The organism is Chitinophaga sancti (assembly GCF_034087045.1).
GTDB classification, from domain to species: Bacteria; Bacteroidota; Bacteroidia; order Chitinophagales; family Chitinophagaceae; genus Chitinophaga; species Chitinophaga sancti_B.
In genome coordinates this window covers 4,084,699-4,200,041 of sequence record NZ_CP139247.1, presented here as the reverse complement: position 1 = coordinate 4,200,041, position 115,343 = coordinate 4,084,699, and the positions used below count along the sequence as shown (strand labels likewise).

89 protein-coding genes (2 of these 89 only partly in view) are annotated in these 115,343 nt (G+C 45.3%); 41 read left to right on the top strand and 48 right to left on the bottom strand.

Annotated features, from left to right (window positions below; translation table 11 throughout):
* A protein-coding gene (locus SIO70_RS17225) for a homogentisate 1,2-dioxygenase (protein WP_320572649.1) crosses the window boundary here: on the bottom strand, positions 1–318 show its start. 840 nt of this gene lie to the left of the window's left edge; 318 of the gene's 1,158 nt are visible here — the first part of the coding sequence; the start codon lies at positions 316–318; its stop codon lies off the left edge, out of view.
* A 527-nt stretch (positions 319–845) separates the two neighbouring features.
* Between SIO70_RS17225 and thrA the strand changes: the two genes are divergently transcribed.
* The 5 genes from thrA (at position 846) to rpe (ending at position 7,321) form a co-directional block, all read left to right on the top strand.
* Positions 846–3,293 (top strand): bifunctional aspartate kinase/homoserine dehydrogenase I, encoded by a 2,448-nt coding sequence (gene thrA, locus SIO70_RS17220; protein WP_320572647.1) that lies wholly within the window; start codon positions 846–848, stop codon positions 3,291–3,293.
* A gap of 37 nt (positions 3,294–3,330) precedes the next feature.
* A complete protein-coding gene (locus SIO70_RS17215; protein ID WP_083729871.1) occupies positions 3,331–4,266 on the top strand; it encodes a homoserine kinase in 936 nt (311 codons plus the stop codon).
* A 1-nt stretch (position 4,267) separates the two neighbouring features.
* Positions 4,268–5,554: a threonine synthase gene (gene thrC / locus SIO70_RS17210; RefSeq protein WP_320572645.1), complete on the top strand. Its 1,287-nt coding sequence runs from the start codon at positions 4,268–4,270 to the stop codon at positions 5,552–5,554.
* A 69-nt stretch (positions 5,555–5,623) separates the two neighbouring features.
* Positions 5,624–6,628, top strand: coding sequence for a tetratricopeptide repeat protein (locus SIO70_RS17205; RefSeq protein WP_320572643.1), 1,005 nt, complete (start codon positions 5,624–5,626; stop codon positions 6,626–6,628).
* A gap of 33 nt (positions 6,629–6,661) precedes the next feature.
* Positions 6,662–7,321, top strand: a complete 660-nt coding sequence (gene rpe / locus SIO70_RS17200; protein ID WP_320572641.1) for a ribulose-phosphate 3-epimerase — start codon at positions 6,662–6,664, stop codon at positions 7,319–7,321.
* Positions 7,322–7,376: 55 nt separating this feature from the next.
* Here rpe and SIO70_RS17195 read toward each other — a convergent pair whose 3' ends face one another.
* Positions 7,377–7,772: a response regulator gene (locus SIO70_RS17195; RefSeq protein ID WP_116854761.1), complete on the bottom strand. Its 396-nt coding sequence runs from the start codon at positions 7,770–7,772 to the stop codon at positions 7,377–7,379.
* An 8-nt stretch (positions 7,773–7,780) separates the two neighbouring features.
* Positions 7,781–9,961: an ATP-binding protein gene (locus SIO70_RS17190; RefSeq protein ID WP_320572639.1), complete on the bottom strand. Its 2,181-nt coding sequence runs from the start codon at positions 9,959–9,961 to the stop codon at positions 7,781–7,783.
* 375 nt (positions 9,962–10,336) lie between these two features.
* On the opposite strand from SIO70_RS17190, the gene SIO70_RS17185 reads away from it, so the two are divergent.
* The 3 genes from SIO70_RS17185 to SIO70_RS17175 all read left to right on the top strand — a co-directional run bounded on the left by SIO70_RS17185 (position 10,337) and on the right by SIO70_RS17175 (position 12,813).
* Positions 10,337–11,395 (top strand): PhoH family protein, encoded by a 1,059-nt coding sequence (locus SIO70_RS17185; protein WP_320572638.1) that lies wholly within the window; start codon positions 10,337–10,339, stop codon positions 11,393–11,395.
* A 205-nt stretch (positions 11,396–11,600) separates the two neighbouring features.
* On the top strand, positions 11,601–12,074 hold the full coding sequence (locus SIO70_RS17180) for a DUF4878 domain-containing protein (RefSeq protein WP_320572636.1): 474 nt from the start codon (positions 11,601–11,603) through the stop codon (positions 12,072–12,074).
* Positions 12,075–12,273: 199 nt separating this feature from the next.
* The gene (locus tag SIO70_RS17175; RefSeq protein WP_320572634.1) at positions 12,274–12,813 is read left to right on the top strand and encodes an inorganic diphosphatase; all 540 of its coding nucleotides are present in this window, start codon (positions 12,274–12,276) and stop codon (positions 12,811–12,813) included.
* 131 nt (positions 12,814–12,944) lie between these two features.
* Here SIO70_RS17175 and SIO70_RS17170 read toward each other — a convergent pair whose 3' ends face one another.
* Positions 12,945–13,706, bottom strand: coding sequence for a C40 family peptidase (locus SIO70_RS17170; RefSeq protein ID WP_320572633.1), 762 nt, complete (start codon positions 13,704–13,706; stop codon positions 12,945–12,947).
* 72 nt (positions 13,707–13,778) lie between these two features.
* Here SIO70_RS17170 and SIO70_RS17165 point away from each other — a divergent pair, with 72 nt between their 5' ends.
* From SIO70_RS17165 to SIO70_RS17150, 4 genes are all read left to right on the top strand, one after another.
* Positions 13,779–14,354: a hypothetical protein gene (locus SIO70_RS17165; RefSeq protein WP_320572631.1), complete on the top strand. Its 576-nt coding sequence runs from the start codon at positions 13,779–13,781 to the stop codon at positions 14,352–14,354.
* Positions 14,344–15,441: a tetratricopeptide repeat protein gene (locus tag SIO70_RS17160; RefSeq protein WP_320572628.1), complete on the top strand. Its 1,098-nt coding sequence runs from the start codon at positions 14,344–14,346 to the stop codon at positions 15,439–15,441. The genes SIO70_RS17165 and SIO70_RS17160 overlap by 11 nt, the downstream gene beginning before the upstream one ends.
* 109 nt (positions 15,442–15,550) lie before the next feature.
* The gene (locus SIO70_RS17155) at positions 15,551–16,120 is read left to right on the top strand and encodes a sigma-70 family RNA polymerase sigma factor (RefSeq protein WP_320572627.1); all 570 of its coding nucleotides are present in this window, start codon (positions 15,551–15,553) and stop codon (positions 16,118–16,120) included.
* A gap of 2 nt (positions 16,121–16,122) precedes the next feature.
* On the top strand, positions 16,123–16,494 hold the full coding sequence (locus SIO70_RS17150) for a hypothetical protein (protein ID WP_320572625.1): 372 nt from the start codon (positions 16,123–16,125) through the stop codon (positions 16,492–16,494).
* A 131-nt stretch (positions 16,495–16,625) separates the two neighbouring features.
* Here the strand turns inward: SIO70_RS17150 and SIO70_RS17145 are convergent, their stop codons facing one another.
* Together SIO70_RS17145 and gyrA are read right to left on the bottom strand one after the other, a co-directional pair.
* Positions 16,626–17,879 (bottom strand): hypothetical protein, encoded by a 1,254-nt coding sequence (locus SIO70_RS17145; protein WP_320572623.1) that lies wholly within the window; start codon positions 17,877–17,879, stop codon positions 16,626–16,628.
* A gap of 127 nt (positions 17,880–18,006) precedes the next feature.
* Positions 18,007–20,607, bottom strand: a complete 2,601-nt coding sequence (gyrA, locus tag SIO70_RS17140; protein WP_320572621.1) for a DNA gyrase subunit A — start codon at positions 20,605–20,607, stop codon at positions 18,007–18,009.
* A gap of 401 nt (positions 20,608–21,008) precedes the next feature.
* Between gyrA and SIO70_RS17135 the strand changes: the two genes are divergently transcribed.
* Entirely contained in the window at positions 21,009–22,334 is a 1,326-nt protein-coding gene (locus SIO70_RS17135; protein WP_320572620.1) for a saccharopine dehydrogenase C-terminal domain-containing protein, read from the top strand.
* A 57-nt stretch (positions 22,335–22,391) separates the two neighbouring features.
* Here the strand turns inward: SIO70_RS17135 and SIO70_RS17130 are convergent, their stop codons facing one another.
* Positions 22,392–23,087 (bottom strand): Sir2 family NAD-dependent protein deacetylase, encoded by a 696-nt coding sequence (locus SIO70_RS17130; RefSeq protein WP_320572618.1) that lies wholly within the window; start codon positions 23,085–23,087, stop codon positions 22,392–22,394.
* A gap of 91 nt (positions 23,088–23,178) precedes the next feature.
* Between SIO70_RS17130 and SIO70_RS17125 the strand changes: the two genes are divergently transcribed.
* Positions 23,179–24,057 (top strand): phosphatase PAP2 family protein, encoded by an 879-nt coding sequence (locus SIO70_RS17125; RefSeq protein ID WP_320572616.1) that lies wholly within the window; start codon positions 23,179–23,181, stop codon positions 24,055–24,057.
* Between the two features lie 61 nt (positions 24,058–24,118).
* On the opposite strand, the gene SIO70_RS17120 is transcribed toward SIO70_RS17125, so the two are convergent.
* From SIO70_RS17120 to pdhA, 7 genes are all read right to left on the bottom strand, one after another.
* Positions 24,119–24,652 carry a hypothetical protein gene (locus SIO70_RS17120; RefSeq protein WP_320572614.1) on the bottom strand — a complete coding sequence of 178 codons (534 nt, stop codon included), beginning with the start codon at positions 24,650–24,652 and terminating at the stop codon, positions 24,119–24,121.
* Positions 24,653–24,687: 35 nt separating this feature from the next.
* Positions 24,688–27,333, bottom strand: coding sequence for an outer membrane beta-barrel protein (locus SIO70_RS17115; RefSeq protein WP_320572612.1), 2,646 nt, complete (start codon positions 27,331–27,333; stop codon positions 24,688–24,690).
* Positions 27,334–28,020: 687 nt separating this feature from the next.
* The gene (locus SIO70_RS17110; RefSeq protein WP_320572611.1) at positions 28,021–28,434 is read right to left on the bottom strand and encodes an EVE domain-containing protein; all 414 of its coding nucleotides are present in this window, start codon (positions 28,432–28,434) and stop codon (positions 28,021–28,023) included.
* Between the two features lie 131 nt (positions 28,435–28,565).
* Positions 28,566–29,309, bottom strand: a complete 744-nt coding sequence (locus SIO70_RS17105; RefSeq protein WP_320572609.1) for a (Fe-S)-binding protein — start codon at positions 29,307–29,309, stop codon at positions 28,566–28,568.
* Between the two features lie 161 nt (positions 29,310–29,470).
* Positions 29,471–29,974, bottom strand: coding sequence for a 6,7-dimethyl-8-ribityllumazine synthase (ribH, locus tag SIO70_RS17100; protein ID WP_320572607.1), 504 nt, complete (start codon positions 29,972–29,974; stop codon positions 29,471–29,473).
* 63 nt (positions 29,975–30,037) lie between these two features.
* Positions 30,038–30,739, bottom strand: coding sequence for a tetratricopeptide repeat protein (locus tag SIO70_RS17095; RefSeq protein ID WP_320572605.1), 702 nt, complete (start codon positions 30,737–30,739; stop codon positions 30,038–30,040).
* Positions 30,740–30,881: 142 nt separating this feature from the next.
* The gene (gene pdhA / locus SIO70_RS17090; RefSeq protein ID WP_320572603.1) at positions 30,882–31,892 is read right to left on the bottom strand and encodes a pyruvate dehydrogenase (acetyl-transferring) E1 component subunit alpha; all 1,011 of its coding nucleotides are present in this window, start codon (positions 31,890–31,892) and stop codon (positions 30,882–30,884) included.
* Positions 31,893–32,020: 128 nt separating this feature from the next.
* Here pdhA and recF point away from each other — a divergent pair, with 128 nt between their 5' ends.
* Both recF and SIO70_RS17080 read left to right on the top strand, forming a co-directional pair.
* The gene (gene recF, locus SIO70_RS17085; protein ID WP_320572602.1) at positions 32,021–33,097 is read left to right on the top strand and encodes a DNA replication/repair protein RecF; all 1,077 of its coding nucleotides are present in this window, start codon (positions 32,021–32,023) and stop codon (positions 33,095–33,097) included.
* Positions 33,098–33,113: 16 nt separating this feature from the next.
* The gene (locus SIO70_RS17080) at positions 33,114–33,401 is read left to right on the top strand and encodes a DUF721 domain-containing protein (protein WP_083729090.1); all 288 of its coding nucleotides are present in this window, start codon (positions 33,114–33,116) and stop codon (positions 33,399–33,401) included.
* A gap of 197 nt (positions 33,402–33,598) precedes the next feature.
* Here the strand turns inward: SIO70_RS17080 and SIO70_RS17075 are convergent, their stop codons facing one another.
* From SIO70_RS17075 to SIO70_RS17050, 6 genes are all read right to left on the bottom strand, one after another.
* On the bottom strand, positions 33,599–34,129 hold the full coding sequence (locus tag SIO70_RS17075; RefSeq protein WP_320572597.1) for a DUF4252 domain-containing protein: 531 nt from the start codon (positions 34,127–34,129) through the stop codon (positions 33,599–33,601).
* A 276-nt stretch (positions 34,130–34,405) separates the two neighbouring features.
* On the bottom strand, positions 34,406–34,927 hold the full coding sequence (locus SIO70_RS17070; RefSeq protein WP_320572595.1) for a DUF4252 domain-containing protein: 522 nt from the start codon (positions 34,925–34,927) through the stop codon (positions 34,406–34,408).
* Between the two features lie 180 nt (positions 34,928–35,107).
* Positions 35,108–35,761 carry a hypothetical protein gene (locus SIO70_RS17065; protein WP_320572593.1) on the bottom strand — a complete coding sequence of 218 codons (654 nt, stop codon included), beginning with the start codon at positions 35,759–35,761 and terminating at the stop codon, positions 35,108–35,110.
* Entirely contained in the window at positions 35,751–36,266 is a 516-nt protein-coding gene (locus SIO70_RS17060; protein WP_320572591.1) for an RNA polymerase sigma factor, read from the bottom strand. The genes SIO70_RS17065 and SIO70_RS17060 overlap by 11 nt, the downstream gene beginning before the upstream one ends.
* Before the next feature lie 130 nt (positions 36,267–36,396).
* Entirely contained in the window at positions 36,397–37,446 is a 1,050-nt protein-coding gene (locus tag SIO70_RS17055) for an ABC transporter permease (protein ID WP_320572589.1), read from the bottom strand.
* A 121-nt stretch (positions 37,447–37,567) separates the two neighbouring features.
* Complete coding sequence (locus SIO70_RS17050) at positions 37,568–38,656, bottom strand: BT_3928 family protein (protein WP_320572588.1); 1,089 nt, start codon at positions 38,654–38,656, stop codon at positions 37,568–37,570.
* A gap of 99 nt (positions 38,657–38,755) precedes the next feature.
* On the opposite strand from SIO70_RS17050, the gene folP reads away from it, so the two are divergent.
* Together folP and cdaA are read left to right on the top strand one after the other, a co-directional pair.
* The gene (gene folP, locus SIO70_RS17045) at positions 38,756–39,607 is read left to right on the top strand and encodes a dihydropteroate synthase (protein ID WP_320572587.1); all 852 of its coding nucleotides are present in this window, start codon (positions 38,756–38,758) and stop codon (positions 39,605–39,607) included.
* A 126-nt stretch (positions 39,608–39,733) separates the two neighbouring features.
* Positions 39,734–40,549 carry a diadenylate cyclase CdaA gene (cdaA, locus tag SIO70_RS17040; protein WP_320582056.1) on the top strand — a complete coding sequence of 272 codons (816 nt, stop codon included), beginning with the start codon at positions 39,734–39,736 and terminating at the stop codon, positions 40,547–40,549.
* A 177-nt stretch (positions 40,550–40,726) separates the two neighbouring features.
* Here cdaA and SIO70_RS17035 read toward each other — a convergent pair whose 3' ends face one another.
* The 3 genes from SIO70_RS17035 to SIO70_RS17025 form a co-directional block, all read right to left on the bottom strand.
* Complete coding sequence (locus SIO70_RS17035) at positions 40,727–41,161, bottom strand: VOC family protein (protein ID WP_320582055.1); 435 nt, start codon at positions 41,159–41,161, stop codon at positions 40,727–40,729.
* Positions 41,162–41,408: 247 nt separating this feature from the next.
* Positions 41,409–42,284: an FKBP-type peptidyl-prolyl cis-trans isomerase gene (locus SIO70_RS17030; RefSeq protein WP_320582054.1), complete on the bottom strand. Its 876-nt coding sequence runs from the start codon at positions 42,282–42,284 to the stop codon at positions 41,409–41,411.
* A 27-nt stretch (positions 42,285–42,311) separates the two neighbouring features.
* Positions 42,312–43,316 (bottom strand): DHH family phosphoesterase, encoded by a 1,005-nt coding sequence (locus SIO70_RS17025; RefSeq protein WP_320582053.1) that lies wholly within the window; start codon positions 43,314–43,316, stop codon positions 42,312–42,314.
* A 263-nt stretch (positions 43,317–43,579) separates the two neighbouring features.
* On the opposite strand from SIO70_RS17025, the gene SIO70_RS17020 reads away from it, so the two are divergent.
* The 3 genes from SIO70_RS17020 to SIO70_RS17010 all read left to right on the top strand — a co-directional run bounded on the left by SIO70_RS17020 (position 43,580) and on the right by SIO70_RS17010 (position 46,221).
* Positions 43,580–43,999: a nucleoside-diphosphate kinase gene (locus tag SIO70_RS17020; protein WP_083729068.1), complete on the top strand. Its 420-nt coding sequence runs from the start codon at positions 43,580–43,582 to the stop codon at positions 43,997–43,999.
* A gap of 68 nt (positions 44,000–44,067) precedes the next feature.
* A complete protein-coding gene (gene xerD, locus SIO70_RS17015) occupies positions 44,068–44,964 on the top strand; it encodes a site-specific tyrosine recombinase XerD (RefSeq protein ID WP_320582052.1) in 897 nt (298 codons plus the stop codon).
* Between the two features lie 288 nt (positions 44,965–45,252).
* A complete protein-coding gene (locus SIO70_RS17010; protein WP_320582051.1) occupies positions 45,253–46,221 on the top strand; it encodes a phosphatidylinositol-specific phospholipase C in 969 nt (322 codons plus the stop codon).
* A 92-nt stretch (positions 46,222–46,313) separates the two neighbouring features.
* On the opposite strand, the gene SIO70_RS17005 is transcribed toward SIO70_RS17010, so the two are convergent.
* Positions 46,314–47,108: a hypothetical protein gene (locus tag SIO70_RS17005; protein WP_320582050.1), complete on the bottom strand. Its 795-nt coding sequence runs from the start codon at positions 47,106–47,108 to the stop codon at positions 46,314–46,316.
* A 406-nt stretch (positions 47,109–47,514) separates the two neighbouring features.
* Here SIO70_RS17005 and SIO70_RS17000 point away from each other — a divergent pair, with 406 nt between their 5' ends.
* The 4 genes from SIO70_RS17000 to SIO70_RS16985 all read left to right on the top strand — a co-directional run bounded on the left by SIO70_RS17000 (position 47,515) and on the right by SIO70_RS16985 (position 50,160).
* Positions 47,515–47,931, top strand: coding sequence for a hypothetical protein (locus tag SIO70_RS17000; RefSeq protein WP_320582049.1), 417 nt, complete (start codon positions 47,515–47,517; stop codon positions 47,929–47,931).
* Between the two features lie 81 nt (positions 47,932–48,012).
* A complete protein-coding gene (locus tag SIO70_RS16995; protein WP_320582048.1) occupies positions 48,013–48,609 on the top strand; it encodes a hypothetical protein in 597 nt (198 codons plus the stop codon).
* Positions 48,606–49,406 carry a sensor histidine kinase gene (locus SIO70_RS16990; RefSeq protein ID WP_320582047.1) on the top strand — a complete coding sequence of 267 codons (801 nt, stop codon included), beginning with the start codon at positions 48,606–48,608 and terminating at the stop codon, positions 49,404–49,406. Before SIO70_RS16995 ends, SIO70_RS16990 begins: the two co-directional genes overlap by 4 nt.
* Before the next feature lie 94 nt (positions 49,407–49,500).
* Positions 49,501–50,160, top strand: coding sequence for a response regulator transcription factor (locus SIO70_RS16985; protein ID WP_320582046.1), 660 nt, complete (start codon positions 49,501–49,503; stop codon positions 50,158–50,160).
* A 195-nt stretch (positions 50,161–50,355) separates the two neighbouring features.
* On the opposite strand, the gene SIO70_RS16980 is transcribed toward SIO70_RS16985, so the two are convergent.
* The 3 genes from SIO70_RS16980 to SIO70_RS16970 all read right to left on the bottom strand — a co-directional run bounded on the left by SIO70_RS16980 (position 50,356) and on the right by SIO70_RS16970 (position 55,513).
* Positions 50,356–52,035: a sodium:solute symporter gene (locus SIO70_RS16980; protein WP_320582045.1), complete on the bottom strand. Its 1,680-nt coding sequence runs from the start codon at positions 52,033–52,035 to the stop codon at positions 50,356–50,358.
* A gap of 302 nt (positions 52,036–52,337) precedes the next feature.
* A complete protein-coding gene (locus tag SIO70_RS16975; protein ID WP_320582044.1) occupies positions 52,338–54,815 on the bottom strand; it encodes a PIG-L family deacetylase in 2,478 nt (825 codons plus the stop codon).
* 368 nt (positions 54,816–55,183) lie between these two features.
* Positions 55,184–55,513, bottom strand: coding sequence for a DMT family protein (locus SIO70_RS16970; RefSeq protein ID WP_320582043.1), 330 nt, complete (start codon positions 55,511–55,513; stop codon positions 55,184–55,186).
* A gap of 1,035 nt (positions 55,514–56,548) precedes the next feature.
* Here SIO70_RS16970 and SIO70_RS16965 point away from each other — a divergent pair.
* The 3 genes from SIO70_RS16965 to SIO70_RS16955 all read left to right on the top strand — a co-directional run bounded on the left by SIO70_RS16965 (position 56,549) and on the right by SIO70_RS16955 (position 61,630).
* Positions 56,549–57,091: an RNA polymerase sigma-70 factor gene (locus SIO70_RS16965; RefSeq protein WP_320582042.1), complete on the top strand. Its 543-nt coding sequence runs from the start codon at positions 56,549–56,551 to the stop codon at positions 57,089–57,091.
* Between the two features lie 102 nt (positions 57,092–57,193).
* A complete protein-coding gene (locus SIO70_RS16960) occupies positions 57,194–58,204 on the top strand; it encodes a FecR family protein (RefSeq protein ID WP_320582041.1) in 1,011 nt (336 codons plus the stop codon).
* Positions 58,205–58,306: 102 nt separating this feature from the next.
* Complete coding sequence (locus SIO70_RS16955; RefSeq protein ID WP_320582040.1) at positions 58,307–61,630, top strand: SusC/RagA family TonB-linked outer membrane protein; 3,324 nt, start codon at positions 58,307–58,309, stop codon at positions 61,628–61,630.
* A 77-nt stretch (positions 61,631–61,707) separates the two neighbouring features.
* Here the strand turns inward: SIO70_RS16955 and SIO70_RS16950 are convergent, their stop codons facing one another.
* Both SIO70_RS16950 and pyrR read right to left on the bottom strand, forming a co-directional pair.
* Positions 61,708–62,637, bottom strand: coding sequence for an aspartate carbamoyltransferase catalytic subunit (locus SIO70_RS16950; RefSeq protein WP_083729041.1), 930 nt, complete (start codon positions 62,635–62,637; stop codon positions 61,708–61,710).
* Positions 62,638–62,755: 118 nt separating this feature from the next.
* Positions 62,756–63,283, bottom strand: a complete 528-nt coding sequence (gene pyrR, locus SIO70_RS16945) for a bifunctional pyr operon transcriptional regulator/uracil phosphoribosyltransferase PyrR (RefSeq protein ID WP_083729039.1) — start codon at positions 63,281–63,283, stop codon at positions 62,756–62,758.
* A gap of 97 nt (positions 63,284–63,380) precedes the next feature.
* Between pyrR and SIO70_RS16940 the strand changes: the two genes are divergently transcribed.
* Positions 63,381–63,890: a peroxiredoxin gene (locus SIO70_RS16940; protein ID WP_235643959.1), complete on the top strand. Its 510-nt coding sequence runs from the start codon at positions 63,381–63,383 to the stop codon at positions 63,888–63,890.
* 39 nt (positions 63,891–63,929) lie between these two features.
* Here SIO70_RS16940 and pruA read toward each other — a convergent pair whose 3' ends face one another.
* Together pruA and prfB are read right to left on the bottom strand one after the other, a co-directional pair.
* Positions 63,930–65,561 (bottom strand): L-glutamate gamma-semialdehyde dehydrogenase, encoded by a 1,632-nt coding sequence (gene pruA, locus SIO70_RS16935; protein ID WP_414017929.1) that lies wholly within the window; start codon positions 65,559–65,561, stop codon positions 63,930–63,932.
* Positions 65,562–65,847: 286 nt separating this feature from the next.
* Positions 65,848–66,937, bottom strand: a protein-coding gene (prfB, locus tag SIO70_RS16930; protein WP_320582038.1) for a peptide chain release factor 2 whose coding sequence is annotated in 2 segments (ribosomal slippage) — positions 65,848–66,876 and positions 66,878–66,937 — 1,089 coding nt in all. Because the reading frame shifts where the segments join, the coding sequence is not laid out codon by codon here.
* An 89-nt stretch (positions 66,938–67,026) separates the two neighbouring features.
* On the opposite strand from prfB, the gene SIO70_RS16925 reads away from it, so the two are divergent.
* Together SIO70_RS16925 and pgi are read left to right on the top strand one after the other, a co-directional pair.
* Positions 67,027–67,827, top strand: a complete 801-nt coding sequence (locus SIO70_RS16925; RefSeq protein WP_320582037.1) for a hypothetical protein — start codon at positions 67,027–67,029, stop codon at positions 67,825–67,827.
* Between the two features lie 32 nt (positions 67,828–67,859).
* Positions 67,860–69,512 (top strand): glucose-6-phosphate isomerase, encoded by a 1,653-nt coding sequence (gene pgi / locus SIO70_RS16920; protein ID WP_320582036.1) that lies wholly within the window; start codon positions 67,860–67,862, stop codon positions 69,510–69,512.
* 128 nt (positions 69,513–69,640) lie between these two features.
* Here the strand turns inward: pgi and SIO70_RS16915 are convergent, their stop codons facing one another.
* The 5 genes from SIO70_RS16915 to SIO70_RS16895 form a co-directional block, all read right to left on the bottom strand.
* A complete protein-coding gene (locus tag SIO70_RS16915) occupies positions 69,641–70,081 on the bottom strand; it encodes a DUF3276 family protein (RefSeq protein ID WP_320582035.1) in 441 nt (146 codons plus the stop codon).
* Between the two features lie 159 nt (positions 70,082–70,240).
* Positions 70,241–72,037 carry an ABC transporter ATP-binding protein gene (locus SIO70_RS16910; protein WP_320582034.1) on the bottom strand — a complete coding sequence of 599 codons (1,797 nt, stop codon included), beginning with the start codon at positions 72,035–72,037 and terminating at the stop codon, positions 70,241–70,243.
* Positions 72,038–72,141: 104 nt separating this feature from the next.
* Complete coding sequence (locus SIO70_RS16905) at positions 72,142–73,071, bottom strand: phosphoribosylaminoimidazolesuccinocarboxamide synthase (RefSeq protein WP_320582033.1); 930 nt, start codon at positions 73,069–73,071, stop codon at positions 72,142–72,144.
* A 96-nt stretch (positions 73,072–73,167) separates the two neighbouring features.
* Entirely contained in the window at positions 73,168–74,538 is a 1,371-nt protein-coding gene (locus tag SIO70_RS16900) for an exonuclease domain-containing protein (protein WP_320582032.1), read from the bottom strand.
* Positions 74,539–74,671: 133 nt separating this feature from the next.
* Positions 74,672–75,247 carry a DUF4142 domain-containing protein gene (locus SIO70_RS16895; RefSeq protein ID WP_320582031.1) on the bottom strand — a complete coding sequence of 192 codons (576 nt, stop codon included), beginning with the start codon at positions 75,245–75,247 and terminating at the stop codon, positions 74,672–74,674.
* A gap of 331 nt (positions 75,248–75,578) precedes the next feature.
* On the opposite strand from SIO70_RS16895, the gene SIO70_RS16890 reads away from it, so the two are divergent.
* Both SIO70_RS16890 and SIO70_RS16885 read left to right on the top strand, forming a co-directional pair.
* Positions 75,579–76,151: a TetR/AcrR family transcriptional regulator gene (locus tag SIO70_RS16890; RefSeq protein ID WP_320582030.1), complete on the top strand. Its 573-nt coding sequence runs from the start codon at positions 75,579–75,581 to the stop codon at positions 76,149–76,151.
* A gap of 99 nt (positions 76,152–76,250) precedes the next feature.
* Positions 76,251–77,201 (top strand): alkene reductase, encoded by a 951-nt coding sequence (locus tag SIO70_RS16885; RefSeq protein ID WP_320582029.1) that lies wholly within the window; start codon positions 76,251–76,253, stop codon positions 77,199–77,201.
* 267 nt (positions 77,202–77,468) lie between these two features.
* Here the strand turns inward: SIO70_RS16885 and uxaC are convergent, their stop codons facing one another.
* The 7 genes from uxaC to SIO70_RS16850 form a co-directional block, all read right to left on the bottom strand.
* Positions 77,469–78,872: a glucuronate isomerase gene (uxaC, locus tag SIO70_RS16880; protein ID WP_320582028.1), complete on the bottom strand. Its 1,404-nt coding sequence runs from the start codon at positions 78,870–78,872 to the stop codon at positions 77,469–77,471.
* Positions 78,873–78,894: 22 nt separating this feature from the next.
* Positions 78,895–80,550, bottom strand: coding sequence for an altronate dehydratase family protein (locus SIO70_RS16875; protein ID WP_320582027.1), 1,656 nt, complete (start codon positions 80,548–80,550; stop codon positions 78,895–78,897).
* Complete coding sequence (locus SIO70_RS16870; RefSeq protein WP_320582026.1) at positions 80,547–81,968, bottom strand: tagaturonate reductase; 1,422 nt, start codon at positions 81,966–81,968, stop codon at positions 80,547–80,549. The genes SIO70_RS16875 and SIO70_RS16870 overlap by 4 nt, the downstream gene beginning before the upstream one ends.
* Before the next feature lie 65 nt (positions 81,969–82,033).
* Complete coding sequence (locus SIO70_RS16865) at positions 82,034–83,920, bottom strand: glycoside hydrolase family 88 protein (RefSeq protein ID WP_320582025.1); 1,887 nt, start codon at positions 83,918–83,920, stop codon at positions 82,034–82,036.
* Between the two features lies 1 nt (position 83,921).
* Positions 83,922–86,108 (bottom strand): glycosyl hydrolase family 28 protein, encoded by a 2,187-nt coding sequence (locus SIO70_RS16860; RefSeq protein WP_320582024.1) that lies wholly within the window; start codon positions 86,106–86,108, stop codon positions 83,922–83,924.
* A 10-nt stretch (positions 86,109–86,118) separates the two neighbouring features.
* The gene (locus SIO70_RS16855) at positions 86,119–87,753 is read right to left on the bottom strand and encodes a RagB/SusD family nutrient uptake outer membrane protein (RefSeq protein ID WP_320582023.1); all 1,635 of its coding nucleotides are present in this window, start codon (positions 87,751–87,753) and stop codon (positions 86,119–86,121) included.
* Between the two features lie 17 nt (positions 87,754–87,770).
* On the bottom strand, positions 87,771–90,728 hold the full coding sequence (locus SIO70_RS16850; RefSeq protein WP_320582022.1) for a TonB-dependent receptor: 2,958 nt from the start codon (positions 90,726–90,728) through the stop codon (positions 87,771–87,773).
* A gap of 236 nt (positions 90,729–90,964) precedes the next feature.
* On the opposite strand from SIO70_RS16850, the gene SIO70_RS16845 reads away from it, so the two are divergent.
* Positions 90,965–91,966 (top strand): hypothetical protein, encoded by a 1,002-nt coding sequence (locus SIO70_RS16845; RefSeq protein ID WP_320582021.1) that lies wholly within the window; start codon positions 90,965–90,967, stop codon positions 91,964–91,966.
* A gap of 58 nt (positions 91,967–92,024) precedes the next feature.
* Here SIO70_RS16845 and SIO70_RS16840 read toward each other — a convergent pair whose 3' ends face one another.
* The gene (locus SIO70_RS16840; RefSeq protein WP_320582020.1) at positions 92,025–93,695 is read right to left on the bottom strand and encodes a glycoside hydrolase 43 family protein; all 1,671 of its coding nucleotides are present in this window, start codon (positions 93,693–93,695) and stop codon (positions 92,025–92,027) included.
* A gap of 111 nt (positions 93,696–93,806) precedes the next feature.
* Between SIO70_RS16840 and SIO70_RS16835 the strand changes: the two genes are divergently transcribed.
* A complete protein-coding gene (locus SIO70_RS16835) occupies positions 93,807–94,829 on the top strand; it encodes a LacI family DNA-binding transcriptional regulator (RefSeq protein WP_320582019.1) in 1,023 nt (340 codons plus the stop codon).
* A 133-nt stretch (positions 94,830–94,962) separates the two neighbouring features.
* Here SIO70_RS16835 and gap read toward each other — a convergent pair whose 3' ends face one another.
* From gap to SIO70_RS16820, 3 genes are all read right to left on the bottom strand, one after another.
* Positions 94,963–95,967, bottom strand: a complete 1,005-nt coding sequence (gap, locus tag SIO70_RS16830; RefSeq protein WP_320582018.1) for a type I glyceraldehyde-3-phosphate dehydrogenase — start codon at positions 95,965–95,967, stop codon at positions 94,963–94,965.
* 83 nt (positions 95,968–96,050) lie between these two features.
* The gene (locus SIO70_RS16825) at positions 96,051–97,043 is read right to left on the bottom strand and encodes a GlxA family transcriptional regulator (protein ID WP_320582017.1); all 993 of its coding nucleotides are present in this window, start codon (positions 97,041–97,043) and stop codon (positions 96,051–96,053) included.
* Between the two features lie 358 nt (positions 97,044–97,401).
* Positions 97,402–99,777, bottom strand: coding sequence for an ABC transporter permease (locus SIO70_RS16820; protein WP_320582016.1), 2,376 nt, complete (start codon positions 99,775–99,777; stop codon positions 97,402–97,404).
* 462 nt (positions 99,778–100,239) lie between these two features.
* Here SIO70_RS16820 and SIO70_RS16815 point away from each other — a divergent pair, with 462 nt between their 5' ends.
* The gene (locus SIO70_RS16815; protein ID WP_320582015.1) at positions 100,240–102,534 is read left to right on the top strand and encodes an ABC transporter permease; all 2,295 of its coding nucleotides are present in this window, start codon (positions 100,240–100,242) and stop codon (positions 102,532–102,534) included.
* 195 nt (positions 102,535–102,729) lie between these two features.
* On the opposite strand, the gene SIO70_RS16810 is transcribed toward SIO70_RS16815, so the two are convergent.
* Positions 102,730–105,219, bottom strand: coding sequence for a glycoside hydrolase family 95 protein (locus tag SIO70_RS16810; protein WP_320582014.1), 2,490 nt, complete (start codon positions 105,217–105,219; stop codon positions 102,730–102,732).
* A gap of 491 nt (positions 105,220–105,710) precedes the next feature.
* On the opposite strand from SIO70_RS16810, the gene SIO70_RS16805 reads away from it, so the two are divergent.
* From SIO70_RS16805 to SIO70_RS16785, 5 genes are all read left to right on the top strand, one after another.
* The gene (locus SIO70_RS16805; protein ID WP_320582013.1) at positions 105,711–109,724 is read left to right on the top strand and encodes a two-component regulator propeller domain-containing protein; all 4,014 of its coding nucleotides are present in this window, start codon (positions 105,711–105,713) and stop codon (positions 109,722–109,724) included.
* A gap of 135 nt (positions 109,725–109,859) precedes the next feature.
* A complete protein-coding gene (locus SIO70_RS16800) occupies positions 109,860–110,444 on the top strand; it encodes a YceI family protein (protein ID WP_320582012.1) in 585 nt (194 codons plus the stop codon).
* Between the two features lie 59 nt (positions 110,445–110,503).
* On the top strand, positions 110,504–111,904 hold the full coding sequence (locus SIO70_RS16795) for a hypothetical protein (protein WP_320582011.1): 1,401 nt from the start codon (positions 110,504–110,506) through the stop codon (positions 111,902–111,904).
* An 85-nt stretch (positions 111,905–111,989) separates the two neighbouring features.
* Positions 111,990–112,583 carry a hypothetical protein gene (locus tag SIO70_RS16790; protein ID WP_320582010.1) on the top strand — a complete coding sequence of 198 codons (594 nt, stop codon included), beginning with the start codon at positions 111,990–111,992 and terminating at the stop codon, positions 112,581–112,583.
* A 164-nt stretch (positions 112,584–112,747) separates the two neighbouring features.
* Positions 112,748–115,343: the 5' portion of a TIM-barrel domain-containing protein gene (locus SIO70_RS16785; protein ID WP_320582009.1), read on the top strand. The gene runs 239 nt beyond the window's last position; only the first 2,596 of its 2,835 coding nucleotides appear in the window; its start codon is at positions 112,748–112,750; its stop codon lies off the right edge, out of view.

Genomic DNA, 115,343 nt, shown 5'->3' with positions numbered 1-115,343 from the left:
AGCTGCTAATACGATGTGCAGATCACTATTCACCAATACCGGTTTCCTGCTTTGCAGAAAATCTTTTTTAGGCATGATATTAAATCCCTGAAAACTCCGGTGCCTGAGCATCTTCTCTTCTGCTACTTTTGGCGCTACCGAAAATGGCGTATCTACTTTTACAATTTCTGTAGGTGGATGACAGTGATACAACAACGTAGAATTGGAAGAAAAACCTTCAGTGGAAAATAACTGTTCAGAGTACAACGACCCATCCGGTTTGCGGAACTGGGTATGACGCTTGTGCGGGATCTCTCCCAGCTTACAATAATGAGGCATTACAAATATGTTTTGATGTGTGGAGTTACAATTTTATGACAAACGTTAAAAAACGAAAGCGGCGTCCATGGCCAAAGCTGCCAGTAGAAAACAGTATTTCCAGCGGCGCTTATCGATATAATATGTGAAGTTGCGAAAATAAGGCATCGTAACGTGGTTGGAACAAATGTAGTGAATTACTGAATATTACACGCTTTATTGTCCATGACAAACCATTACCCGGAAATTTTTACAAAAAACCGCCCTTCATTTTAAATTATTTCAAAATTCTGACAATTCATTTGCTAATTCAAAAGTAATTCCGGACTTTTGTTTGCGAATAGTAAATTATACAAAATAGTGCTACCAATAGTTACATACTTCACTTCTGCATCCCGCACCATCTCCGGTGCAGGTTCCAGCACTATTATTACTACCACAATTATTACCCCGCTACGGGGTTAATTTTCACATATCATCCAACGACCACCGCAAGTGGTAACCAGCAGCAAAAGCGATAGGATCTTTACGTATTAACAATTACATACATGCAAGTATTAAAATTCGGCGGTACCTCCATGGGAAGCGCCCAGGCGATAGAACAGGTTTGCGAGATCGTAAAAAACAGAAAACAAAACGGACGTCTTACCATCGTAGCTTCTGCTATGAGCGGCATCACCGACAAACTCATACAGGTAGGTACACTCGCCGGACAAGGACAGGAACAATATAGAACCGTATTGGAGGAGATTGAAAACAAACACCTCGACACTATCCGAACCCTCTTCCCTATCACTGCGCAGAGCAGCATTATCTCTCAGGTGAAAAAGCGCGTTAACGTACTGGAAACACTGTGTGACGGTATATTCCAGGTAGGTGAACTGAGCGCAAGATCGTTGGATAAAATCATGAGCTTCGGTGAACTGGTTTCTTCTTACCTGCTCGCTGAAAAACTCAAAGTCAGCGGCCTTTCTGCCGCATGGAAAGACAGTCGTGAACTGATCGTTACCGACAGTAACTATGGCAACGCCGCTGTAAACTTCCTCGCTACCAATCACCAGACTAACCAATATTTTCAGCAGGAAAGCGCTACCTACGTGGTACTCCCGGGCTTTGTAGCCGCTACCGCTGATAGCGAAACCACTACCCTCGGCAGAGGTGGTTCCGACTACACCGCTGCTATTATCGCAGCTGCCCTCAACGCTGAGGTACTTGATATATGGACCGATGTAAGCGGTATGATGACCGCCGACCCCCGTCTTGTATCACAGGCTATTCCTATCCCTCACATCAGCTATGCCGAGGCCATGGAACTGTCTCACTTCGGCGCTAAGGTGATCTACCCACCTACCATCCAACCCGTGATGGACAAAAAAATACCTATCTGGATCAAGAACACTTTTGCACCGGATGATTATGGTACCCTGATCCATACACCCGATGGCAATGGCCGCAACTACCCTGTAACAGGTATCAGCGGTATCCAGAAGATCGCCCTGCTTACCCTCGAAGGTAGCGGTATGGTAGGTATACCAGGATTCTCCAAACGCCTGTTCGAAGCCCTGCTCCAGGAAAAGATCAATGTGATCCTCATCACACAAAGCTCTTCTGAACACTCTATCACTGTAGGTATCCACGAAGCAGATATGCTGAAATCCAAACAGGCGGTAGATAGCGAATTCGCACAGGAAATACAGGAAAAACGTATACAACCCCTCGTAGTTGAAAGAGATATGAGCATCGTGGCCGTAGTTGGTGATAAGATGAAGAACCACCACGGTACCAGCGGCAAACTCTTTGCTGCACTGGGTCGTAACGGTGTGAACATCCGCGCCATCGCACAGGGTTCTACTGAAAAGAACATCTCTGTAGTGATCAATAAGAACGATGTGAAGAAAGCACTGAACGTGATCCACGAAGCATTCTTTGAAGCCCCGCTGAAACAGGTGAACGTATTCATCGCCGGTGTGGGCAACGTAGGCGGCAAACTGCTGGAACAACTGAACCAGCAGCACAACTTCCTCATGAATGAACTCGGTCTGCACGTACGTGTGGCTGGTATTGCCAACAGTAAGAAAATGGCTTTCGGCCACGCTTCCATCAACCTGCCTGAATGGCGCCAGTTGCTGGATAACGGCGAAAGTTCCGATATGAAAGGATTTGCTCAAAAGATCAAATCCCTCAACCTGCGCAACAGCGTATTCGTTGATAACACTGCCAGTCCGGAAGTAGCAGCGATATATGGCGACTTCCTGCAACACGGTATCTCTGTAGTAACCTGCAACAAGATCGCCTGTTCTTCTGACTACAACTATTATAAGAGCCTGAAAGAAACAGCACGTAAATTCAACGCATCTTTCCTGTTCGAAACCAACGTAGGCGCTGGTCTGCCGGTGATCAACACCCTGAATGACCTGATCCGCAGCGGTGATAAAGTAAACAGCATCGAAGCCGTACTGAGTGGTAGTCTGAACTTCGTGTTCAACAACTTCGTGGATGGCGCAAGCTTCCGTGAAGTGGTAAAAGCTGCACAGGACGAAGGATATACTGAACCAGATCCACGTATCGATCTGAGTGGGGTGGATGTAATGCGTAAGATCCTGATCCTTGCCCGTGAAAGCGGCGCCAGGATGGAACTGGAAGACATCACTAACCATTCCTTCCTGCCTGCCGAAGCACTGAACGCACCTTCTGTTGCTGACTTCTACGAACAACTCGATGTACATGCCGCTCACTTCAAAGGCCTCTACGATGCTGCTGTAAAAGAAGGTAAACGCCTGAAGTTCGTAGCCCGCTATGAAAATGGCAAAGCTTCTGTAGGTCTGCAGTCCGTAGCACCGGATCATCCCTTCTATAACCTGCTTGGAAAAGATAACATTGTGCTCTATACCACTAACCGCTATGCTGACCAGCCACTCATCGTAAAAGGTGCAGGCGCAGGGGCAGATGTAACCGCTTCTGGTATCTTTGCAGATATTATCCGTTCTGCCAGATAATGTTTATCTTAAATGTTCAATCACAAAGCAAAGACTGATGGAAAATGATTGTATAAAAGTATTTGCCCCCGCAACGGTAGCCAATGTAGCCTGTGGCTTTGATGTGATCGGGTTGGCCATGGAAGCACCCGGCGATGAATTCATCATGCGCAGGAGTGACAAACCAGGCGTGACTATCACAAAAGTACATGGTGCCAACCTGTCTACAGATCCGGCGCAGAACGTATGTGGCGTGGCAATACAGGCATTGTTGCAAAAGCTTGGAAATCCGGATGCAGGTATAGAGCTGGAATTATTTAAGAATATCACGCCAGGCAGTGGCATTGGCTCCAGTGCCGCCAGTAGCGCAGGCGCTGTAGTAGGTGCGAACCATCTGCTGGGCGAACCATTCACACGCAAGCAACTCGTACGCTTTGCAATGGAAGGCGAAAGACTGGCCAGTGGCGCTGCACATGCAGACAACGTAGCCCCCGCTATTCTCGGTGGCTTTACCCTCGTAAGAAGTTATAAACCGCTTGATATTACAAGCCTCCATACACCATCAGAACTCTGGGTGACGGTGATCCATCCCCAGATCGAAGTAAAGACTTCCGATGCCCGCGAGATCCTGAAACAAAAAGTGCTCATGACCGATGCCATCCGCCAGTGGGGCAACGTCGGCGCTCTCGTAGCAGGCCTCTACCAGGAAAACTATGACCTCATCAGCCGCTCCCTGGAAGATGTGATTGTAGAACCGGTACGTGCCATCCTCATTCCCGCTTTCTACGAACTGAAAGTAAAATGTAAGGAAGCAGGTGCGCTCGGTGGTGGTATCTCCGGCTCCGGTCCTTCTGTATTCATGCTGAGCAAAGGCGAAGCCAATGCCCGCAATGTAGCAGAGATGATGAATACCGTATATGCCCCCCTGGGCGTGGACTACAAAATCCATGTGTCCAAGATCAATACGGAAGGTGTAAAAATATCAAAAGCGTAAAATGAAATACTATAGTTTACAGAATAAAGAACATATCGTATCGTTCGAAGATGCAGTTGTAGCGGGCCTTGCGCCAGACAAAGGATTGTACTTCCCGGAACACATTCCTGCATTTGACAAAGGCTTCTTCGAAAATATCGGTACACTGAGCGAAGTTGAAATCGGCTATGCTGCCATCAAACCTTTTGTAGGTGAAGAGATCCCTGACGATGTGCTGCGTAAGATCATTGCCGATACACTGAGCTTCCCTTTCCCTGTTGCACCTGTTCACGACAATATTTATTCCCTTGAACTCTGGCATGGTCCTACCCTCGCCTTCAAGGACGTAGGCGCCCGCTTTATGGCTGGCTGTCTCGGTTATTTCCGCAGGAATGATACCCGCCCTGTAACGGTGCTGGTAGCTACTTCCGGCGATACCGGCGGCGCTGTAGCCAATGGCTTCTACGATGTACCGGGCGTAAAAGTGGTGATCCTCTACCCTAGTGGTAAAGTGAGTACCCTGCAGGAAAAACAACTGACTACACTGGGTAAAAATATCACTGCCCTGGAAATAGCTGGTACCTTCGATGACTGTCAGCGTATGGTGAAAACCGCTTTCCTGGATGCAGAACTACAGGCACACAGCCTGCTCACCAGCGCAAACTCTATCAACGTAGCCCGCTGGCTGCCACAGATGTTCTATTACCTGCTGGCTTATAAACAACTGCAAAAAGAGGTGGTCTTCTCTGTACCTTCCGGTAACTTCGGTAACATCTGCGCAGGTATGATGGCTGCCGCTATGGGACTGCCGGTAAAGCATTTTGTAGCCAGTACAAATGTGAATGATACCGTGCCCCGTTTCATGGAAAATGGCCAGTACCAACCAGGACAGGCAAAGCCAACGCTTTCCAATGCCATGGACGTAGCCGATCCGAGCAACTTTGTCAGAATACTGCAACTGTTCACCAACAGCCTGCCGGCACTGAAAGAAAAGCTCACAGCTTACAGCTTCGATGACAGGGCGACTGTAGCCACCATGGAAGCCGTATGGAGTAAACATCACTACATGCTGGATCCACATGGCGCCGTAGGCTACCTGGGCCTGCAAAAGTACCTGGCAGGCGCCGATACAACCGGTGTGTTCCTCGAAACCGCTCACCCGGTGAAATTCGCAGACACCGCACCCACCAGCCTGCAATCACAGATTGTAACTCCCGGGAGTGTACAATACCTGTATTCACTGGAAAAAGAATCCGTACAACTTCCGAATGACTACGCAGCGCTGAAAGGCTGGCTGATGCAGCAATAAAGGTTTTCTACTTAAAAGAACTTGTATCTTTCTTTTGATACAAGTTCTTTTTTATTTTAATATTGCTGTATGAAATACCTGGCCGTTTTTGCATTGCCGATCCTGTTTGCCTGCAACTCCAACTCCGCAGGGCATTCAGCAGATGCAACGAAAGATTCCGCGCTCTATGCGCCTATGATACAGCCGTTGACAGACTCTCTCAATAAATTTCCTGACAATGCGGACCTGCATTTCAGAAGAGCCCTCTTATTATTCAACACAGACCCGGCGCTGGCACAAAAAGACTTTGAAAAAGCAGCTCAGCTCAAGCCTAACGTTCCTGACTACTGGGCAGGTGCCGGTGAAGCCGCTATTTTAATCGCCCACTTCAAAGAGGCAGTGGCCAACTTCGAAAAAGCCCAACACCTGGCGCCAAAGTATGCTTACCTGCAATACCGCCTCGCCACCGCCCTGATCGAAGATAAACAATACAAACGGGCAGACAGTCTGGCCTCTAAACTGGCCAATGACCCTGCTAATCACGATAAAGCCTATTACCTGAAAGCGAAGATCGCAGAAGAGAATAAAGATACCACCCTCGCCATTCAATACCTGCGCACAGCTGTGGATCAGGCAGGTTTACAAAGTGACTACGATGCCGTCATGGAACTGGGCGATCTGCTGGCACAACGGCATGCACCTGCTTCATTGCAGTACTATCAGCTGGCAGCCAGGATGGATTCTACAAATGATGACGCACTCTACGCTATCGGTAAGTTCTATGAGCAGGAAAGTAAACTGGCAGAGGCCATCACGGCATTCAAAAATGCCATCAATATCGATGCAGAAGATGGTGACAACTATTTTGCTTTAGGAAGGATCTATTTCAGACAGCAGGAATGGCAGCCGGCTTACAACTACTTTAACATGGCCTGTAAGTCAGGGCCAACAGATGGTGAAGCCTATTACTACCGTGGCAGGTGCAACGAAAAACTGGGCCGGAAACAGGCCGCTATCGATGATTATTCCAAAGCTGTAACTTTTAAGAAAGACTTCAAAGAAGCCAAAGAGGCGCTGGCCAACATACAGAAATAAGTTACATTCGTCACTCAAATAAACGTTGTTCCTTTGAAAAAGAAGACCACCCTTATTGCACCCTCCCTCCTCGCCTCCAATTTCCTGGAACTCGGCAAGGAAGTAGACATGCTGAATAACAGTGAGGCGGACTGGTTGCACCTCGATGTAATGGACGGACGTTTTGTGCCTAATATCAGCTTTGGACTCCCCGTCATTTCCCATATTAAAAGAGCAGCCCGCAAGATCTGCGATGTGCACCTGATGATAGAAGAACCGGAGAAGTATGCAGAAGACTTCAAAAAAGCCGGTGCAGACATTCTCACTGTACACTACGAAGCATGTACCCACTTACACCGCAATATCCAGCAGATCAAAAACCTCGGCATGCAGGCAGGCGTAGCCCTGAACCCACATACACCCGTACAACTGCTGGAAAATGTGATCAAAGACGTGGACCTCGTGCTCATTATGAGCGTGAACCCCGGTTTCGGCGGTCAGCACTTCATAGACCAGTCACTGACTAAAATAAAGGAGTTACGTGCCCTGATAGATGCTCATCAGGCACATGCATTAATTGAAGTAGATGGAGGTATTACGGCGGACAATGCTGCGGATATAATAGCGGCCGGTGCCGATGTATTGGTAGCTGGCAGTTCAGTATTCAATGCCCCGGACCCTGCTGAAGCCATCAAGGCACTGAAGTATGCATAATCGTGTTCAAACACATATTTGGTCCCGCCCTTTATAAATGGCGGGATTTTTATTTTTACTCCGCCTGGAGCTTGTTGATAATCTCGCTGGATAACGGTTTCGTAAGGTACCCTTTTACAAAAGCATAATCGTCTACCTTCTTTCTATCACTATCGTCGATAGAGGAAGTAAGTACAAAAATGCCGATCTTCTTAGGTAGTTGCTCATAGAACCCGGCATAATCATTCAGAAAATCCCAGCCATCCATGACTGGCATGTTCAGATCAAGCAAAATGAGGTCTGGCAGCAAGTCCGGCTCGTAAATATATTCGCGCAGGTAGTTGAGCGCGTCCTGTGCTTCAGAAAATGCCTTCACTTTCTCCCCGATCCCTTGTCGTTTGATCATCAGGTTGGCTATTTGCTGATGAATCGGGTCATCGTCAACAATAAAGATCATATTGAGCAATTGCATACAGGGATTTATTCGGTTTTAAAGGTAATAATAAATTTTGTACCCCAGCCAGGTCTACTTTCTGCACTTATGCTTCCTCCCATTGCTTCTACCTGGGTTTTGGTAATAAATAAGCCGATTCCCTTTGCGTCAGCATTTTTATGAAAGGTTTTCCTGAAGCCAAATAGCTTGCTGCCAAAGCGGTTCATATCAATCCCCATTCCATTGTCTTCGGCTGTGAGCGTGATCAAGCCTTTCTCTTTCCGGCTGCTGAAGTGCAGGGTTGGTGGCACATCGGGCCTCCGGTAACGGATGGCGTTGGTGATCAGGTTTTGCAGAATACTGTCTAAGTATATACGGGGAAACGTGATCATCGGTGCTTCCTGAAAGTCTGTGGTGATGCGCAGCCCGCTCTGGTTCACTTCCAGCATCAGTACATGCGATACATATTCCAGTCTCTCTCCGAACGAAATCACTTCCTGCCTGATATCCGTTTCTTTTCGTATCTGCACTACGTTTACCAGGTCATTGAGTGTCTCATCTGTTTTGTTGATCACAGATTCGAGCATGCCCAGGTATTCGATCTTCTCCTCTTCTTCATTGGAATGATTGTGCAGTTGCATCAGTGCTTTCAGGTTGGCGATGGGCGCCCGCAGGTTGTGCGAAGTGATATGCGCAAAGTCTTCCAGCTGTTGGTTTTGGTTCAATAAGTTCCGGTTCAGCTTACTTAGCTGACTATTTGCCCTGTGTAATTCTTTTTGCAGTTTACGGCTACCGGTAATATCCCGGATAAAAACAGAGACGGTGTTGTCACGCATAGGTGTGACAAGGAAATCGTAACACTTGTCAACCCTGTAAAAGTAACTGCTGAACGATTCAGATACCGTACTTTTCATCGCCTGTGCCAGTCTTTCCAAAAATGGAGAGGGCGTTCTAAACTCAGGAATAATGTCAAAGATATTGCACCCTGGCTGAATTTCCACACCAGCCATTTGTGCAGCCTTTTTGTTGATGAAGTTGACCCGGCCGTCGCGCTCCAGGGTGGCGTATCCCATATCAACGGCATCGAAGAAGAGGTGCAGTTGTTCTGTATTACGCTGCAGCTCTGTACGCATGAAATGCTCAAGCTTCTTGTCAGTGATATCGTTGATGAGTGCAACGACAATTGTCTTTTTATTTACAGGGTCCTGTAGTGGGAAAAGGGTATAGTCCATCCAGCGGACCTCTGACAGGTCTGTAAAGATGGTCTCGGCAGAGTAGTCGACTTCTATTTCTTTGCGGACCATTTTATTCTCTGTCACTACTGTCATGAACAGTTCGTTAAACCCGTACATACGGGCAAAAGGATCGCTCATAATGTTGTAGGTGCCTTCTCCAAAGCCAGGCCGTACCTTCAAAAACTCACGGTGAGTGTGATTGATCCGGCGCATGAAACCATGGTGATCAAACTGTACATAGCCGATAGGCAGGTGCTCCACTACACTTTCCAGCAGGCGGGCACTCTTTTCCAAACCCATAAGGTTCAGTTTTTGCACCGTAACTTCCTTGAGCAGCAGGTAAAGATCTGTAACTTGTCGTTGGTGGTTGAAAGCAGGAAAAACGATCGCCTCATAATAACAGGGAGATAGCCGGATGGAATCGCCAACGGTATTTTCCTGGTAGCGCAGTAAAATCTCTTTTTTAGCGGACCTGCCGGTTTCGGCTACTTCCTCAAATAATTGGCTAAGGCCGATCTGGCGATAAACAGGATCCCGGAGTATATTGTAGCCCGGCTGTATAAAAATAGGGTGGTGAGGGCCCCAGATAGCTTGTTGTAAGGCGTTGCTTTTTATAGGGTAGCCATCCACTGAGAATTGTTGAATACCCAATGGAAGGTGAAAAAATAGTTTATCTGGCTGGGCTGTTTCATGCCCCAGTAGTACAAAATATTCATCCTGGGCCAACAACTGCCATGCTGTCCATCGACCGACCGGACCTGCAAATTCCACGCAGGCTTGTAGTCCGTTTTGAAAGGTTGCTAATAGTGCTCCCCAGTATACGCCCGTTCTCTCTCCGAACAGGTGATCATAATGGACTTTTTCTGTATTCCCCCCCGGTAACTGCACAAGTCCCCTGGCCTTATCATTGGCCGATAACAGGTTTCCATAAAGGTCTAGTAACAGTGCCGGTACAAACGAAGCGAGTGCCTTGTTTATAATGGCATCATTCATAATTTTCTGTAGGATAAGGTCTTAAAAATAGGGAATATATTATTATTTTTTAGTAGATACTTTTCTACATACCCATACCGCAATCACAATCTTTTCATTTATTCTTTGAACTTCCTGTGAATATTCCCTGTTAAAAATTGCATTGAGGTAGATTTCCCTTTAATTTCGCTAATAAATCAAAAGGGTAATTCGGCAAAATGCTTACAGTTTTTTAACATTGAATGCGAAATGATCGTTGCGGCTGCACATCATCATCCTGACAAAGGAGGAGAACTATGTAAGAAAAAGGCTTTGGCTTGGTTATTGCCCCTGCTTTTATGACAGCCGTGCGTGATTTGACCGGCAGTCCCTTTTCACTTTTAAATAAGACAACACTTGACAGAATCAATCATCAACTTAGACAGCATTAACCCTATAGAATTTTTTGGGGTCAACAATGGAAAGCTGGACCTGCTGAAGAAAAAATTCCCGCTGTTAAAGATTCTCTCCCGGGGTACTCAACTCAAAATCTCCGGTGCACCGGAAGAAGTAGCGACAGCACAGGAAAAAATCACTCAAATCATTTCTTACCTGGAGCGCAATGGTAACCTTAGTGAAAATTACTTTGAACAAATTTTAGGAGACGAAGAAACGGTTGATAACTTCAAAGACCGTAATTCCAACGAAGTCCTCGTATTTGGTCCTAACGGCCGCAATGTAAGAGCAAGGACGGCCAATCAGAAAAAGATGGTAGCGATGGCCGAAAAGAATGACATCATCTTCGCCATTGGCCCTGCTGGTACCGGTAAAACGTATACTGCCGTAGCCCTTGCTGTTCGTGCACTGAAAAACAAGGCTGTCAGGAAAATCATCCTTACCCGTCCTGCCGTAGAAGCTGGTGAAAACCTTGGCTTCCTTCCAGGCGATCTCAAAGAAAAGATTGATCCATACCTGCGCCCACTGTACGATGCCCTCGACGACATGATCCCCGCAGATAAACTGAGCTATTACATGACCAACCGCGTCATTGAAATCGCTCCGCTGGCATACATGCGTGGCCGTACACTGGACAACTCATTCATTCTTCTGGATGAAGCGCAGAACGCGACCGACCTCCAGATGAAAATGTTCCTGACCCGTATCGGTCCAAGTGCAAAAGCGATCATCACCGGTGATATGACACAGGTGGATCTGCCAAAAAATCAGCAGTCAGGCCTGGCAAAAGCCAGTCGTATTCTCCGTAATGTAGATGGTATTGGCTACCTGGAACTGGATGAAGAAGATGTGGTAAGACACCGCCTGGTAAAAGCGATCATACGCGCATATGATGCGGCAAAGGAAAAAGAGGAACAATATCAGCAACAAAATCAAAATCACCGTAACAGGGATAGAGACAGGGAAAGAGAACGGGACAGAGACAGGGATAAAGAAAAAGAGGAACGCATGGACAATTAACACTTCCTTAACAGTGTTTATTGTATGTTCACTTTTTATTATGCGAATTGAACAACAACACGAACCTGTACCGATGGCCAGACACAAAAATTATTCTTTTAGGGAATACAAGTCTGCACCCATGGCCACCAACTCGGTATCGCTTTTTTGTAAATTTCTACTTTCCTCCTATTTTTGTTACCTCTTATCTATAATGAACAATTGCATGACCAATTATCTGCGCTTTCTTGTCCTGGTTATAATATCCGGTGTTGTACTGAGCGGTTGCAAAAAGCGGGCTTCCCCACAGGAGGTAGCACTGAATTTTATGCATGCTATTCAGGAATCTAACTTCGATCTCGCCAGAGATTACGCGACGAGGGAATCGCAGCAGGTAATTCAGTTATATTCATTTTTCGATGCCCGCAGGAATGAGACAGAAAGAGAAAAGATCAAAAAAGCGGGTATAGAGGTAGTAAATGCGGAGGAAAATGGAGATAAAGCAACAGTGACCGTACTAAACTCTTCCTCTAAACAGCAGGAGCGTTTACAGTTGGTGAAGGAGAATGGCCAGTGGAAAATATCGCTGTCTTTAGAAAGTATAATTCCTAATTATATGCCTCCGGCTACACCGATCATGGATTCTGCCAGCGCGATGCAGCAGGATTCGGTTGGAGTACAGTCTCCGGATCAAAAATAGTCCTAACATCCCTGTAAATTTGGATTTACAGTTGAGTTCCTTATTTTTGCTACGCGCCAGCAAAAGTTAAATTCCACATTGCATAACGTTAAACAGCTGACCTAAGTCCCGCAACCGACTTGGACAGCCTTTTTCTTTTTGTAATATTGACGATGCCGGCGACACCAAAATAATAATAAACAAATAAATAGTTTTGAAGATGACGACGAACAATCCCTGGCATCAAGTCAGCACAGGATCTGAATCACCCAAAGTCGTAAATGCGATTATTGAAATACCAAAAGGCTGCCGCGCTAAATATGAGCTGGACAAGGAAACCGGTCTGCTCAAATTAGACAGAGTGCTGTATTCTTCAGTATACTACCCTGCAAACTATGGCTTTATTCCTCAGACATATTGTGATGATCATGATCCATTGGATATCCTGATCCTGTCACAGGTGGATGTAGTGCCAATGTGTATTATGGAAGCAAAGGTTATCGGTGTAATGCAGATGATCGATGGTGGTGAGGCTGATGATAAGATCATCGCTGTAGCTGCAAATGATATGAGTGTGAACCACATTAACGATATTACTGAATTACCGCCTCATTTCACTGCTGAAATGCGTCACTTCTTTGAAGAGTACAAGAGACTCGAGCATAAGGAAGTAAAAGTGGCTGAATTCCAGAATAAAAAAGTTGCTGAAAGGATTATTCTTGAGAGCATTGAAGGTTACAAGAAGATGTTCAATAAGTAGTTTTTAAAAGGGATCGCCACTTTTAAATTAAAAAAGTGCAACAAAAAGGTTTTGCCTCCGGCAAAACCTTTTTGTTGCACGCCGGTTTGTATGGCCCGCTTGCAGCCAGCCATACAAACCGGCATATTGTTTCAGATATATCGTTTGATGATTCTGAGGTTGTGAGTGCGCACGCCTGTCCCGGAATTAATGATACCCTGATTATCTATCGGATCTACCCTTACCCTACCAGAAGAATGTATGATTTCGTGATCATTCAACAGGATCCCTACATGCGTGATCCTACCCGCTTCATTGTCAAAAAACGCCAGGTCTCCCAGTCTCACCTCCTGTAAAAAATCTACTACCGTACCCTGTGTGGCCTGCTGATAAGCATCCCTCATTAATAAGATCCCCAGTGTCTTAAATACCGTCTGTGTAAAGCCGGAACAATCCACGCCGTATACAGACTTTCCACCCCACAAATAGGCTGTATTCAGGAACTGAAACGCCCGTTCACGCAGGCCTGCCTCGTCCAAAAATGGTTTTAAAAGGCTTTCCTCAAATTGTACCGTATACTTTCCCCAAATTGTTACAACCTCATCGGTGGCTTTTACCAGGCAGCCCAAAGGAACCTGCATAGGCTGACCGTTCATACTGACAGTGTTGACCCATTTGGCAGTGTAGTGTGTATAGGGCGCATTAAATAATTCTTCTTCAATGATTTCCAGGTGGTTAATAGTCGCCCACCCCTCGTATTCATCGTACTGACATTTTACCTTAACCCAGCCATCTTGTCCGTGTACTGTGATGGTTACGCATTCTCCCCACAATGCCTGTGAGATCATTTCACTTCTGTGGGCAGGTTCTGCCCTTAAAGGCATGACAGGCACCACCGTAATTGCATATGGCATATTAATTGTCTAAAATAATTATATGTCTAAATGAAACCTTTTAGGTTCTCATATGTAAATATAGGTAACACTATGCTACAGCAGTTAACTAATTTGTCGGACAAAGAATTAATATCCAGGGCGAGAAAGTTGAAAGACCAGGAAGCCGAAGGTGTTCTTTTGGAAAGGTATAGTCACCTCATGGTGGCCGTATGTCTACCCTATTTAAATACCGCCCCCGGAAGGGGCGCGGACGAAGTGTTTCCAGTGCTGCTACAGCGCCTGAGTAATTCTTTGAAGACCCAAACCATTCATAAGGTGAATGAGTGGATCCATTACAATGTAAAGGCCATCCAGGATAAGTCTGACAGGAACCTGCCCTTCTTCTCTACAACTGAATCCAGAGAAATCCAGCAAGTTGAAAACAGGGTTGAACATGCTGCTATGAACCAAAAGGAACAGCAGCAGCTCATAGCGCAGCTGAATGTGGCGATTAGTCAATTGCCCGGTGAGGAGAAATCATTCCTGACGAAATTTTATCTGGAACAACAGCCTTTGGCCCAGTTGGCCGCGAGTAAGAAGTATTCCATCGATAAAACCAGGCAGATCCTGAAAAATGCTAAACAGCATATGGCTTCAATACTGATGAAACATTCCTATGAGCAGTAATTTGGAAAATAACGATAAGATACTCAAAATCTTCAGCACGGTTAGGTGTATGAACAGGGACCAGTTGCCCCGTTATTTAGACGGACGGCTCACGGACCTGGAAAAGCATTTGCTGGAACAGCACCTGGTGGATTGTGATCTTTGTTTTGATGCGTTGCAAACATTGTCGCAGGCAAAGCATAGAGAGCAGTACCAACCCCTGTCAGTGAATATACAGCAGTATATCCGTAATAGTGTGCGCAAGGTATCGACTACGCAGAAGGTAGAACGGTATCAGCGGTTGGAGCAGAAGAAAGAAAGTTTACTGATATATTTCTGGGTAGTCGCGGCCGTAGCACTAGGTGCTGGCGGGTTTTATCTGGTACAGCACCAGAACCGGTTCAGGGCGATGAATCCGGTACAGCAGATAGCGGCAGCTGATAAAGAAACAGAACCAATTCAGACGAGTCATAGTCAGCCGGTAGTACAGGCCACGGAAGCGGCAGCTGCTACGGCTCATGCTGCTCCCGTGGCAGATACCCTGCAACGGAGGCCGCCTGTACCAGGGGAGGTTAAACCCATCCCTGTGGTGAAAAAGGACACCATCCGAACGGCATCGGCGCCCGTAGCACCAAAACCCGCTCCTTCAAAAGATTCGGTAAAGAAAACTCCTCCTGCAGAGCAGAAGGACGATAAGTCTACTTTACAACAGGCCAAAAAGGAGGAAAAATCCACTTTACAACCGGCCAAAGAAACTCCTGCGCCCGTAGCAGAGAAAAAAGAAACCCCTCCCGCTCCTCAAAAAGAGAAGGAAAAGGATGATGACGATGATAAAAAGACAGCCGATGTACAACCCACAGGTACGGATGAATTCCTGTACAAGGCAGCGATGGTCTACCATCAGCAAGGGGATTTAAACGAAGCGATTTCGAGGTATAAACACCTTTCAGACAGTAAGTCCAAATATGGGGAGCTGTCCCGTTATCAACTGGCTGTGTGCTATCGTAGCAAAGGCCAGACAGGAAAAGCCCGCCGGATGTTTAAAGAAGTTGTACGGATGAATGGGCCAATGAAAGATAAAGCCCAGTCTGCACTGGATAGTTTGTAATTATTTCTTCTTCATAAAAAAAGGGGTCGCTACCTTGGGTAGCGACCCCTTTTTTTATGGAATTCTTCCAACCCTGCATCTATATATTATAAGTTTCTATCTTTATCGCGTGAATATCAAGAACAGCCAGGAATTAACAGACGAAGAACTGCTGCAACGGTATAAATCCGATGACAACAGCCAATGGGTAGGCATCCTGTTTGACAGGTACGCCATCCTCCTACTCGGTATGTGCATGAAATACCTTAAAAATGAGGAAGATGCAAGGGATAGTGTGCAACAGATCTTTTTGAAGGTATTAGCAGATATCAACAAACACCAGGTACAGTTTTTCAGAGCATGGATTTATATGGTCACCAAAAACCATTGTCTCATGCAACTCAGACAACGCAACCAGGTAAGACAGGAAGAAGTAAACGAAAAACACCTGAACGATCCCGCCCCTCCTGAAGAAAAAGCTACCTTAGCAGAGAAAGAAGTGCTCCTTACTAATATGGAACAGGCACTGGAACAGCTGAATGATGAACAACGTATCTGCGTAAAATTGTTCTATCTTGAAAAATGCTCTTATTCAGAGATTACGGAAAAGACAGGATATAGTTTGCTACAGGTAAAGAGCTATATTCAAAACGGGAAAAGAAATTTGAAGTTGTTATTAAGCAAACAAGGAAAGCAATAATCATGGACGATTTTATGAATGATGCATATAATGATTTGTTCACGACGACACAGTGTCCGAGTCAGCAGGAGCTGCTGGATTATGTGCAGGGGAAGTTGTCGGCAGAGAAGCAGCATGAAGTGGAGTTGCATCTGTCGGATTGTGAATTGTGCAGTGAAGCAGTGGAAGGCTTAAGTGCGTTTGAGAAGAAGGAAATTATTCCGGTGTACCTGCGCCAGATGAAGTGGCAGATGATGAAGAAATTAAAGAGCAGGAAACAAAAGAAGGATCAGATAGCGGGTCATACACAACTCGCAATCATCTGTATCATTATACTATTTATGCTGCTCGCAGCATTCTGGGCGTTTCACTTTGTGACACATCCTGCGAGGTAAATAATTTCAAAACCACGCCAGCCAAAAAGAGAATTCTTGCTTGCTGCCGCAGGCCAATTCTACACTTATCACAATAACAAAGGCCCGTAGAGAATGCTACGGGCCTTTGTTTATACCTGGAACCCTTATAATTAGTTCAGTGAATCCAGCTTCTTCTTAGTTACTTCTACCTTTGCATTATCATTCTTGATCGCATAGATCTTCTGTAATGCATACAGGCAGCTCTGGTAAGTTTGCTTATCGCTTGCATCTAATGATGAAGCCTTAGCAGTGAAGTTCTGGTCAGCTTTCTCAAAGTAAGGCAGTGACTGATCCATCAGGGCCTGTACTTTAGTCTGCAATTCTTTTGCCTTAGGTGAATTCTGTTGCTTGCTATCCATATCGTTCAGTTCCTTGTTGAAACCAACCGCACGGTTAAAGTACAGTGCACCCAGCTGGAAGTTTGCAGTAGCATCATCTGCTTTCAGCTCGATTGCTTTCTTATAAGCACCTTCTGCTTTACCCATCAGTTCTTCGTAATTAGCTGGTTTAGGAGCATCTTTACCATCTTCTGCACGTGGGTTAGCTACGTTATCTACACGGATACCGTAATCCAGTACTGTATTGAAATCATTTGGATTTTCAGCCATCTTCTTCTCCAGGATAGCCAGCAGTTCGTTGGTTTTGCCGGTTTTGGAGTAGTAGATCATCTCCATATCGCTAAAACGCTTGTCTTTAGGGAAAGCAGTTTTACCTTCTTCGATTGCTTTCAGCCAACCTTCATTGTTACCCTTTTCTTCGTAGGCCTGCGCCAGGATTACATACAGCGCTGGTTCAGTTTTGAACTGCAGGTCAGCCGCTTTTCTCAGGTAAGTGATCGCATCATCTTTCTGTCCTGCCTGGCTAGCAGCGTAACCAGTGTAGAAGGTCATAGATGTATCAGTTGGAATGGAACCACCCAGGCTTTTGCTGTTGTAGAATTCAGCGATAGAGAACGCTTCTTTGAAGTGGGTATATGCAGAATCCCATTTCTGATCGTTCAGGTTACCATAACCTGCGTTACCTACGGTAGCGTACAGGTTGAACATGCGTTGATTCAGTTCCAGCAGAGCTTCTGGCAATTTAGGATTGATTTCCAGTGCTTTCTTATATGCTTCGAATGCTTGCAGTGCTTCAGCAGAGCTCTTATGCTCAGTAGCCTGTGCTTCCAGGATCTTACCTTTTACATAGAAAGTCTTTGCATCGTTCTTGGTCTTATCATTTTCCAGGGCAGCCTGAATGTCAGCCGTTGCTTTAGCGTAATCTTTGCTTTTCAACGCTTCCTCAGCACTATTCACTTTAGCACGCTGAGCGACAGCTGCTAAACCTGCACTGCAAAAGACAAATGATACCAATAGTTTTTTCATGATCAATTTTTTTTATTTGCTATAAGTATGGTTAAGGTATTATTTACGAGTTCAGCATTTTATATAAATACAACTAACCGCTGCTTAACCATTAGTTCGCACAGGCAAATTGCGGTAATTTTATCAATTATTCAGTAGGTGCTTCCTCGGTAGGGGCCTGATCTTCATCAGTTGCCTCTTCACCGCTGGTAGCTGCAGCATCACTGATTTCCTGCTGAGCGATCTCCTGCTCAACGTTTTCCAGCTCCTGCGCTACCTCCTGTTCTTCCTGCTCATCCAGACGGGCTACTGCCGCAATCTGATCAGTATCATCCAGGCGGATCAGTCTCACACCCTGGGTAGCTCTGCCCGCTTCGCGGATATCGCCTACTGCCATACGGATCGTGATACCGGATTTACAGGTGATCATCAGGTCATCCTTTTCAGTTACGTCCAGGATAGCAATCAGACGGCCTGTTTTCTCCGTTACGTTAATGGTTTTTACCCCCTTACCGCCACGGTTGGTAACCCTATACTCTTCTATATCTGTACGCTTACCAAAACCGTTTTCAGAAACCACCAGTACCGTACGATTTTCGTCCTTATTTACACAAATCATACCAACTACCTCGTCCTTATCATTGTCCACTTCGATACCTCTTACACCGATCGCACCACGACCTGTATCACGTACTGTGTTTTCAGGGAAGCGGATGGCACGGCCACTCTTAATCGCCATCATGATTTCGCTGTTACCATTTGTGAGCTTAGCTTCCAGCAACTGGTCACCTTCATTAATGGTAATTGCATTTACACCGTTCTGCCGTGGGCGGGAGAACTCTTCCAGCAGGGTTTTCTTGATGATACCATTTGCTGTACAGAGTACGATATAATTGCTGTTGATAAAGTCTTTATCACCCAGGTCCTTGATATCAATGATCGCACGGATCTTATCGTCGGTAGGCAGGTTGATCAGGTTCTGAATCGCTCTACCCTTGCCGCTCTTCTCTCCTTCAGGAATTTCGTATACTTTCAGCCAGTAACAACGTCCTTTTTCTGTAAAGAACAACATAGTATGGTGGGTAGAAGCAACGAACAGGTGCTCGATATAATCTTCTTCACGGGTCTTGCCACCCAGTGCACCACGGCCACCGCGTTTCTGCTGACGGTAGTCGTATGCAGAAGTACGTTTGATATATCCCAGGTGTGAAATGGTGATCACCACATCTTCTTCGGCGATGATATCTTCCATTCTCATTTCGCTGGCCAGGTACTGAATTTCAGTTTTACGCTCGTCGCCGAAACGTTTCTTCACATCTTCCAGTTCTTCACGGATAATTTTGAAACGCAGCCCTTCGTCATTCAATATATCTTTCAGGTGGCTGATCAGTTTCATGATCTCCTCATATTCTTCCTTGATCTTATCACGCTCCATACCTGTCAGACGTTGTAAACGCAGTTCCAGGATAGCTTTTGACTGAAGCTCGCTCAGGCCGAACTGACTCATCAATCCGTCTTTTGCTTCTTCAGGAGTGCGTGAACCACGGATCAAAGCAATCACTTCATCCAGGTGATCCAAAGCGATCAGGTAACCCTGTAAGATGTGTGCTTTTTCTTCCGCTTTACGCAGGTCGAAACGTGTTCTTCTCACCACAACTTCATGGCGGAAGTCTACGAATTCAGCCAGCAGGTCTTTCAGTGCCAATACGCGTGGACGGCCTTTTACAAGCGCCACGTTGTTGATACCATAAGAAGTCTGCAGCTCAGAATATTTATACAGCTGGTTGATCACAACGTTTGCAATCGCTTCACGTTTCAGATCGATTACCAGGCGCATACCTTCACGGTCACTTTCATCGCGTACTTCAGCGATACCTTCTATGATCTTATCATCGGCCAGTTGTGCAATCTTCTGGTGCAGTACCGCCTTGTTAATCTGGTAAGGCAGTTCATAGATCACCAGGCGCTCACGACCGGCTTTGGTAGTTTCTACATTGACTTTACCACGTACTACCACGCGACCACGACCAGTTTCAAAACCCTGTTTTACACCTTCATAACCGTAGATGATACCACCGGTTGGGAAGTCAGGCGCCTTCACATATTTAATCAGCTCTTCACTGGTGATCTCTTTATTTTCAATATAAGCGATCAGACCATCCACGACCTCGCTCAGGTTGTGGGGCATGATGTTCGTAGCCATACCTACAGCGATACCAGATGCACCATTCACCAGCAGGTTGGGGATGCGGGTTGGCAATACAGTAGGTTCTTCGAGCGTATCGTCAAAGTTCAGGGAGAAATCCACTGTTTCTTTATCGATATCTTCCAGCATAGCTTCTGCAATTTTTTGCAGACGGATCTCCGTATAACGCATGGCCGCTGGCGCGTCACCATCCACGGAGCCGAAGTTACCCTGACCGTCTACAAGAATGTAGCGCAATGTCCAGGGCTGTGCAAGACGTACAATGGTGTCATAAATGGAAGCATCGCCGTGAGGATGGTATTTACCCATTACCTCACCCACAATACGGGCTGATTTCTTGTAGGGTTTATTGCTGTTGTTACCCAGCTCACTCATACCAAACAACACCCTGCGGTGCACGGGTTTCAAACCGTCCCTTACATCGGGAAGCGCACGACCTACGATTACTGACATTGAGTAATCGATGTAAGCCGTTTTCATCTGCTCCTCGATGTTAATCTGGACAATCCTTCCGTCCTGAGAATTTTCAGTATTTTCTGACATTTAGATGGTTGTTTTGCTTTAAAAACAAATGAGCGCAAATATAGCCATTTCAGGCCGAAATACGGCCATTTTGACATTAAATGTGAATAAAAAAGGGATTGTCATATAGTGCTAAAACACAATGCGATAATAAATATTTTTTGTAGCTGAGTCTGAATAATCTTTTAAATTGCACTCACTGCCAATATTTATTCTATATCATAAATAATTACTATATGGAAGAAATGAAATATTGGCAAACAATTTGTTTTTAACCCTATGAAAATCAGAGTCTCATGGGACAAAGCGCAGTTTAAGAGTCAAATATAAATTCGAAATTTGCTAAAATTTTGAACATTACTATTACCACTGATGTTAAATCCCTGTTCCGTAAACCATAGTAAAGAATATATTTAGGTAACATGAAGAATATTTTATTGTTTGGTGCCGGTAAATCGGCCACCTGCCTGATCGATTATCTGCTGGTAAATGCTCCCCGGCAGAAGTGGCATGTGACCGTAGCGGATCATGACCTGATGCTGATCAAGTCGAAAACCGGCAAGTCATACTATGTAACCCCGGCAGCCATCAACATCCAGGATGAAGCAGCCAGACAGCAGCTCATACAGGAAACTGATCTTGTAATATCTCTGCTCCCTCCGCCCCTACATATTATTGTAGCAAAGGACTGCCTGAAATTTGGCAAAAATCTGCTCACCGCATCTTATATCGATCCGGAAATAAAAGCGCTGGAAAAAGAAATTGAAAACGCCGGTCTTCTGTTCATGTACGAGATGGGGCTGGATCCCGGTATCGATCACATGAGCGCCATGAAACTGATCCATTCTATCGAAAAGAAAGGCGGACAAATTTCCTCGTTTAAATCTTATTGCGGCGGACTCATTTCTCCCGAGAGTAATGATAATCCATGGCAGTACAAGATCTCGTGGAATGCCCGCAATATCGTGATGGCGGGTAGTTCAGGCGCTATCTATAAGGAGAAAGGAAAGGTCAAAGAAACAGATTATCTGCACCTGTTTGATCAGAGCAAAACTATTCAGATCCCTACCCTGGGCAAACTCGCATGGTACCCTAACAGGGATTCACTGGCGTATATGAAAGCTTATAAGCTGGAAGATATCCAGACCTTCATGCGCGCTACCCTGCGGTATCCTGACTTCTGCGAGGGATGGAGTACACTCGTAAAACTGGGACTTACGGACGATACCACGAAGATCCAGACAGATGATATGACCTATTACCAATGGGCCAGTCAGAACCTGAAACCTGCGAAGGACCTGAGTAATGAAGAAAACATCGCTCATTTCCTGGGTATCTCTGCCAAGTCAAAGATCATTCGGCAGCTGAAGTTTTTAGGTTTACTGAATGGGGAAAAGATCCACCAGGGAACACTTACAAACGCCGGCGTGCTGCAGAATATCGTAGAGTCCAAACTGGCCATGGAACCGACTGACAAGGATATGATCGTGATGATCCATGAGATAGAATTTGAACGCAGAGGTATCACGACACGGTTGCATAGTTACATGATAGTACAGGGTGAAGATCACCTGCGTACCGCCATGGCAAAGACTGTGGGGCTGCCTTTAGGCATTATGGCAAAGATGATTTTGCAGGGTAAAGTGAACCTCACTGGTTTGCAGATACCTGTCACACCTGATATTTATAATCCTGTTCTGAAAGAACTGGAAGAGTATAATATTCGATTTGAGGAGAGTTTCGAATAGAATAATATTTTCCTATGGTAAATGACCCTCATTCAAAGAAAAAGGCTGACCAAATGGTCAGCCTTTAATATATGTTTGCAATAATTCTTTCAGTTCCGCCACCCCTTCTGTAGCAGACTTCTCTATCAAATGCAAATATGGCCGCTGCTTTACCTGCGGCAGATTTTTATCTATCACGTACACGGGTACATGTCGCGGCACAATATCCAGTAATCCTGCTGCCGGATACACCAGCAACGACGTACCAATCACCACGAAAATATCCGCCTGTCTTACCAGCGTAACCGCCTGTTCTATCATAGGTACTTCCTCTCCAAACCATACAATGAAAGGTCGTAACTGCCCACCATCTGCTGCCAGATCGCCCAATCGGATATCGTCATTATAAGGGTAAGTACGTTCTGTATCCAATACACTCCTCATTTTAGTGATCTCCCCATGTAAATGCCAAACCTGCCTGGCACCGCCTCTTTCATGCAGGTCATCGATATTCTGGGTAATGATATGCAGGTCAAAATGCGCCTGAAGGTCCGCCAGTCCTGTATGCGCAGCATTGGGTTGCGCCTTCAGTATATCCTGTCTGCGCATATTATAAAAGTCCAGCACCAGCTGGGGATCCTTCTTCCAGCCATCCGGAGAGGCCACTTCGTATACATTATAACCTTCCCACAGTCCATCGCTGTCACGAAACGTTCTTAAGCCGCTCTCTGCACTAACGCCCGCTCCTGTTAATACAACCATCCGCAGTTTCATACAATGAATGTTTTTTATGATTTTCTGATTCGAATATACTGGTTTTAACATTTAACGTAACTTTATATATTATTTTCTAAATGGACCAGCCTTGAAGATCATTTATACGCTTATTTTCTGTTCGCTGATTATTTTATTACATACAACAGCCAGTGCTCAGAATGATACGACCCATGTACCAGCAGACAGCGCTAGCGCTAAAGAACAACTGGATAGTATACAGCATAATAAACCCTTGACGGAAGAAGATACTGCCATCAGTTACCGCATCAATGGAGTATACCTGAAGAGTATATGGACAGATTTAAAATATACGGTGTCCCGCCCTGCTCATTGGGAGAAGCGCGACTTTATACGTTTAGGTATAGTCGTGGGTGGTGCAGGTATATTGATGACCGCAGCCGATTATGAAGTGAAGCAGTTCCTGCTGCGCAATCATACCAGTGGATGGAATGCTATTACCGGGCAAATCGAGCCATTTGGGAATGCGTATTCCCCTTACCTGATTGGTGGAATGTACCTGGCTGGCGTGATCGCAAAAGACCGGAAACTCGAGAATGCGGGGCTCATGTCAGCAAAATCCTTGTTGATTTCAACACTGCTCTATACCACTGCCAAGTCTGTTATTCGCCGTGGACGACCTACCTATTTTGATTCTCCGTTTGACTACAACCGGCCGTTTACTATGAATAAGGAACATACGTCCTTCCCTTCAGGACATATGAATACGGTGACTACGGTGGCGACCGCACTGGCGGAGATTTATGGGGAGAAGCATCCGTGGGTACCGTGGGTGACGTATAGTATTGCGATTGCGACAGGAGCAACGAGAATGTACCAGATCAGGCATTGGAGTAGTGATGTATGGGTAGGCGCTTCGCTCGGGTATTTTGTGACGAAGAGTATATTCCGGCATCAGCGGGAAATGGAACGGAAGAAGGCATTGGCAGCGAGAGCAGCCGCGATGTAAAAAGTGATTGATAAAATCTTATGAATAAGGTTGCAGCCAATAGGCTGCAACCTTATTTTTTTTAATCACCATAAGTCAGGAATATCCTCATCGGCGTAGGATAAATCTCCCCTGAAGCAATGGGCAATGCCGCCGTATAGGTATAAGCTCCCGCCGGAACACTTGCCGTTGCGGTCTGCCCATATCCCACTGTCACAGAAGGCCCATAAAAGAACGTCTCTGTGCCATTAGGCTTTGTAAATGCAAGGCCAATCCGCACTGATTGAGATCCAGAATTAGCATTATAAACAGTCGCAGTGTAACCTGACAATACCTGTATCGTCACAGGCGTAAACAAGGTTGGATCAGACCAATATGCACCATAAGAAAACTGTCCGGAAGGATTGGTGTAGTAACCACCTGGTGCAGTATTGGTCCAGCTTTCCGTCACACCCGGTGAGGTGGTCTGCGAAGTCGTAATACCAATATTAGTCGTCTGGATTACAACGTAGCCTACCCCATTACTGGCTGATACAATGTAATACTTGGTAGGGGGATCTGCTTTGGCAATCATGGAACAGGCACAAAGCAACAGGAAAATGATTGTTTTTTTCATGTGAGGGATTTTTGGGTTATAAAAAAATTTTATGGTTATTTGAAATGCCTAAAATTGTATGTCAAACTGATTAGTAAGTAACGTCCCCTCGTCCTTGTCCATGAATCAGCAACCATCGAAGCACTCACACTCCTGCTGGCACCAGACTGCTGATTCAACAGATCTACACACGTCATACTCGCCTGCAACGCCCTGTTTTTTAAAAACCGGTAGCGTACCACTGGTGAAAGAATGGGGAAATCGGGCTGGTAATTTGAGGGCAGACTGCTGTTGAAGTTATAATACCAGGTTAACCCGCTTTCCAGGTTCTTCCATGAATAGCATCCTTTACCGGTGATACCAGTTTGGAAATAGTTGGTCGTTACGCCACTACCTGTCGTCATGATATTATACCCCGGGCCAACGCTGAGGCTCAGGTCCCAGCCTTTCTGGTCATTGTAGGTACAGGTCAAATCACTATTGGTTGTGAAGGTACGGCTGTCATTCCGTGCTCCATTGCTCAACACAGGACTCTTTGAATATGCAGCAGTTCCCATCATATTGAAGGCCAACCTGCCCTCCAGTGCAGAAGTTGAGTAATTGAGGGTGATGTTAGCACTTTGCGCACCTTCCAGGTTCACTGGTTTAGTTAGCTGGCCACCATTATCGAGTAAGGTGGTAGACTGCGCAATGCTATGTTTTGTGACACTGGCACCCATGCTGATGGTAAAGAGCTGCATAGTGCCCGTCTTAATGGCATTGTAACTCAGGTTAAGGGTGTGGGTATATGGTTGTTTCAGACCAGGATTGCCTTCCTGTATGAAGAGAGAATCTGATGTTACGGTCACGGGTTGTAATTGCTGTATAGATATCGCCATCGGCCTGCCGTTATAACCCAACATCAATGTTTTTCCACCTTTCGGGCTAATACTCACCATCGCCTGTGGTAGCACGTTGATAAAGCGACGGGAAAGTTGTGTGTGTTCACTCACATTGTCTGTCAGCAGCCAATCGCCTTGCAGGCCTCCACCTAAAGTGATATTTAGTTTGCCTGCCTGCCTCCTGATGGAAGCCTGTGCTACCCCGCTGTGATAGTTGCTGACGAAGTTATTACTCTGGCTGGAATCCAGCTGATCATAGTGTTGGTTGGCATCATTGAATTTGTAGGTGTCGTAGATGTTATTGTCCCTGTTAAAACCATAACTACCCTGTGCTGTGAAATTATATTTTTCACCCAGTGGTATGGTATACATCATATTGGCACCGACATTGAAGCTACCGCTTTTATTGTCCGTCAGCTGATGAATATTTTTGCTGTAGGATGCATATTCCGTCAGGGTTTCGTTCAAAGAGCTGCGCTTGTTTTCATAATTGCGTATGTTCAGGTTTGCCATGAGCAGTTCACCCATCTTTTTAGCACGATGGGTGAGTTGGAAATTTGAACTTAGCTGTGTGTTATTACTATTAGAATTGCTTGTACCGGATGATTGATAGAGCCGCTCACCTGAACTTGCATAATGTTGCATACTTTGTTGCACACTGGTATTATCCGAAATTTGCAGGTTTACCATCGGTATGATGCTGAGGGTAGTCCGCTCATCCGGATTAATATCTATCTTACCATTAAAGCGGTGTGAGCGTATATTATTTACTCCGTTGGTAAACTGGCTCAGGGAAGTAGAGGAGTCACCTGGAAATATGTGGAGTATCTGTGATCTGGATTCAACTTCGCTGCGGGTGTCATTGGCCAGGTAGTTGCCGTTAAACTTAAATAAAGCATTACGGCTGTCGCGGTAGTTCACACCGCCGTTCATCACCCGTCTGATCCCATTGCTTTGTTGTATGGGATCAGTGCCGGTTTTCTCTTTGTCTACATTACCTGCATCTGCAATGATAGAAAGCTGCTGACCGCCATTCATATGGTTCAGGTCACCACTCAGCATGTAGGTATCTCCTGTACCGGCACCTGAACCAGCTTTACCGAAGTTACCTTTTCTTTTGTCCGCCTTCAATACGATGTTCAGGGTTTTGCTACCCGGGAAACCCGGTGGGGGCGGTGGGCCGGGCATATTGTTGTGGATGTTGGTAGCATATACCTGGATCTTTTTTACAATCTCTGCGGGCAGGTGTTCAAGTGCTTTAGAAGGTTCCCCTGAGAAAAAGGGCTCACCATCTACTGTGATCTGGTCTACAGGCTGACCATTGATAGTAATAGTGCCATCATTCCGGATCTGTATGCCTGGAAGCATTTTAAGCAGTTCTACAAGTGCAGCATATTCTTTTGTTTTGAAGCGACTGGAATTATATTCAAGGGTATCATTCTTCATCACGATGGGAGGTTCCTGTACTACAATGGTATCCAGTTCTTTTACCCGGATGAACATATAGATGGTATCCATGTTTACTTCCTTTTGATTGCCGTTTATGGTAAAAGCTTTTTGTATAGGGGCGAGGCCCTGAAACGAAATGTTAAGGATGTACTGCCCAAAAGGAATATTGTCAGCGCTGAAACCACCTGTATGATCTGAGAAGATGGATTGCCTGATAATATTATCCTGTGTGATAGTAATAAATGCGTTTTTGAGCTGTTGATGGGTAACAGTATCAGACAGCTGGCCATATATTTTGCCGGTTTGTTGGGCGTGCACTGTAAAGGAGGCAAATAATATCAGGTAAACAAATACGTGCTTATAAAAACTCATTCCAATGGAATTAGACAAGCACCTTTTGCTATGAAAGACACTTGTAAAATTAAACTAATCTGCAGCATGACCTAATTTGCTGCATATAAGCCAAATGAAATCAGGATAGGGGACAATAACTTTTTCATATTTTTTTTATTAGGGTTTTAAAAAACGCTCAGATGTGCATGGAAAAACCTACAAAGCGGCGAGCGTGTTGAAATACTGAGTTAACGAACTATTATTACTCTTAAATAATAATGGGTTCTGAAAGTAGCTGACCACGATACCTGTAGAAGCATAAATAGGTTCATACGCATAGTCCTTGTATATGATAGCTTCGGTCTCTGCCTCCAATGGGTAACATTTAAGTATTGGAAGTGATAAGGTATATGTTATTCAATTTACAAATTATTCCTTACAATGCAACTTAGCAACAGTCAATTCCTGCGAACAATGTTTTTTCATCGTCGATAAAAACAATTTCATCTTTAAACAACTGTTTTTGAAGCTGGTGCCCGGTTGATACAAAATTAGGGTAACATTAAAAAGTTAGTGAGTAGTTATTAAGAGAAATAAGTCAGCATCCTTTATCATAAAGGATTTTGTACCATAATTTCTCCTGGTATTTAGAAGTTAACTATCTCGCTGAACTTATTGTTGGCTATGTATTTGAGTATTCCCCTGCTGCCGCAGGCCACCTTCGAACTATTTCTTCATCCCTCCCATTTCGAGGATTGTATTGTATTCATCTTCCGTCACGGCACATACTGAAAGCCTTCCCTGCCTGATCAGCTGAAAATTCTCCAATCGCTTCTCCGCCTTCATCTGCGCCAGTGTCACATGTTCTTTAAACGGCTTTACCGGTTGAAGCTCTACCACCACCCAATTCGGATCAGGTGTGGTCGGATCCTGGTAAGACTCTTTCGCCACTTTTGCAATCCCTACTACTGCCAGTCCTTCATTACTATGGTAAAACAATACCTGGTCACCCTTCTTCATTGCCTTCATATTATTCCTGGCCTGGTAGTTTCTCACCCCATCCCAAAATGTTTTTCCATCTTTTACAAACTGCTCCCAGGAATACTTAAACGGCTCCGATTTAACTAACCAATAATTCATCAAAAGAAAGTTTTAAAATTACCAGCCACTACATCAGCAGTAAGCACGGTATTAATATTCAAGTCATGGATACTGAGTTACCAATCACTTGCCAGTACGTTGGCAGGATTTAGCTATCAGTTCATATCCTTTTACCAGCCACTCGCCAATACATCGGCAATATGCATGGTCTTAATATTCAGGTTATGTTTTTTGATATACCCATCCAGGTGCATCAGGCAGGAAAGATCCGTAGATATCAGGTATTCCGCCCCTGTAGCTATTGCATTGTGTACCTTCTGCTCACCCATTCCAATCGAAATAGGTTCGTATTTTACGGCAAAAGTACCTCCAAAACCACAACAGGTCTCACAATCATTCATCTCCGTCAGTTCCAGTCCCTTCACCTTACTCAGGAGATTTCTTGGCCCCTGTTTGATATGACATTCCCTCAGCGCTGCACAGGAATCATGATAGGTAGCCAGCCCATTCAGCGTAGCGCCTAAATCAGTTACATGCAGTACCTCCGTCAGAAATTCTGTAAATTCATACAGCTGCTTGCGCAACAGTTTTACATCATTGTGAGCGGCAGAATTGTCGAACAGCTTCCCATAGTAATTGCGTACAAACCCAGTGCAGGAGCCACTGGGTGCCACGATGTAGTCAAAAGTGTGAAAATCCTTTACAAACTTGGTCGCCACAGCTCTCGCCTCATCCCAATACCCTGCATTAAAAGCAGGTTGCCCACAGCAGGTTTGGTTTGCATTGTAACTGACGTTACAACCCAGTTTCTCCAATACTTTGACCATATTGAAGGCTGTTTCGGGAAATAACTGATCTACAAAGCAGGGGATAAAAAGCTGAACGTTCATCGAGTTAGTCTTTATGTGTAGCATATATAACCTGCTAGCTACTTGAAAATTTAAATTGTCTGCTGCAACTTCCGCATCATACTGATCATTACACCTGTCCCCAGGCACCAGGAAATTTACATCCTCTTTACATCTTTTATATCATGCCGGTCATTCACCCAACCGCAAGTCTGGCCACCAAAGCCTTACTTACCCTGCTGCAACTTCCGCATCATACTGATCATCTTCAATGCAGTCAGCGCAGCCTCTTCACCTTTATGTCCGTGTTTACCACCCAATCTGTCCGTCGCCTGCTCCATGTTATCCACCGTCAAAATCCCGAAGATAACAGGTACAGGCAATTCCAGGTTCAGCTGCATCAATCCTTCCGTCACCCCTTTACAAACGTAATCGAAATGTGGCGTTTCTCCACGGATCACACAACCAAATGCAATAATAGCGCCAGGCTGAGCACCTGTGCGCTGGGTATGCTCCCAATATTGTTTCGCAGCGAAAGGCAGTTCAAATGCCCCCGGTACTTTTACTTTAGCAATTTTAGATACATTATATCCGGCAAGTGTCTTATCACAGCCAGCCACCAACTCATTGATGACAGTATCATTCCATTCGGTATACACTATAACAACACTGGCATCCTCTATTCCGAGAATGCCAGTATCGTCCAATAAACTTTGATTATGTATTGACATGTTGAATATATTCTACCGGGAGTAAGAATACACCATTCAATGTTGCATCCTCCTCTTCCGAAATTATTCTCTAACTACACCCAGTCTCGCCAGATATTTATCCATCTCGCGACCTTCGTTTGACTGAGGATATTTTTCGCGGATCTCTTTGTAGATGGAGATCGCTTCATCGTTTTTACCAGCCAGTTCCAGGGCTACACCTGCACGAAACAGGTAAGTTGGACCGGTAAAATCGTTGTCGCTGTACTGACCAGCTTTTTTGTAGTATTTGATACCTTCTTCAGTATTCTTCAGTTCCATGTAAGCATCACCGGTTACGCCATAAGCCATAGCCTGTACCAGTTGATCACCTGCATTGAAATCTTTCAGCATATCGATACCTTCCTGGAATTTGCCTGTTCTTACATAGCAAATGCCAGCATAGTATTTTGACAGTTGACCAGTTTTGGTACTGCCATATTTTTTAATGACCTGTAAGAAGCCGTCGTTGTTACCGTCTCCGTTCAGGGCCAGGTTAAATGAATCCTTTTCAAAAGCTTTCTGTGCGTGGAATACCATGTCCGCTGCTTTCTTCTCGTTCGGTGCTTTAATGAACCTGTTGTAGGCAAAAGTACCGCCTATCACCACCAGGATAACGATTACGGCGATGTTGATGACGTTCTTGTTCTTGTAATAGAAATCTTCAGCCTTGTGTACAGAGCCTTGCAAGTCGAAGTCCTTGGTTACAGGAGCAGTTTCAGCGGCCTTATTTTTTGTTTCGGTCATTGTAAATGTGATCGTTTAAAAGTATTTCTTGTTAGGGTACAGGTACGGCCTGATTGCCATATTCCCGCAAATATAAAAAAGGTTAGCGAATCTCCCATGCCATTTCATGCACGGACGCGACCGCTAACCTATTAAATATCACTTAGTCAACAATGAAAGGATAATCCTGTTGTGTGTATACATCTTTCAGCAGTTCATCGTCAGAAGGCCATGGAGAATTTTCTGCAAATTCTACGCAATGTTCAACCTGTTGTTTAACCTTCTCGGTGATTGCTTCGATTTCTGCATCTGTCGCCCATTTGTTTTTCTGAATGGTCTTCAGTACTACAGTCAGTGGATCTCTTTCTTTGTATTCTTCTACTTCTTCTTTGGTACGATACTTAGCAGGATCACTCATGGAGTGACCACGGTAGCGGTAAGTCTTGATTTCCAGTAAAGATGGACCTTCGCCGGTGCGCGCACGCTTTACAGCTCTTTCCATACCTTCATGTACCGCTTCGCAGCTCATACCGTCGATGGTATCGCTCGGCATGTCGTAAGCGTTAGCTAACTTATAGATGTCCAGTACGTTGGAAGTACGTTCTACTGAAGTACCCATCGCGTACATATTATTTTCGCAAATGAAAATTACTGGCAGTTTCCACAGCATGGCCATATTGAATGTCTCATGCAGCATACCCTGACGGGCAGCACCATCTCCGAAGAAGACAACTGCTACATTGTCAGTACCTTTGTATTTCTCAGCAAATGCCAGGCCCGCACCGGTACCAATCTGAGCGCCCACGATACCATGTCCGCCGAAAAAGTTATGCTCTAAAGAGAAAAAGTGCATACTTCCACCCTTACCCTTAGAACAGCCCGTAGCCTTACCATACAGTTCAGCCATACAAGCATCCGGAGACATACCTTTGGCAATCGCCAGAGCGTGGTCACGGTAAGCAGTGATGAATTTATCCTCCGGTTTAGTTGCAGTCATACAACCCGCAGCAATAGCTTCCTGTCCAATGTACAGGTGGCAAAAACCACGAATCTTCTGCATTCCATATAATTGGCCGGCTTTTTCCTCAAAGCGGCGCAGCAAGAGCATCAATTCATACCAGTACAAATACGTCTCTTTGGTGAACTTCGTCTTTACGTCTGTTTTTGTAGCCACTGTTTCTTAATTTGTCCGCAAATATAACAGGAAAATCCTAAAAACTAAATACTTTGCAACTTTGCTGGAAATACATACCATAATAATATAATAGACACCTGCCATACAGGGGTTAAAAAAAATATAATTTGCTGTCGCTCAAAAAGATAACATTAGTACAATTTAAGAACTATACCCGGGCCGATCACCGGTTTACCCAAAGGATCGTGGGCATTACCGGACGCAACGGTTCCGGCAAGACGAACCTCCTGGACGCCATTTACTACCTCTGCTTCACCAAAAGCTACTTTACCAGCAGCGAAGCCCAGAACACCCAATACAACACCAATGGCTTCCGTATCGACGCCCTGCTAGACAAGGAAGGCCATGAAGAACATATCATATGCACCGTCAAAGACGGCAAAAAGGACATTGTACTCAATGACGAATCGTATGAACGCTTTTCCATGCATATCGGGAAATTTCCCGCTGTCATGATCGCCCCCGACGATGCCGAAATCATCCTGGGAGGTAGCGAAGAACGCCGGAAGTGGCTGGATGCCCTGCTCTGTCAGTTACACCCCGGCTACCTCGATCACCTCATTTCCTATCAAAAGATAATACAGCAGCGCAACAGTCTGCTCAAAGCCCCCCCTGCCGCCGGACAGGACCTCCTGCTCGATGTTTTTGACGATCAGCTGATCCAACATGGTACACCTATATATGAATGGCGTAGAAATTTTTTGCCGGCATTCATACAACAGGTACAATCATTATATGATTATATCGCCGGCCAGCATGAAGTGGTGAACATTCAATATCTCTGCGGCCTTCATGAGCAGTCTTTTGCACAACTGCTGCATGCGAATCGCTATAAGGATACAATGATGCAGCGTACTACAGGGGGTATTCACAGAGATGATCTGCTGTTTCTGCTGGATGACCATGCTATGAAAACAAGCGCATCGCAGGGACAGCGTAAAAGTTTTTTATTTGCACTGAAACTGGCGCAGTATGAAGTGATTAGAAAACATAAAGGCTTTGCACCATTACTGTTGCTCGATGATGTGTTTGAAAAACTGGACCAGGAGCGTGTTTCACGGCTTATACAACTGGTAAGCGGTACTGAGTATGGACAGGTTTTTATCACTGATACACATGCTACAAGATTACTCGATGCATTTAATGAAAAAGAAGCAGGTTTTCAATTGGTAGAGATGGAGTAATCCGTATCTTTGCGACATGCGCTACGGTATTACGACAATGGGAGATGCCCTCAGAGATTTTATGGACAAAAGCCGGATGAAACCACGGCTTACAGAAGTACGGATCAGGGAGAACTGGGAACAAATTATGGGTAAGACGATCTCCAGGTATACCGAAAGTATTCAGCTGATAGATGGGAAGTTGTTGATCTCTACCAGTGTAGCGCCATTGAAGCAGGAACTCTCCTATTCAAAAGATAAGATTATTAAGTTGGTGAATGAGATGCTGGGTGAGCAGGTCGTGAGGGAGGTGGTGATCCGGTAAGGATGAATTGTCATGAGCGAATCCATGGTTAAGAAAGTGATGATCCGTTAGGATCATTTTTTTTTCTTGTATAAGTTCCTGAGCGAATCTCTGGCAAACAATGTGATGATCCGTTAGGGTCATTTTTTTTCTGATTTACCATCATCTTTAAACGGCGAAAACATTAGCTGCAGCTAATGCCCTCTACCGGTTGTGGACTATAAACTAGCCATTGCCTTTGGCTTCTTATTAAACTCCTTAATCAACCCATTGATATCCTCAAAACGCAAGCTGGTATGTAAATGCACCATGATCATATCTTTCTCATCCTGAATTAACAACACCACATTCCCCAGGTTTTCCTCCGTCCCTTTATTCAGTACATGCACAATATTTCCATGATCCCTTACTTCCATCAGTAAATCAAAGTTTTCTTTGTCGATCAGCTTTTGTTTCAGGTTGGTCAGGTCACTGCCCGGAATAGGCCCGTCATATCCCTGCATGATATAGACCTTCATCTTGCGGATCTTTGAGAAAAGTTTCTTTGCATTTACGCCGTCTTCACCCTCCTCATTTGGAATAAAGCCTCGTACTATGCGAAGTGGCAATCTGCCAATACCCATTTTTAAAGTCAGGGCTACGCCTCTATGGGCATTGTAAAATTGTGTGAGCAGGCGATCCTGTGCGTGTGTAGTACTTGTACCCAGCAATAAGCAGCATACGATTGATAATACAAGGCAATGTTTCATAAGGGTTGTTTTTTAATTCAGAGCGAATTAGGAAATGTTTTTTTTAACTCAGTGCTTTTTCGTTTCTAAACACTTTCTCATTCTGTGCTTTAGCTATTGAACACCTTCTCTTTTTAGTGCTTTCGTTACGGAGCACTTTCTCATTCTGTGCTTTAGCTATTGAACACCATCTCATTCAGTGCTTTTCGTTACGGAGCACTTTCTCATTCGGTGCTTTTCGTTACGGAGCACTTCATTTTCTGCACTTCGTTGCCGCGCACTTTTCCTGTTTAATACTTACTTTTTATTCAACGCTTTCAGCTTATCCATACCATCAATATTCACATCATTGGCAATCTGGCTGATTTCGTTCAGGTCGATATCACCTAAGAGACTCATTGCAACGAATTCATCCTTGCCACCCACTAGCATGACTAATTCCGCAATATTCCCCTTAGTGTTTTCTTTTACCATGAATTTTACAAGCTCTCCGTCACTACGTACAGTCATTAATTCTTCATACTCTTTCGTGAGCATGGAAGCCGCTTCCTGGTAAAGTTTACTTCCTTCTTTGGCGTTTTCTTTTACAAGGATTCTCAGTCCTTTGAGCTTTTTGACGATCGTCATGAAGCTTTTTCCTTCAGCAGAATTGATATCAAATTTGCTGAACATGGAGAACATTTTAGGTGTGACGCTGACCAGGGTAAAGCTCTGGTCGTTTTCATACTTTTGAAAAAAGCGGTCGATCACACTTACTTGTTGGGCAAAAAGACCCGTACCTGCTGTTATTAGCAACAGCAATAAACATAACCGTTTCATTGTTTAAATTTTATATTAAAGGAATTAGAATGGCCAGATTTGTATTTGTTACGTTTCAAGTGCTCTCAAATCATTAATCGCCTGACTTTTCAGGGTTTTAACGAGTTTTTATATTATATAAGCAGCGACATCATTATTTTCCTCCGCTTCAATTTCAGCTAACTACTTCATTTACTTCCCCTAATCCGCCTTTATATACTCTGTCGCCTCATTAAAATAAGCGATCTTCTTCGCCTGCGTCGTCCCCTTATTCAGGTTCTTCGCCAACAACTCCAACGCTTTTTTTGTCGCAGCATATGCTTCTTTCGAATCTTCATAGGTATCTGCCTGGTTCAGGGCCTGCGCCATCCTGTCTGGATTACTACCTTCCTCCTGTTTTGTTTTGAACTGACGGCCACCATATACCAATCCTACTCCTAAAAGCAATACCGCCGCATATTTCATCCAGTGCTGGTAAGGACGAGGCATAGAAACCACTACCGTAGACCGGGATGTATTTCCCTCCACAACTTCACCATTCACCTTCGGCACCTCCCTCACGGTTTCCGACATCTCACCTGCTACCTTCAACCCTTCCCTCCCTGCTTCCTGCATCTCACCTCCTACCTTCAGCTCCTCCTCCTTCATTTCCTCCAACATCTCCCATCCCAACTCCGGCACCTCCCTCCCTGCTTCCGCAGCAAAATACCCGAACAGCGGCGCTGCCTCCTGCAAATCCGCAGGCAATCCCTGTCGATTCTCAGCAAAAAAACTGCGCAACAGGTCCTCTTCTTCCAGCGAAGTTTCTCCTTCCCAATACCGGGTTAGCAATCCTCTGATCTCATTATACTCCATACACTTGCAGTTTTTGTAATTGTTCACGTACTGATTTACGGGCACGATGTAAATTCACTTTCACGTCGCTCAGGTCAAGTTCCAGAATATCAGCGATTTCCTGATAAGTATGACCCTCTATATCACGCAGTTGCATAATAGTACGGTATTTTTCCGGCAACGCACGCATGATCCGGTGAACGCTGTTCATGACATCCTGCTTCGCAGCTGCTTCATGCGGATTGTCCTGATGTGTAACAGCTATTTCAACAGCCTTGTCCAGCTCTTCTGATCTACGGTGCTTTTTGGATTTTAATTTATCCAAAGCCAGGTTTCTGACTATTCGCATGCACCATGCTTCCATGTTCTGCAACTCGGCCATACGGTCTTTCTGTTGCCAGACCTTCACCATCGCATCCTGGGTAATGTCCCTTGCGTCTTCTTCGTTTCCCAGCAGGTGGTAAGCAAAGCGATAGAGCTTTTGCCTGACCGGGACGACTTGTGATTCAAATATTGCAAGAGACATATGTTATACCAGTGCGTTTATATAAGGAAGACGACTCGTGGAAGGGTTTGTTACAAATGATGCCAATTTTTTTTAAAAAAAGTGGATTAAAATAAAAAAAGCCCCTTAGGGCCTTGATTTACAATACAATTTATAATTTAATTCTAGGATCTATCACACTATACAACACATCTGCCAATAAATTTATTACCACAAATATCCCCGCCGTAAACAACACTGCCCCCATCAGCACAGGAAAATCAAACTTCTCCAACGCATCCACCGTCATTTTCCCGATCCCCTTCCATCCAAATATATACTCCACAAAAAACGCCCCGGCCAATAACTCTGCAAACCACCCAGTAATTGCCGTCACCACCGGGTTCAGGGCATTTCGCAAAGCATGCCTGAAAATCACCGTCCTTTTCTGCAGACCTTTGGCATAGGCCGTACGGATATAATCCTGGTGCAATACATCCAGCATCGCCCCCCTGGTCAACTGCACGATGATCGCCAATGGCCGGATACCCAATGTTATAGCAGGTAAGATCAGATTCTTTAATGTCAGCGTTCTGCCGGAAAAGGCGTCATAATCAAACAAACTCCCCGTCATATGCAACCCTGTATAATCACTTAGTACAAAGCCAAACAGATATGCCAGCACTATCCCCATAAAAAACGACGGCGCCGAGATCCCGACCACACTGCCAAACACCGCCCCCGTATCCATCCAGGTATCCTTTTTTACGGCTGATAAAATGCCTAACCCAATCCCCGCTACTGTTGCAAACAGGATGGCCGCTATGGACAAGACCAATGTACCTGGCAGCGCTTCTGTAAGCATTTCCCACACATCCTTCTTTCCCTGGTAGGATCTTCTTAAATAAGGTGTTTTCAATACCAGCAGTCGATCCCCACTTAAATGCAGGAGACTTATATAATGTAAATTAACTGCCTCTTCCCGGGCATGCACCGAAATGGGCGATAAGTCATTCAGGTACAGGAGAAACTGTACAGCTACAGGCTTATCCAGATGCAACTCCTTCCGCACATTCTCCAACGACGCCACATCTGCCCGCTGACCAAGGGTCAATCTCGCAGGATCGCCCGGCAACACATTAAATAAAAAAAATACCAGTGCCACTACTCCGAGTAGCACCAGTATTCCGTAAGTTATTTTCCGTAAGAGAAATCTCAGCATATTCTGTCTATAGCAAATGGCAAATGGCAATACCTCCACATTCCTTTAACCGACCCTTTCTCCGGCAATATCAAATATCCCGCAGGCTTACATCCTTTTCAGGAAAGAACAATCACTCTCTTTACGGAATATCATGATAATGCCACTTCCCCTTAATCGTCCCTTTTTCCAAAAGGATCAAACAAGGATTTGACCTACCTGCCGTCTTGATCGCCGTTCCATCCATATTCAAAAACTGGAACTGCAACCCATGGGCCTTCACAAAACCATCCACCTGATCCTTCGTAGAAGCTGTTACTCCATAAATATAACATTTACCCTGCGCCTGTTGCTGTTGCAACGCATGTATTTTCTCATCCCAGCCTTTTCCTGCCTCATTCACATCCTTCACCAGGAACAAATACACCGGCATGGCCTCAGACAAAATCGCCTCCGTCTGGTTCCCCCCATCAAAATCTGTGAGTATAAAATCCTTGATCGGTGGCTCACCATCCCCTTCCTTTACCAATTTGTCCTTTCTGTCTACATATACCCAGGTACTGTCATTCCATGGGAAATCCTCTGTCGTAAACTCCTTCTCCTTACCATCCTTTTTATAGATCAGCACCGTCTCAAATACATCCGGATGTGAACCCGGCGGCAATTTCATCTTCTCAGGAATATTATTACCCACCTTATATCCAAGGCAATCCACCACTGGCAAATGCGCCAGCGTATACCACTGAACACCTAATGAAAAGACCAGTGACAACAGCATCAACGCCCCATTGACCTTTGTACCGAACAATGGTCCGATCTTATTTCTATACAGGAAGATGACAAGAATCATCACCAGCAAAGCCACATCTTTCCAGAAAGTTTCTGCCGGAGACAACTTGATACAATCCCCAAAACAACCACACTCGCGCACTGTACCGCTAAACAGCGCATACGCCGTGAGGAACGTAAAGAACGCAATAAGCAGCAATATAAGCCACGAAAACAGCCGCATTCTATACCCGATTAATATCGCCACGCCACACACAATTTCAAATGTATTCATGGCCACTGAGTATACCAGCGAGTAGTGCGACATAAAGCCCAGGTGCAATACTTCAAAAAACTCGTCCATTTTATAACTCAGGCCCAGCGGATCGTTCGCTTTGATCAGACCGGAGAAGATGAACAACACCCCTACAATGATTCTTAATAGGTTAAGGAGAAATTTCATGGATAATTTAATTTATTGTGTCAGTTTACCTATCGGCACATCAACACATTATAGCTAAATTTGCAAGGCAAAATAATCAATAATACGCAAACAGGATAAATGGAAAGGAGGAATGGCAATATGAGTACAATTAACTGTAAAGGCAAATTACTGGATCTGTCAACCCCGGTGGTGATGGGGATCATCAATATCACTGATGACTCTTTTTTTGCTGATAGCCGTACCAAACAACTGGATGCGATACTGGAAAAGGCAGCGCAGCACCTGGCAGAAGGCGCTAAAATACTGGATATAGGGGCTCAAAGTACCCGACCAGGATCATTGACCGTAGGAGAACAAACGGAAATTGACAGACTGATACCGGCTATCGGGGCACTGGTAGCACAGTTTCCGGACGTCATTATCTCTATCGACACCTACTATGCAAAGGTGGCTGAACAATGTATGGCTGCAGGTGCGGCCATCATCAATGATATCAGTGCCGGAGATATGGACCCGGATATGATCGCTGTGGCGGCAGCTACAAAGGCACCCTATATCGCCATGCACATGCAGGGAACACCCGCCAGCATGCAGCACCAGCCACAGTATGAAGATGTGACAAGGGAAGTACTGGATTATTTTATACAAAAAAAAGCGGAATGCATACAGGCAGGGATCAATGACCTGATCATTGACCCGGGATTTGGTTTTGGAAAAACCATTGCACACAATTATACTCTTTTGAAAAACACGAATGCTTTTCATATATTGGATTGTCCTTTATTGATTGGCATTTCCAGAAAATCGATGATTTATAAATTGCTGGAAAATACACCAGCGGAAGCGCTGAACGGGACTACGGTTTTGAATACACTTTCCTTACAGGCAGGCGCGCATATATTACGGGTACATGATGTGAAGGCTGCAGTAGAAGCAGTGAAGATACACCAGTACATGAAAGGTCTCTAAATGGTCTCTGCTTAAAATGCCTGGCATAAACCCACTTTAAAAACATGCAATTTTTAACATTTCATACCTGGGAATGAATTGCCTATTTAAACCATATCTATTTAATATTCACTATTTTTACAATCTATGGATGACTTGTTTCAATTTTACGGATACCGTTACAACTGGTTAAATGTCCTTGACCTGGCGATTGTAATCTTCCTTGTGATACAGCTCTATCGCCTGCTCAAAGGCAGTCTGGCTTTCAATATATTCGTTGGCCTGCTCATGGTGTACTTCGCCTATTTCATGGTGGAGCTCCTGCACATGCCAATCCTCACCCTGATCCTGCAGAACTTTATCAATATCGGTCTGATCGCTATTATCATCATCTTTCAACCTGAAATCCGCAAGTTCCTGCTGGTGTTAGGTAAAAAAGCACCGCTGAGCAAGGATAGTTTCTTTACGAAGCTCTTCTTACCTGATAAATTCAAAAGCTATAAAGAAGAAGAAAACATCATCGACGAAGTAGTAACTGCTGTGAGCCGCATGGCTGCCACCTCTACAGGCGCCCTGATCGTATTGTCCAACTCTTATCGTGTAAAATTTGATACTGCTTCCAGCGTCTCTCTCGATAGTAATATCAATGCAAAACTGCTGGAAAGCATCTTCTGCAAAGGCAGTCCGTTGCATGATGGCGCGCTCATCATCGTGGGAAACAAGATCCTGGCGGCCAAGGTGATTCTTCCGGTGTCAGAAAATCCGAACCTTCCCATGCAGGTTGGGTTACGACACCGCTCTGCTGTTGGGATTACGGAGCACAGTGATAACCTCGCTATTGTGGTTTCGGAAGAAAGAGGAACGATCTCTTATGCCGAAGATGGAAACTTAGTACAGGATGTGTCGCTGGAAGATCTGAAGAGTAAGTTGTATGAGGTGCTGGTAGATGGCTATGCGGGATAACGGGAATAAAACCCATTTTCAATAAAAACATTCATGATAGCGGTGATTCATCAACGTGGATGAAACCCATTTTCAACGAACCAAAGAGGCTGTTCCAAAAGGAGCAGCCTCTTTGGTTCGTTGTTACAGTCTCTACAGTCAAGGCACGCGTGCGCCAGCAGCAGGACACTTTTAACCTTACCCGTTATAACCAGGGTCAAACTCTACAATCCATTCAATACCATATTTATCCCTGAACATTCCCGCATAGGTACCCCATGGACTGTCGCCAATAGGCCCTTCCACTTCTCCACCTGCTGATAATCCATTAAATATTTTTTCTGCTTCTACCCGGCTTTCGGCATTCACGTGTATTTTAGACCGGTTTTCATTTTCGCTTACCCGCCCCAGAAAACCGGGAACATCGTTAGCTATTAACATATTGTTTTTGCCAAGCGGCAAGCTGATGTACATTATTTTATTTGCCTCATCTTCTGCTACCTGAAAGTCGGGACCTGATAAGTCTTTAAAGCGGGTGATTTTTGTAAACTCGCCGCCAAAAACTGATTTGTAAAAAGTGAATGCTTCTTCGGCATTGCCATTGAAGTTGATCCAGGGATTAATTGCTCTCATGATTTTCATTTTTAGTTGATAAGGAAGAGGTAGACAAAAGTAAGGCAAAAGCTGCACTACACACATCAGCACAACGCAAGGATAACGGCAACAGATTGTAATAAAAAACGAGCGTGTATCAAAAATAAATAAACCTCCTCAGAAGTGCATAAAGGGCAACCTATTTCCATTAGGTACCCGAAAAAGACGAGGCCGTATCTTACTTAAGATACGGCCTCGTCTTTTTTTTTCTATAAGAAGCTAATTACTATTTCTTCTTAGCTGGTGCAGCCGGAACCGCAGGCGCAGCAGTTGGTTTCTTGATATCCAGCAGTTCCACATCAAACACCAGTACGGAGTTAGAAGGGATCATCGGAGTAGGCTGTAAACCATAACCCAGACCAGAAGGCAGGATCAGGATAGCTTTTGAACCTTTTTTCAGAGAAGCGATACCAGCATCCCAACCTTTAATTACATACCCTTTACCAATTGGGAAACGGATAGGTTCCAGTTTTCTACCTGGGTTGATTGTAGAATCAACAGAAGAATCGAAAACTTTACCATTCAGCAGTTTACCAGTGTAGTTTACCACAACGGTATCACCTGGCTGAGGCTGTTCGCCACCACCAGCTACCTGGGTAGCTACATACACACCTTCAGCTGTAGGAGTAACCTGCAGGTTGTTTTTAGCAGTATATTCCTTGATCAGTTTCTGATCTTCCGCCAGTTGTTTAGCAGCAGAATATTTGCTCACTACTACGAAAGTAACGTTCAGCTTGTCACCTTTCTTAGCAAAAGGAGGACGTGGCTGAGGCAGGGAATCTACAGGAATAGCAAAAGTAGCGCTATCACCTTCTTTCAGAGAAGCCAGACCGTCCATCAGGTCCCATTTCTGCTGAGACTTCTGGATCAGTACAGGAACTGGCGCACCATTGCTTCTATCAGCAGATTTAGCCAGGAGGGAATCATTCAGCTTCTGGTATATGTTCATCAGCACAGTGTCACCCACTTTAAGCTGCGCACCGCTACCTGATTTATGAACGATATAATCTACGCCACCGGGCGTCTTTTTTTGACCGCCGGCACCGCAGCTGGCCATTAACAGGCCTAATGCTGCAACTAACAACTGATTGTTCTTTTTCATTTGACTGTATTAGTAGGATTGAATGACTTATTGTAATGCTTCTTCATTTTCGGCGATCGCGTCTACAAAACGCTGTACGGTCCTTTCGAGGGAGTCTGAACTATGACCACCCGATGCATGGAAATGGCCGCCGCCGTCAAAGTACTTCCGGGCAAAGGTATTCACGTCAAAGTCACCTTTGGAACGGAACGACAGCTTTACCTCCTGGTGACGGTCTATGATCAGCGCCGCCATCTTGATGCCCTGGATAGAGAGCAGGAAGTTGACCACACCTTCAGTATCGCCCGTCTGCAGGTCAAAACGCTTCAGATCAGTATATGGTATAGCGATCATGGCGGTGTTGTACTCATAATAAACCTCCATCCGGTTCAGCAGGCTATGGCCCAGGAAGCGGAGACGGTTTTCAAGGAAATTATCATAAATCGCCTGGTGAATAAGCTCGTGGTTCAGACCATGATCCAGCAAATCAGCCACCATACGGTGTACACGGGATGATGTAGAGGCAAAACGGAAAGAACCGGTGTCTGTCATGGTACCTGCATAGATGCATTGTGCCATTGCATCATTAATATAACGCTCTTCTCCCATCTTGTGTATTGTCTCATACACTAATAATGCCGTGGAAGCCGCTGTAGTGTCGCTCACCCCATATTCAAATACGGGCTGAGGCTCCAGGTGATGGTCAATCAGAATCTTTAGACATTTCAGTGCCGCCAGGTATGGCTCCATGTTCTTGGTTCTGTACAAAGCATTGAAATCCAGGCAAAACAACAATTCTACTCCCTCCAATGCCTTCATCGCTTTATCCTGCGAAGATTCGAAATCCAGCACTTCCTGTGAACCCGGCATCCAATTTAAGAAATCCGGGAAATTGGTAGGCGAAATAACAGTTACGTCGTGTCCTTTCTGCTTCAAATAATGGTACAAGGCCAGAGAACTTCCCATTGCATCTGCATCCGGTTTCTGATGCATTGTTATGACCACTCTTTTAGGGGTTTCCAGCAAAGGCTTAATTTCCTCGATCCTCTTCATTTTATATTAATAATATAATGTAACTGTTTTTACCGAAAAATGAAGTGCGAAGTTCTCTATTTAGCACAGAATTTCAAAATTTTTGGTCGCAGGATTTAAAATTCCCTATAGAAGATCAAAAATGTAGGCTAAATGCCTGTTTTTACAGTAGAATTCGCTCTTTTTTTCTGTCGGTGAGGAGTATCAGGCGCTTTTTTTTTCTGATTGCCCAAAATCTGGTTACATTTGCGCGCAAAATCCGCTAATTAGTTACTCAATATATTATGGCTAACAACAGAACCTTTACAATGATCAAGCCGGATGCCGTAGAAAACGGTCATATCGGTGGTATCCTGAACAAGATCAACGAAGCTGGTTTCCGCATCGTAGCGATGAAGATGACCAGACTGTCTGCTCAGAAAGCAGGTGAATTCTATGCAGTACACAAAGAAAGACCTTTCTATGGTGAACTGGTTGATTTCATGAGCAGTGGTCATATCGTAGCAGCAATCCTGGAAAAAGATAACGCTGTTGAAGAATTCCGCAAACTGATCGGTGCTACCAACCCAGCAAATGCTGAAGAAGGTACTATCCGTAAAATTTATGCTGAGTCAATCGGTCGTAACGCTGTTCACGGCTCTGATTCTGACGAGAATGCTGAGATCGAAGGTAACTTCTTCTTCTCTGGCCTGGAGAAATTCTAAGCCATTTCAGATATTCCAAAAGAGCGTCCTGTAAATTTACAGGGCGCTTTTTTTATTAACTTGCGGGCATGTGGGATATCTATCTGAAAGGATTTAAGGCTTATTTACAACTCGAACGTTCCCTCTCCGGCAACTCTATTGAAGCCTATCTTCGTGATGTAGAGAAACTGGTGCAATACCTGCAGTCCGCCAATCTCCCCCTCCCACCCCATCAGGTTGAACTCACACACTTACAATCCTGTGTACAGTGGATCGCTACACTGGGTATGACAGCCACCTCACAGGCACGTATCATCTCCGGCATCAAAGCCTTTTATAAATACCTCTTATTGGAAGACATCGTCAAACAGGATCCTACTCAATTATTAGAAGCACCAAAAACAAAGCGACAACTTCCCGATGTATTGAGTTTTGAAGAAATAGAGCTCATCATTACACAGGTCAAAACAGGTACACCTGAAGGTGCACGTAACCGTGCTATACTGGAAACCATGTACAGCTGCGGGTTGCGTGTGAGCGAGGTGACTGGCTTACAAATATCACAGTTACACTTTGATGCGGGGTATATTCGGGTTATTGGTAAGGGAGATAAGGAAAGATTGATCCCTATCGGAAGAGATGCCATTAAGTACATCAACATATATAAGGATGAAGTGCGGGTACATATGCCTTGTAAACCCGGACAGGAAGATATTCTTTTTTTAAATCGCAGAGGAAGTGCACTGACCCGTGTGATGATCTTTTTAGTGATAAAAGAGTTGACAGCAATGGCGGGTATTGAGAAACAGGTGTCACCGCATACATTCAGGCATTCATTTGCTACGCACCTGGTAGAAGGTGGGGCGGATCTAAGAGCAGTGCAGGAAATGCTGGGGCATGAAAGTATTACTACGACGGAGATCTATACGCATCTGGATAGAGAGTATTTAAGAGATACATTACAAAGGTTCCATCCAAGATTTTGAGTAATACGTTTTGAGTAATACGTTTTGAAACCAAACGATCTGGTTTAATAAAAGAAAAATCCTTTCTTTTTCAGCAAATGAATAGTGGTTAATTAAGACATCCCCTTACAATTATTACCCTTTTGTTAATGATTCCCCACCCATAACCAACTTATCAATTCCCTTATTATTTTGCACCTGAAAATTCAAACCTACAACCTGTTACACGTTTACACTGTCAAGCTACCTATAGCTGTACAATGAATGCGTTAACATTTCCTATTGCCTGAAATTAAACGCATAAACCAAATGAAAGCGTCATCGCTCCTACATGTACCTACTACCATGCTGTTATCCCTTGTCCTGTTCAGCTGTTCGAAACAGGACATTCCTGCACCCCGTTTAGACAACACCGTAGCCGCTAGCAGCACTGTAGCAGCAGTAAGTGTTGCATCCAATAGCTGGATGACGGTGTTAGCAGACAACACCAATATTGCAGCCATTTCTATTCCCGGTACGCACGACAGCGGGGCACGTGTAGAACCAGTATCAGGTACCGCCAAATGCCAGGATCTCTCTATTGCAGATCAGCTGGAAGCCGGTATCCGCTACCTCGACATCCGCTGCAGACACATTGACAATGCCTTTGCCATTCACCACGGGGCCATCTATCAGAACCTGAACTTCGATGATGTACTGACTGCCTGCAAGACCTTCCTGACCAATCATCCAAAAGAAGTGATTGTGATGAGTGTAAAGGAAGAATATGATGCAAGCAACAACACCCGTACATTCGAACAGACTTTTGATACCTATGTTTCAAAATATGGCAACATCGTTCTGAATGCTACTGTGCCTGATTTAGGAGAGGTGAGAGGCAAAATCGTATTGCTCCGTCGCTTTGCGGCCACCACTACACCCAAAGGCATCGATGCCACCAGCTGGGCTGACAACACTACTTTTAGCATTAATAACGGTAATGCCAGTTTGAAAATTCAGGATAATTATATTGTAAATGACAACGCGTCCAAGTGGAGTAATGTGACTGCATTATTTACTGAATCCAGCACGACGAGTAACAGTACCCTGTATATTAATTATACCAGTGGTTACAAACCTTTGATTTTCGGTATTCCAAGTATCACTACTGTATCAGGCACTATCAATCCACAGATTGACACTTATTTTTCGACGCATACGGCAGGCAGGTATGGGATCGTACCTATGGATTTTGCAAATGCTACAAGATCCACGGCTATTCTGAATACAAACTTCTAAATTGCAAAGGGGCACTGCTGAAAGCAGTGCCCCTTTGCAATCGGGTGTGAATTATAAAACGCCAAAGGCGTTTTATAATTCACACAATTATTTTACCCTACTAACTTATTCAACCAACTCATCGCCTTCTTCACCACCCCACCCTGCATCGTAATATTCATCACACTACATGCATCCACCGCTCTCCTCCCAGGCAATGTCGCCACTTCCGCCTGCTCTTCCCACAGCAACTGCTTATCTCTATACACTTTAAAATAAACATCAGGGCCAAGCAACTGCCCGCCGGACAGTTGCTTTCTACTGAATCTGATCTGGTAACGCCCCCGATCGTCTGTGCTGCTATAAGCCAGCATACGGTGGTCACCTGCATTGTACGCTTCTACCCGTAATTGTGATTGTCCCTGTTTATCCTGGGTACGCCTAACTATTCCGGCGATCACCCATGTACCATAGCTGGCTCGGATCTGTGCCCAGCTTTCAGCAGGTATTACATAAGCATAAGCTGCTACATACCGCTGCAATGAATGCTTCCATTGAGGTACCAGCCGACTCAGTTGGAAATGTGTTTCCTTCCGCTCACCTGCCTCCTCGGGCATGCCCTGCAAACAGATATCTAACTCTAAAGGTTCCGTGAATAAGTGCAATTGTTCCCAGCTAAGATTGAAATTGCCGTGATGATCCAGGGCGCCTTCAGCCAATAACCGATCGTGCTTATTCAACACCTCTGATGGGGTTAACTGTCTGGGGCCACTAAATGTATTTTTATTGGGGTAACGATTTGATAAATGCCCATCCGGCAAATAAACCCTGATCCGGGCATTTACCAACGGTTCAGTACTGTCAGCTGAGATCAACGCAGAAATGTTTCCAATTAATAGGTAACACATAGTCGTAAGTTTAAAAATTGGGGCCAACCCGGTTAACCTCAAATTTTGTTGTGGTTTCTCTGCATGTCTATTTGGAATGAACAAACTTTGGGTAGAAAGGCCCTGCCGATGCTTGCCCGCATTGTGAGGATAGCCATACCCCACAATGCAAAGATTATGAAGTATCTTTTTTTAAACAAGCGTTAGAATACGTTGTTTTCAGAATACGTAGTTCTACGCATTTTTTAGGGAACCATACGTTAGATTATATATAAAAGCATCCATTTTTTAACACATAACTACCTGACCACAAACAAGATAAATTCATTCACCATCACCTTATGGCACTAAAATGGGATACCAGGCACAGCTTTGAAAAGCGATTATTTATAATAATTTTACCGCCAATTAAAACAACAGCATTCGTATGAGTACAACTAAACCTAACTTCACCCCAGATGCAGGGGGATTCATTCACCATGACGAAGCGAGACGTTTAAGAGACAACTATTGCAACAAAAAACGTCAGAAAGAACCACACAATCCTGACTTCATTCAGGCATACTTCTTCGGAAAAGAAAAACTACAGCAACTCCTTGATTGTCAGGAAGACATTATCGGGCTACGTATTTATTTCGGGGACGACCATGATCATCCTGAAAAGGAACTGAAGAAGATGGTTATTTATGCCGTAAATAACGAAGGCCACAATGTACATTTCAAAGATTCAACCGCAGCAAAACAGATGAATCTTCAGGTTGGCGCAGAAGCTCCTATCCAATTCGCAGCACTGGACCAGGGCTTACCATGTCCGACCAATTGCCCTGATACAGGAACCGTTTAAACCAAAAGGCAGGTGAATTCATTTCTGATTTTTTTCTACATCATGGAGGGGGTCGAATTTTTACTTTTGATCCCCTTTATCATGAAATTCAAAATTCTCGATAAAGGTGGCAGATGGATCTTTTACTATCTTATCAGCAGTGCTGTTTTCGCAAGCGGCTCGCACCTGATTGCTCATGTTTCGAGAAATAACATGTGGTTTTTTAGTCCCATGTCACTCATCCAATTCCTCATTCTTACCATCTTCTTTCACCATGTAATTAAAAACCAACTACTCAAGAAAATTATACTCATTGTTTTTGGACTCGTCACCTGTTTTGCGATAACTGACTACTTTTTCCTGGAGGGGCCAATGGCCTATAACTCCTATGCCCTTTCCGTTGAAAATCTCTTTCTGTTACTGTATAGCGTCATTTATTTCTGGGAACTCATGCGCGACGAGGACCTGGTCAAACAATCCATCTTTGTCAATTACCTACCCAGCTTCTGGTATAATAGTGGGCTGTTTATTTTCCATTGCTCCAACTTTATGTTGTCCCTGGCTTATAACTTTTTGCAGCATGCCCATTTTGACAGAGGTATACAAAATGCCACGCTTTCTATTACCTTTATCGGCGGCTTTGCAGAAGTAGTACTGATCTACATCGGCCTCCTCAAAGCTCAAAAATTCAGGTCATGAACAGTTACGAAGTAGTTATCATCGGTACGGCTGTGATGCTCACCATGGGCATCCTTGTCATCGTACTCGTTATCTTTCAGCAGAAACAGGTTATTAAACACAAACTCCTGATCCGGGACAAGGACCTGCAATTGCAAAAAGAACGATTGGTAGCCATTCTCCAGGGCCAGGAACTGGAACGCAAACGCATCGCAGAAGACCTGCACGATGAAGTTGGCGCACAACTTTCCGTACTCAAACTCAACCTCAACCAGTTGCAGCCATTGCTCAAAACAGGCAATGGCGAACAGGAACAACTTAAAGAGACCAAAGAATTTACAGATACGATCATCCAGCACCTCCGCTTCATCTCACAAAGCCTGCACCCACAGGCTCTTGAAAACCTGGGACTGAGCCGGGCGCTGGATTCCTTCTGTAATATGATGAACCGTAATAAACAGGTGCAGATCCAATTCACCGAAGAAAGTAACCACCACGTTGTGGAACCCGAAAAAGCACTAAATATCTACCGCGTCGTACAGGAACTCATCAACAATATTCTGAAACACGCACAAGCCTCCCAGGTGCAGATCAACTATCACACTACACCTACCCTGCTCAGCATCCACGTTGCAGACAATGGAAATGGCCTGCTGCTCAACTCCCTGGAACTTGCCCGTCATAAAACAGGCAGCCTGGGTCTTAAGAATATTGAAAGCCGCCTCAACATCATAGGCGGTACTATCAGCTACACTGCCGGGCAACCTGCCGGTACCATTGCCGAAATCAAAGTAGAAAATTACCAGCGCGCTGAGTAATCATATTATTTTATTCTAGCTTTGTCCCCTGAGCAATGACACGTGAGATGAAAATCGGGACAATTAACGCAACCAATATAAACTGGCTCCCTCTATGACAAACAACATTAAGGTAGCTATTGCCGACGACCATAAAATCTTCCGGAGTGGGGTGATCAATACCCTCACGCCCTATGAAAACATCAGTGTGGTGTTTGAAGCTGAAGATGGGGTTCATTTATTAGAAATCATGGAAACACAACAACCAGATGTGATTCTCATGGATCTGAAAATGCCCAACATGGATGGCATAGAAGCTACCAAAAAAGTTAGGGAAAAATATGCACACGTAAAAGTGATCGTACTCACCATGTATGAAGATGACAACTTTATCGTGCATCTTATCGAAATGGGCGCGAATGCTTACCTGCTTAAAAATGCAGAACCAGGTGAGATTTACGAGGCTATTTGTACTACCTACGAGAAAGGTTTTTATTTCAATGAAAATGTGAACCTGGCCCTCCTCAAGAAGGTCATGCACAAAACAAAACAACAGTTCAAGCCTACTTTCCGCCACGAGGTGCCCCTTACCGAACGCGAACTGGAAGTACTGCGCCTGATCTGTGAAGAGCTGACTACACAACAGATCTCTGAAAAGATCTTTTTGAGTCCGAGAACAGTGGAAGGGCTACGCCAGAAACTACTGGAAAAAACCGGGGCCAAAAACATTGTCGGCCTCGTGATGTATGCATTTAGAAACGGTCTGATAGAATAGACTGCAATCCTTTAGTAAAAGCCTGGTAGATCAGGCTATTGTTCGTAATGTAAAGGTTTCAATCATCAGAATATACCTGATTGTATACAGGCTGTTTCAAGTCATGTGAACGGCTGCATTTATTAGAATAAACCTGATAGAACAGGTTGAATTTTGTCATGTGAAAAGCTGTATTCATTTAAAATGAGCCTGCTGTTATTTGTCATGTGAAGGCTGCAATAATTGTATTATCCAGGCCAGAACGATCACAAGTATACACCCGATCGCATTGAGCCACAGGAATGATACAATATTGGTAATAAATACGATGATCACCAGGATCTCCGCCACTATTGCCGCCCAGAATACAGCCGTACCACCGATCCGCTTACAATAAAACGCTACAAGGAATATACCAAGGATAACGCCGTAAAACAGCGATCCCAGTACATTCACCGCTTCTATCAGGCTACCCAGTTTGCTGGCAAACTGTGCTACCACTATACAAAACAGTCCCCAGATGAACGTCCACCACCGGGATGCTTTAAAGTAATGTTCGTCCGGGGCTGTTGGTTTAAACTGTCTTTTGTAAATATCGATCACTGTCGTAGAGGCAAGGGAGTTTAATGCCGCGGCAATACTGCCCCAGGCAGCCAGGAATATAATGGCTATCAACAAACCCACAAGGCCTTTCGGAAGATTGTGTACCACGAAATCCAGGAAGATATAATTCGTATCGTTCGTATCCGCTCCTGGATCTGCTTTTTTAATATAATCGATCGCGGTAGTACGTACCTTGAATGCATCTGCATCTGCGGCCTGTAGTTTTTGACGGGCCACTTCTACGGCTGCATTGTCCTTGTTATGAAACGCATTTGAAAGCGCTATTGCCTGCTCTTGCTTTATCTTATTAAATCCGTCATATTGGCTTTGCAATACCTGCAATGTAGGCCCATCTACCTTATTCAGCTGCGCCTCATTAAAAAATATCGGCGCCCTGAAATACAGGTAAAACACAAATACAAGCGAACCTAATAACAGGATCAGGAACTGCATCGGCACTTTCACCAACCCATTCATCAGCAACCCAAGACGGGATTCCGTCACACTCCGCGCAGTCAGGTACCTGCCTACCTGCGACTGATCCGTACCAAAATAAGAGAGCGCTAAAAAGAACCCTCCTATCAACCCACTCCATATGTTATATTTATCCTTCCAGTCAAAATCAGTCACTATCACATTCAGCTTATTCATCTTGCCCGCTACCTTCAGCGCATCATTAAATCCAACACCCGCCGGCAACAAATGAACCACCATATAACCAGCCAGGAACATCCCCACAAAAATGATTACCAGTTGCAATGTCTGCGTATAACTCACCGCACGTGTACCCCCGGATACCGTATAAATAATAAGGAGTCCGCCCATGATCACATTGGTCCAGTATATGTTCCAGCCCAGTAAAGACGAGAGAATGATAGCCGGGGCATAAATACTGATGCCCGTAGACAATGCACGTTGTATGAGAAATAATATCGCCGTAAAGGTCCGGGTCTTACAGTCAAACCGGCCTTCCAGGTATTCGTACGCCGTGAACACTTTCAGCTTATGGTAAATAGGTACAAACGCAATACAGATCACCACCATCGCCAGCGGCAAGCCAAAATAATATTGTACAAACCGCATCCCGTCAGTATACGCCTGACCCGGTGCAGAAAGAAACGTAACGGCACTCGCCTGTGTACCGATGATCGACAATAGTACGATGTACCAGGGCATAGACTGGTTATCCAGGAAGTAGCTGGCCATATCTTTCTGGCCACGGCTCTTCCAGATACCGTATAATATAATTCCGATTAATGTACCCCCCAGTACAATCCAATCCGCTACACTCATGAATAAACTTTAGTGAATAAATAAAACGCGCCGATCAGCAGCAACAGCCAGCCGACTACAACAGAATACCACTGCCACCACTGCGGCAGTAATGGCGGTTTATCTTCTTTCATAAGATACTTCCTTTAGCTTTGATTACTTTCTTCTACTTAGCATGTTTCCGCTCAATAGGCCCAATACGAGTCCTATCATTAGTCCGATATGTACCCGCTTGATTTCAATTCCTATGACCAGCCCAAGGATAATGCAGACAATTGCTGCCATACTCAGTCTTGACCGGTTTGGCTGTTTTTGTGTCGCCATTATTTCTTTGTTGAAATCAGGTTCACAAATATGCGGTAAGCACCGGGTACACCTGCAGGCAGTTCCCTGAAGAACGCCAGTGAGGTGTATACATACCTGCCTTTGCCATACTTTGCTACAATGGTAGAACCTTCCAGCGCCGGATCTCCCTGATCATGCATGGAGAAGAGCGACTGATACTTTGCATCTGCATTGGTAGTAAAGTACAAACCGCGTTCCTGTATCCATCCGTCAAAGTCTTTCTGAGAAAGCTTGTTCGGATAATTCATGATCTCATCATCAGGACGCAGGAAAGAGACCTCCGCTTTTTCGTCGGTCACACGGTCACGGCTCAGTGAAAACGGATAAGGACCCATATCTGTGATTTGCAAAGGTCCGTTCACATTATACTGTACCAGCAGGGTACCTCCATTCTTTACATACTCCATGAGGTGGGGCTGCCAGTATTTGATACGTGGATTAATATTATATACCCTTACACCAGTGATGATAGCATCGTACTGGCTCAGGTCTCCGTTCATAATATCTTTTTCGGTGATGTGAGTGACTTCATAACCTACCTGTTGCAGACTCGCTGCTACCAGGTCTCCTGCCCCATCGATATAGCCCAGTTTGCGGCCATTGTGTTGCAGGTCGACTGTCACCAGGCGGCCGGCGGCATCCGGGAATAAAGTAATGGTAGGGATATGGTCATAGCTGATGGTCTGGATACCCTGTGCATAGCTATGGCCTTCGTCTTCAATGATCACTTTGAAAGTATCGGTACGATTACTTTCCGCTACTTTGGAAGGTGCAATGTGAAAGAGCAGGCTGGTCTCGTCGCCTTTGCCACTGAGCTCAAAAGGCAGGGAGGCCTCCTGGCTGCTGAAGCCCGCAGGTAGTTGTAATCTCACCTTGCCTTTGGTAGCATTGCCCATATTGCGCAGTTTAACCTGTACAGGTTGAGCCGTGGTGCTGGTAAATACAAATACGCTGTTTGCCAGGTTCGCCACCACAGGAGGTGCGATGATGAGGGGCGCGTATACTTCACCTTTCACAGGATCGGTATGTTTGTATTGAACAGGGCGGGAGATGGTCAGGTCTTCGCCATTAATTTTTAAATGAAGGGTGGCCTGAATAGCTGGAATGTTTTCAGGGTTACCCACGAGCAGCGGGTCCTGTATTTTGTATTCTCCTACACCATGTGGCTCTCGCAGATAATACGGTTCAGAGATCGGCGTATTATCCGGCACCTGTAGGGTAACCGGGATATTTTTTAGCTGGTTGAAGTCCAGTTTGTTTTGTGCGAGGGTCGTATCCTTGCTGCCAAAGCTGAGGGACTGGATCTGCACAGGGATGTGGCTGTTGCAGATCACCTGTACGCTGCCCTGCATAGCCTGACCCGGTACAACGATTTCGTTGTTACTGTAAGCCTCTGCCCATATGCCGGCACAGGCCAGGATGAGGTTTTCGGTCTCCTTCAGTTTCTGGTTGCGCCAGTAACCTTCCGGCAGGGCCTGAATAGCTTTTCTGATGGCTACCAGCGCAGGCACGGTGGCAGCAGGGTTTTCTAAATTATAGGCAGCCCTGGCTTTGTCGATCATCATACCGATGGCTTTACCGCCTTCGATACGTGACCAGGTAGTATTGATGCCATCCAGCAGACTTTCGCGGGGGGGATCGCCTTTGATAGTGGTAAAATATTCAAAGGAGCTACCACGGGCAGCGGCTACGCCAAAGCCCTGGCTCTTGTGCTGAGAGCGACTTTCAGCGGCGATTTCGCCATAACCTTTACCCAGGAGGTAGTTGAAGGCACCTACATCCAGTTTGAACTGGTCTTCGCTGGTGGTATTAAATCCACCGAAGTTGAAAGTATTCCAGAGCAGGCGTTTTACCTTCCAGGGTTTTACATATTGTAATTGTTCAGGAAATCTTTTTGGATCGGCGGCGGCATCGAAGGCTTCGGCGGCGATCATGGCGGAAGCGGTATGGTGGCCATGACCGGCACGGCTATCGGCAGGAAAGCGACATACGATAACGTCGGGCTGGAATTTACGGATGATCCAGACAGCGTCTGCAAGGATCTGTTCCCGGTTCCAGATAGTGAAGGTTTCGGTTGGATTCTTGGAGAAACCGAAATCCAGTGCACGGGTAAAGAATTGTTCAGCACCATCAGTACGGCGGGCAGCGAGGAGTTCCTGGGTACGGATCAGTCCCAGGAGTTCACCCTGTTCATTGCCGATCAGGTTTTGTCCACCATCACCGCGGGTGAGGGAGAGGTACCCGGTACGATATAATTTTTCATTTGCCAGATAACCCAGCAGGCGGGTATTTTCATCATCAGGATGAGCGGCCATATATAAAACACTTCCCAGCGTATCCAACTTTTTCAACTTCAGGGCAATGTCGGCAGAGTTGTTCACGGGCGAGGGTTGTCCCAGGGCCGTGATGGCCGCCAGCATGCCTGTTGCGAATGCTAAACAGATGCTCTTTACCATTACTTTCGAGGATTTAAACAGGCTCAAAAATAGTGATAATAAGGAGGTGTTTATGAAAATGTGATAAAAGGAAATGGGAGGGGGAAACTATAGTAAAGGTTCGGTATAGCTTCGATACAACTTCGGTACTATAAGGGCACTAAAAGGGCACTTGTATATCCCGGGGATATTGAGGTGCCCTTTTGATGTTGGATTGGTGACGAAGTTGTATCGAAGCTATGCCGAAGCCAGACCGGAGTTATGCCGGAGTTAGACGGGAGCTTGGCCGGAGTTATGCCAGAGCTTAACCGAAACTAAACCGGAGTTATCCCGGAGCTTGACCAAAGTTTTAACTAAACTATACCGAAGCTTTGCTATAGCCGGAGCGGCTATTTCTTAAACATAAAGTACACGGCGCCCAGGATGAGGGCAAAAGACACGAGATAATTCCACCTGATTGGTTCTTTCAGGTAGAAAATGGCAAAGACGGCGAATACGGAGAGGGTAATGACTTCCTGGATGGTTTTGAGCTGGAAGCCGGAAAAGCCTTCCTGTTCACCCAGGCGGTTTGCGGGGACCTGGAAACAGTATTCAAAAAAGGCGATGCCCCAGCTGACAAGGATAACTTTCCAGAGAGCAACATTTGTAAATTTCAGATGACCATACCAGGCGAAGGTCATGAACGTGTTGGAGATGATAAGAAAGATAATGGTACGCATGCTGCGAATTTACAGCGTTTTGTAAAAGAAAAATACGGCCTTCCCGGGATTGTGAAACAGGTATAATTGGGGGAAGTTTGTAAATAGAATAATCCGATAGTTTATGAACTGTAGAGCTGGAGTGAGTGAACGGCTGGTTGTAAAAGAGGAGGAGTGAGTGAACGGCTGGTTGTAAAAAGAAAAATCTGGTTTTAGGGTTATTCCCGCTGAAATGTATGGGGGGAGTTTATAAAAAAAATCCGCTCATTTCAGAGTCGTACCCCTAAAATGAACGGATGCAGTTTGTAAATAGAAGGTTATCAGGAGGCCAAATACCCGCCCGTTAAAATTGGCAAGCATAGCGGGACAGGGTATGGTATCTTTTCCTTTTAGCAAAATAGATAAAAAAAATAAACCGGCCCAAAAGAGCCGGCCGGTTGTTACAGGTCTCAACTTTCCTATCATGCTTAGGAGTTGTAAGTTTTCAGAGTGCGAAAAGGGGACTTGTACCCTTCGTGCATCATATATAATGATCTCTGGTAATAATCTAAGGTATAGGCACCTGCCTTTTGCAGGTATTAATGTGGTATGACTGCTTACCTATATATTATATATACAGATCGCTCTCGTATCACTGGCAAATCCATGCCTTCCGATCTCCCCTGCCCTCAGGCAGTGGTTTCCTCCCCAATTTGTCAATACCACTCTGTCTTTCCTCAATAAAGAATGGTTACTCTTTAAATAATTTTTAGCAGGCGCCTGCTAAATGCCGGCTTCTTATTCACTGTCTACATATATAATACAACCGTTAATATCCTTACCATTAGTCCGTTTTAAAAAAAACTTGCCTTTTTTTAAAAAAAGGGGGCTTAAAACCAAAAGATCAGCCATAGTGGCTCATTTACAAGCATAAAAAAATTATTAGCTTTTTTTGTCTGACCGCTGATCCCCCCAATTAGCCGGATAATTGATAGAATAACCATAATTTTGCTATATTCTGTTTTTGAATGCCGATTTTAGTTTATTTTAAAAATGGAATGAAAAGATAGTTACAGGATGCTGCCGCTCAACAATACAGATATAGTTACCGGGGTTCGGAACAGGGATAAACAAGTTTTTGAAATTATATTCAATCAGTTTTCGCCATCCATGTTCAACATTGCCTTGCGCTACCTGAAAGATCAGGAAGAGGCGCAGGACATTGTGCAGGATGTATTTCTGAACCTGTGGCGCACTGCCGAAAACCTGGATGAGCGCGCTCCTATTCAGCACTATCTGGCCAGAGCTACAGTAAATACCTGCCTGAACCGTATCAAAAAGACCCAAAGGCAGCAGGCATACGCAAAAGAACAGCAACAAACGCAGGAACCGGGCACCATTGAGCACCTCCTGCTGGAACATAAAGAACTGGAAGCCCAGTATCTCTCCATTTTAGAAAAACTGCCCGAACAGTGCAGACGGGTCTTTGAGATGAGTCGCATTAAAGGATTGTCACCCGCAGAGATATCGCAGCAGTTAAATATTTCCATCAATACGGTATACACACACCTTACCACCGCACTCAAAAAAATTAGGTTGGGACTGCTCAATCAGCAGTAGAGGGGCATACATATAATATATATATAGGCGCCCAAGAAAATGTTAAAATTTTTCCCCGGGGACTAATGGTAAGTTTATTTTTGATTGTATTAATAGTAAGAGATGAAACTACAGCAACCTGATATCGATGTCGTTATCCGCTACCTGGAAGAACCAGGACATGAGGAGCACAAACGTTCACTGGATGAATGGTTGCAGATGGATGCTGCCAATTTGGATATCTTCTTAGAAACCAAAGCCTTATGGCAGGGCGACGATCTGTTGCCTACAGCAGCTACCTACAATACCACGCAACAATGGCAAAGGTTTGAAACCCTGTTAGCTACGGAAGAAGTCCTCTCCGGCAACAGTACCCTTACCCCAGTCACATCCAATTCAACTCCCGTTATAAAGATGCGGAAACCTGTACACCGTTACTGGTGGGCAGCAGCAGCCTCCGTGTTGCTGATGGCAGGAACTTACCTCCTGGTCCGTCAGCCAATGTATACGACCCAACAAACCGCACAAAATAAAGATAGCCTGTTGCTGCCAGACGGTACCAGGCTCTATCTGAATGCACATACTTCTGTCAAATACCCCCGCCACTTCAAAGGTGATACCCGCGAAGTATACGTACAACAAGGGGAAGTATTCGTAGATGTAAAGCATATGCCTGAAAAACCATTCACCGTTCACCTGAAAAATGTGGACATTGAAGTACTCGGTACCTCCTTCGATGTGAAAGAAACCAAACAAGGAGTAAAAGTCTTTGTACAGAGTGGTAAAGTAAGAGCTATTTACAAGAACAGGAACAAATCTGTGATCCTCATCCCTGGCCAGGAAGCCGATATGCTACTAGCCAGCGAAAGCATCACCACCCGTCACCATAGAAATAATAATCCAATCGCATGGAAAACTGGTCAGCTCACCTTTGACGATGCCTCATTGTCAGAAGTGGCCGACATACTCGAAGATTATTATAAAGTACACATCGTACTAAAAGGTGATGAGCTGGCCGATAAAAAGCTGATCGCTACCTTCCATAAGGAATCCCTTTCTGAAGTACTGGACATCCTGTCAAAAACACTGCAGGTACATACCGTACAGAAAGATAGCCTCGTAGAAATTTATTAAGTACTTCCGGAGAAAATGCAGGAAACTCATAAGGCACTCCGGAAGGCCGCTTTTACTAAGCGCTGGTACATCGCACTTTTTTGTGCATGTATAGGGCTTCTTTTGGCATGCCCATTAGTGAAGGCCCAGGATGCTGACACGATTCACGTATCCGTGAAAGTAACCCGCACTCCCCTCCGCCAGGTACTACGCCTCATCGAAAAACAAACCGGCCTTACCTTCGCAATTTCCTCCACCGTCATAGAAAATTCCAGGAGCATCACCATCAATGCTGATCATCAGCCATTGAATACCGTGCTGCAACAGTTATTCTCAGGTAGCAAATACGCATTTGAAGTCAGGAATAAACAAATTATCGTCTACCCGATCCTGCAATCCGCCCCTGTGAGCGGAATACAGAAAATTCAGACCAAACCGGAACCTGAAGTATTCACGGTATCAGGTGTCATTTCCGATGGAGAAAAGCCACTGGCAGGAGCTTCTATCAGGGAAAAGGGGACGCGAAATGGCGTGAGCAGCAATGAAACAGGTCGGTTCAAACTGACGGTGAATAATGGAGATGCTGTTTTACAGATTTCACTCATCGGATACGAGCCACAGGAAATACCACTCAAACAAAGAAGAAACCTGGATATATTGCTGGCAGGCGATACCAAAATTCTGAATGATCTCGTCATTATAGGATATGGTATACAGACCAAAGCAAACATCACCGGGTCTATTGCCAAAGTAGAAGGACGCCGCCTCAAAAGCCGTCCTGTAACGAATGTACTCGCCGCCCTGCAAGGCACAGCACCCGGCCTGCTCGTAACCCGTCTGAATGGACAACCCGGCAAAGAAGGATTTAATCTCCAGATCCGGGGCCTCTCCTCCGGCAATAACAGCGATCCACTCGTGCTTGTAGATGGTGCACCCGGTTCCATCACCTTACTCAATCCCAACGATATTGAATCTATCTCCGTACTGAAAGATGCTGCCGCTGCGAGTATATATGGACCGCAGGCCGCTGGTGGCGTGGTACTCGTAACAACCAAGAGAGGGAAACCAGGGAAGATCAGTGTTGAATACAATAGCCTCTTTGGTATAGAGCATCCCATCAACTTACCCAAACGCATGCACTCCTGGCAGGCAGCGACTTTGCAAAACCAGGCAGCGGCTAATGCCGGCATGGATCCCATCTGGACAGACCAGGAAATCGGTTACCTGAAAGACCCTGCTGTTGGAGCAATTGCTGATGGCAACGGAGATTATAAATATTATTTCGACAATGATCAGCTGGAAAACGTGACCCGTCAGAATAGTTCCGTTTCCAATTTTAATATCAGTGCACGTGGTGGTTCTGCAGATCACCAATATATGTTGTCATTAGGACAGTTTTCCCGCCAGGGCTTGTTTAATACCGGGCCTGATAATACTAACAGGAATAACGTTCAACTGAATATCAATAACCGTTTCAGCGATATGATCAGCCTGGAAACGAGTTTGCAGTATGCGAAGAGTCATACGCAATCACCCGGCTATCGTGTGGATGGGTACAATGGTTTATTGAATTATTTATACCAGGCACCGGGCAATGTTCCGACTTATGTGCCCAATACAAGCAATTATACAAGCGGTTACAACCCTATTTCGCTCTTAAAGGATGGAGGTAAACGGGATGAACAAACATCTTTTGCTGATGCGACCTTTAGCCTGAAAGCAGAGAATCCTGTGAAGGGGCTTACGCTGAAAGCAGTGTACAGTCCGCAGATCACGCATTACTACGATGGGCTTGGCAAGCAAACGATCAATTACTATAACGGGAATGGGTATGTAAACAGCATCAATGATCCGAACTCTCTGAAAAGAGGCGATCAGCTGGAAGTACAGCATAGCCTGCAGTTACTGGCAGATTATGATATTCCTGCCGGCAAACTGAATACCATCCACATTCTTGGAGGCTATGCTTACGAGAGTCATTATCAGCGCCAGAAGATCTCTTCTCTCTACAATGTATCGGACAATGAGATTGCTACACTGGAATTTAACCAGCCTACATGGGCAGATATTCGCTGGTACAAAGCTTCCGGCTCACAGGGATCCCTGTTTGCAAGGCTGAATTATAATTTTAATGACCGGTACCTGGTGGAAGCGAATGTGGTGGCAGCAAGGCTGTATTACAACAGTTCTACCATGAATTCAATCACCCGCCAGCATATATTCCCGTCTTTCTCTGCGGGCTGGCGATTGAATAATGAGAAGTGGTTTAACCACACCTTCCGCATCTTTGATGAGTTTAAACTGAGGGCTTCATGGGGGCTATTAGGGAACTTTAACTGGCGGTCCGGATTGAACGATTATAACTATCGTGATCAGCTGAAATATCCGCAGGCGTATCCATTGTTGAACGAGGATTATACGGATAGGTATATGCCGGGGAATAATAACTGGGAGACGATCAATACGACGAATGCAGGGTTAGACATGGCATTCCTCAAAGGCCGCCTGACCGTGACAGCGGATTATTTTGAGAAGCACAATCCGCGTATACAAATAGCAGAACAGACTTTACCACCTTATAATTATGCTTATCCTTCTTTCTTTATTGCCAGTATGCGGTCATGGGGATGGGAATTGAATATTGGGTGGAGAGATAACAGGGGACCGTTTAGTTATTGGGTGAATGCGAATCTTTTTGACGACCAGAATAAGATCTTACAATCGAATGGGAATACAGCATGGCTGCCAGGGAATAATAAAGGACTGGAAGGATTGCCTTATAATGCGATCTTAGGGTATAAAGCGGAGGGATATTTCCAGCGTAATGATGAAGTAAATGCACATGCATTTCAGAGTACGGCTACAGCTGCGGGAGATCTGAAATATGTGGATCAGAATAATGATGGGATCATTAATGGTGGTACCAATACGAAAGCAGATCATGGGGATCTGGTGTATTTAGGTAGTTCACAGCCGAGGTATTCATACGGGTTTGATGCGGGATTTTCGTGGAAGGGGTTGGATTTTTCAGTGTTCTTCCAGGGGATTGGGGAGCGGAAGGTGATAGTGCCGGCGAAGTATAGTATGCCATTTGTAGAAGGGTGGCAGCAGCCATGGCAGATACATGCGGATTACTGGACGGCGGAGAATACAAATGCGGCGTTTCCGAGGTTATATAATGGGTATAGTCAGAACCTGGTGCCTGGTTCTTTTTGGGTGATGAATGCGGCCTATATACGATTGAAGAATTTGCAGTTAGGGTATACGTTCAGATTTACACATGGGCAACCATTGATCAGTAGTTTGAGGGTGTATTTTTCAGGGCAGGATCTGTGGGAGATCAATAAGATGAAGATCAGGTATTATGACCCCGAGCAGGCGGCGAATACGGGGTATCAGTATCCGTTTTTCAGGTCGTTTACGTTGGGGATGAATGCGATATTTTAGAGAGGGGTGGAAGTATAAAAAAAACGCATTTACCAAACGGTAAAAGCGTTTCTATTTATTGGGTTTGTTAGTATTGTCTAGTGTTCTTTTTTCCCTGCCAGCAGGTACAAAACCGCCATACGAACTGCTACCCCATTCTCCACCTGGTTCAGGATAATAGAATGTCCGGAGTCAGCTACATCAGAGCTTAACTCTACGCCGCGATTAATCGGGCCAGGGTGCATGATCACGATTTCTTTCTTCAGACTATCCAGCAGCTGGCGGTTTACACCGTAAGCCAGTGAGTATTCTCGCAGAGAAGAGAAGAGCGGTGTATTTTGTCTTTCCAGTTGTATACGCAGTACGTTTGCCACATCGCACCATTCCAGTGTTTCGCGGATGTCGTAGCTGACGTTTACACCCAGAGCTTCCTGCATGTGCTTAGGGATGAGTGTAGGCGGACCGACAACCGTTACCTCTGCGCCCAGTTGCTTCAGGCAGTAGATGTTGGACAGTGCTACGCGGGAGTGCATGATATCGCCGCAGATGGCGATTTTCTTTCCTGTTACGGTACCCAGCTTTTCCCTGATAGAGAAGGCATCGAGCAGCGCCTGGGTCGGGTGTTCGTTGATCCCGTCACCGGCGTTTACGATAGGTACATCAATGTGTTTGGATAAGAAGTGTGGCGCACCGCTGGCTGAGTGTCGCATGACTACCATGTCCACTTTCATGGAAAGGATATTGTTTACAGTATCGATGAGGGTTTCACCTTTTGATACCGAAGATCCTGATGCTGAAAAATTCACTACGTCGGCACCGAGGCGTTTCTCCGCCAGTTCGAAGGAGATACGGGTGCGGGTGGAATTTTCAAAAAATAAATTAACGATGGTAGTATCCCTGAGCGTAGGAACTTTTTTGATAGGTCTCTGTAAAACCTCTTTGAACTGATCAGCCGTTTGAAAGATAAGTTCTATATCCTGACGCTTCAGACCGCGAATTCCGAGGAGATGATTTACTGATAATGACATTTAAGATGCAAATATAAATGACCTGAATACAAAACCCAAAATCAATATCCGGACGGTGTGGTAAAATTATTCGAAATTGATGTTACACCTCCCTCATTCCCGACCAGACGTTATGCTGCTACTCAATAATAACATCATCATGCCCGTCACGATCCTTCCAGCGCACTTTCACCATTTCCGAATTGACCGCATCAATGGTACGCCCTACATAGTCAGCCTGAATAGGTAGTTCGCGGGTAAACCGGCGATCTATCAATACAAGCAGTTCCACCTCAGAAGGTCTGCCGAAATCCAGCATTGCATCCAGTGCGGAGCGGGTGGTACGGCCGGTGTACAGCACGTCATCGATCAATACTACTTTCTTATTTTCAATTGAAAAATCGATAGCGGTTTCGTTAGGCACATGGAGTGCTTTCCCTTTATTGAAGTCATCACGATAAAAGGTGATGTCAATTCTTCCATATTGGATTTTTACGCCTGGCAGCAGCTTCTGCAGGGTATTATAGATTCTGTCTGCCAGATAAATGCCTCTGGGCTGAAGTCCGATCAGCGCAGTTTTGGAGAAGTCTCCATGATTTTCGATAAGCTGGTGACAGAGTCTGTCAACAGTGATGGCCACTTGTGTACCACTCAGTATGGTCTTCAAAGTATGCAGTTTTAGGGGGTAAAAATAAGGAATATGAAAATACCGGGGGCCAAAAAATACGTATATCTTGCATACGGTTAACTTAATCATAAATTATATGAAGCAGCTTCTTATGTTTTCATTGTCCTTCTTTGTTTTTGCATGTAATTCCAAATCCCAGCTGAAAGTAGGTGATAAAGTACCGGCTTTTCAGCTCAAGGACCAGGATGGTAATACGTTTGATATCAATTCTGTGCTGGGAAAACAGCCATTGGTGATCTATTTTTATCCAAAGGATGAGACCAGTGTGTGTACGAAAGAGGCGTGTTCTTTCAGGGATTCTTATACGGCATTTTCCCAGTATGGGGCGAAGGTGATTGGGATTAGTTCTGATGGGGTGGCTTCGCATAAAAAGTTTGCGCAGCATCATAATCTGCCATTTACGTTATTGGCCGATACGTCTAATAGTGTGCGGAAGTTATTTGGGGTGCCGAAGACGTTTGTGATTCCGGGGAGGGTGACTTATGTGGTGGATAAGCAGGGAGTAGTGGTGCATACTTTTAATAGTATGAAAGATGGGGAGAAGCATGTGACGGAGTCGCTGGCGGCGTTGAAGGGGATTAAATAATGTATAAGGGCACTTCTTTCGAAGTGCCCTTATTATAACTTACGCTTCTTTCACAAACGGATACCCATACTCCGTAGGCGGTACCAGCGTCTCCTTAATCGTCCTTGCACTCAACCACCTGTACAGGTTCAGCATAGACCCCGCCTTATCATTCGTACCAGAAGCTCTCGCACCACCAAAAGGCTGTTGTCCTACCACCGCACCTGTCGGTTTATCATTAATATAGAAATTACCCGCAGCATTTACCAGCTTCTTTGTAGCCAGGTCAATTGCATAACGATCCTGTGCAATGATAGAACCAGTCAATGCATATGCAGAGCTGCTATCTACCACCCCGATAATTTCCTCAAATTTATCTGCATCATAAGTGTAGATCGTCAATACGGGGCCGAAGATCTCTTCGCACATCGTTATGTATTTCGGATCTGTTACTTCGATCACAGTGGGTTCGATAAAGTAACCTTCTGTCTTATTATAGTTACCCCCAGCAATGATCTTTGCAGCAGGATCTTTCTTTGCATTCTCAATATAGTTGGTGATCTTATTGAATGAACGCTCGTCGATCACTGCATTGATAAAGTTGCTGAAGTCTTCTACTGTACCCATTTTCATGGTCTTCAGTTCTGCCAGCAGACGGGTTTTTACCGCTTCGGCAATGTTAGAAGGCAGGTAAGCGCGACTCGCTGCAGAGCATTTCTGACCCTGGTATTCAAATGCACCACGTGCCAGTGCAATCGCAGTTACATCCACATCTGCAGATGCATGTGCCAGTACGAAATCTTTACCACCCGTTTCGCCTACAATGCGTGGGTATGCTTTGTATTTATTGATGTTCTGACCGATCGTCTGCCACATATGCTGGAACACAGCAGTAGAACCGGTGAAGTGAATACCTGCAAATTCAGGATGACTAAAACAGATATCACCCAGTTTAGGACCATCCACATATACGAGGTTGATCACACCAGCAGGTAAGCCGGCTTCGATCATGATCTGCATGAACACATGTGCAGCGAATACCTGGGTATCTGCTGGTTTCCATACGACTACATTCCCACACATCGCAGCAGATGTAGGCAGGTTGCCTGCAATCGCTGTGAAGTTGAACGGTGTCACTGCCAGTACGAAACCTTCCAGCGGACGGTATTCGGTACGGTTGTGAACCCCTGGGGAGCTGACAGGTTGTTGTTTATAGATCTCAGAGAGGAAATGCACATTATAACGCAGGAAGTCGATCAGTTCGCAGGCGCTATCGATCTCGGCCTGGTAGGCATTTTTGCTTTGACCGAGCATGGTCGCAGCATTCATGTGATAGCGATATTTAGTAGCAATCAGTTCAGCGGCTTTCAGGAAGATAGCAGCGCGTTGTTCCCATGTAGTAGCAGCCCACTGTTCTTTAGCGGCCAATGCTGCTGCGATGGCATCATTGATATGGGAGGCATCGCCCATGTGGAAATGACCCAGTTTGTGCTTGATTTCGTGTGGAGGGCGCAGGTCAACGGTTTTTCCTGTGCGGATTTCCTGGTTGTTGATGTACATAGGAATATCCGCCTGTTGCGCCTTAAAGGCAGATAGTTGCTTTTTCAATGCAACCTTTTCTGGCGATCCGGGTGCATAGCTGTAAACCGGTTCATTTGCCGGTGCAGCAAAATGAAAATAAGCGTTGTGCATTCTCAAAGAGTTTTTGTTGTAACGATAATAAGTAAAATTAGTGTCTTTGCGCGACAAATCACGGATGTCTTCAACACCGGGACTTCCCGCGGGGTTTGAATGGCCTAGGGCCGGATGGGGATGTATTCCATTCTGCCAAAATAAAACATTCATGAAAAGCGGTTATTCACCAACGGGGATGAAAACCATTTTCAGAAAAAAAAACACACCAGGCAGGTGGTCAAAAAACAATTCCCTAAATCAAAAAAGCCCCTCCTGCTGGAAGGGCCTTTTCACATTAAAAACATCAATTATTTTCTTTGGACATCATCAGGTAAGCTTTAATAAAGCCTTCCAGTTCTCCGTCCATTACAGGCCCAACGTTACCTACTTCAAAATCTGTACGGTGATCTTTGATCATCTTGTACGGATGGAATACATAGGAACGGATCTGTGAGCCCCATTCGATTTTACGCTTATTGGCGTTAGCGGCATTTTTCAGCTCTTCGCGCTTGCGCAGCTCTTCCTCATACAGGCGTGATTTCAACATGGTCAATGCCTTCTCACGGTTTTCACCCTGTGTACGGGCCTGCTGGCATTCTACGATGATGCCTGTAGGAATGTGCTTGAGTCGCACGGCTGTTTCCACCTTATTGACGTTCTGTCCGCCCTTACCACCGGAACGGTAGAATTCCCATTCCAGGTCGGCCGGGTTCACGGCAATTTCGATGGTATCGTCCACCAACGGATACACATAGACTGAAGCAAATGAAGTATGCCTGCGGGCATTCGCGTCAAACGGAGATATACGTACCAGACGGTGTACCCCGCTTTCAGCTTTCAGCAATCCATAGGCAAAGCTACCGTCGAACTCCAGGGAAGCTGATTTGATACCAGCACCATCCCCGTATTGCACGTCGATTTCAGATACTTTCCAGCCTTGTTTTTCACCGTACATACGATACATACGCAACAGCATCTCGGCCCAATCCTGGCTCTCGGTACCACCGGCACCTGAGTTGATGGTGAGTACTGCCGGCATCTCGTCTTCCGGTTCGTTCAAGGTAGACTTGAATTCCAATTCATCCAAAGCGGCCACTGCTCCCTGGTATGCAGCTGCTACTTCTTCTTCAGAGGCTTCACCCTCTTTCTGGAAGTCCAGCAGTACCGCGCTATCTTCAATAGAGGTTTTCACCTGCTCGTAAAGATCGACCCAGAACTTGTTGACTTTGATCTCTTTCAGAATTGACGTAGCCCGGGCATTGTCGTCCCAGAAGCCGGGGGCTAACGATAATTGTTTGTCATTTTCGATTTTGGCTATGCGGTCCTGGACGTTAAAGAAAACCTCCCAGGACATGGAGACGGTCCCTCATAGCTTTGAGTTGTTCTGCTGTCATAATGGTGGCAAATGTAAGGAAAAAGGGGAACAATATTTGTTGCACTCTGACATTATTCTTCGCCCTTAAATTAAAATTTTTAACTATCCATGAAAGACTCCCATGAAACCCTTTATTACAAGAACAGCGCGATTTTTAACACTATAGGGTATCTGATGGTCATTGGTGTGAATGCACTTGCCGCTTTGGGCATGATCAACGGCCATACCACCGCACAGGTGTCGGAAAAGTACGATAACCTCTTTGTGCCTGCGGGTTTTACCTTTTCAATATGGGGCGTGATTTACCTGGCATTGCTGGGGTTTATTATCTACCAGCTTTGGCTGGCGTTTGCGCCCGGATATGAGGAAATACTGGAACGATTTATGGAAAGGATGCGCGGTTGGTGGTTGATCAGTTGTATGGCAAACTGTTGCTGGCTATTTGCCTGGCACTATGAACTAATTCCATTGGCGATATTACTGATGCTCACCTTATTAATATCATTGCTGGCTATCCATTTAAATTTTAATATTGCTGCGCCGGGCGCCAGCCGTTCCGTGCAATGGCTGATACACGTTCCCTTCAGCCTGTACCTGGGCTGGATCTGTGTAGCTACGATGGCCAATATTGCAGCCCTGATGGTGTATACCGGCTTTGATGGCATGAGCGTTCCTATTACGGCTATACTCATCCTGGTAGCCTGTGTAGGCGCTACCCTGCTGGTAGTAAAGCGACATAATATCGTAGCAGGAATGGTAGCTATCTGGGCATTTTATGGTATCATTGCCAAACGGCAGAGTGAGGTAACGACCATGGCCCTGCCAGTGATCGTATGTTGCCTGACGGCGATCGGCGTTGTGCTGATTGCAGGCGTTAGGGAGGCATTTCATAAAAAGGCCGTTAAATAATTTATTACATTTGGAGACTAAAAAATCAACTCATGTTCCCAACGACAAATCCTGAAACAACACAAGCCTGGCAGGAGCTGCTGAAACACGCAGACAAGATGAAACAAACGCACATGCGCACTTTGTTTGCGGAAGATGGCGAAAGATTTAAAAAATTTAATCTGCGTTTTGAAAATATCCTGTTCGACTATTCAAAGAACATCATTACAGAAGAAACGCTGACGAAGCTGTTTGCACTGGCGAAAGAGTGTGGTGTGGAAGATGGCATTAAAGCAATGTTCAGCGCTGAAAAAATAAATGCTACTGAGAACAGAGCAGTGCTGCATACTGCATTGCGCAATTTCTCTGGCGATCCTGTGCTGCTGGATGGTAAAGATGTAATGCCGGATGTAAAGGCGGTGCAGAAGAAGATGGAAGAGTTTTGCGAGCGCGTGCACAGTGGTGAATGGAAAGGATATACTGGCAAACCTATACGTTATATCGTGAATATTGGTATTGGTGGTTCTGATTTAGGTCCGGTAATGGTGACTGAAGCACTGAAGCCTTACTGGAAAAAAGATATGCAACCTTACTTCGTGTCTAATGTAGATGGTACTCATATCGCAGAGACACTGAAGAAAGTAAATCCGGAAGAGACCCTGTTCTTAGTTGCTTCCAAGACTTTCACTACGCAGGAGACGATGACTAATGCGCTGACTGCGCGCAGCTGGTTCCTTGAGCATGCGAAGGATGAAAAGTTTGTAGCAAAACATTTTGCTGCATTGTCTACCAATGAAAAAGCTGTGAAGGAGTTTGGTATCGATCCAGCGAACATGTTCGAGTTCTGGGATTGGGTAGGTGGACGTTATTCACTGTGGTCCGCTATTGGATTGAGCATTGCGCTGACTGTAGGATTTGATAATTTCAAACAATTGCTGGAAGGTGCACATGCAGTGGATAAGCATTTCCAGCATACGCCGTTAGAGAAGAATATTCCGGCTATCATGGCACTGGTGGGTCTGTGGTATGGTAACTTCTTTGGCACTGCCACTGAAGCTATCTTAGCTTATGATCAATATATGCATCGTTTTGCTGCTTATTTCCAACAGGGTAATATGGAGAGCAATGGTAAGTATGTAGATCGCAATGGTAATGCAGTAAATTACGAAACCGGTCCGATTGTATGGGGTGAGCCAGGTACAAATGGACAGCATGCGTTTTACCAGCTGATCCATCAGGGTACACGTATTATTCCGGCTGACTTTATCGCACCTGCTATCAGTCATAACCCGATTGGTGATCATCATGTAAAACTGTTGTCTAACTTCTTTGCGCAAACAGAAGCATTGATGAATGGTAAGAGTGAAGAAGAAGTGAAAGCGGAATTAGTGAAACAGGGATTGAAAGAAGAAGAGATTGCACAGTTGACGCCTTATAAAGTGTTTACCGGTAACAGACCTACGAATTCATTCCTGGTGAAAGAGATTGATCCAAGAACGTTAGGTTCACTGGTGGCACTGTATGAGCATAAGATCTTTGTGCAGGGTGTGATCTGGAATATCTATAGCTTTGATCAGTGGGGTGTTGAATTAGGTAAGCAGCTGGCGAATAAGATCCTGCCTGAGTTGGTGAGTGATGCAGCAATATCCAGTCATGATAGTTCAACAAATGGATTGATCAATGAGTGGAAGAAGATGAAAAAGTAAGCTTCAATTTGAAACAATAATAAGAGAGGGGTTGGCCTATAGCCAACCCCTCTCTTATTATAAAAAAAAGACCTCTGGAAAAATCCAGAGGTCGTATAAGAAGTTTAAGAAGTCAATTTTAGCCTTCCTTACCACTTATCTACATCTTCACTATGTGAAGTAGCAGATGCAGTAGCGGCAGGTGCAGCAGCAGCTTCGACAGCGGCTTCCACAGCAGCATCAGAAGAAGAAGTTCCTTCTGCGCCTTCTCCATCTTCATCATCACGCACATAGTCGTGATTGTAGGCATCAAAATCGAAGTCGGGCATCAACTCAGTCTTCACGTAGTTGATGGTCTCTGTTAATGCATTCAGGAACTTGTTGAAGTCCTCCTTGTACAGGAACACTTTGTGCCTGTCATAACCATTGTCATTAAAGCGCTTTTTGCTTTCTGTAATGGTCAGAAAGTAATCATTTCCCCGAGTGGTCTTTACATCAAAGAAGTATGTTCTTCTTTTGCCCGCTTTCAATCGTTTAGAAAAGATACTGTCATTATTTCTTTCCTGCTGATTGGTATTTTCGTACGCCACAGTTGATAGATTTAAGTTGTTAACGAATCAAATCCTTTTTCCAATAAGCAACAAATATACTATTGTTTTACAAATATCAAAATAATTTTAAATGATTTTGAAAAATGATAGAAACTCAGCTTAGGTACTGGTTTTCAGGCATGTATAAGATTTTGATCCTTATTCCATTATAGATTCATCTTCACCAGATTGCTGCCGGGCGTATAATTCTGCATAGTGCCCGTTTAATGACAATAATTCTTCATGGGTGCCGGTTTCAACGATACGTCCATCATCCAGAACTATGATCTTATCAAACTCAAAAAGAGCAAATATCCTATGGGTAATAATTATAGCGGTTTTGTCTTTCAGGTATGCATACAGATTGCCAATGATCTCTTTCTCCGTACGGGCATCTACAGCAGACAGACAGTCATCAAACACCAACAGATTCGGATCTTTGATCAACCCACGGGCGATGGAGATACGTTGTTTCTGACCACCACTCAATGTCACACCCCGCTCCCCTACTACTGTATTGAAGCCTTCGGGAAATCCCAGTATATCCTTCTCCACCGATGCCTGGCGGGCTGCACGGCGTACGGTTTCTTCATTGGCTTCAGGTGTACCGAAACGGATATTGTTGGTGATCGTATCTGAAAACAGGAATACATCCTGTGGTACATAACTGATCTGTGTACGTAAGTCTTCCAGTTTCAGGGTTCTAAGATCCATACCATCCAGCATCACCTCCCCTTCCTGCGGATCATACATACGAATCAGCAACTGCGCCAGGGTAGACTTGCCGGAACCGGTACGGCCAATCACCGCTACTTTCTCTCCTGGTTTTACCATCAGGTTAAAGTTTTGGATCGCCTGTATACCTGTATGTGGGTAGGTGAAAGAGACATTTTTGAAGACCACTTCACCTTTTACATCGATGGATCTTGCATCGGGTCTGTTGTAAATTTCCGGCTTGATATCCAGGAACTCATTCAGACGTTTCTGACTGGCAGATGCACGTTGTATCATACTTGCCACCATCCCGATAGAGAGGAATGGAAACATGAGCATGTTTACATAAATCACAAATTCAGCGAGGTTACCTACCGTGATGTTGCCATGGATGACCTGTATACCACCGATAAAAATAGTGAGGAGTACACTCAGGCCAATCATCAGTGCCATGCTGGGTTGGAAGAGGGCATCTGTCTTTGCAAGACTGACTGAGCTGATCTTGTAGTCTTCGCTGGCTTTTTCAAAATGCCCGATCATCCCTTCTTCCTGTACATATGATTTGATCACACGGATACCGGAATAAGACTCCTGTGCAATGGAAGTGATATTGGATAATTGTGCCTGTATCTTTTCACTCTTGCGGTGAATGATATGGTTCACATAATATATAGTAAGTGCCAGAAAAGGCAGTGGTGACAAGGTATACAGCGTAAGCAAAGGGTTCACGTCTATCATGAGATATACGACGATCACAAGCATGAAGATGGTGCGGGTGGCATACATGATAGCCGGGCCTACATACATACGTACACGGGATACGTCTTCCGTGATGCGGCTCATGAGGTCACCGGTACGGTGCATCTTAAAGAAGTTGAGATCCAGCAACTGGTAGTGCTGGTAAATTTCGTTCTTGAGGTCAAATTCAATGTGGCGGCTCATCACGATGAGCGACTGCCGCTGAAGGTATAAGAAGAAACCACTCAGTAATGCGAAGATGAGCAGCATGACACCGTAGAAGGCGAGGACTTTGGAGAAGTCTGAGTGGAAGATGGTTTTAAGATTGGTATCACTGATCAGGTGATAGTTGTTGAGGTTCTGGGCCAGTAAATCGAAGATCTGGCGGACCATGATAGGTTGAAACACACTGAATACAATGGAGATGACTGTGCAGACTAATCCAAGCAGGAAGCGCCATTTATAGCGAAGAAAGTATTTATTCAGTACGGCGAGGTGTTTCATTGGTCTATCTTTCGTAAATATCCGTTTAGCAAATTCCCGTTTTATGCCAGCAGGTGCGCTACAAAATATATTAAAAAAGGGAGAGGTTCCCCTCCCCCTTTCTCTTATAAACTGTTCAGTGTTTCTATGATCTTTTTTTCGCTATCGGCTTCACTTATGTTTTGCTTCACGAATTTCTGACCTGTGATATTTTCGAACAGTTCGATATAACGTTCGCTCACGGTGTTGACGAATTCATCGGTCATTTCAGGCACCTGTTGGCCTTCTTTACCCTGGAATCCATTTGCCATCAGCCATTCGCGTACAAATTCTTTTGAGAGCTGTTTCTGTGGTTCGCCCGCTTTTTGTTTTTCTTCGTAGCCTTCTGCATAGAAGTAACGGGAAGAATCCGGTGTATGGATCTCATCGATCACATAGATGGTGTCTCCAATTTTACCAAATTCATATTTGGTATCTACAAGGATCAAACCACGTTTAGCAGCCAGTTCCTTACCACGTGCAAAAAGGGCGAGTGTGTATTTTTCGAGTCTTTCGTAATCTTCTTTACTTACCAGGCCCTTTGCAATGATATCCTCGCGGGAGATATCTTCATCATGACCTTCGTGTGCCTTGGTCGTAGGGGTAATGATAGGCGTTGGGAAGTAGTCGTTCTCCTTCAGACCTTCCGGCATAGTTACGCCGCACAGTTCGCGTTTACCGCTTTTGTAAGTTCTCCAGGCATGGCCGGTAAGGTTACCACGAACCACCATTTCTACAGGGAAAGTTTCACATTTTAAGCCGATGGTTACATTTGGCAAGGGCACAGCCTTTACCCAGTTAGGCACGATGTCCTTGGTAGCTTCCAGCATGATTGCGGCTACCTGGTTCAGCACCTGACCTTTGTAAGGAATAGGACGGGGCAGTACCACATCGAATGCGGAGATACGATCACTGGCTACCATTACCATCTCTTTGTCATCGATGGTGTATACGTCTCTTACCTTTCCTTTGTAAAAAGCCGTTTGCTTTGGAAATTTAAACTTTGGCTCTAACATGAATTATTACCTTATTAAAACAATTAACGAATATCCTTTATTCACCCGGCAAATATTGCCTGTTATGCATTCAGATGCGCAAAAGTACTTAATTAACTAAGAAAACTTTAAAAGCCGGGAATTATTCGCACCGGCAAACTGGTGGATCAGGTTTAAAATGTATTCATTCTCAGGGTACTGAGTAAGCCGGTCCTTCACGTCTTCTTCCATTGTGATGGCAGTATCGCGGGGGATGTAGCCCATGCCGTAGAACTTCCCTTTTTCCATCAGAATATAGCTCTGTTCACCTGCATCGCGCCCGGTATCGACGATGATAAAGCTCGGCTGCTGCATTTGCATGTGGATGATGGCGGCTTGTACCCGGAGGTTATAGTATTCCGGTCCTTCCTTCTTATCGCAGGCACCTTTACACTTGTGGCCTGTCAACGGTTTGCAGGCGCCATCGCCTTTCTGCAGGAAGCAGAGACGGGGGCAGAGATCGAATTCACGGATCAGCCCTTTAAGCATGGTATGGCCTTGTACCAGTAAAGGGAATGAGTGAAGTGGCCGGGTATACTTGCGGCGGCGTTCGATCACGAGGCGCAGGTAGCCCAGCTGGTCTTCAAAAGTGTAGAAGCCGTATTTGAATTCTACGTTCTTCTGACTCCTGTTATATTTTGGCCACAGCCGTTTGATCTCAATGCTTTCGAGAATATTGGCCATCAGTTCCGTACCTGTCACTTCGTGAGAGACACTATAGATGTTGCGCAAAAACTCCTGCCGCTGGCGGCTGGGATTATTGCCGGTAAAATGGCTATTGACACGCTTTTTTATGTCCTTGGCTTTGCCGACATAGATAACCTTCCCTTTCTGATCATGGAAATAATATACACCCGGGGAGGCAGGTAATTTCTTTACCTGGTCAGGAGGAAGGTGCGGTGGCAGGAACTGTTCCTTGCTGGTGGTTTTGAGTGCAGCTGAGATAGCGTTGTTCGTATCAAGGCTCAGGTAGAGGCCCATAAGACGAACGGTGGCAGCAGCATCGCCGGCAGCACGGTGACGCTGTTCTACATTGATTTGCAGAGAGCGGCAAAGGTTACCGAGACTGTAACTGGGTAAACCGGGAACGATTTTACGACCCAGGCGTACGGTACACAGTTTTTTGGTGCGGAGGTCGTAACCTGCCTGCAGCAAATGATATTGTAAAAATGAATAGTCGAAGTTGACGTTGTGAGCGACGAAGATCTTGTCTTTTAGCAAGGCAAATACTTCGCCTGCAACATCTGCAAATTTGGGAGCAGTGGCTACCATCTGGTCAGTAATGCCGGTAAGCGACTGGATGTAACGGGGAATAGGTACGCCGGGATTGATCAGCGATTCGTATTGCTGAACAATTTGAGATCCATCATAAATAAAAATGGCTATTTCGGTGATGCCATTGGCACTGGCGTGCCCACCTGTGGTTTCGATATCAACAATTGCGTACATAACTCCCTTACTCCGAAAGCAAAGATAGGGGGTGTGCAGCAATATAAAAAAGAGTTGTTAGTCACCAGATCGACATTCCCGAATCCAATTCACAATGAAACCTTCCTGGCAACTAACAACTACAAAATTCTGATTATTTTTTCTTCAGCAAACTATCCAGCGTCTTCACATGCGCCTGATGCGCCTGCAGCGTAGGCAGTGTCTTAGCAGCGAATGCTTTCAACTCAGGATCAGTTACATCATTGCTTGCTTTCTGGAACAGGTCCACTGCATCGTTATGGTCTTTTACCATCTCATCTACATAAGCCTTGTCGAAATCCCTACCGGTTTTCTTGCTGATATCCATAATATCCTTAGAATAATCTTCTCCTACACTATCAGGCAGTGTAATGTTCTTGGAAGCTGCAATCGCTTTCAATTCATCAGCAGCTTTAGAGTGGTCTGCTACCATCTGCTCGCCAAAAGCTTTTACCTGAGGGTTTACACCTTTTTCCTGTGCAATCTTGCCAAGCTGGATTTCTTTCATTCCCGCATCGGCAGCTTTTACAGCGAATTCAGAGGAATTCTGGTCTACCGGAGCTGCTTCTTTGTTTACCGCATTTGCGCTGTCTACAGCATCATCGTGCTTTGCTCCTGTGTTTCCTCCACCGCAGGATTGTAACATCCAAACGGTCATCAACGTGGCGGCTACATAACTTAGTCTTTTCATGTCTAACTTTTTTAGGTTCAACAATTATAACATGGGAAGAGGCAAAAAAGGGGCCACTGCGGACACGAGTTGCTATTTACCACTCCAATGCTTTGTTGGGAGCGGATTTTCATAATCCAACCTCTACTATAATGATTTTCAAACAATTGTAGACGTGTTTCTACAAAAAAGGAACAGTCGCCTTTGGTAGTGTATCAATTTCAATTTTTTAAATCAAAATTACCCGAAGATCGGAATGGGCCTGCGGCCGGCCCGACTAAATTCAAAATGATATACAACCTCGTCATTTTTATTTGGAACATTCATTCTGAAATTATATTTTTGCACTATCATGGCACGTAACAAAGCATTCGATCCTGAAGAAAGGCTGGAAAAAGCAAGAGACCTCTTTTGGCAAAAGGGGTACAACGCGACTTCTATGCAGGACCTTGTGGATGGCATGCAACTGAACAGGGCCTCTATATATGATACTTATGGCGACAAGCATGCGCTGTTCCAGCAATGTCTTTCTAACTATGCCAAACAGGCGCTGAAAGATTACAAACAATGCTGCCAGGTATGCTCCCCGGTTGCCGCTGTTGAACACATTGTACGAAAAGCCATTGCAAACAGAAAAGAAGGCCAGACCTGCCTGATGGTAAAGACTTCCTTTGAACTGGCATCTATGGACGAGGGTATCAAAGATCTTGTTAAGAACCAGGCATTGGAACTGATCTGTGTATTGCAGGAACTGCTTGAAAAGGCAAAACAGGTGGGAGAAATTCCTGCGGATAAAGACCCGGGTGTAATGGCCCGCTTCCTGTACAGCAGCTTTAGCTCACTGTGGATGATGGATGTATTATTCAATGATAAACAGTTGGTTGATCAGTTGACTGATCATATTTTAAGTAGCATTAGAAAGTAAAAAATTTTTGACCATTTCCAGAACGATCATTCTAATATGTATCCAGCATTATTAACACAAGCAACTATAGGCAAATACGCCCTTTCTAACAAAGTCGTAATGGCTCCGACTGTAACCAAACGCCGTGTCAGTGATGGGGTACCAAATGAGCTGATGGTGGAGTATTACAGCCATCGGGCAGGCGCCGGATTGATTATAGCAGAGGGCACCAGTCCTGTGGAAAGCGGAATGGGGCATGCACATATGCCAGGCATTTATAGCAAAGCACAGGTAGCAGGTTGGAAAAAGGTAACGGAAGCCGTGCATGCAAATGGTGGTAAGATCTTCCTGCAAATCATGCATACGGGCAGGATCTCTCATCCTGCAAATATGCCTGCGAAAACGAGGATCGTAGCACCTTCGGCAATTGCTGCCAATGGGCAGATCTGGACAGCGGCAGGTTATCAACCTTATGGTACGCCAAGGGCAATGAGTACAGCTGAAGTGCAGGAGATGGTGCAGTTACATGTAAAGGCAGCGAAACAGGCCATCGAAGCAGGGTTTGATGGGGTGGAACTACATGCGGCGAATGGATACCTGATGGAGCAGTTCCTTCATCCTGATACGAACCAGCGTACCGATAAGTATGGTGGGACTATTCCGAACAGGGTACGGTTTATTCTTGAAACGGTGGCTGCGGTGAGTGCAGCGATTGGAAAAGACAGAACAGGTATCAGGTTGTCTCCTTATAGTAAGGTGAATGACCTGCAACATCACGGGCAGATCAATGCGACTTATGAATACTTAGTGGATGCGTTGGATACGTTTTCACTTTCATATATACACATAGTAGATGGGCATAGTTCAGGAGAGCCGGAAATACCAGCGATTCTGCTGGCAGGAATCAGGGCGAGGTTTAATGGCCCGCTGATACTAAATGGGAATTTCGATGCACTGAAAGCAGAGGATACTTTGCGGAGTGGGTTAGCGGATTTTGTTGCATTTGAACAACCTTGTACCAGCGGGGTAAAATTGTCCGGTCCGCGGATGATCGCGGATTGTTTATCATAAATAATGTTTGGGGTGTTGTGGTTAGTCAGGATGAACGACCCGCTGTAATGGCGGGGTTAAATTACCCGGTCCGCGGATATGAGCGCGGATTGTTTATCATAAATAATGTTTGGGTTGTGGTTAGTCAGGATGAACGACCCGCTGTAATGGCGGGGGTTTAAATTGCCCGGTCCGCGGATATAAACGCGGATTGTTTATCATAAAATAAGATTGCTTGCAGCGAAGGAGAATCCCGGTGACGCCCTGTTGTCACCGGGATGTGTTTTTTTATTTCCAGTTGAAATACTGCTGTGCATTATAAAAACAAATATCCTGTATCACCTTCCCTACCCACTCCACATCGTTCGGTAATTCTCCATTCTCTATCTCCTGGCCAAATAACTCACAAACAATACGGCGGAAATATTCATGTCTTGGATAAGAAAGGAAACTCCTGGAATCTGTTAACATCCCCACAAAACGGCTTAGTAACCCCATATTGGACAATGCATTGATCTGCTTAATCATTCCATCTTTCTGATCTAAGAACCACCATGCAGAACCAAACTGCACCTTTCCTGCTACTGACCCATCATTGAAGTTTCCAATCATGGTCGCCAGCAATTCATTATCTGAAGGATTCAGGTTGTAGAGAATCGTTTTTGCCAACTGATCCTGGCTATCCAATCTATCCAGGAATTTAGCCAACGCCCTGGCCTGGGAGAAATCGCCGATGGAATCCCAGCCTGTATCAGGACCTAACTGGCGCATCATGCGTGAATTGTTATTGCGCAACGCACCGAGATGATATTGCTGTACCCATCCTTTCTCCCAATCCCAGATAGCCAGTTGTACCAATAAGGCAGATTTGATCTGACGGATCTCTGTCTGCGTCAGTTGTTGACCACTTCTTACTTTCGTAAAGATGTTATTGATCTCTGTATCTGAATAATCATCTGCATAGATTTCCTCTATACCATGGTCTGATACAGCACACCCCATCCCTGCAAAGAAATCGTGCCGGTTTTTAAGCGCTGTAAGCAGATCCTGGTAAGTGGAAATGCTTGTATTCGCAGCCTGTTCCAGCTTTTGGAGATACGCGTTGTATTTTGCAGGATCATCTACATTCATAGCCTGATCCGGGCGGAACGCAGGCAGAATAGGAATTTCAAAACCTTCCTCTTTTAGTTGTCTGTGATATTCCAATGAATCTGCAGGATCATCTGTGGTACATACCAACGCTACTTTCATTTTGCGCAGCAGGTTGCGGGTGGTATATTCTTTTGATTGCAACAGCTCATTGCAGGTAGCATAAATAGCTGGTGCTGATGATGCATTCAATATTTCATTGACGCCGAAATAACGTTGTAACTCAAGGTGCGTCCAGTGGTACAGGGGGTTACGTAAGGTATAAGGCACTGTCGCCGCCCACTTTTCAAATTTCTCCCAGTCCGAACGATCACCTGTACAATAGCTCTCATGTACGCCATTTGTACGCATGGCCCTCCACTTATAGTGATCGCCATACAGCCATGCCTGTGTAATATTTTCAAAGGCGGTATCGGCTGCAATTTGCGCCGGTGGCAGGTGACAATGATAATCAATCACGGGCATCTCCTTTGCATAGTCATGATACAACTTCCTGGATGTGGCAGTATTCAACAGGAAATGTTCATCTAAAAACTGCTTCATTATTACTGATTAAAATGTTTTTTTATAATGAGACTCCTCTCTTCCAGGGAATGAAATCATCCTGTCCGTTCAGGACTGATTTTGCGGGCAATGTACCGCTGGCCACCTGTATCACATGTTCCAGTATCCGCTCCCCGGCCTGCTGGATCGTCTCTTCCCCATCTATGATCGTACCGGTATTGATGTCTATGATGTCCGGCATTTTCTCAAACAGCTTTGTATTGCTACTCAATTTGATAACAGGGGTGACAGGGTTGCCGGTAGGCGTACCCAAACCTGTGGTGAACAAAACGATGGTAGCACCGGCACCTACTTCGGCAGTGGTAGATTCTACGTCATTGCCGGGGGTGCATAAGAGGTTGAGGCCGGGTTTCTTTACCTGTTTGGGATAATCCAGTACTTCTACCACAGGCGATGTACCGCCTTTCTTAGCGGCGCCTGCACTCTTGATAGCATCGGTGATGAGGCCATCCTTGATATTGCCGGGTGAAGGGTTCATGTCAAAACCAGAACCGGCATCTTCTGCCCTGCGTTCGTAAGTACGCATCAGGTCTATAAAGCGCAGTGCATCTGCTTCCTGCACACAACGATCACTCATTTCCTGCTCTACCCCACAAAGCTCAGGGAACTCTGACAGAATCACACTACCACCTAAGGCAACCAGCAGATCGGAAGTATAGCCAATGGCAGGATTCGCAGAAATACCCGAGAAGCCATCGGACCCACCGCATTCAAGACCGATGGTTAGTTTGCTTAAAGGCGCCGGCTTTCTTTCGATTGTATTTGCTTCTATCAAACCTGCAAAGGTTTGTTTAATGGCAGCGGATACCAATGCCTGTTCTGTACCAATGGTTTGCTGATCGAGGATGTATAAAGGTTTACTAAAGTCCGGAGAACGTTTATTGATCTCATCCTGCAGCATGGTGATCTGTGCATTCTGGCACCCCAGACTTAATACGGTGGCACCTGCTACATTTGCATGGGTGATGTACCCTGCCAGCAGGCCACAAAGGGTTTGTGCATCCTGGCGGATACCACCGCAACCACCTTCGTGTGTGAGGAATTTAATGCCATCCACATTTGGGAAAACCTTTGGTTGCTGGTAAGCAGTTTCGTTTTCTGTGTAGATGGTTTCGATAATACTTTCTTTGCTGGCGCCCTGTTGGAATTGTGTAGCCAGTTGTTTTGCAAAGGCGGCGTATTTTTTAGGACGGCCATAGCCCAAAGCATCTGTGAGGGCTTCTTTCAGCACTTCCACATTCCTGTTTTCGCAGAATACCATGGGTATCACGAGCCAGTAATTGCCTGTGCCCACGCTACCATCTGCACGATGATACCCCTGGAAAGTACGGTCTTTCCAATGCGCAATATCAGGCTGATGCCAGGCAGTCTTGCGCTGTGCTGCCAGCTGAAAATCACTGGCAGCATGTTGTACATTGTTGGTGCCTATCCTCGCACCGGCAGGCAGATCTTGTTTTGCCCTGCCTACGAGTACACCATACATGGTGATAGGATCCCCTGTTTTGAGGGCTGCTTCTGTAAATTTATGTTTGGCTGGCACGTCATCATACAGCGTGTACGACTGACCATTATCCTGTACGGTCTCTCCTTTTTTCAGGTCGGTTAATGCCACCACTACATTGTCGTGCGGGTGGACTTTTAAAATACTTCTTTTCATATCACGGTTGTTTCTGCAGCGACCCGTTTGATCAGGGTAGCAGCTCCTTCATTGATTAAATTATTCAACATGACGGTAACAGCCTGAGCGAAACCTTTGTACCTGGTTAAGTCTTCGCCCCATAAGGCTTCATTTTTCAGTACTTCCTGTACGAGCGCTTCAGGAGATAGTTGCGCCCATTTCTCTTTGAAGTATGCAGCATGATCATCCTGTATATCCTGCTTCATGGTGAGCAGATAAGCAGCAAAACCCATGGCCAGTAACGCAGGTACTTCATGTACATGCTGATAGTATTTCTTCAGAATGGGAATGACACGCATCTTCATTTTGCTCGTATACTGCATGGTGATACTGAGCCAGCGATGCTGGATGAAGGGATTGCGGAAGCGGTCCAATACGCTGATAGCAAAGCGATGCGCAGCATCTTCACGGATATTGATATCAGTAATAGCAGGCACGATTTCATGTTGCATGAGGGCAGCAATCACTGCTTCAAAAGCGGTATCTTCCATTGCCTCGCGCACCGTTTCAAATCCGGCCAGCTGTGCTAAACCACAGGTGAGCGTGTGCGTACCATTCAATAAGCGCAACTTCAATTCACGGAATACATTGATGTCTGGTGCGAGTACCACACCTTCATCTGCTTTAGCAAAAGATAGTATCTTTTTTACTTTTTCGCTTGCTGTTTCTATCGCCCATAGGCGATAGACTTCAGACATGATCATGAGTTGGTCTTCGTAACCAAGTTGTTTTTCTGTCGCCGCCTGTTCTTCTTTTGGCAAAGCACCGGGTACAATGCGATCTACGAGCGAGTTACAGAAGTGATTTTCCGTTTCCAGCCAGTGGATAAATGGTTGCTCCAAATGGTGTCGTTTCGCCTGTTCAAGGACGATATTTTTCAGTTTCGTACCATTGTCAGGAATGAGTTCTGTAGGGATGATGACCATTCCTTTCTGTTTAAACTGATAGCGTTTCAGTAAGAACGCGAGCAATTTTCCGGGGAAAGATGATGGTGGATCTGCATGAATATCATCGTCAGTTAGACTGATACCGACTTCGGTTGTATTGGATATAATGATCTCCATATCAGGGTTCTCTGCGCAGGCAAGTATCTCTGACCATTGCGATGCTGCGGAGAGCACCCGGCTGATGGAAGTATTAATAACATGTTCTGAAACAGGCTGTCCGGCATGGATCCCTTGTATACATTGTGTATAGAGATTATCCTGTGCAGCAAAGGCATCTGTACCACCTTTGTCAGTTGATTTGATCACGACAATGCGGCCATTGAAAATGCCGGCTTTATTAGCTTTATCTATGAAATAATCAGGGAGACCACGGAGAAGCACGCCGGTACCAAATTGCAGCACCCTTTCAGGAAGCTCCGGGAGGGCTACGTGATTTTTAGACAATTGCATATAATGAGTTTGATATTTTGAAGTTTGGATTGATGTGCAGATAAAATTTCAGGTTACCAGGATGATTATTTCTTTGCTTCCCGAATCATCCAATCTGCCAGATCAGTTGCTGCCTGATAATTTTCAAAATCAGGTGAGAGTCTGCGTCCATCAAGGTATTCATTGTAGAACCATGGATCGCCAACGGCAAAGACGGCACCCTTGCCTACTTTGGACACAGCCATGATCACATCTCCTTTATCATTGAAGATGGAGGTAGCAGGCGGCGAGAGTTTCAGCGTCGAGATCTCTTTGATGTAGATCTTCTTTGTGTGGGCAAAAACAGGGTTTCCTGCAGGCAGGTATAAAGCCCCCTGCTCAAATTGTTTTCCTTCTACATGGTTGCGGCTATCCTCATTGAAGTGAATACCGAAGCGTTCTGTAAGGGTGTTGAATTTTTCTATTTCAGCATTGCCTTTATCATTTTGCAGGATGACTAAGATACCTCCTTTCTTTACCCAGTCATAAATCACATCTGCATAAGCAGGCGTCATGAAATTGGGTTTTGCAGTTTCCTTTTCTGTATCAGGATCTACGATCAGTAAGATATTTGTCTTTGCCAGATTTGCAGCTGTAGGTGCAGCAGGCAACATGGCGGTATGCACACCTTTGCTGTGGAAGATTTCGCCCCAGAGGGAGTACCCCCCATTATCCATCTCATCCCATACATAATGCCAGATGGTGCCATTGCTTTTTACTTCATGGTTGAAGAAGTTATCGATGGTGATGGTGAGCCCTTTGCCGGTTTTAGGTATAGCCAGCAGGTCTATTTCATTGGCAGCCTGCATGTAGGCGCCTACACCTTTGGGATCGTTCTGGATCACCTTTTCACTCAGGTAGTATTCATAGCTGCCATCGCGGTAAGGGTCGCCACCTAAGCCACCTACGGTAACAGTACCTTCGAGGTTTACGCCGCCTTCGGCAGCAGGACGAATGAATTGTTTATTGATCCCGTTGAATCCTTTTTTTGCGATGGTTAAATAGGATTCAGGCAGGTAACCTAAGCGGATACCTTTGGCCAGTGTGTACACGAACATACTGCTTACAGAGGCCTCAAGGTAATTCCCTTTCTTTCCTGCCTTGTCCAGGATCTGGTACCAGACACCGCTGGCAGGATCCTGGTATTTCTTTACAGCCGCGGCGTAGCGTTGTAAGATCTGCAACAGGCTGTCTCTGCCCGGGTGACCGGCAGGATAATATTCCAATACATCTACGAGCGCCATGCCATACCAGCCCATGGCCCTACCCCAGAAATTTGGGGAGCGGCCTGTGGTCTTATCCGCCCATTTCTGTTGGCGGGATTCATCATAGCCATGATAAAGTAAGCCTGTCTTCGCATCCCGGCTGTTTGTTTCCATGAGCACGAATTGTCTCGTGATATCACGGAAGGCAGTATCCTCGTGGAATAAAGCCGCGTATTCTGCATAGAAAGGTTCACCCATATATAAACCATCTAACCACATCTGATAAGGGTAGCGCTTTTTGTGCCAGAAACCACCGGCATTTGTACGCGGTTGTTTGCGCAATTGTTCCCTTAGCTTTTCAGCGGCCAGTTTATATTTCTCTTCATTGGTCACTTTGTACAACAACAATAAAGCACGGCCGTTTTTGATATTATCGATGTTGTAATCATCCTGTTTATAAGTACGGATATTACCTTCTTTGTCAATGTACGAATCAATGCCTTCCTGGATAAACCGGAAATACTTTCCATCACCGGTGTTTTTCCAGAGGCCTGCAAAGCCTTCCAGTACTACACCCTGGTCGTAAGTCCAGTGAGGTGTTTTGCCGGTTTCCTGTAATGAGTCTTTCCATAATCTCATGACGGTAGTGGCCATCGGGGCAGCAGATTGCGCGTTGCCCTGCATGGTGGCAGCTACAACTAATAGAAAAATTAAGCCTGTTCTTTTCATTTTAGTCTCCCATTTTTATTGCTTTGCTATCCTGCACGTTCATTTTGCCATTGTCGGCAGTGAGCAGTTTTACGTTTGTCAGTTGAATGTTTTTACCTTCTATGCAATCACCTGCTTTGTCTGCTTTGATGGTGATATTATTCAGGTAGATATCACTGATAGGCATTTCTGGTAAGCCCCGGATAAAGATCGCCTTTGCCGCACCATTACACACCACATTGTTGATATGAAAATCCCTGAAGCGGGGCGTGCCATCTGTAACAGGGATCGTCTCCACCTTAGGAGCTTCTCTTTTCTCGCCTACCAGTACTACAGGATCTTTCGCCATGTAGTACATATCAAAGAGGATGGCTTCCGCAGGAATGTTTTCCATATTGATATTATTCACGTAGATCTTTTCTACGATACCACCGCGGCCACGGGTTGTTTTGAAACGCAATCCGATATCGGTGCCTAAGAAAGAACAATCAGATACATATAAATTGTTCGCTCCGCCTGACATTTCGCTACCGATCACGAATCCACCGTGTGCATGGTACACCGTACAATTATTCACGATCACATCGGCCGTAGGCACGCCTCTTTTTCTACCCTGTTCATCTCTGCCGGATTTGATACAGATGCCATCATCACCTACATCGAACGTACAGCCTTCGATACGTGCAAAACGGCAGGATTCAAGATCAAGGCCATCGCCGTTCTGTGCATACCATGGGTTCTTTGCATATACATTTCTCAGGGTGATGTGTTCGCACAATAATGGGTGCAAACACCAGGCCGGTGAGTTCTGGAAAGTTACGCCTTCCAGCAATACATATTTGCAGGAAGCGATGCTGATCATATTAGGGCGCAGGAAGTCTTTGATATCATTGTAATCAGCAGCGGTTTTGCCGGGAGCGATCACGCCCGCCTGCTGGGTTTTCGAACCTTTCTGTGATTTCTCAGACGGGTACCAGGTCTTCTGGTCTTCGCCGGTGATACCGCCGGAAGTGGTCAGTTTCTTCCATTGGCTTTCTGTCAGCTTATCTTTCTTGACAATGCGCCATGCATCGCCACCGCCATCGAGAATACCTTTGCCGGTGATCGCAATGTTTTCCGCATTGAGGGCAGAAAGAGGGGCCTGGCAGCGCATGGCTTTAAGCCCCTCGTAAGTTGTTTCTATTAAAGGGTATTGGGAAAAATCGGTTGTAAACTGTAAGATGGAATTCGGCGCCAGGTAAAGGTTCACATTGCTCTTTAATACAATCGGGCCAGTGAGCCATAAGCCGGAAGGGATCATTACCACCCCTCCCCCCCTGTTGCTACAGGTATCGATAGCGGCATTGATGCTCTGACTATTGAGGGTCACACCATCAGATTTGGCACCAAAGGACAGGATATTCAGCGTATCTCTTCTGAAATGAGGTTCATATACCTCTGGCAGATCAAAGCGGTATTTGCCTTCAAAAGCGGTCTTTTTCAAAAAAGGATCCAGCCCAATGTGTTTCTCATGAATTTCCTTTGCCACCAGGCCAGCTACGAGGGTAGCGCCGTAGGTGTTAAAGTGGGTATTGTCTGTCACCCCATCGGGCAATTTGGTGTAGTGCCCTGCCGGTGTGGTTTTAAATAGCTTTTCAGAACCCTGTACACCGTGTTGTACAATGAGGGCTTCACTGCTTTTATGCAGGTCGATGAGGGGTACTTTGTACTGTGCGGCCAGTGCCCTCACTACACCGGGATATTCCCCATGCTGGTCCACGAAGTTGCCTTTGTCGTCAAACTTACGTCGCATCACAGGTGTGATGAGTACGGGGTTGGCACCTTTGGCCCGGGCTTCTTTTACAAAGCGCAACAGGTTGTCTTTGTACGCGCCGTTCGGAGCTGCATAGCGGGTGGAATCTTCTTTCTTCTGGTCATTGTGGCCAAACTGGATGAGCACCCAGTCACCCTTTTTTAACTGTGCTAAAACAGAATCCCAGCGATGTTCATTGATGAAGCTTTTGGTACTCCTGCCATTCACGGCATAGTTCTTTACTTCAATGCCATCCAGGAATTGCGGGAACAGCTGGCCCCAACCTCTTTCGGGATTATCTTCCAGTGGTTTGCTGGACATCGTGGAATCGCCAATCAGGAAAATACGGGGTTGATCAGCCGGCATCCAGCTGATCAACGGTAACAATAATACCAGTAAGTAATGTCTTATATTCATCTGTAACAGTTTATTGGTAGCCAGGATTTTGAGTGAATTCAGTTTTGTTAGTTACGGCATCTATCTGATCCTGCGGAATCGGGCGCAGGTTGTGATAAGACTGGAAGTAGGTAGCCGGATCAGGGCTGTAGCTTTTAATACGTTCTTCCAGTTTGCCGGTACGTTTCAGATCGAACCATCTTAACTGTTCGCCAGCCAGTTCACGTGCTCTTTCATCGAGGATGAAGTCGAGTGTAATGTCAGCATCGGTGATGAGCATCTCGGCTTCATGACCGGCGATGGCGGCTCTTTTACGGATTACGTTGATGTAGTCAGCAGCTTTGCCATTGTTGCCCAGTTTGAACTGCGCTTCTGCTGCGACCAGGTACATCTCGGCCAGCCGGATGATGAATGCATCGCGGGCGCTTTCTTCTTCATTCATGGAGGCACGGGTAGGATCATCGAATTTCTGTAGAGAAATATAGTGCGTACGGTCTTTACCACCGCCGTTTGTAGCATATACCAGGTTCCTGTCGTACGTTCTGTACTTTTTGCCGGCGGTATCTGCGTTGGTGACTGCATATTTAGTGATCACAATCGCGGTATCGCCCAGTTTCATACCAGCTGGGGCAGTATTCAGGTTATTGCAATACCATACCTGTTTGAAGGTAGCTGCATAACGGGCATCTGCTTTTTCGTTGAACAGGTTCAGCAGGAAGAGTGATGGCATATACCTGTTGAAAGGACGGCCATTGGCTACGTCGCGCTGCATACCCGGCAGGTCATCGTATTTCATGATGAACATGAGGTGACCATTGTTGGCACCACGGGAGTGGCCGTTGGGATAAAGGGTGGCATCAACCCGGTCATCGTAGACCAGGTTTTTCATATAGTTCACAGCCCACACCACTTCCTTATTCTGCAGGTTGCTCATGCTCCAAAGATCAGCATATTTTGCCTGTAAGCTATATCCATAATTGTTAATAACAGAGTCAGCGAGTACAGCCGCTCTTTCGTTGAGATTGCGGGTCAGGCACATTCTGGCCAGAAAAGCCTGTGCAACAGGTTTGGTAGCGCGGCCATAGTCCGTTGTGGTGAGTGGCAGGTCGTTGACAGCGACATCCAGGTCACGGAATATCTGCGCGTAAAATGTATCTGCAGGCGTACGATTAGCTGTCGTCTGGACGCCTGTGGTTTCATCCACTGTGAAGTGTACGCCGCCCCACATTTCAACGATATGCCAGTAGTAGAATGCGCGCATAAAATGAAGTTCAGCATTGCGTGTCTTTTTGACATCGTCGGTATAACCTGCTTTGTCAATACGGCCAATGCCTGTATTGCACAGGTTGATGGCGGCATAGAGTTGTTTCCAGAGTCCGCTCATCACGGTATTGCTGGCCTGTAAATTTATATATTGGGTAATGTCGGGGTATTTATCGCCGGTACCGCTGGTCCAGAGGTCGGTCCCCATTTCAGAGATGCTGTAACCCTCTTCTTTGCCATACCACCAGCGGTTGTAGGTGTAGACGGCATTCACCAGTGTTTCAAAACCTTCGGGGGTACTGAATACCTGGTCGGTGGTGAGGCCCGATGGATTGTATTCTTCCAGCTGCTTGTTACAAGCGAGGCCGGTTAATAATATGAGGAGGAAATAGTAGCGTTTCATGGTTTACTTTTTTAGGATCAGAATTCTACGTTTAAGCCAGCGACATACATTTTGGTGAGCGGGTTGCTGAGGTCCCCGCCTCTTTCCGGATCATAGTCTTTCACTTTGCTGAAGGTGAAGAGGTTCTTGCCGGTGACGTACACTCTTACACTGCTGAGGTGTACCGTCTTCAATGCGCCTGCTGGCAAGGTATATCCCAGTGAGATATTCCTGATCTTCACAAAAGAGCCTTCCTGATAACCCAATGTTTTGATGAATGGCGTACCATCTTTTGACACACTGGAATTCGGTCTTGGATAAGCATTGGTAGCATGATCCGGCGTCCAGTAGTCCAAAGGAGCACTGTTTTCCAGACCCTGTGGATCGAATTTGGCGGCGTATTCAGAGTAGATGTACTGACCGATACGTGCGAATACATAGACGTTCAGATCGAAATTAGCGTAGCGGATATCGTTGTTAAAACCACCGCTCCAGGTAGGTACCTGTCTGCCCAGTACTACTCTGTCCTGTGTGTTGAGCGCACCGTCGCCATTGATATCTTTTACTTTGATATTACCGGGTTTGTAACCGTACTTAGCGGCTTCTGTGGCTTCATCCGTTTGCCAGATGCCTAGTTTCTGGTAATCATAATATACTTTTACAGGGTAACCAATGAACCATCCATTGGCAACGTCGTTGGTGTTGGCGTCTGCCAGCGAAACGATTTCTTCTTTGTTTTTGGAGAAGACGATATTGGAAGTCCAGGTTAGTTTGCCGGTACTGATATTCGTCGTATTGATGCCTATTTCAATCCCTCTGTTGCGGGTCTTTCCGATGTTCTGGATCACGGTGGTCACACCGGAAGAAGAAGGTAGCGTCCTTTGCAGCAGCAGGTCTTTGGTATGAGTATCATAGTAGTCGATCGTAGCGCCAATTCTGCCATTCAGCACACTAAAATCCAGGCCTACATCCGCAGTGGCAGAGAGTTCCCATTTCAGGTTCTTGTTGCCAACCTGGTTACCTATGCCATATGCAAGGGCAGCGTTGGTGTCATCGTAAGAGAATGGGATCTTGCTCAGGTAACTGGCGGTGGAGTATGGCGATACAGCATCGTTGCCTGCAATACCGTAGCTGGCGCGGAGTTTAAGATCGCTGAATACATTTTGTCCTTTCATGAACGATTCGTCACTGATCCTCCAGGCAGCGGCAGCTGATGGGAAGAACGCCCATTTATTGCCGGGGGCCAGTTTAGAAGAGCCATCAGAGCGGCCGGTGAGGGATAGCAGGTACTTACCTTTATAGTTGTAATTCACACGCCCAGTGAAGGAGATGAGTTTACTGGAAAGGTAGTTCGTACGAACCGCTATACCACTTACACTATTGGCAAGTGCATAGTAAAGCTGCGAGGGCAACAGTTGTCCTTCACCCTGCAGAAAGCTCGAGTCACGCTGGTCGGAGAGCAGGCTGGCTACACCGGTGATACCGATGGAGTGCTGTCCGAACTGGTGTGAATAGTTGGCTACGTTTTCCCAGCTCAGGTAGCGTTGTGCACCTGTGTTGTACTGGGAACGGGAGGTAGAGGCGGTAGACCTGTCGATGGAATTTTTAGCAGCAAAGATCCCCTGTCGGGCATTGTCCAGCGTTACGCCCAGGTTTGAGCGGAGAGACAAGCCTTTGAGTGGTGTAAGCTCTACGTAGGCATTGATGAATGTTCTCGTGACACGACTATTATTCTGGTAGATATTAGGCTGTTCATCTGCCAGTGGGTTGATGGCAGAGCCATTGTTGGGGAACAGTACGAAATTGCCGTCAGCATCGTACGGACCATTGAGGGGTACGATTTTGTTGGCCTGATTTAAAGGGTCGCGGCGCGCATCCTGGTCGTAGTAAGTAACCTGGCTTTGCATGCCAGCTTTCAGGATGTTGCTGATGGTCTGATCGATGTTCAGCCGGGCGCTGTAGCGACGGGTACGATCGAGTTTGAATAAACCTTTTTCATCAAAGTAGTCGAGGGAAAAGTAAACTTTTGTTTTGTCGGAACCACCTGTTACGCCTACCTGATAATCCTGTTGTAAGCCGTTATGAATAAGCAGGTCAGCATAGTTGGTCCAGAGGTTGTTTTGAATAGCATTCACTTCGGCAGCGTTGAAGATGAGTGCATCATCGGCATCGGAGTTCCAGCGGCCGGTGGTGTGGTAGGCTTCTCTTTTGAGGGCAACGTACTGAGGGCCGGTCATCATAGATGGATAGCCGGCTACTTCGTTGTTGCCCACGTAAGTGTTGAGACTCACCTTAGGCTTGCCCAGTGCGCCTTTGCGGGTGGTAATAATGATCACACCGTTTGCACCTCTGGAACCATAGATAGCGGTGGAGGAAGCGTCTTTGAGCACTTCCATACTTTGAATATCGTTGGAGTTGATGTCCTGAATGTTCTGGTATTGTACCCCGTCTACAATGTAGAGGGGGCCGTTGTCTGCGCGGATAGAGCGGTTGCCTCTCACGGTGACGTTGATTTTTGCGCCGGAGGCACCGGAGCTTTTGGTGATGTCTACGCCGGGGAGTTTACCCTGAACAGATTCCATCACATTGGTAGTAGGCACTTTTTTGAGTTCAGCGCCTTTGACAGAAACAACGGAGCCGGTGAGGTCTCTTTTCTTTACTTCACCATAGCCGATTACGACTACCTCATCCAGTTGTTTGTTATCTTTTGTCATAGCGATGTTCAGGCTTGTGTTTCCGTCAATATTGCGGGAGAGTGCTTCATAACCCATGTAGGTGAATGTGAGCACGCCCTGTGGATTGGGGACATTGATGGAGAAATTCCCAGAGGCGTCGGTTTGTGTGCCGGTGGTAGTGCCTTTGAGTTGAACGCTCACCATGATGAGTGGTTCGCCGGTGGTGGCATCGGTCACCTTTCCTTTGATAACATGGGTTTGAGCGAACGCCCAACTGACAGTGCTGAGCACGAGCCAGCAAAACATCGGTAGTTTTTTCATAACGTATCGAATTGTTGTGTGTTTTTTCAAATGGGTTATACAGACCTCATGGAATAAGCATTGTAACAGTGGCAATACAGGCAGGCACTGGTTTTTGTATCATATTGATAGGTTGTACCCGTATCCTTGAAACAATTCTACAGCTATAATTTTATTATTGGAAGGGAATGGGCGGATTTATTTACGCAAACGTTTGCGGGAATATTTTATCTTTGGGTTGTAAACCCTTTTACTCTATGAAAAGACTAATTTTAATGTTTTGCCTGGCAGGAAGTATCCCTGCCTTAGCTCAGTCTTACGACACATTGCATGTTAACAATCTGAGTGTAGGTGTAGGCACCTATATTAATTCGGCATTTCCAATGAATGTGGGAGCCAAGGCCAGGTTCAGTAATCAAACACATTTTGGAGATTGGTTTGATGATACGCCCTATGGCTATGGTATACAGATTGCAAGGCCCGCAGATCAGGGAGATAATCGTTTTCATTTATCATTTGTGAGAGCGGGCCAGTGGGTGTGTGGTATGGGTTTTTTAAGGGCAAGTAATACTTTTGCTATTCAGAACTCTTCTACGAATGCCAGTACTGGAGGTATATTTATTTCCAGTGCAGGGTATATCGGAATTAATAAACCTTCACCTATTGCAGAGCTGGATGTGAACGGGCGAATTTACATGAGTGGGAATTACATTTATATGAATGGGAATGGCACTTTGTATACTGATGCGGGAAATATGGCAATGTTTACAAATGGAGGGTATTTATTTACAAATTATGCAAATACTAAAACCCGGGCTCAGATTTCAAAGGGTGGTAATCTGTTTTTATATGATACTGCTACGAATGTCGTGAAAGCTGTGATCAATCCTATTGGGAGTTCTTATTTGAATGGAGGTGGGTTAGCTGTGGGAATGAGCACCCTGCCTACGGGTTACACCCTGGCCGTGAATGGCACTATTGGCGGTACCAAGCTAAAGGTAACGCAAAGCTGGGCGGATTATGTGTTTGCTCCGGGTTATAAATTACCTTCATTAGCTGAAGTGGAAGCGCATATCAAAGAAAATCACAAATTACCTGATATTCCTTCAGAGAAACAGATAGCTGCAGAGGGGCTGGATGTGGGAGAAATGCAAAAATTGCAGATGCAGAAGATCGAAGAGCTGACTTTGTACATCATTGATTTGAAGAAACAGCTGGAAGCGCAGCAAAAAGAAATCGAAGCGCTGAAAGCGAAATAATATTTTTTTTACAGTGGATTTCTATAAAGGGTTTGCCTGGCGGCAAACCCTTTATAATTTATTCTATCCTGAACCAATCAAAATCAGCATATCCTGCATCATTGATCTGACCGGGTCGTGTGCAGAAGAGCCCTACTTTGGCACCAATCCAACGTCCGGGTTTGGCAGTGAATGTTTCTTTGATTGGGGTGAAGTCTTTACCATTAGTGCTGTAGCTAAACTGGCAGATGGCGCCTTCGGTGATTTTCACCCTGAAATAACAGGTGCTGTCTTTTAGTGTTGTAATGATCTGTTGGCTTTCTGCTTTGCCTTTGTCGGCGTTTTTGCAGCTGCTGTACACGAGTTGTAATTCCTTTTCTTTTTTGAGGATGGATAGTGAAGCGTAGTCAGCCCCCATGATGATGAGGCCCGTGCGTTCTCCTTCTAAACCGGGATTGGGTGTGAACTTGCAGACAGTAGTCACTGTGAAGGTATCGTTGGGAAATTTCTGTAAGAGTAAGTTGGGTACATCCCAGTAGTTGTGCAGGGAGTCAGGGAGTTTTGCTGAGAAAAGTCTTAATATACCTTTTGCAGGAGAAAGCATGCCCCAGGTAGAGAGTGGATTTGCCTGCCATTGCCATTGAAGACCGAGGGTGCTGGTATTGAATTCATCGGAGTTGAGGGGCCTGCTAAAAGCATTGCAGTTCGGTGATGTTTTAAAAGTATTGCCAGTGGAGGGTGATGTTTTAACAGTATTGCCGGTAAGTGGCGTTTTAACAGTATTCCCTGCGAGCGGCTTTTTGTAAGTGAGCACCGGCTCTCCTTTTCCATCCCCATCTTTATCTATCCCAATCACAGGCCAGTCATTCACCCACTTCATGGGTTGTAAATGTACCACACGACCATAGGCATCTTTGTCCTGGAAGTGCAGGAACCAGTCAGTACCAGTAGTTGTGGTCACCCATGCTCCCTGATGAGGACCATTGATGGGAGTATTACCCTGATCCATAACGATCTTTTCTTCGTAAGGGCCTTCGATCTTTTTCGCTCTTAATACCAGTTGCCAGCCAGTACTCACCCCACCCGCGGGTGCAAAAATGTAGTAGTAGCCATTGCGTTTGTACAACTTTGGCCCTTCCAAAGTCGGGTTGGAAGGATGGCCATCCACGACAAGGATACCGGCATCTGTAACAGTAGTGCCTGCGGCATTCATATGATGCAGGGTAAGCACGCTCTTGATACCTGCACGACTCCCTGCGTAAGCATGAATGAGATACACCTGGCCATCCTCATCCCAGAAAGGACAGGGATCGATAATGCCCCTGCCTTCTTTTACCAGAATGGGATCAGACCATGGACCTTTGGGAGACTTTGCTTTTATCATGTAAATACCAAAATCCGGATCCGGGTAGTAGATATAAAATTCCCTGTTGTGGTAACGGATGGCCGGCGCCCATACCCCACCCCCATGCTGCACTTTCGAAAAGTGATCGTAAGGTGGCAGGCGATGCAGCGCATGACCGATGAGCGACCAGTTGACCAGGTCTGTAGAATGTAAAATGGGCAACCCCGGGACGCAGCTAAAGCTGGAAGCTGTCATATAAAAATCTGGACCAGCTGCACAGACATCAGGGTCAGAATAATCAGCGTTGATGACTGGATTACAGTAGGTACCGTTCCCAGGATCCTGTGCAGTAGCGTAAGTACAGAGCAGGGACAGGATGAGTGTACAAAGAGTGGATGGTGTCATTGTTTTTCAAATACGTGTGAATGTGACAACTAAAGTAGGGGAATTTTTTCTATTGAATGTGAGATACGGTTTTCAGGTAATGTTAAAATAAATTATATTTACGAAGACGTTATGAAATTCGAAGCAGCCACTATAAAAGATATTGCGAACGCACTGGGCCTTTCCACCTCCACCGTTTCACGCGCATTGCGCGACAGTCATGAAATCAGTATAGCAACTAAACAGCTGGTACTGGAATATGCTACCCGTATCAATTATCATCCAAATCCTATTGCACTGAGTCTGAAAGAAAAGCGGAGCAGGTCTATTGGGGTAATTGTAGCAGAGATCGCCAATAGTTTCTTTTCACAGGCAATTAACGGGATTGAATCCGTAGCAAAAGATAAAGGGTATAATGTAATTATTTCCCAGACGCATGAATCGTTTGAGAAAGAATTGATGACCTTACAATACCTGGCTTCCAGGTCAATAGATGGGTTACTGATTTCAGTAAGTAGTGGCACACAGAATCTGGAACATCTGAAGGCGCTGCATGACAGAGGATTTCCCATTGTATTTTTTGACAGGATTGTGGAAGATCTGCAAACGCATAAGGTGATGGTGGATAATTTCAGGGGTGCGTATGATGCGACTTTGCACCTGGTCAATAAAGGATATAAACATATTGCTGTACTGGCGGGACCGGAAAACCTGAGTATCAGCAGGGAACGAGTAGCGGGGTATATGGAGGCGTTGGCACAATCGAGAATGAAGCCATCGAAATCCATGATCAGGTATAGTCAGTTTGCCGGGTTATATATCGATGAGGTGGAGCAGTGTATGAACCAGTTATTAAAGTTAAGACCCAGACCAGATGCGATTTTTACAGCGTCGGATAAGTTGACGACGAATTGTATGCGCATATTAAATGCAAAGGGGATCAGGATACCGGAAGAGATGGCGCTGGTAGGATTTTCGAATTCAGATCTGGTGGAGTTGCTCAATCCACCATTGACAGTAGTGAGACAACCGGCGTTTGAGATGGGGCAGATAGCGACGGGAATGTTGTTACAGCTGGTGGAGAGTAAGAAGCCGGTGAAAGAGTTTGAACGAAAGATATTGGCAACGACACTGATTGTACAGGCGTCGACCTAAGATTATAAAAAAGAGAAGGTATCAAAAATAAATTAACGCACTACGCATCGCATAAAGGATGATCTGCCTTCACCAGGTATCCGAAATAGAAGAGGGTGAACTCATACTTTTGCGTTCACCCTCTTTTGTTTTATCAGGCGGTTTGTAAATTCAGTTTCGCTAATGCTACTGTCATTTCAGCTAAACGATTAGAGATCCCCACTTCATTATCATACCACGCTACAACCTTCACCAGATTACCAATACTGCGGGTCAGCGTACCATCCATGATGGAAGAATGCGTATTCCCTAAGATATCAGCAGATACCAATGGTTCTTCTGTATATTCCAGCACACCTTTGAGACTGGTGTCTGCATATGATTTGAAGAGATCATTGATTTCCTGTGCAGTAGCAGGTTTGATCAGGTTGACAGACAACTCTGCAATGGAGCCATCTATAACAGGAACACGATAAGAGAATCCGTCCAGTTTACCTTTCAGACCAGGCAGTACATCACCAATTGCTTTGGCAGCACCTGTGGTAGTAGGAATGATGGATTGGGTAGCGGCACGGGCTCTTCTAAAATCTTTGTGCGGACCATCCTGCAGCATCTGGTCCATGGTGAATGCATGGATGGTGCTCATGAAACCGGAGGTAATACCGTATTCTTTTTCCAGGATGTATAATAATGGCGCGATACAGTTGGTGGTACAGGAGGCGGTAGAGAGGATCTGATCGTCTTTGTCTATGATATCGTCATTCACGCCAACGACTACTGTTTTTACACCACCCGTAGCAGGTGCAGTGATCAGTACTTTAGATGCACCGGCTGTAATGTGTGCCTGTGCTGCTTCTTTTTGGGTAAAGCGACCAGTGGATTCGATGACCACATCTATCTGCAGCTCGCCCCATGGCAATTTTTGCGGATCCCTTTCACTGAGGAAAAGGATCTCCTGGTCGTTTACGATTATTTTATCATCATGCTGTACGATAGTGCCAGGGAATTTTCCATGAGAAGTATCGTACCTGAGGAGATGCGCCAGTAGTTTTATATCTGTGAGGTCATTGACAGCCACTATCTGAACATCATTTTTATCCTGTAATGCTCTTAAAGTCATTCTGCCTATTCTACCGAAACCATTGATGGCTACTCTCATAACTTAAATTTTAAAGTGATAAATGTCCACCTCATCACACAAGATGTGATGCAGTAGTTATTTTAAAAAATTTCATTTTGCTATTAATCAGCGAAAGAGGTGCGGAAGGTGCGCCGGTAATCGCTGGGGGTGACATTCATATGTCGCAGGAACACTCTTCTCATCGAGACCACACCTCCCAGACCGCATCTGGCGGCGATCTGCTCCATACTATAATCGCTGTCTTCCAGGTATTTTCTGGCAATCTCCACGCGTAGCTTTTCTACGAATTTGGCAGGCGTCATACCTGTTTCGCGGGTAAAGACGCGGGTGAAGTTGCGGAGACTCATGTTCAGGTGGTTCGCCAGTTCTTCCACACCGAGTTCTTTGTCAAGATTTTCCAGCATCCAGGGGCGCAATTTTCCCGCGAGGGAGTTGGCTACGCTATGGAGTTGGAGGAGGTTGGCAAATTGAGACTGGAAGCCGGGTCGTTTCAGGTATAATACCAGTTTGCGGGCAACCTGCAAGGCGACTTCCCGGCCATAGTCTTCTTCGACGAGGGCCATGGAAAGGTCAACGCCGGAGGAGACGCCACCAGAGGTGTAGACATTCCCATCTTTGGTATAGAATGGGTTGGTATCTACATGGATGTTGGGGTATTTTTCCTGGAAGGATCGGCTGTGTTCCCAGTGAGTAGTGGCATTTTTGCCTTCGAGTATGCCGGCTTCGGCGAGGGCATAGGTGCCGACACAGATGGAGCCGATGCGACGGAGGCGTGGATAGTTGTTTTTGATCCAGTTAATAAGCCTGCGGTCTCCTGATTGGAGGAGGGCCAAGGGAAAACCGGCTACGATAAGGGTATCGATGGGTCGGGTAATTTCCGCCAGGGTGACGGGGCAGGTCATGGTGATGCCACTTTTGCTGACAACAGTTTTTTCATCTCCATAGGCAGCAAGCAGGATTTCGTAGCCGGTGCCTTCGGTGCCGAGTCCTTCGTGGAGGATACTGTCGGCAGCGGCGAAGACGTCGCAGGGGGCTGCGACATCGAGCATGTAGGTACCAGGCATAGGTACGATGACTACTAGTTTTTTTGCCATGGAGGTGAATTGTTATATAAAGGTAAGGGGTTTTGATGGTGGCGTGAAGGTCATAAATGATACAATTCCGGCCAAGGAGGGTTTTAATCACCTGAAGAACGAAATGATATTCGCTGAAGGCATGCCTCCGGCAATGACAGGTTGATTTTACTCAGATTTAATACTTCTTACAGGCAACCTCCGGGAATGACAGCCTCATTTACTCAGATTTAATGCTTCTTACTGGCAACCTCCGGGAATGACAGCCTCATTTTACTCAGATTTAATGCTTCTTACTGGCAACCTCCGGGAATGACAGCCTCATTTTACTCAGATTTAATACTTCTTGCAGGCAACCTCCGGGAATGACAGCCTCATTTTACTCAGATTTAATACTTCTTACAGGATTAGTGATCGCAGCTTTCAAAGATTGATAACTAATGGTCAGCATAGCAATCAAAATAATAGACACACCTGCTAAAAAGAACACGCCCACACCAATATTTATGTGATAAGCATAATTATTCAGCCACTGGCTCATCAGCCACCAGGAAAGCGGGAATGCAATGAGGATCGCAATCAATATCAGCCTGATGAAATCTTTTGAAAGCAGCATCACAATATTCGATACAGAAGCACCTAATATCTTCCGGATACCAATCTCTTTGGTCCTGATCTCTGCATTGAATGTAGCCAACCCAAATAAACCAAGACAGGAAATCAAAATAGCCAACCCGGCAAAGTAACGGGATAAAGTCGCTACCCTCCTCTCTCCAACATATTGCGCCTTAAAACTTTCATCCAAAAATTTATATTCGAAGATATACCCCGGGTTAAATTGCTTATACAATTTACTCACTGCAGCTATTCCTTCAGTTAATTTATCTCCCTGTATCTTCACCAATATTGTATTTGCTTTTTGAGGGGCAAAATAAAAAATCATCGGTTGTATGGGATCATGCAATGACGACATATGAAAGTCTTTCACCACACCTATAATAGTAGACTTCTCTCCCCAGAACATGATATCTGTTCCAATCGGGTGCCGTAGTCCCATGGCCTTGATAGCGGCTTCATTGAAGATCACTTTATTATCCTCCCCTCCAAAATTCCGGCTAAAATCACGGCCTTCCTTTACCTGTATCCCCATTGTTTGCAGCAGTTCAAAATCAGCTCCCCGATCTATAAACTTCACGATCTCGTTTTCATTCTTTCCCGGCCATGAAATTCCAAATGTAGAACCACCTTTCTCTGACTCCAACATTCCGCCCTGCATACCACTGGCATTCACTACTCCCGGCAATTGCTTTGCTGCAGCAATAAATGCCTGTCCATTCTGCTGCAAACTACCGTCTATATCGAAATAGATAACATTCTCTTTATTGTACCCGACATTCTGAGTCTGTACATATTGAACCTGTCTATAGATCACGACTACCGCGATAATCAGTACCAATGAAATAGTAAACTGGAAAACCACCAATCCTTTGCGGGCGATCAACTCTCCTATCTGCGATTTCAACCGGCCTTTCAATACACCTACCGGATCAAATCCTGACAAATAAACCGCCGGGTAACTACCTGAGATCAAACCGGCTGCTACGGAAATACCCACGCCAATCAACACCAGCGATGGCGTAAAATGAATGACCAATTGTTTCTCTGTGATCAGGTTAAACTGTGGCAGGAATACTGCCACGATCAATGCTGCTAATAACAATGCCAATAATGCCATACACACTGCTTCGGCCAGAAACTGAAAGATGAGTGAATGGCGGGATGCCCCGATCGCCTTCTTTACACCCACCTCCTTCAATCTCCTGGAAGCCTTGGCGGTACTCAGGTTCATGAAATTGATACAGGCAATGATCAATATAAATATCGCGATGAGACTAAATAATCTTACATATACGATCCTACCACCTGCTACTACCCCATTCTCATAATTCCCATATAAGTACCCACTGGAAAATGGCCTGGTAAATAAGGTGAAGATGTTATCATTTGAATACTTTTTTAAATAATCTTTGATCTTTGCATCGAACCTTTCTATATTTGTCCCCGCTTTCAATGTCACATAAGTACTTGGTCCTGAATTCTCCCACCTTTGCCAATGCGCGCTAGTCCCTTCAAAATCCAGCGACATCACAAAGTCAAACTGAAAGGTGCTATTCGCAGGTATTGCACCCAATACTCCCGTTACCATGGCTGGCGTTTTAATGCCAAACAATTCCCACTCTACCTGTTTTCCCAATGCATTCTCTACTGATCCGAACAATTGCTGCGCCATTTTTTCAGAGATCACCACCGTCTGTTTTTCATTCAACACCTTATCTGCCTGCCCGGCTATCAAAGGGAAAGAAAACATTTTAAAAAACGAAGCGGTGGCCATTAACCCGGAAGTCTTCACCATCTTATCACCACTCCTGACCGGCAAATAAATCCCGTTCTTTTGCAAAGACATCACGCCTACTGCGTCTGTCACCTCCGGCAAATCCCTTTTCATCGCGGCTGGCAAAGGCCCCTGTACCCCCTCAGTTACCTGCACCACTCCATTCTCGGTACTCCGCTCCATCACCTGGTACAACTGCTCATTCTTTGTATGAAATTTATCAAAGTGAAACTCATCATTCACCCATAAATAAATCAGAAAGGTACAGGCTAATCCTGCAGATAACCCGAACAGATTGATCAGAAAAGACCCTTTATGTCTTTTCAGGTTTCTGAATATAATTAACAGGTAATGATGTAACATAAGGTAATTTTGAATGATAGCTACGAATAAGGTGCCCGTTATTATCTGATTGAAAATCAATACCATTAAATATTACCCTGTTCGCTTTCGGAACGCATCCTGTACTGAAAACGGACAGTTTACATATTTTAAAATATGTATATTACTGATAAGACCTTTCTAAAATTATGGCATTTGTTTCGTGCTGCAAGCTTGATTGCTAAAACGCTCATATGTTCAAAGGTATCTTTACTATAGCCTGGCGCAATCTTCGCAAAGACCGCCTATTTTCAAAACTCAACCTGTGGCAGGCTGGTGGTGTTCTAATGGTTACAGACCTTTGCCTATCGTATTCAAGTAGGTACGGATGTGTATTGCATAGCAGGTATAGCGACCTAATTGATTACATTCACGACTATCAGTTATCAAAGTATAAAGGCAGCACTGACCAACCCGGTAAAGAGCCTGCAAACTGAATAAACTATGTTTAAAATGAACCTGCGCCGGCTGATGCACGACCGGCAATCAACACTACTCAATCTTATTGGTCTCTCTACGGGGCTAGCCTGTGCTTTGCTAATATGGTTATGGGTACAAGATGAATTACAAACGGATCGCTTCCATGCAAACGGTGACCGTATCTACCAGGTGATGGTCACACAACAGCAGGGAAACCTGAAGAATACCAGTAGTGGCACTTCAGGGGGATTAGGTCAGGAACTGACACGTACTATTCCCGGTGTAGAGCAATCCGTGACCATGGCACCACAAATATGGTTTGAGCCTTTTAGTCTCAGTGTTGGAAATAATACACTCAGCGCTACTGGAAATTTTGTATCGAAAAATTTCTTCTCTGTTTTCTCTTTTGATTTATTAGAAGGAAATAAAAATACCGTGCTTGCTGATAAGCATTCAGTGGTAATTTCAAAATCACTGGCATTGCGGTTATTCCATTCTACTGAAAATGTAGTTGGTAAAACACTGACCTGGAAACTATTTGATTTTACGCACCCGGCTATCATCTCCGGGGTGTATAATGACATGCCTGCGAATAGCACTATCCGGATGGATTTTGTTTTAAACTTTGGTGCTTGGGTAGACCAGATACCTGTATCTGGTGATCTGGGAAACGGAAAAGGTCCATTCGAAACATATGTTTTATTGAAACAGGGCGCTGATGTACAGGCGGCGATGGGTAAATGGCCGTTTAAAATAGAACTCTCACTCCGCAAATTTACAGACAGATATTTACAGGAAGGCAGCAGAATGGCTTATGTACGTATGTTTTGCCTGATTGGTATTTTCATTATAATCATCGCGTGTATCAATTTCATGAACCTGAGCACGGCCAATGCCGCAGGCAGGATGAAAGAAGTGGGTATCAGGAAAGCCATCGGTGCTTCCAGGGCAAGACTGATCAGGCAGTTTCTCGGAGAGTCTTTGCTGCTTAGTTTTATGGCATTGCTGCTGGCGATTGGTATTGTGATGCTTCTAATGCCTGCTTTTAATGCGATTACCGGGAAACAACTGTCTTTAAAAATCGACTATGTGGTGGTGGCGATTCCCCTGATCACAGGCCTTTTAGCAGGGAGTTATCCTGCATTTTATCTCACTGGTTTTCATCCTGTCGTCACTTTGAAAGGGAAATTTTTACAGACTTCCGGCAATGCATGGGCCAGAAAAGGATTGGTGATCTTTCAGTTTGTAATATCCGTCGTGTTTATCATTGCAGTATTGGTCATCTATCAGCAGATAAAATTTATTCAACACAAAAGCCTTGGTTTTAATAGAGAAAATGTTATTTATTTCCAGGCCGATGGTCCTGCTATGGAGCGTAAAGATGCATTGATAACCGGCATCAGGCAAATACCGGGGGTGGTGAATGCTTCCAGTATGATGCGCAATATCATTATGCCAGCAGGTATCCCTGATTCGCATATAGAGTGGGATGGCAAAAACAAAGATCAACAGATCCGGTTCACTCAGATGCTTGTCAACTACGACCTGCCAGAAACCCTGGGCATGACCCTCCTGAAAGGCCGTTCTTTCAGCAGGGATTTCAGTACTGACAACCAAGGTGTGGTGCTGAATGAAACAGCGGTAAAAGCCATGGACCTCAAGGATCCAATTGGGAAGACGATTTATACGGAGAATGTACCGGTACAGATTATTGGGGTTGTGAAGGACTTCCATTTCAATTCATTGCACGATGCCATTCAACCCTATATTTTCAGACTGTGGCCGGAATATTCCGTCATCACCATGGTGCGTGTACACGATGTACAAACGATTGATCGCATTGCTGCTTATTATAAGCAGTTCAATCCAGGATATACTTTCAATTACAAATTCCTGGATGATGCCGTACAGGCGCAATATAAATCAGAGCAGGTGATTGGTAGTCTTTCCCGCTATTTTGCAGGATTGGCGATATTGATTTCCTGTTTAGGATTATTTGGACTGGTTGCATTTACTGCTGAGAAAAGAAAGAAAGAGATCTATATCAGGAAGGTATTGGGCGCTTCTGTGAAGCAACTGGCGTTATTGCTATCCGGCGATTTTTTACAACTGGTGATGATCGCCATTGTGATTGCGTTTCCACTGGCTGCATGGATGATGGAAAAGTGGTTGCAGGGGTTTGCTTATCGCATTCAACTGCAGCCCGGCATGTTTGTGCTGGCGGCAGTAGCTACTTTGCTTATTACTGTCTGTACGATCAGTTTTCAATCTTTGAAAGCCGCGTTTTCAAATCCCGTGAAGGCATTGAGTGCCGAGTAGTGTATGGTGGGGTGTTGAAATGCAGGAGGGGTGTTTACGTAATCGGGGAAAATAGAATTGAGTTCGATTTTCATAAATGAAAAAATCGCTTTCACCTTTGGTAAAAGCGATTTTTCCCGGGTGCCGTCGAAGAAACATCGAAGAAGCGTCGAAGAAGTGTCGAAGAACGATCGAAGCGCCGTCGAAGAATCTTCGTTAGCGTTGTACCCTATATAATGTATAAGACTGACCTGCCTTTGTTTGCAACGCATACACAAAACCATGATCTGCATCCTTTGATTTTACAGCAGCTAACTGTGCATTTCCACCAGCTTTAATACGTTGCGGTACACGCAGCATACAGGTTCCATCTTTAGTGGCGTGAATTGTAACACTGGTAAGCTGACCACTTTTCCATTTCATATCTACAGTGTAACCACCTTGTGCCAATAAACCACTAATCTCCCCTGTATTCCAGACATCAGGAAGTGCAGGTAATAAGTGGAGCGTACCCGTCTGACTTTGCAGCAGCATTTGCGCGATGCCAGAGGTACCACCAAAGTTACCATCGATCTGGAATGGCGGATGCGCACAGAAGAGATTTGCATAAGTACCACCGGCATTATGCATATCTACACCTCCATCACCCGTGAGGTGTATTAATTCTTTCAGGAGTTTGTGTGCATGGTTACCATCCAGCAGTCTTGCCCACGTATTGATCTTCCATGCCTTACTCCAGCCGGTACCTCCATCGCCACGAATTTCAAGGCTTTTTTTGGCCGCAGCTGCCAGCTCAGGTGTTGTAATGGGAGAGATCTGATTGCCCGGAAAAAGGCCAAATAAATGAGAAATATGACGATGCTGAGGGTCTTCATCCTCCCAGTCCTTGTACCATTCCTGCAAATTGCCTTTTTTACCAATCTGCAATGGGTATAGTTTTGCTAATGCCTGTTTCAAAGAATCTGCAAAAGTGGCATCTTTACCTAAAACATCTGCAGCAGCGATCACATTCGTGAATAGATCATGAATTATGGAAAGGTCCATTGTGGTAGCCATAGATACGGCGCCATGTTCTCCCTTTTCAGTAATAAAGATATTTTCCGGTGAAGTAGCCGGTGCGGTCACCAGACGACCTTGTTTGTCCGGAACCAGCCAGCCCAAACTGAATTGTGCTGCTGCGTGCATTACAGGGTAAGCGGTATCTTTCAGGAAGGTTTTGCTGCCACTAAATTCATAGTGCTGCCAGAGGAACTGACAGAGCCAGTTTCCCCCCATCATCCAGTTGGCCCAGTTAGGATCACCTTTGCCAATATCGCCCACAGGATTGGAGATCGCCCAAATATCTGTATTATGGTGCGCTACCCAGCCATTCAAATGATAGAAGTTCTGTGCAGTACGTCTACCGGTCACGGCGAGTTCCATGAGCAGGTCATACAGCGGTTGCTGCATTTCCATCAGGTTACACTCTTCTGCCGGCCAGTAGTTCATTTCTGTATTGATATTAATGGTGTAGTTGGAGCTCCAGGGGGCACGTAGTTCTTTGTTCCAGATGCCCTGCAGATTGGCAGGAGCCCCTTTGGTGCGGGAACTTGAGATGAGTAGATAGCGACCGTACTGGAAATATAATGTTTCCAGAGAAGGGTCTTCCCCTCCTTCACTATAGCGGCGCAAACGTTCCTCCGTTGGCAGTGCTGCCACGGCTTCACTACCAGCGATTGTAAAGTGTACCCTGTTGAAAAACCTGGTGTAATCCTTTATATGACGGGTACGTAAGTCGCTCAGGGTACGGGCGGCGGCCTTTGCCAATTGTTCGGAAGCGATCTTATCTTCATTCAGACCATCTTTGTCAGGACATTTGTCATAGCCATTGAAACTGGTTGCACCGGAAACGATTACTGTGACATCTGTTGCGTTTTTGACAGTGATGCCGGCTGTATCTGTTTTAATTGTACCATCGACACTGATGGCTCTCAGTCTGACTTCGAAGCGCATACCGTTGCAACTGCCGGGTTGTTCATATATAATAGGTTCTTTATTATAATTGATATAACTGGGATCAACCTGAGAAGGTGCTTTGCCTTTGAGGACCAGGTCTTTGCCGTTTACAACGTTCTGATAATGCAGCTGACTGCTGGCGCTGAGCGTAAAGTTCAGCTGTCCTTTCTTACTGGCTTTCAGATGGTAAACGATTACCTGATCTGCTGCAGAGATGAACATTTCACGGGTATATTGTACGCCGTTGCTGGTAAAGCGGGTGTTCGACTGAGCGTTGTTCAGGTCCAGGTCGCGATAGTAATCCTTTACGGAATTAGCATCGATCTGCTGGCGAAGGTGCAGATCTCCCATGGGGAGGAATGACTGCGAGTAGACGCCCTGCATCTTTCGGAGCAGGCTATCGGCCTGGTGGTAGTTTTCGTTAAAGAGGGCCGCTCTTACCTGCGGGAGGTATTGAGGTGCATCCGGATTGACGTTGTCTTTTACCGGACCACCCGACCAGAGGGTGGCTTCATTGAGTTGAATCAGCTCGTCGCTGACTTTTCCAAATACCATTGCGCCAAGGCGTCCATTGCCGAGAGGTAGGGCCTGGGTCCACTCCCTGGCAGGAGTGTTGTACCAGAGCTTTAATGGATCGGCATGCTGTTGAGACCTGACTGTTCCGGCAGATAAAAGGAGCACGGATAGCAGTCCAATTTTGTTTTGTTTCATAAAGGGTGTAAAATAAAACTATATTGATCTAAAAGCAAGGTAAATGTAATGGAAAGAAACATGTCGCAAACGATTGCACAAAAAAGTTTGCTAAACCTTTGGTAATCATTTTAGCCCTCGTTACATTTGTTGTATAATTAAAAACAGCCACCCAAGGGGAAGTGAACAAGAAGAGAGGATGGTTGTTTCACGATGGAGATAATTACCTTATTACATATAGCAAACGCTGGAAGATTTTATGGACCTGAGTACCATAACGTGGAATTTTAGCACAAAGGTCGAATTCTTTCGACCTTTCTCTTTTTATATAGGTGATGGAATGGCCTGCAGCAGCAAGGAAGAGTGCTTTTCTCCGGCTGACGCCAGAAAGGCGGGATTGATAGTGACAAAGCTTGTTGCCTGTTCTGTTGCACAAAAACCTCCTGACAGAAATTAAATTGTATTCCCGACATTTAATTATATTACACCCACGTTTATGAAAATTTCTTAGTGTGACCATCCACAAATCGTTTTTATTCATCCTGCTACTATTACCATTTACGTTACTTTGGGCACAAACACCACAGTCCCAATACCAATTCACCCGTATCGACATCACCCAGGGCCTCTCCGCCAACCAGGTCAATTGCATCTATAAAGACAGCCAGGGCTTCATGTGGTTCGGCACCATGTCCGGCCTCAACAGATACGATGGTTACAACTTCCAGATCTTCAGACAAGATATCAGAGATACCACCACCATCGCCGACAACTTCATCACCAGCATCATGGAAGGCCCCGAAGGCCTTCTCTGGATATCTCATAGAAACGGACAAAACGTATTCAATCCGCAAATGGGAAACTTTCAGCGCGATCCGCGCCCGGCCCTCAGCAGATTTGGCGTACCTGTAGACAGCATCAATAATATTCTCAAAGACCTCGATGGCAACTTCTGGTTCGTCACACCCAAAGATGGCCTCTACCGCTACTCTCCTTCCAACAAAAAAACACTCCATCTCCTCCCGGGCACTCAAATATCGGATATGGCACAAGCTCCATCCGGCTTTTGCTGGATTATCCATACCAATGGCCTGCTGGAAAAAATGGATCCACATACCCAACAAATCGTTTCCAGAAATCAACTCCCTACCTCCACTACCAGTCCTTACCAGCTCATGGCAGACAAAGACGGCGACTGCTGGCTGTTCAGCAACAACGATGTACAGGGTATTTACTGCTTTAACCAACGCTCAAAAACATTCACCCACTACGATCAGAATAATGGTCTGAATAACAATATCGTTCGCGGTGTTGTACAGGACAACCAGGGATTAATATGGGTCGGCACCGACCATGGTGGCCTCAACATTATCGATAAAAAACAACAAACCTTCCACTACCTCACGAACAATAGTGAAGATCCTAAAAGCCTTAGTCAAAATAGTATTACCACCCTCTATAAGGATAACGCCGGTATCATCTGGATTGGTACCTACAAAAAAGGCCTCTGTTATTACCATGAAAACATGGTAAAATTCCCCCTCTACCAGCACCAGGCCTTTTCATTAAACAGTCTCCCCTACGACGACGTAAACCGCTTCGCAGAAGACGCCAACGGCAATATCTGGATCGGTACCAACGGCGGTGGCCTCATCTACTTTGACAGAAATAGAAACACCTATAAACAATACCTCCATAATCCATCCAATCCTAATTCACCCAGTGGCAACGTGATCGTCAGTCTCTGGATCGATCACCAGCAAAAACTATGGATAGGCTCTTACTTTGGTGGTCTGGATTGCTTTGACGGAAAACGTTTCATTCACTACCGTCATGATGCCAATGATACCAGCAGTCTGAGCGATAACAGCATCTGGGAAATATTTGAAGACAATCAGCAAAGACTCTGGATCGGGACTTTAGGTGGAGGATTAAACCAGCTCGCAAACAACAAATTTATTCACTATAACAATAAATTACACTCACCCTACATCTCCGCATTTCTCCAGGATAAAAAAGGAAACCTCTGGATAGGCACCGCTGAAGGCGTAGATGTGATGGATCAAAAGGGACATTTCACCCACTATGATGCCGATCCTAAACAACCCGGCAGCCTCAGTCATAAAAACGTTCTCTGCCTGTTTGAAGACAGTCAGGGGCAAATATGGATCGGTACAAGAGAAGGATTAAACCTTTTCAACCCCGACACTAAGCAATTTAAAATTTTCAGAAGAGAAGATGGTCTTCCCGACAATACTGTATTAAACATTTTAGAAGATAATAACCACACGCTCTGGATGAGCACCGCCAATGGTTTATCCAATATGCGCGCGCAACAACAGTTTAAAAATTACGATCAGTCAGACGGATTACAAGGTAGAGAATTCAACGAAAACGCAGCGCTCAAAACACGCAATGGAGAACTCCTTTTTGGTGGTGGCAACGGCTTCAATTTATTTTATCCACACAATATTGCTGTCAACTCAAACATTCCACCAGTCGTGCTTACAGACTTCCAGGTCTTTAACAAAAGTATGGCTCCCGGAGAGTCGCTGAATGGCAGAACAATCTTATCTGAAACCATCAATCAAACAAAACATATCACTCTAAAATATAAGGAAAACGAATTTTCTGTCAGCTTCGCTGCATTGAATTTCTTTCATCCTGAAAAGAACCAGTATTCCTATATGCTGGAAGGCTTTAACCACGAATGGCTCACCAGTGATGCAGGCGCACGCACGGCCACTTACACGAACCTCGATCCCGGTGAATATATCTTCAAAGTAAAAGCCTCTAACAACGATGGTATATGGACACCACAACCCCTGGAATTACGCATCACCATCTTACCACCATTCTGGCGAACACCGCTGGCATTCATCATTTATGCCCTGCTCATCATAGGCGCTTTAATCATCGGCAGGCGTGTTATTCTTGAAAGAGAAAGATTCCGTGCACGCATCGCACAGGAAAGACAGGAAGCAAGGCGCATGCATGAATTAGATTCGCTGAAGATCCGTTTCTTCACGAATATCAGTCATGAATTCCGCACGCCGCTAAGCTTAATCATTACGCCTTTAGAAAGACTACTGAAAAAAGATATCGAAGGCAATGTACAGCAACAACTCGTGCTTGTACAGCGCAATGCACGCCGCTTACTCAACTTAGTCAATCAACTCCTCGACTTCCGTAAAATGGAAGTACAGGAAATCAAATTATACGCTACAGAAGGTGATATCATTGCGTTCATCAAAGAACTCACCACCTCTTTCTCGGACCTGTCCGAAAAGAAACAAATTCATCTCGACTTCCAGAGCAATGTGCCAGCACTTACCATGCTCTATGACCCTGACAAGATTGAAAAGATCCTGTTCAATTTACTCAGCAATGCATTTAAATTCACCCCTGACCAGGGCAATATTTCCATTGACTTACAACTGCAACAAAACAGCTTGCTGGCCATCATAGTAAAAGATACCGGTATTGGTATCCCTCCCGATCAACAAGACCGTATTTTCGAACGCTTTTTCCAACATGACATACCCGGTTCACTCGTAAACCAGGGCAGTGGCATTGGCTTAAGCATCACCAAAGAATTTGTAAAACTCCATGGTGGCAGTATCAGTGTAGACAGCGCTCCCGGCATGGGTAGTGCCTTCACGGTCTTGCTGCCGGTGAATGGTATTCAGACAGCTACCAAAGGGGCTGCGCAACACACCTCTATTATGGAGCCGCAAATACCTGACGCCACACCTACCTATACAGGCAAAAAGCCCGTTATTCTCCTGATCGAAGACAGCGAAGATTTTCGTTTTTATCTCAAAGATAATCTTGGTCAGTACTTTCACATTATCGATGCGCCCAACGGCCTGGCTGGCTGGAATATTTTACAAAATACCCTGCCTTCGATCGTGGTCAGCGATGTAAGTATGCCCGAAATGGATGGTTTGGAGCTCTGCCGTAAGATCCGGCAACAGCCCCGTACGGCACACCTGCCTGTTATTCTGCTCACAGCCCGTGCAGCGGAGGAAGACCAGTTGGAAGCCCTTGACAATGGCGCGTCTGAGTACATTACCAAGCCATTCAACTTCGAAATGCTGTTGTCACGCATAAGGAATATCATTCACCAGCAACAATCCCTCAAAAAGACCTTCCAACAGCACATAGAAGCGCATCCGGAGGAGATTGCCATCTCCTCACAGGACGAACAGTTTATTCAGCAGGCATTACATATAGTAGAGAAGAATATTTCCAACCCGGACTTCTCTGTAGAAGAGCTGAGCCGTGAACTTTTCATGAGCAGGGTCTCTGTTTACAAAAAAATACTCACCTTAACAGGTAAGCCCCCGATTGAATTTATCAGATCCATAAGACTCAAGCGGGCAGCCCAATTGCTCGAAAAAAGCCAGTTAACCATCGCCGAAATAGCCTATGAAGTCGGCTTTAACAACCCCAAATATTTTTCCCGCTATTTTAAGCTCGAGTATGGTGTTTTGCCCTCTGCCTACAAGGGGCGCAACGATTAAGATAACCACTGTCAGGCATACCCCAACTCCAATCAGGCACCGGAATGATGTCCATCATTTCCCGCCAACCTACTTATCACCACCTTGCACTCAGAACGGAACGATATCCGTCTAACGCTTTAAATCCAATTTACCATGTATCACTCAGCAATCATCAGAAAAGGAATCGCCACATTACTGTTCGTTCAACTTATCATAGCGGCAGCATTTGCACAGAATAAAACACTGGTAGTAAGCGGCATTAGTCTCAAAGTAAACGGTACATCTACCCTTCACGACTGGGAAATGAAAGCTACTTCCGGAACCTGTACAGCTGACCTTACCTTCAGCCCTGCCGGCCAGCTGACCGGTATTACTGCACTCAGCTACACTGTTGGTGCAGAAACGCTGAAAAGTGAACACAGTGGCATGGATAGCAATGCATATAAAGCATTAAAAACTAAAAAGAATCCAAACATCACTTTCAAAATTACCACTTCAACTGTAGCTGCAGATGGTTCCATCAAAGCACAAGGTCAACTGACCATCGCTGGTGTAACCAAAGCAGTAGAACTGACTGCGAAAAGCACAGTAGCAGCCGGTGGTAAATCAGTCGTTATCAAAGGAAGCAAAGTTATCAATATGACTGACTTCCAGGTGGATCCTCCATCCTTCATGATGGGTGCCATGAAAACCGGTAACGCTGTAACTATCAGCTACGAGTTTACACTTCACCAATAAGTTACACTTCATCAAATATAAAACCACTAACCACTACATATAATTTTAAATCGATTGCCATGAAAACAAAAATGCGTCTGCAACATATAGTGTTGTTTTGCGTCGGCTTCTTCCCAATTACCTTAATAGCGCAGGACCGGAACATTCCAAACTGGAGACCATACGATAAAACTGGTATCAACGTTTTTGAAGGAGCAAAGGATACTTCCACCTACTTCAACGGTATCAAACCTAGAATCGGTGCTGGTTTTACCATGCAGTTCCAAAATCTGAAACACGAAAATCCAACTGCACTAAACAATACAGTAGGTTCTTATTCCAGCTCTACAGGATCTGTAGCTGGTAACAAACTGAAAGATATCACCGCAGGGTTCCAGACAGCACAGGCTAACCTGTACTTCGATGTACCGCTGGCTCCTGGTATCACCATGAACTTAACTTTATACCTGTCTTCCAAACACCACAATGAAACATGGGTAAAAGGTGGATATATCCAGATCGACAGACTTCCTTTCAGAAACGAAGTGCTTGATGGCATCATGAAATATGCAACCATCAAAGTGGGTCACATGGAAGTAGACTATGGTGATGCTCACTACCGTAGAAGCGATGGTGGCCAGACCCTCTATAATCCGTTCATGGAAAGTAATATCATGGATGCTTTTGCTACTGAAATTGGTGCTGAAGTTTACCTGAAACACAATGGTCTGTTCGGTATGGTGGGTGTAACCAACGGTATGATCAAAGGTAACGTAGACTCCCTGTACAACAAAAACAATGCTGATGGCAAACTGCACAAGTCTCCATCCCTGTTAGCTAAAGTAGGCTTTGACAAGAAACTGGCTGAGAAATTCCGTTTGCGTGCAAGCCTGAGCTACTATGGCAACCAGAGTAGCGGTAGCAACACACTGTATGGTGGCGACCGTTCCGGTTCTAACTACCAATACGTGATGGAAGAAGCTTCTTCTAACCCAAGCAACTCTAGCGGTGCAGGTACTCCACTCGCATTCTCTGGTCGTTTCAATCCTGGTTTTACCAAGAAGATCAACGCAGGTATGTTCAACGTATTTGCAAAATATAGCGGCCTCGAAGTATTTGGTACTTACGAAAAAGCAAGTGGTCGTTCTGCTTCCGAAGCAAAAACAAGAGATGCAAGCCAATATGCAGTTGATGCAGTTTACCGTTTCTTCCCTAAAGAAAATGTTTTCCTGGGTGTAAGATATAACGAAGTGACTGCACGCCCTGCAAACAGCACAGCTGGTACCGGTGCAGGTGCAATCACCTACACCCAGGATGTGAAAATAAATCGTGTTGCTGTAGCTGCCGGCTGGTTCATAACAAACAATATTCTGATGAAAGGTGAATATGTGGTACAGAAATACAAAGACTTCCCTACAGCAGATTATCGCTCTGGTGGTAAGTTCAATGGATACGTGATTGAAGCAGTGGTTGGGTTCTAATCTTTCAATGTCTGATAGTGTATCAATTTGAAAAAGGCCCTCCCCAAAAAGGAGGGCCTTTTTTACTTCTTTCCTCCTTGTAACAATGCGCACACTTACCTTCATACTGACAATTTTCTGCCTGCTGGCTTTTAAAACGCCAGTGCCCCGTGGAGTAAAATGGGTGGTACTCAACAACATCCTCGTTCGGGTAAGCGGCAGTACTAACGTGAACAAATTCAGTTGCGAAATCAAAAACTACCCAAACCGGGATACCCTCGTTTGCTACCAGAACAACGGTTCCGAAGTAGTACGCCTAAGTGGTAAACTCGAAATGGCCGTATTTGACTTCGACTGCCTGGACAAGATGATGACCCATGACCTGCGGGAAACCCTCAAAGCCAGTCAACACCCTGCCCTCCGAATTGCCCTCTTATCCCTTCAGAAATACCCTGCTCTCAATGGCAACTCAGAACAATTGTGCGGAAATGTTGCGATCGAACTGGCCGGGGTGACCAAAGAAATGCACCTCTACCTGACCACTAATACCGACGATCAGAAAATGATCCATATGACCGGTTCCAAAAATATCCACTTCTCCGACTTCGGCCTGGTACCCCCCCGGAAGTTTGGCGGCATGATCCGTGCCAAAGACGACCTGGTGGTGACCTTCCAATTCAATTTTAAAGTAATTGATTGATAATCAATACAAGGTTATCAAAACAGCCCCCTTAAATTTTCTTGTTAGTTAACATTTTGACCCCTAATTGAAAACATTCGCCTACCCTGAGTCTGGTAGCAGTAGGCTACATTTGTCCGCACTCGAACTTCGACCAACAAAGAGTAAAGACAAATTCCACAGATATGAAGAAAATCCGATTCCTACCGATTGTGATTGTTTCCTGTTGCTTTCAATTTTGTCACACCGACCGTGTAGAAAAATTGAAAGATGGCTTACTGATCAAAACAGAAGGCGATGTAAAACAGGTAAGATTACAAGTGATCAATGACAAAATTATCAGGGTCTCCGCCTCTCCTGAAGACAAAATTTCTACTACCCCCAGCCTGATATCGGTAGTAGGTAATAACCAGGATGTAAAATGGACATCTACAGAAGAAGGCAATGTAGCTACATTGAAAACCAATGCCTTAATAGCTACTGTAGACATTACCACCGGTGAAGTTCAATTTAAAGACGCCCAGGGTAACACCATCATAAACGAAGGAGGGAAAGCTTTTACGCCTGTAACTATAGACGGTAAAAAGCTTTTCCGACTTCAGCAACTCTTTGATTCTCCGGCTGATGAAGCTTTTTATGGACTGGGCCAGCCACAGACTGGTCTTATGAACTATAAAAACCAGGATGTAGACCTTACGCAATATAATAGCCAGGTAGCTGTACCCTTTGTTTTGTCCAGCCGCCATTATGGTATCCTGTGGGATAATTATTCCATTACCCGCTTTGGAGACGACCGCCCATATGAAGAGTTGGCCACACTTGATCTGACCGATAAAAACGGCCAAAAAGGGGCTTTAACGGCGACTTATGGCATGCGCTATCAAAAAGACAGCGTATTCCTGCAACGGGGAGAGTCAAAAATTGACTACTCCTTTATCCCGTCCCTCAAAACTATCCCTGCCGGTTACCCAATGGCAAAAGGCATCGTAACCTGGGAAGGAAAGGTAAGCCCCAAAGAAGCGGGCGATCAGAAATTTTACATTTCGGCTTCCGGTTACATCAGAATATGGATCGATGGAGTATTGATGCTAGACAAATGGCGGGAGGGCTGGAATCCTGGTCCTTCCGTCTTTAAAAAGACCATGCAAACAGGCGAACAGCATGACCTGAAGGTAGAATGGATCCCCGAATCAGATCAGGCCTTTATCTCCCTGAAACATCTCTCTCCCACCCCGGAACGCCTGAAAGATAAAATGGCCTTTACCTCCGAAGCCGGTGAAAAGATCGACTACTATTTTATATATGGTGAGCATCCTGATGAGATCATCAATGGCTACCGCACCATCACAGGCAAAGCCGCCATCCTGCCCAGATGGGCCATGGGTTTCTGGCAAAGCCGTGAAAGATACAAGACGCAAAAAGATGTGATCAGCACCGTTCAGGAATTCAGAAAAAGACAAATACCGCTGGATAATATCGTAATGGACTGGTCTTACTGGGAAGAAAATGCCTGGGGAAGCCAGGACTTCGATACTGCCCGGTTCCCGGATGCGAAGGGAATGATCGACTCCCTCCATGACCTGTATCATACCCACTTCATGATTTCAGTTTGGCCTAAGTTCTACAAGGATATCCCGAACTACAAACTGATGAATGACAAGGGTTACCTGTACACCAGAAGTATCAAAGACACCATCCGCGACTGGATCGGCAAAGGCTATGTATCTACTTTCTACGATGCTTTCAATCCGGATGCAAGAAAAGAATTCTGGTCTATCATAAATACACACTTATTCAGCAAAGGTATAGACGCCTGGTGGCTGGATGCGACCGAACCGGATATCTATTCCAACTCAACTATCGAATACCGCAAACAACTGATGAACCCTACTGCTTTAGGGCCATCCACACAATACTTTAATCCTTTCGCGCTCATGAATGCAAAAGGCATTTATGAAGGTCAGAGAGAACAGAAACCTGATCAGCGTGTGTTTATCCTTACCCGCTCCGCGTTTGCCGGATTACAACGTTATAGTGCTGCAACATGGAGTGGCGACATCGCAGCACGCTTCGATGAACTGGCCAGGCAAATTCCGGCTGGTCTGAACTTCTGTATGTCTGGTTTACCTTACTGGACTACGGATATTGGGGGCTTCTATGTAGAAGATAAATATGACAAGCCTGATCCACAGGGGGATAATTTACAGGAATGGCGGGAACTGAACACACGCTGGTATCAATACGGGGCCTTTTGTCCATTGTTCCGTGCTCACGGACAGTATCCATACAGGGAAGTGTACAATATCGCACCTGAGAACAGCCAGGAATATCAATCAATCGTTTATTACGACCGGCTTCGTTACAGGTTAATGCCTTACATCTACTCCCTGGCCGGACAGACTTATCATAACGGCTATACACTGATGCGTGGGCTGATTATGGATTTCGATCAGGATACTGCCGTTCGGCATATAGGAGACCAGTTTATGTTCGGCCCTGCCTTCCTGGTTAACCCGGTGTATGCTTACAAAGCGCGCTCCCGTGAGCTCTACCTGCCAGCAGGACAGGGTTGGTACAACCTGTATGATGGTAAATATACCGAAGGCGGTCAGCACATCACAGCTGCTGCACCACTGAATCGTATTCCACTGTATGTAAAAGCAGGCAGCATTGTACCCTTTGGTCCGGAGCTGCAATACACCGGCCAGCAACCTGCTGATACCATTACCTTATATGTCTATGGCGGTAGCAATGGCACATTCAACCTCTATGAGGATGAAG

Excerpts from the sequence above, each read along its gene's own strand:
- SIO70_RS17110 (WP_320572611.1), bottom strand. The coding sequence starts at position 28,434 with ATGAATTATTGGTTAGTTAAATCGGAGCCGTTTAAGTATTCCTGGGAG.
- SIO70_RS17010 (WP_320582051.1), top strand. The coding sequence starts at position 45,253 with ATGAAAGCGTCATCGCTCCTACATGTACCTACTACCATGCTGTTATCC.
- SIO70_RS17150 (WP_320572625.1), top strand. The coding sequence starts at position 16,123 with ATGGACGATTTTATGAATGATGCATATAATGATTTGTTCACGACGACA.
- SIO70_RS16815 (WP_320582015.1), top strand. The coding sequence starts at position 100,240 with ATGTTTAAAATGAACCTGCGCCGGCTGATGCACGACCGGCAATCAACA.
- SIO70_RS16985 (WP_320582046.1), top strand. The coding sequence starts at position 49,501 with ATGACAAACAACATTAAGGTAGCTATTGCCGACGACCATAAAATCTTC.
- SIO70_RS16910 (WP_320582034.1), bottom strand. The coding sequence starts at position 72,037 with ATGAAACACCTCGCCGTACTGAATAAATACTTTCTTCGCTATAAATGG.
- SIO70_RS16850 (WP_320582022.1), bottom strand. The coding sequence starts at position 90,728 with ATGAAAAAACTACCGATGTTTTGCTGGCTCGTGCTCAGCACTGTCAGT.
- SIO70_RS16905 (WP_320582033.1), bottom strand. The coding sequence starts at position 73,071 with ATGTTAGAGCCAAAGTTTAAATTTCCAAAGCAAACGGCTTTTTACAAA.
- SIO70_RS17180 (WP_320572636.1), top strand. The coding sequence starts at position 11,601 with ATGACCAATTATCTGCGCTTTCTTGTCCTGGTTATAATATCCGGTGTT.
- folP (WP_320572587.1), top strand. The coding sequence starts at position 38,756 with ATGGAAAGGAGGAATGGCAATATGAGTACAATTAACTGTAAAGGCAAA.
- SIO70_RS16875 (WP_320582027.1), bottom strand. The coding sequence starts at position 80,550 with ATGAAAAGAAGTATTTTAAAAGTCCACCCGCACGACAATGTAGTGGTG.
- SIO70_RS17115 (WP_320572612.1), bottom strand. The coding sequence starts at position 27,333 with ATGAGTTTTTATAAGCACGTATTTGTTTACCTGATATTATTTGCCTCC.
- SIO70_RS17095 (WP_320572605.1), bottom strand. The coding sequence starts at position 30,739 with ATGACCGAAACAAAAAATAAGGCCGCTGAAACTGCTCCTGTAACCAAG.
- SIO70_RS16890 (WP_320582030.1), top strand. The coding sequence starts at position 75,579 with ATGGCACGTAACAAAGCATTCGATCCTGAAGAAAGGCTGGAAAAAGCA.
- gap (WP_320582018.1), bottom strand. The coding sequence starts at position 95,967 with ATGAGAGTAGCCATCAATGGTTTCGGTAGAATAGGCAGAATGACTTTA.
- gyrA (WP_320572621.1), bottom strand. The coding sequence starts at position 20,607 with ATGTCAGAAAATACTGAAAATTCTCAGGACGGAAGGATTGTCCAGATT.
- xerD (WP_320582052.1), top strand. The coding sequence starts at position 44,068 with ATGTGGGATATCTATCTGAAAGGATTTAAGGCTTATTTACAACTCGAA.
- SIO70_RS17195 (WP_116854761.1), bottom strand. The coding sequence starts at position 7,772 with ATGCAATTGCTCAATATGATCTTTATTGTTGACGATGACCCGATTCAT.
- SIO70_RS17120 (WP_320572614.1), bottom strand. The coding sequence starts at position 24,652 with ATGAAAAAAACAATCATTTTCCTGTTGCTTTGTGCCTGTTCCATGATT.
- SIO70_RS17025 (WP_320582053.1), bottom strand. The coding sequence starts at position 43,316 with ATGAAGAGGATCGAGGAAATTAAGCCTTTGCTGGAAACCCCTAAAAGA.
- SIO70_RS17035 (WP_320582055.1), bottom strand. The coding sequence starts at position 41,161 with ATGAGAGCAATTAATCCCTGGATCAACTTCAATGGCAATGCCGAAGAA.
- cdaA (WP_320582056.1), top strand. The coding sequence starts at position 39,734 with ATGGATGACTTGTTTCAATTTTACGGATACCGTTACAACTGGTTAAAT.
- SIO70_RS16860 (WP_320582024.1), bottom strand. The coding sequence starts at position 86,108 with ATGAATATAAGACATTACTTACTGGTATTATTGTTACCGTTGATCAGC.
- SIO70_RS17165 (WP_320572631.1), top strand. The coding sequence starts at position 13,779 with ATGCTACAGCAGTTAACTAATTTGTCGGACAAAGAATTAATATCCAGG.
- SIO70_RS16820 (WP_320582016.1), bottom strand. The coding sequence starts at position 99,777 with ATGTTACATCATTACCTGTTAATTATATTCAGAAACCTGAAAAGACAT.
- SIO70_RS17130 (WP_320572618.1), bottom strand. The coding sequence starts at position 23,087 with ATGAAACTGCGGATGGTTGTATTAACAGGAGCGGGCGTTAGTGCAGAG.
- SIO70_RS16995 (WP_320582048.1), top strand. The coding sequence starts at position 48,013 with ATGAAATTCAAAATTCTCGATAAAGGTGGCAGATGGATCTTTTACTAT.
- SIO70_RS16990 (WP_320582047.1), top strand. The coding sequence starts at position 48,606 with ATGAACAGTTACGAAGTAGTTATCATCGGTACGGCTGTGATGCTCACC.
- ribH (WP_320572607.1), bottom strand. The coding sequence starts at position 29,974 with ATGTCAATACATAATCAAAGTTTATTGGACGATACTGGCATTCTCGGA.
- SIO70_RS17075 (WP_320572597.1), bottom strand. The coding sequence starts at position 34,129 with ATGAAACATTGCCTTGTATTATCAATCGTATGCTGCTTATTGCTGGGT.
- SIO70_RS16925 (WP_320582037.1), top strand. The coding sequence starts at position 67,027 with ATGAAAGACTCCCATGAAACCCTTTATTACAAGAACAGCGCGATTTTT.
- SIO70_RS16885 (WP_320582029.1), top strand. The coding sequence starts at position 76,251 with ATGGCTCCGACTGTAACCAAACGCCGTGTCAGTGATGGGGTACCAAAT.
- SIO70_RS17020 (WP_083729068.1), top strand. The coding sequence starts at position 43,580 with ATGGCTAACAACAGAACCTTTACAATGATCAAGCCGGATGCCGTAGAA.
- SIO70_RS17060 (WP_320572591.1), bottom strand. The coding sequence starts at position 36,266 with ATGTCTCTTGCAATATTTGAATCACAAGTCGTCCCGGTCAGGCAAAAG.
- SIO70_RS17080 (WP_083729090.1), top strand. The coding sequence starts at position 33,114 with ATGCGCTACGGTATTACGACAATGGGAGATGCCCTCAGAGATTTTATG.
- SIO70_RS16940 (WP_235643959.1), top strand. The coding sequence starts at position 63,381 with ATGAAGCAGCTTCTTATGTTTTCATTGTCCTTCTTTGTTTTTGCATGT.
- SIO70_RS16845 (WP_320582021.1), top strand. The coding sequence starts at position 90,965 with ATGAAAAGACTAATTTTAATGTTTTGCCTGGCAGGAAGTATCCCTGCC.
- SIO70_RS17205 (WP_320572643.1), top strand. The coding sequence starts at position 5,624 with ATGAAATACCTGGCCGTTTTTGCATTGCCGATCCTGTTTGCCTGCAAC.
- SIO70_RS16970 (WP_320582043.1), bottom strand. The coding sequence starts at position 55,513 with ATGCGTACCATTATCTTTCTTATCATCTCCAACACGTTCATGACCTTC.
- SIO70_RS16980 (WP_320582045.1), bottom strand. The coding sequence starts at position 52,035 with ATGAGTGTAGCGGATTGGATTGTACTGGGGGGTACATTAATCGGAATT.
- SIO70_RS16810 (WP_320582014.1), bottom strand. The coding sequence starts at position 105,219 with ATGAAACAAAACAAAATTGGACTGCTATCCGTGCTCCTTTTATCTGCC.
- SIO70_RS17135 (WP_320572620.1), top strand. The coding sequence starts at position 21,009 with ATGAAGAATATTTTATTGTTTGGTGCCGGTAAATCGGCCACCTGCCTG.
- SIO70_RS16900 (WP_320582032.1), bottom strand. The coding sequence starts at position 74,538 with ATGTACGCAATTGTTGATATCGAAACCACAGGTGGGCACGCCAGTGCC.
- SIO70_RS17000 (WP_320582049.1), top strand. The coding sequence starts at position 47,515 with ATGAGTACAACTAAACCTAACTTCACCCCAGATGCAGGGGGATTCATT.
- SIO70_RS16825 (WP_320582017.1), bottom strand. The coding sequence starts at position 97,043 with ATGGCAAAAAAACTAGTAGTCATCGTACCTATGCCTGGTACCTACATG.
- SIO70_RS16975 (WP_320582044.1), bottom strand. The coding sequence starts at position 54,815 with ATGGTAAAGAGCATCTGTTTAGCATTCGCAACAGGCATGCTGGCGGCC.
- uxaC (WP_320582028.1), bottom strand. The coding sequence starts at position 78,872 with ATGAAGCAGTTTTTAGATGAACATTTCCTGTTGAATACTGCCACATCC.
- SIO70_RS17105 (WP_320572609.1), bottom strand. The coding sequence starts at position 29,309 with ATGCTACACATAAAGACTAACTCGATGAACGTTCAGCTTTTTATCCCC.
- SIO70_RS17175 (WP_320572634.1), top strand. The coding sequence starts at position 12,274 with ATGACGACGAACAATCCCTGGCATCAAGTCAGCACAGGATCTGAATCA.
- SIO70_RS16795 (WP_320582011.1), top strand. The coding sequence starts at position 110,504 with ATGAAAACAAAAATGCGTCTGCAACATATAGTGTTGTTTTGCGTCGGC.
- SIO70_RS17145 (WP_320572623.1), bottom strand. The coding sequence starts at position 17,879 with ATGAAAAAACTATTGGTATCATTTGTCTTTTGCAGTGCAGGTTTAGCA.
- pruA (WP_414017929.1), bottom strand. The coding sequence starts at position 65,561 with ATGCACAACGCTTATTTTCATTTTGCTGCACCGGCAAATGAACCGGTT.
- thrC (WP_320572645.1), top strand. The coding sequence starts at position 4,268 with ATGAAATACTATAGTTTACAGAATAAAGAACATATCGTATCGTTCGAA.
- SIO70_RS17005 (WP_320582050.1), bottom strand. The coding sequence starts at position 47,108 with ATGTGTTACCTATTAATTGGAAACATTTCTGCGTTGATCTCAGCTGAC.
- SIO70_RS17160 (WP_320572628.1), top strand. The coding sequence starts at position 14,344 with ATGAGCAGTAATTTGGAAAATAACGATAAGATACTCAAAATCTTCAGC.
- SIO70_RS17190 (WP_320572639.1), bottom strand. The coding sequence starts at position 9,961 with ATGAATGATGCCATTATAAACAAGGCACTCGCTTCGTTTGTACCGGCA.
- SIO70_RS16855 (WP_320582023.1), bottom strand. The coding sequence starts at position 87,753 with ATGAAACGCTACTATTTCCTCCTCATATTATTAACCGGCCTCGCTTGT.
- SIO70_RS17050 (WP_320572588.1), bottom strand. The coding sequence starts at position 38,656 with ATGAAATTTCTCCTTAACCTATTAAGAATCATTGTAGGGGTGTTGTTC.
- SIO70_RS16895 (WP_320582031.1), bottom strand. The coding sequence starts at position 75,247 with ATGAAAAGACTAAGTTATGTAGCCGCCACGTTGATGACCGTTTGGATG.
- SIO70_RS17065 (WP_320572593.1), bottom strand. The coding sequence starts at position 35,761 with ATGGAGTATAATGAGATCAGAGGATTGCTAACCCGGTATTGGGAAGGA.
- SIO70_RS16960 (WP_320582041.1), top strand. The coding sequence starts at position 57,194 with ATGAAACTACAGCAACCTGATATCGATGTCGTTATCCGCTACCTGGAA.
- SIO70_RS16965 (WP_320582042.1), top strand. The coding sequence starts at position 56,549 with ATGCTGCCGCTCAACAATACAGATATAGTTACCGGGGTTCGGAACAGG.
- pgi (WP_320582036.1), top strand. The coding sequence starts at position 67,860 with ATGTTCCCAACGACAAATCCTGAAACAACACAAGCCTGGCAGGAGCTG.
- SIO70_RS16790 (WP_320582010.1), top strand. The coding sequence starts at position 111,990 with ATGCGCACACTTACCTTCATACTGACAATTTTCTGCCTGCTGGCTTTT.
- SIO70_RS16800 (WP_320582012.1), top strand. The coding sequence starts at position 109,860 with ATGTATCACTCAGCAATCATCAGAAAAGGAATCGCCACATTACTGTTC.
- SIO70_RS16870 (WP_320582026.1), bottom strand. The coding sequence starts at position 81,968 with ATGCAATTGTCTAAAAATCACGTAGCCCTCCCGGAGCTTCCTGAAAGG.
- SIO70_RS16865 (WP_320582025.1), bottom strand. The coding sequence starts at position 83,920 with ATGAAAAGAACAGGCTTAATTTTTCTATTAGTTGTAGCTGCCACCATG.
- SIO70_RS17170 (WP_320572633.1), bottom strand. The coding sequence starts at position 13,706 with ATGCCATATGCAATTACGGTGGTGCCTGTCATGCCTTTAAGGGCAGAA.
- SIO70_RS16840 (WP_320582020.1), bottom strand. The coding sequence starts at position 93,695 with ATGACACCATCCACTCTTTGTACACTCATCCTGTCCCTGCTCTGTACT.
- SIO70_RS17055 (WP_320572589.1), bottom strand. The coding sequence starts at position 37,446 with ATGCTGAGATTTCTCTTACGGAAAATAACTTACGGAATACTGGTGCTA.
- SIO70_RS17070 (WP_320572595.1), bottom strand. The coding sequence starts at position 34,927 with ATGAAACGGTTATGTTTATTGCTGTTGCTAATAACAGCAGGTACGGGT.
- SIO70_RS17030 (WP_320582054.1), bottom strand. The coding sequence starts at position 42,284 with ATGAAAAAGAACAATCAGTTGTTAGTTGCAGCATTAGGCCTGTTAATG.
- SIO70_RS16950 (WP_083729041.1), bottom strand. The coding sequence starts at position 62,637 with ATGTCATTATCAGTAAATCATCTCCTCGGAATTCGCGGTCTGAAGCGT.
- thrA (WP_320572647.1), top strand. The coding sequence starts at position 846 with ATGCAAGTATTAAAATTCGGCGGTACCTCCATGGGAAGCGCCCAGGCG.
- SIO70_RS16835 (WP_320582019.1), top strand. The coding sequence starts at position 93,807 with ATGAAATTCGAAGCAGCCACTATAAAAGATATTGCGAACGCACTGGGC.
- SIO70_RS17215 (WP_083729871.1), top strand. The coding sequence starts at position 3,331 with ATGGAAAATGATTGTATAAAAGTATTTGCCCCCGCAACGGTAGCCAAT.